A 115,343-nucleotide genomic window follows, 5' to 3' on the forward strand; every position below is an offset into this window, starting at 1 on the left:
CGGTTACCTTTGCCGGTACAATCGTATTGGCCGGCCGATTACTGCCGCGAGTAACCGAAACACTACAAGTATAGGACAAGAATCGCGGCTATGGATATTCGGCTTCTGGCGAAAGGAGTGGCCTTCTATACGGTAGTTATGGGGGCAATCACGGTTGGTTTCGTATATTCCGTGACTCACTCAGGACTTTACATGGTAGGTGCGGCAGGAATCGGTGTGCTATTAGCAGTGCTCGGAGGCGCATCGGGCGGAACAGTGAGTGCAGGCGGTGCTGGGGGAGCGCCCTACGTTGGGGGAGGAGGCGAAGGAGGACTTAGCGAGATGATGCTCAAAGACATCCAAACGGGTCCGATTACAGGGAAGTTCGGCAGTGGTCTTATTCTCGTCCTCTTCGGATTCGGACTGGTTCTGTGGTCCAGTGTTGTTCTCGTCTTCTTTCAGTCCGGATTACAGTAATCGTCCGGAAGAGACGCACACTCGGTCTGTCACTGTATCTTGATTCAGGACCGGAATAGAACACCTCGAAAGCCCCCGCACGCTCGCCGTCTGCGCCTCGCTGCGCTCCTCGTTCCTGCGGTGCTTACGTCGTCTCGACTGTCGAGCGCACGGCCCCTTTCAGCCCCACCCGAGTGACTAGTTGAACACTGTCGCTTCCAGTATACCAGCTCGAACGCGAACGACAAGTCCCGACATCGGAGTCCAGCGTTTGCCCGCTCATCGTCGACGGCACGCCCCGCTCGCCGCTGCCGCCCTCCGCAGCGCTCGCGACCGACCATTCCGGGCATGCGGCGAGCAAGCTCGCCGTTCCGGGCCATGCTCGCTCCCTGCGGTCGCTCATGTGCCTTCGACGCCAGCGGGTAAGCCCGTCGGTTGCGCCCCTCGCGGGCTTTCGCGTTCCAGCGCTTGGTGCCGGAGCGCTCGCCGAGTCACGACCGCCCCGACTCGGCGAGCGCGCCGACAGTCGCCCTGGACACGGACCCGCTGTCCGGGCCGGACCGAGGGCGGGCTTATCCCGCTGGACGCTCGCTCCGGGCGGGTCGGCGCGCGGTTCTGGTAACTTGTTCTCTTTCGGCGCGCTCTCGCTCGCGCCCCAGGGGACGCGAGCGAAGGCGCAAGCGAGAGCGCGCGATGGATGAGTTGGTCGTCGAGGAATGCCAGGGCTGGAGAGTCGTGGTGGTCGGAAAAAGACGCCGAGTGAGCGCCTTCGGAGCAAGCAACTCCAATGTATAATAGCAACAAGCTCAGTGAAGAAGTTTCGGTTCCAGAACGATACAGAGACCCCACGGACGCGTACGTGGTCGAGGAGACGCCGACGCTCGAAGCGACGGTGGAACTGGAGATCCAGGCAAAGGTGGACTGCAACCACCCCGACGTGAACCCGGAAGCGATGACTCTCGAAGCGGAGGAACGGATGGCGGCGCGCGAACTGGAGATCGGGCGAACGCGAGAGCGGTTGGACCGAGGACAGGAGTCGACCCGGGAGGCAGAGTGTCGAACCGACGTGGAAGCGCAGGCGGCGACGCTGGAGGGCGTCTGGGAGCCAACGCCCGACCCCAGAGAGAGGCTCAGTCGCGAGGAGCTGGGGAAGGTGAACGAGAAGGCGGCGAAGATTCACAGTCGCATCGAACACGGGAGTTCGAGAGCGGCCATCGCGAGGCAGTTGGCTGAGCGCGTCGCAGACGGTGGGAGCGTCCTGAGCGCGGTCATCGCCGTGAGTGAAGCCGAGCGAGACCGGCCCGGGACCATCGTCCCCATCGCCAGCCTGGAAGACGTGCAACGTCGTGAGGTGTGTATCCAGGGTCGTGTGAAAACGCTGTGGGAGCCCGCGCACCCATCCATTCAGCAAGTCGGGCTCATCGAGGACGACTCTGGGACGACGAAGTTCACGGTGTGGAAGCGCTCAAACGCAAAGGTCGTTCGTGAAGGCGAACTCGTGCGGATGCGGAACGTCGCGAAGAACTGGTATCAGGGGCGTGTCTCGGTGGCTGTGACGGGCTGGTCGCGGCTGACCTTCCCCGAACGCGACCGGTGGTGGGAGCAGTAGTCGACGCCGGCGGTCCTTTCTTTTTCGTCGCCTCCACCACCCAACACCCGCCTCCCCACCCACCGCTCCGTGCTCGCTGCGCTGCGCGCGCAGCCACGACCTTATTGATCTGAATAGTCCCAGAGCGTTTTATCAGGAGTCTCTATCGTCGCCCCACACTTTGGGCAGTAATCTTCGATCGTCTCCTGGTCGTAGAGATAGTGATCGCACTCGGGAGGGCTAGCCTGGAAGTACACATCGTCCCAGTCGATGTCCGGTTCTCGACCGTAGAGACAGAAGGTACTATGCTCTGAGCGCCCTCGGTGGTTCGTCACTAACCGAACAGGGCAGTACAGACACTCTCGGAGTTCGATTCGCGGCTGGCCAGAGCGGTTCGTCCAGAGCGTTTCTCGACGTCCCCATTCATGAAACCCCTTCGGCCCCCTGCAGCGCTCAATTTCAGGTCGTTTAGCAAGCAGTTTCTCCACCTGCGCGGAATGGTACTTTCTTCCTGCCCACTTCCAGAACGGGTCCTGGTCGTATTCACGTACGATCGCATTTTTGAGCGCTTTAAGAGGGAAGTCGGGGCCGTGCTCGTCGCTCCCGGTGAAGGTGTAACTACCGTCAGGTTCGTGGATTCGACGCAGTTCGCACCGCTGGTCGACACAGATATCGTACGTGATCAGGTCCTCCATACCACGGGGATGCGCATACGAAGGGACTCGCGCCCACGCGTGCTCGCCGCTGTATAGAAGCGGCTGACAGTTCGTATGCCGGTGTACATTGCTTGTCCGCTGGGCATATCCAGCGCCGTCGTCACGCTTGAACTCGGCGTCAATCGTGTCGTAGTCGAACGTCTCACGAAGGATTGTTTCTGCGCGTATCCAGACGACGGAGTACCCAGCGGCCAAGTAGTCATGTGTCACCTGCTGGAGGTCCTTATCTTCGTGACTGTGCTGCACCTCGACGGCGAGGCCCTCCCCGAAGTATGGATTCCAATCGGTAAACGTCGCGAGAGCGTCAGCGCGGCGTTCCGATACAGGTGTCGGCACCTCAGATACGTCGATGTTCACCTCTGTCTCAACCGGAGCGCTTTCCCCAAACTGCTGGTGAAGAGCGACCTCAACGCGGGCTACTGCTCGCTCGTGCATCTCCGATTCTCCCCCATTCGAACAGCGCTGGCCGGCGGAATCTGATACGTGGTAGAAGTGTCGAGCCTTCCCTGGTGCCGATCGCGGATACATAGTGCCACCGCACACAGGACACGTGACGGCTACTCCATCGTTGACAATGGCGGGGACGACTGGGCAAGCATCAAGACGACCCCGGAAGGGCATATTTTGACAGAATGCCTCATTAAACAAGTACTCTCGCCTAGGCACCAGGCTGGTTTGCCTGGAGTTGGAGTACCTGAATCGTGATTACCCTCTTTGTGTATGATTGACTCGGTGATAGATGCATTCTTCTTAATGTCGTTCTGTTCGCTTCTGAAGGCGCTGCGACCGTTCTGAAGGGGACAAAGGATAAGTTGTAGTCCATCTTACAACAGAGTTGACGTGATCGTTGAGTCTCTGTATGAGATAATTAGAGACCCACTTACCTTCTACTTGTACTCCTATTTTTTCCACTATCGGTTCTTCGTCAATTCGGTAAACCGAATTCTGGAAATAGGTGTTCTTATTCTAAGTGTCATTGCCGGCGTTCTAGTTGGCTTACTCCGTTTAGCACCTAAGATTATCAATGGAGGAGTGAAAGCAGTCATAACGGCCGTTCTTGGAATAGTTCTGACAGCCGTCTATCTTTTGACGTGGATGGTTCCTTTTGCCGGAGGAAGGGTTCAACGGGTCAGAAGCCGGATTATTGAAGGCTGGGCAGTCTCATATTTTCAAATCCAGGCTCAAAAGCTTCGTAGTATACTCGTCGAGGTGGCTTCCGAGGGGGATGAGCCAAATGCTGAGTTCGCTGACCCAGAGCATTACAGAACCGAACTCAGAGACGTGAAAGAAGACGCGAAGACACGGCTAGAGAACGGAGAGACAGCACTCTCAATCCTACTCGGTGCAGTTCTGATTTCTGCAAAGGTGGCAGGGATACGGATTTTTGAGGTCCAGGTTCAAGGTGCACAGGCTTCTCTAATCATCGAGATCTGGTTGCTGGTGATCGCGGTTTCCATTATTTACCGCGTGGCCATAATGGATTTCTTGGCTTACTCACCGGATCACGAATTCGGTTCGATTGAAGAGATGGATACAGCGTTAGCGTATCAAAAAGCAGTGTGCTTGTTGAGTATAGTTCAGGGTTTGACCTTACTGATGGTCTTCGTATACAGTATCTCAGGCACCAGATCAGATATCGTAAAACCGGTATTGAGGGAGGTGTACGCTGAAGGAAGAGATGCAACAGAGTGGATTCCTATGGCCTGGAGAATGATTCGAGAGGGAAACGAGAACTGATATAGGCTCCTCCAGTAGCTTTCTCGGCTGAAAATTTGGTTGTATTCTGTTTGAGCATGACTCCTGAGAAGACAGCGGAGGTAGTACTTGGTTGGAGGGATGTCTGTCTGCGTTTTCGCGGGAAGGATTGCGAAGTGGGTGAGCGTCATCGCGAAGAATAGGACGACCCCTGACAGCCGGATTTTCATGACCAGTGCCTTCAGTTCTGTATTAGTCCTCCTAGTGTTGCTCCGACTGAGATGACCCAGAGAAGCATCCCTACTTCAAAAATGAAGTAGACAGGGTCGAATCCAAGTGATGTAGCTACTCTTGAGTGAACAAATTGTCCACTAGAGTTCCTCACGGCATTTTATCGCTCCCTCAGGGGTGAGGGAGAATCCTCAGATGTCGACAGACACAGACCCAACCAGCGACGAACAGTACAGACTTCCAGCCGACTTCGAGACGACCGAGCATGTCACACGAACCGACACCGGAGCCTCAATCAAGATCACGATGACCCGGGGTACGGGCACTCGGGACCAGGACCGCCTCGAAGGGAAGGTGAAAGCACCGACTGTCGAACAGGCGAAAGCCGACGTGGATGAACTATTCCCGAAGCTGTGCCGCCTCGCCGAAGCCGCACGAGCGTTCGACCCGAGCATCGACACGACCGAATAATCACATTTTCACCATCCATGACTCCACATCCATACGAATCCGACAGCCACGAACAGTTCGAACGACGCCAGCTCGCCCGAGACCGTGACCACAACAATGCACTCCAAATCGCAGAGGAGGACGCACGACACATCGTCACCGACCTCGTCGACGCCGGCATCGTCGCCCCAAATCCAGAATCGAAGCAGTTCAGACACCGCCCAACCGGAGAAGTATTCCACTCCTGCATCTGTCTCGCCTACTTCCATCGCGGCTGGCTAGCCGGCGTCGACGGCTGAGCCATTTATCCTCCACCTGAGGGGTGAGAGACTTCGATTTCCACTCTCTGGATGGTCAGTTTCGATAGATTCAGACCAGGCGGAAGCCACTGGCGACGACTCTGAAGACCTGATAGCCGCCCAGACTGGTCTCGATTATCCGGACAGCCCTCGTACTCTGTAGCATCCGGATTCAGATCTCAGTTTCTTGCTCGATTACATGCTTGAAGTATTCGAGCTCGACAAGCGTGTGTTCGTAGGCTTCTCGTTCGATGTCTCCAATAGCGGTCAGCGCTTTTTCAGCAATGATTCCGAGCACTGTCACCGGTACGTGGGCCCATACCCGGTGAGAGAGTCGAGTCTGTCCAGCCGTCCGTTCGAGCTGTACGGTCCCGCCCTCTTCGACGGTGACTGTGACTGGGAATGGAGGCAGCGAATACGTACAGGTACCGATCCAACTGAACCGGCGCTCTTCGACGACGTCACGGATATCTGCCTTTATCATTCCCTTGACTGGCCCAACAGACTCACGCTGAAAGAAGCGAAGGTCGTCTCGGAGTGGCTTCTTCGGGTCCATGACGACCCACGTGCCGTCGTGGTCTGGATTGGACTGTTCCCAGAGCGTTTCGAATTCCTCCAGATGGGACCACACTGTCGCCGGTGATGCATCGATGCTGACCGCGGCACGTGCCTCTATCATACATCAGAAGTCCTTTCGCAGTGAGATTGGAGTTTCACCCGAGTATATACGGAGTGTTCTTATTGAAAACGAGTGAACCGACTACCATGCACTCCGCCTCAGGGGTTCTCGTCTGGAACGATGGGCAGCTCCACCCCCTGCAAGCCGCAATCGAAGCCAGTCCGGCCGTGACGATTGAAAAGACACATCAGATCAACAGAGTTGGCGAACGGTTCGTCGAATTGAGCGAGTTCTCGGGCAATATAGCCAAGCTCGAGCAGGTGCTCTCTACTGAGGATTCCGTGCGCGACTTCACAGTCACGCATAAGACCGGACTCGCGTATGTCGAGTACGGCCAATCGTCGTCCCTAGCGGAACTGTTTGCTATCCTCACTGCATACTCGCTCGTCCTCATACCGCCAGTCGAATACACCGATGAGTATCCCGCTTCTGGGATTCGCCTTACAGTCGTGGGGACGGAGGCAGCGATAACGCAGATTACATCGAATATTCCCTCAGGGATTGACCTCTACCCAGAGCACGTCGGGGAATACGTTCCTGGGGGCAGTCAGCTGGAGGATTTGCTCACTGAGCGGCAACGCGACGTATTCGAGGTGGCCGTTGAGCTGGGCTACTACGAGATCCCCCGGGAAGCGACACACAAAGAGATTGCAGCAGCCGTGGACCGTGCTCCAGCGACAGTCTCGGAACAACTTCAGCGAATCGAAGCGAATCTACTGCCCCGCTATCTCAAGGGGTGAGCTCATTAACTATGGCCCGAGTATAATCGGAGTCGAATATACGCCTGATGGGTAGAGAGTATCTGTATGTCTCGGACGGACACATCTATTCTCGTTGTTGGTGGCTACGGTACTATTGGCCGGACTGTCTGTCGGGAACTCGCCGACAGCGAGCGGGAAAAGATACTTGCTGCAGGTCGATCTCCCCAGAAAGCCCGTCGATTTGCACGGTCGGTCGATGGCGTCGAGCCGCGAACGTTCGATGTGAGCGACGAGATGCACCACGCAGACGTCCTCAAAGACGTTGGAACGGTGGTGATGTGTCTGGACCAGGACGCCCCACACTTCGCAGAGGCATGTCTCGAGCGCGGAATCGACTACGTCGATATCTCGCCGACAGATTCGCTTCTCCGGGCGATTGAATCGTTCGACGAGGTCGCTCGCGGTCATGGCGCAACTGCCGTCCTCAGTGTTGGACTGTCTCCTGGGATGACGAACCTCTTCGTCGCCGAAGCACGTGAGGAACTCGATACTGTCGACCGAGCCGATATCACCCTGTTGCTGGGTATCGGTGAGGCGTTCGGCCCAGATACGGTCAAATGGACGATCGAGGATGCTCTGGGGAACTTCTCGGTTCAGAGTGACGGCGAAACGACTTCAGTGACCGGGCTCACTGATCCTCGGACGGTCGAGGTTCCCGGATGGGGGAGACGCCGAGCGTATCGGGCAAATCTCGCGGATCAACATGTACTCGCACGGACGACTGATATCCCAGTAATCGAGAGCCGGTTGTGTTATGACTCTCGTGTCCTGACTCGGTACCTCGCGGTGTTACGCCGAACCGGATTGTTCGAACCAATCGTGTCGTTGCTCGGCGTCGATGGAATCGTCCGACTGGCCGAGGTTTTCCCGTTCGGGTCCACGGAGTCGGTGATTAAAACCGAGGTCAGCGGTCGTGTGGACGGCCAGCTGAAACGAATCGACCAGTGGGTTCGGGGCCCCGATCAGGCTCGGGCAACTGCGATTGTCACTGCTCGAATCGCGCAAGCGCTGGGGCCCTCGCATCCGGCAGGCGTCCATCACATTCACGAAATATTCAGTAGTATCCAACTGTCGAAGGATTTACTCGAGTCTGGGTACGCTGTGGGGCGTTCAGAACACTGTGGAGAAAACTCCTAGCGTGGCTGCAGAGTATCTGGTCGGTCGCCCACAACTGAATCCAGGGGCTTCCGCCTTTCATCTCCGAGAGTTGTGCACGCGGTAATTGCCAAGGGGAGGTCAACACCTGGTTGGTGCGTGTTACACAGAGCTATGACGATAGAGAACAAGTGGAGACCATGGATTCAGACTCACACGGCACTATAGCTCTCGGACTCGGCCTTGGAAACGCTCTTGGGGCCGGTACCGGGGTAGCGATCGGCGCTATCACTGGCGACCTTCCCTTTTGGTTAGGAATTGGCATCGGCCTCGGAGCGAGCATGGGAACCGCGATGGGTGTCGTGGTATCCCGCGGCAGAAACACTGGTGAGACGGGCGAGACTGAAGGTTTCAAATCAGTGTGATCGCCGGTTCAACATCCCAAACGCTAGCGCACACTGAGAGGTGCGCTTCCACTCGAAGACCTCTGCCCAGAGTGGTTTCGAGTTGGAACAAGATGATAATCGATCATAGTATCAAGCGGGCCTGTGCCAATCTGGTGAGTCATATAGAGTAGTAGAAACTCATCAACGTACCTCGGGAAAATTACCAACTATCCCGTCCATTTTGTGATGTCCGTCTACAAATACCACCACAGAGCACCAACGGATATCACGTATTGATTACCGATGTGGTTATATCTCCACTGGCCGTACCTCGGTCAATCGGCGGACAGTGGGGTAAATCATGAGCACCAATCCTTCGACCAGCACCCCTCCTGGCCACCCTGATTCGACAGCAACTAGAGTCCTCCACGTCGACAGCAGTGCCGAATTCACCAGCGCCACACGCGACTTTCTCGAGAGGAGCAGTTCGGAGTTCGACATTCACTCGGTGAACACCGTCAAACAAGGACTTCGACTCCTCGAGTCGAAGAAATTCGACTGCGTCGTCAGCGAATACGAGATGGCAGGGCAAGACGGCCTTGACCTACTCCAGGCAGTTCGTGACTCCCATCCTGACCTCCCGTTTATTCTCTTTACTGAAAGCGGGTCTGAGGAGGTCGCTTCTCAAGCGATTACAGACGGTGTGTCTGGATACCTCCTGAAGGGCAATCCAGATCAGTTTGAACTCCTTGCAACCCGGATTCTGAGTCTCGTCGAGAGACCGCGAAAGAGCGACGCACTGGCAGCAATTCAGGAGCGAAACGAACGCCTCGGCCGGGTCTCTGCCGACGCGTTCTTCGAATGGAATCCCGCGACGAACAAGGTGTGGCGGAGCGATGGCTACTCGCGCGTGTTCGACTATGGTGATGACGAAGTCGGGGACGACTTCGACTGGTGGAAGGCTCGGTTGCACCCTTCTGATCGCGAACGTGTCCTCCATCGACTGCACTCCGTGCTCGAAGACGGTTTACCGCGGTATGAGGATTCTTTTCGGTTCAAGCTCGGAAACGGGACATACGGCCATGTCTCGGCACGAGCGTGTGTGACTTACGATTGCGAGAACCAACCAAAGACCGTCACCGGGGCTCTAACCGACATCTCGGACCGAATCATCCGCGAACGAGAACTACAGCGGTCCAATACCCGCCTCGAACTCGCACTGGAAGGAACCGATACTGGGGTCTGGGAATGGGACCTCGAAAGTGACGAGGTGATCTGGGACGAGACGACAGCGCGACTCTTCGGCGTTCAGCCTGACACCTTCGAGGCGGATTTCGAGTCGTATCTATCGCTGATACACGCTGCCGACAGACAGCAGGTGAGACAGGCTATCGATAGCGTCCTCGAGACTGGTGAATCGGCTAGTATCGTCCACCGAACCCACCCCGACCATACCAGTCCTGTTCGGTGGATCGAGGGGAAAGGAAGGCTAATCCAGCGGGGGGGAGTGCCGGTCCGCATGGTCGGCCTCTGCCGTGACATCACCACAGCACGCGAGCGGCAGTTACAACTCGAGCGGCAGGCTGAACAGTTGTCCGAATTCGCGGGTCTCGTTAGTCATGACCTCAGGGGACCGCTCTCTGTCGCCTCTGGCTATCTCGAGCTCATCGACCCCATCGACGACGCTCAGTCGGAATCCATCGCTGCTGTAGCGAAGATGCATCGTAAAATGGATACATTAGTCTCTAACCTACTTTCGCTTGCACAACAGGGACAACCAATCGGGACGCTGTCACCGGTTTCGGTGGCAGCCGTGGCCCAGACAGCATGGAATTTAGTCGAGACGGAGGGTGCAACCCTCCGGGTCGAGCCCGACGCTACTATCCTCGCCGATGAGGACCGCCTCCCGCAGCTCCTCCAGAACCTCTTCCAGAACGCAGTCGTCCATGGGACAGAATCCCGCCAACCCGACGACGTGCAAGATGACCCAGATAGAGGGGAGGACCAACTCGGAATCGAGACAGGACAAGCGTCTGTCGAGAGAGACACTGGTCCTATGACCGTTTCGGTTGGATGGTTCCAGAAGCCCGGGACGGATAGCGAGTCGGTCGGCGGACTCTTCGTCTCAGACCAAGGACCGGGCATCGACGAAGCACACCGAGATCAGGTCTTCGACGCTGGTTTCTCACTTTCATCTGGCGGGACTGGCTTCGGTCTGGCGATTGTCCACCGTATCGCGACAGCCCACGGCTGGGGGGTCAGGGTCACTGAAAGTGACACCGGCGGTGCTCGATTCGAATTCACCGGGGTAAAGCGAGTTCGTGGCGAGGAGGGCAGTCCATCGTGGTCACCTGAATCCGGCCTGGAGTGAAGAACAGGAGTCGTTCGGGGTAGTCGCAGTTCCGCCATTTTATCTCCCCCTGACGGGTGAGGGGGACTTCTAGTTCTCCTCGGAGATGCACGATGTCGATGAATTCCTACCAAAAAGTTGCCAGCAGCGACAGCACCGAAGACGAAGAAACGACTCACACGCAGTTCGACGACTCCGACAGCCGTCGCGACGAGATGCACGACTCGCTGGAAGCGTGGGTCGACCAGTTCGCCGAGCTCTCAGACGAAGCCAGAGCCAGCGCAGAACTGCAGGAGTGGCTCGAGGTCCAATCGCACTTCCACGACTACTCGTATCGGAACACGCTGCTCATCAAGCACCAGTGTCCCCACGCGACGAACGTCGCCGGCTACAACACCTGGGTGAACGAGTTCGACCGCCACGTCCAGGAGGGCGAATCGGCCATCTGGATCTGGGCACCCATCATCACGAGCAAATGCCCTGGCTGTGGGAACTCACCTTCGTATCACGACAGTAGCGACTGTGAATACGACGAGACGCCACCCGACGAGTGGGACGACGGGCTGGTCGGCTTCAAACCCGTCCCCGTGTTCGATGTCTCCCAGACGGACGGCGAACCCCTCCCCCAACTCGAAACCGAAGCACAGGGTGACGGCGGCGGCGAGGCCGAACTCCTCGATGCGCTGCTCAGAGCCGCTCCAGAACTGGGCGTTCGTGCGACCATCGTCCCACCGGAGAACTGGGAACACGGGAGCGCAGACGGCGTGTGTACCGAGCGAAGCACCTACGACTGCTCCCTGCTCGTCGAGGTGAAAGACACCGAGAACGAGGCACACGTCGCCAGTGTGCTCGCCCACGAGTACGCACACGCTCTCCTGCACTTCGACGTCGACGACCGAACCGAACAGGAGAAACGTGAGGTCGAAGCCGAGAGCACTGCCTACGTCGTCTCACAGTACTTCGGGCTGGATGCCTCGAACAGCGCGCTCTACGTCGCTGCCTGGGACGGTGACCCTGCAGATGCAATTCGCGAGCGGTTACAACGGATTGTGGGTACTGCACGGGAGATTATCGAGGCCATCGACCGACAGGGAACCTGAACTAAACAGGGGATACTTCTATGATATTCCAGTGATTATCGATAGACGAACTGAACCCATGCCCGGCGAACCAACGCCGATTCCACCGTATGCCGAGGATTGCCTCGACGTCCTGTCCGGGACTATCTCACCGCCCGAACCCGGCATCGACGAAACAACCGCGAAACAAGTGCTGGTGAATGAAGGATTCACGAAGGGCGACGCGAAAGAGGCGCTCGAAGTACTGGAGATGCGTGGGTATATCTATCGGGTGAACTCCGAGATTCGGATCACAGATTGAAGCTTTCGACAGTGGGAGACCTCCCTGCTCGCTTCACATTTTTCCTATCTTCAGTTCGCAGAGGCCATTTTATCGGCCCCTACCGGGGTGCGGGGCCATTCTCGTGAGCATCATGCAGATCAGTAGCTCTGACTGGAGGTGATACTTCCAGCTCCCGAATGCCCCGGCAGCGATGCGTAGTCGGCGTTTCTGGTCGACTGCCCGAGCATTAAAATACGATACTGGAACTAAGCAGATCATGACAGAGACAACGTGGTACACTGCCGATCTTGACCTCGCTGAGCTTGTTGACGAACTCCCCAGGGAACGTGTCCTGACCCGTGTTCAGGTCCGGGAAGATATCACGGCCGAAGAGCGTGAACTCGTCGCTGCCCACCTCCGTGGGCTCGCTGCGTCGTTGAGTGAACAAGAAGAACATCCTCGCCCGCAGGTCGAATGACTTAGCCGAGGTCGATCCGGAACACCAGCTCCTCGCTCCCGTCGATCTCACTGGGGTTGAACGTGAACGTTACGTCACCACTGAGGGTGAAACCGTTCTTCAAATCCGCGCTGTCGATGAGGAGGTTCTTCGTCTGCCCATCACCGCTCACAGAGAGACCGTCCGGAGAGCCGATACTCGCTCCATCCAGTGTGAGCGAATCCACACTGATGGATTTGCTCGCGCCGCCATTTCGTGTCTTCAACAGGATACCGAGTTCCCCGTCGTCAGGCGTCGGTGCTGGCTGTTCGCTCACCACGGTCCCATCGACCTCGAATTCGAGTTTGTCCGTACTCGGATTGTATCGGAGCTCGAAGTCGTACGTCGACCCGGCTGTGGGAGTGAACGATGTGCTCGAAATCTTCGCGTCGCCAGCGTTCGAATTTCGAATCTCGACCCTGGGTTGACTGTCTTCGTTCACCAGCCGCATGTTCCGGTCAGGGCTCGTCATCCGACTATTCGCCCATCCATTCGACGTTCCCTGATTAGTCGCAGAGAACACCGGGCTACCAGATGCACTGAACGTGCGAGTCGCGAGGACAGTCGAGGTCTCACCGCTTGGACTTTTCCAGACGAGTTGAACCTTCCGCGACGAGCCAACCGACACGTCGACTTCGTCACCCGCAGTCACCGCTGTTGCACCTCCAAGGTTTACCCACGATTCCTCGACGCCATCGTGCAACACGTACAATTCCGTCCCAGAGAGTTCCGTTCCACCCTGATAGCTGATAGTCGTCTTGCCGCTTACGCTGTCGTATTCGTACGAGAACGCGCTTTGTGGCGGTGATTCAGTCGCGCGTTCACCCAGATCGAAGACGAACGTCCCCGCTGCGGCTGCAAGAACGAGCACGAGTGCGATCATCAGGACCGTTGATAGCGCAGAACTCACTCCTCGACGATTCCCCAGACTCCCCGTCAATTCCCCCATCATACTCCCGTTCGATTGTGGATTACTGTAAGAGGTGATTCTTCTTTCGGCCGAAATACCGAATATGTGAGTGACTGTTCTGCAGAGACGGCCAATTTTTCTGCGCCTCAACGGGTGAGGCGCTCATCGTGAGAGCGTCCGTGTTCTCCATGACTGGCAGACAGACTACCCTCGACAGCGCACTGTTCATCGAACGACCGAGCCCCCGAGGCCCGCCAGCGACGAAAGCCGAACTCTGCAAGCGTGCGGCCGAGTACGCACAGACTGTTGCCCTGAACGAGGATCTCTCGACAGTGTCGTGGAAGGTGTCGTCGCGAGCGAAGCGCCGTGCCGGTGCCTGCCGCTACAACTCGCACACTGGAGCCATCACGATTCGTCTGACCTGGAAAGCACACCGGAAGTTCGGCTGGGAGCAGTTCAAGCGGGTCATCCGGCACGAACTCATCCACGCATGGGAGTTCCAGACCTTCGGCGAATCCTCCCATGGCGACCGGTTCAAGCGGAAGGCTGACGAACTGAACGTCGACGTCCACTGTCCCAAGTTCGTCGAGCTGCGGTTGCTGCTTGAGTGTGAGGACCACAACTGCCACTGGGAAGCTCATCGATACCGGGCATCGAAGGCCGTGAGCCAGCCGGAACAGCGTCGCTGTGGGTCCTGTCACAGCCGATACCGCGTCACCCACGTCGCGACCGGCCGGTCGTGGCAGACGAATCGCGAATATCGGAAACTTCGGAAGGAGATCGGAGGCGAGTGGTAGGGCAAAATCAATCTCCAACAAGTCCCTCACATAGGTACGAGGGGGAAGCCCATGGCTTCAGTCGTGGGATAAAGCCGACAATGAATCGATTGTTCCTGGGGGAGAAGTTCCTCGTATCGAACGACTGGTGTTGTGGAGGGGAGGGGAGGGGAGGGGAGGGGAATCAGTCCTGGTTTTGGACTGGAGCTGCGCGGAGGCTGACGTCGATCTGGCAGCCGGTTGGATTGTTCTCGCTAGCGGTGAGGGTGCCGCCGGAACGGGTGATCGTCCAGTAGGCGATCCAGATTCCGAGTGACGTCAAGTGGTTCGTGCTGTCGACGTTCGTGGACTCGAGGACGGAGGCAGTGCCTGGTGGCATTCCGGGACCGTTGTCCGTAATCTGGATGTTAACAGTCTGTCCTTCCGACACCCGGACGCGAACGCGAGGATCGATGTCGTCGTTATGCTCGACCGCATTCTCGATGAGTTCGCCGAGAGCGTGGTCGATTGTCGGATTCGCCCACACCCACACCCCCTCCGGAATGTGAGTCTCAAACTCGGCCTCTGTTTCACTGTCGTATCGCTCGACGCATTCGGTGAGAACGTGAGAGAGGTCCACCACCTCGGGCGTCGCATCCGAGGAGGCGAGCTGTTCGACAACGTTGGCCTCCTCGACCGTTTCGATGAGCTTGGAAGTCGTCTCAAGCACGATTTCCAGGGAGTCGGCAGCCTCGGGGTCATCGGTCTTCGATTGGGCACGCTCCGCGTGGCCACGAATGGTGTTGAGTTGATTGCGAAAATTGTGCCGGAAGACCCGATGGAGCACAGCGAGCTCCTTTCGCATCTCGCCCTCCATCGTCTCCGCCCCAGTCATCACTTCATCACTCCTCGGTTTCCCCGGTTGGGCGTTTTCCTCCACACCCTGTTCTTCCATACGAACGCGAACACAGACGGGTTAGATAAGCAATATGCCTGTCTGGTATGACTCCGCAATTACGAGAGAGCTCATGTTAGGGAGTTCTACAACGATGCTGATTAGTAGATTCCTCTCGTTTTCTTGCATATACCCTTTTGATTCTGCTGACTGCACTCTCTGAGTCGGTCACAGTCCTATTAACAAACCACGAGTAATTTTTTGATCTACTGCTGACTAGAGAGCGCGAATCGGGTACTGACAATTGGCCGCTTAGGCAACTTCCGATTCGGTTGATTTAGAGATGCATTCAGCACAATAAGGGTGGGCTGTGGGTCCCACAGCCCGACTTGGATACCTTTCCGAGTTCTGAGGAACTTCTTCTACGGGTCCCTCGAACTCACGAGAGAGTCAGCCTCCTGAACAGGTCACAACCGATGATACACACCTTCTGGGATGAGGTGCTGGTCATCTGGTGTTGGTCAGGTAACTGCAAACTACAGTATTACTCAGAGAATGATAACTCTAACCCTTGATACCTTCACACCATTGGACTTTCATCCAAGAGGCGAAGTCGACCAATCCTCAGCTTTCGTCGTGCGGTTCCTGATCCGAGAGCGACTGCGACAGCCTGTCGAAGCGGCTCTGCGCCTCCTTCTGACGCTTCTCAGTCTCCGCTGGTTGGTATGCCAGGACTGTCTGGTCAACCTCACCGGTTCGAAGCGTGAAGATTGCGTCCTGGTGCCGGCCGTCCGGTGGCAGGAACCACTTCGGGACGACGAGTTCCTCGACGACCTCGCCATCGTCCTCGCAGAGGAGAACTGCCTGCTCGTCCTCGAACCGGTCGAGTACCACAGTGTAGGTCTGCTCAGGCATCAGTATGCCTCCTCTAGGACGGTCTCGCCGTTAGCTGTTTGGACGATGACGGTGTCCCCGTCGTTGTTCCACACTGGCGACCCGCTCCCCCAGTAGAGGTCCGTTTCCGTATCCTCGCCACTGCCGGTATGGAGCGTCACCGACTCGCCCGGCTCGAGTGTGAACCCATCAGGGACCGTGTAGCTGTTCCCAGCAGCGTCCGTGACCATCCATCCCGACATGTCGACCGTCGAATCGCCGTCGTTGCTGAAGACCACGTACTCGTCGTTGAGGTTCTCCGATTCAGTCCCTTCTGCGTCGGCGTGGACGTGATCGACAGTGATGCCACCGTCAGTCGCGACCGGCGTGGCGGTGAACTGCTGTGGCGTCTTCGTGGCGCCACCAGTCTGAGCCGATGCACCATCGACTGTAATCGTCTTCCTGACACTGAACGAGCCAGTCGACCCGGGCTCGACCGGCGACCCCTCACGGAGTGCAGTCGGCTCGGTCGGTGCCTGGCGTTGCGTCGCGATGCTCAGCGACTGACCGTCGCTGACGAGCTCTATCGTTCCGTGAGTCGCGGTCCAGTACGTCGCCACGGACCGCTCGGAGAGCCGCTGGAGGACTGCCTCGTTCGGGTGCCCGTACTGTGAGTCGTAGGCACTGGAGACGATCGCGACCCGTGGCGAGGCCGCGTCGAGGAGCGCCGCACTGTTACTCGACTCACTCCCATGGTGCCCCGTCTTCAGGACCGTCACGTCGAGTTTGTCCCGCTGGTTCTCGACGAGGTACTCCTCGAGTGCCTCCTCACCGTCGCCGGTGAATAGGAACGACACCGCACCGTGTTGGACGCGAAGCGAGAGACTATTCTCGTTGCGAGCCTCGTTCGCGATGTATCCTTCCGGTGGCGCGATGACAGACACATCGGCCCCTGCGAAGGGAATGCTATCGCCTGCACTGGCGCGATAGAGCTGGACGTCATGCTCCTCGACGGCATCGAGGTACCGACCATAGGTTTGCGACGACGAGGCGAGACCGGGGTCGTAGATCGCGCCGACGCCATCGTACTCGGTCTCGAACGTCTCGATAACAGCTGCGTGCCCACCGATATGATCCGCATCAGCGTGGGACGTGACGAGATGGTCGATCCGCGTGATGCCCCGGGACTCTAGGTACTCGATGACGTATTCGCCATCGTTCGGCCAGTCGCCCGTGTCGATGAGCATCGTCTCGTTCTCCGGGCTGACCAGCAAGACGCTCGTGGATTGCCCCACGTTGATGAAGTGGACGCTCAGGGTTCCGTTGGCCGTCGGTGTGGCCTGTTGAGTCGTCGCCTGGTCTGCAGTCGTGTTTACGGTAGCTGTCTCAGGAAGCCCCGTACAGCCTGCCAGCAGAATGAGACAGACGACGAGGACCGCCCCCCAGGACCGATTTGTGCTCATGTCTCCCCCCACAGGGCCGAGTCTCAAAGTCCCTCTCGTTTTAGTCAACCAGAGATTAATGTTCCTCAATAATCCATACATACCTGTCAACCAGTATGCCACAGTCACCGGGAGACACGCCCCTGACTTCGGGCGAGCGAAAGGCGCTGTCGATCGCGTTCAAACAGGGGTATTTCGAGGTCCCCCGGCAGAGTACGTTGACCGAGCTAGCAGACGAGCTGGGCGAGTCGAGCGCGGAACTGTCTGAAACACTTCGACAGGGAGTCGACAAGCTCATCGACGAACACCGGGAGGTCCTCCTCGATTCTTCCTAAGAACGGCGCGACGGCAACTAACTATCAGGCTAGCCATTTACTGGGTTAGTTCCCGTCAGAATTCGACAGCCACAGGCTGAGAGTGCCATTCACCAGTCTACCGACCGGCGACCTCGGGAAGAGCAAGAGTGAGGTCAGGATGAATGGAACACTACACTGGACCTGTCGGCACACCGTACCCAACAGGGGGCACCATGGACGACTCACAAAGCCATCGAGACGGCCCACGGACGACCGCTGAGTTCCAAGCACGACTAAAGAAGACCATCCAGTCGGCACACGCGAATGGTATCGACATCAAGGGTGGGTGGGACTGTCGCGCTCCGCCCAACGAGCAGCCAGACTGGACTGTAGAAATCACCGAGGTACAGCGAACCGAAGACAAACACAGGCCAGACTAGGGACGGCGTGACGCTCACGCTGACTCATCTTCCTTCCGGACGTCGTCGGAACAAGGAGAGGGATCGTCAAGACGACCGTCCCGGCGCGACTTCAACCCCATAAGGGGTTCATCTGAAACCGATCCGTCTGCTTGACGATGTTCCCTTCGACACGTCTGCTTCAACCCCACGGGGGCTCATCTGTAACCATGGCCGATTCGGCCACTATCAACCCTGTACAACCTAAATTCAAATGAGCTTTTCCGTCGACCTTCGATAGCCGCTAAAACCGGGGGAGGTCGATGGAAATCCGGTTGGACTTACAAATGTGGACGAATTCTCCTCTGACGATACGCAAAAATCAGCCTTGCACACCGATTCCACATGCAATTTTTCTCCCCCTGAAGGTTGCGGGAGGTCCCTCAAGAGCGTCCTGCAGAGCAGTGATTTCGACAATGGCGAGCAGCACATCTACGCGAGTGGCTTCGATGAGACCGAACGACACTGATTAATTAGCTCGCGCGGCGGTGTTACATTCCATTCGTAGGTTTTCTAGCCGCTTCGACAGTCTGCGAGGTTCTGCCAGCCGTACGTCGTCGGCGTGTTTCAATCCCGTTGTAGGTTTTCTAGCCGCTTCGACGTGGTTCGCTCACTGGACGCGCTGGATGACGCGGCGTTTCAATCCCGTTGTAAGTTTTCTAGCCGCTTCGACGCGATCCTCGGACTGTCTGTCTGGCACTACTCGAGTTTCAATCCCGTTGTAGGTTTTCTAGCCGCTTCGACGAGGGCGTCGAGCAGGGCCGCGAGCAGGAGGTCGTGTTTCAATCCCGTTGTAGGTTTTCTAGCCGCTTCGACCGCTTCTCTACTCCGCACTCCGAACAGGTCCAGACGTTTCAATCCCGTTGTAGGTTTTCTAGCCGCTTCGACCGGGTTGGCTGTTCTCCGTTTCTTCTTGGCCGACCCGTTTCAATCCCGTTGTAGGTTTTCTAGCCGCTTCGACGGTGGTGAGGAAGCAGAACCCAGGAAGCGGCCGAAGTTTCAATCCCGTTGTAGGTTTTCTAGCCGCTTCGACTTCGACCCCGGCGGGTCCCGGTCTTCTATCGCAGAGTTTCAATCCCGTTGTAGGTTTTCTAGCCGCTTCGACACGGCGACGGCAGCGACGAGACCGGCATCTTCCAGTTGTTTCAATCCCGTTGTAGGTTTTCTAGCCGCTTCGACGATCTCGGCGCTGCACGTCCGCACTGGCGACGGGTTTCAATCCCGTTGTAGGTTTTCTAGCCGCTTCGACGAGACGACTTTACCCGCTGGTACAAGTACGACCTGTTTCAATCCCGTTGTAGGTTTTCTAGCCGCTTCGACGTTTGCGCGCCGGCGGGCGCCGACGGCGACGTGTACTGTTTCAATCCCGTTGTAGGTTTTCTAGCCGCTTCGACTACATTTCCGGCGAACTCCTCCAAACTGTTGTGCAAGGTTTCAATCCCGTTGTAGGTTTTCTAGCCGCTTCGACGAGGTCCCGTCGTTACTATCGACTGTGGCCGACGAGTTTCAATCCCGTTGTAGGTTTTCTAGCCGCTTCGACCGTATTTCTTTGATTTTGTCATCCTCCATAAGGCTCGTTTCAATCCCGTTGTAGGTTTTCTAGCCGCTTCGACAGGCCGAGCGCCTCGACGACCCCGCGGTCCTCCTCCGGTTTCAATCCCGTTGTAGGTTTTCTAGCCGCTTCGACCCAGCAACACCGACTTTAGACGCCTGTTCATGCTCCGTTTCAATCCCGTTGTAGGTTTTCTAGCCGCTTCGACGACACGGTAGATGACGGCGAACGCGAAAAACATCTTGTTTCAATCCCGTTGTAGGTTTTCTAGCCGCTTCGACAGGGGGTGTAAATCAGTGGAGAGGGCGCTTAATCCTTTCTCCGTCGTCGAAATGATGGGGCTGCTTCGTGGACTGGGGTTGTACACAACCGTCTTAAAGGTCCACGAAGGGCGAATAATCAGATGACGTTGGATTGGTTGTCAGGCGGGGTGTTTCCGAGGTCAGTGATATCGTCTTGGCATGAGCTACAAATTCGGTATATTCTGATTCGGTCACCGTCTGTTGTTTCGATGTGATTTTCAAGTTCGTCCCTGAGTTTGATGCGTTCAGTCTTCGAGACCTCAGCTTCGAAAACACTGAACTGCCGCCATGCACCATATCGTTGGAGGGTTTGGTACACTCGTCTTCGGTTTGAGTCGTCATGTATATCATAGGTAATTACTATTCGAATCGTCATCGATTGACCTCCAGTGCGTGGTACTCGTCCAGTTCGCCCGTGATTCGCTTCCTAAGGAGAATTGCCTGTTGGCGGATAGCTTTCCGCCGAGACACCTCGTATTTGAAATACGGGTGTGTCAACGTTTCAGTCATGTAGTTGTCGAATTTCTCTAGATATAGTTGGAAGGTCTCGTCCTTGAGGTGGTTTTCCTGAGTAAAGTCGTCGTGAGTGATGGTACTTCGGTTTACTAACCTGGTCACGAACGTGTCACAGAACAATGGACGGAACTCCTCCTGAAGGTCTAACGCAAGCGACGGGCGTCCGTGTCGGTCTGCATGCAACACGCCGAGGAATGGGTCGAGGTTATACTGACGTAGTGCGCTCAAGACCTCGTTTTTCATCATCACGTAGGTCAACGAGAGCAAACTGTTGATGTGGTCTTCTGGTGGTCGCTTCGTCCGTTTCTCGAACGTCCAACCGCTTGCCAGTGTATCGTCAAGCAAGGTGAAATATCGCTCTGCGGCCTCACCTTCGACGCCTCGCAGGTCGTCTTTACTGTCAGTCCGGTGCACTTTATTGCCGAGGTCTTTCAGGAGGTCAGTTCCAGTCACCCCTTTTCGACTTAGAAGCGTCCGAGCGTTTCGAATTTTTGCGCTAATCATCGCTTGAGAGATACTGAGTTCAGCGGCTTCATCGAGATCGTATTGGGCTCGTCGAACGGTTGCGATGGTGTTTTTCTCTGGGACGAAACTTCCCCTATACTGGCCATTCTGAGTGAAGTAATTGAGGACGATACCATGTTCATTGGCGCGACGGACGAATGGTGTCGAGAAATTGACCCCACCGAACACGTTCAGCGTGTCGATTTTCTCTGTCGGAAACGTCGCGATCTCTCCACCGTCACCATCAACGTCGTAGACGACGATACGACCACCATCGGTCTGAACCTGTGTCCCTTGCTTCGTGACATAGACGACCGAATCGTCGAACATGGCTTCAGCTGCTTTCATAATTCGTCCTCCCAACCGGTCCCTCTGACCTTCTGTGGCTCTAGCTTGATTGTCTCCGCTGGCATACAGTACTCGCGTGTCGAACACGCCTCACATTTCGCGGGGTTATCTGTGAATGAAGGGACAGTGTCGACAGACATGGATTGCATCGCCTCTACGATGTCACGGACACTGTCTCGGTGATCGTCAGTAATCGGGATGTGCATACGCTGGTCGGTTTCATACAGGTAAATCGCGCCTTCATCGACTTGCTGATCGATGTGGTCTTCAAGCAGCATGCAGTACCCGGCGAGCTGTATTTCGTCGCTCTTGTAGTACTCCCCACTTGCGGCTCGCTTTCTTTCAATTGGAACTGGCGTACTTGTATCTCGTTCTAGGACATCGATTTTCCCTTTTAGACCGAGGGTTTCGGACTCTAGATATAGCTCGTTGAGCCACCCTCCACGGGTCGATTGAGCGTCGTGGAGGGAAGTTCCCTCAACTCGCTCATAATTCTGGCCTTGTGTGTCGAAAAAGTGGAGATACCAGTACCGACGAGGGCAATATACGTACTGATTCAGGTCAGAGACGTTCACTAAGTTGTCCATCATTGTGAACGCTCCTCGATTTCAAGCTCTGGTGGGGCATTCGAATGAGTCGTGACTGTGATGTCGTAGTTTGCAGTCGTGATTCTTTCGGGAACCACCGCGTCAGTGATGCGGATAATACGGAAGAACCGATGAAGGAGATTGGTATCGAGGGGGAATGTATCGTCTAGTTCAAGTCTGTCGATTTCTCGATGGACTTTTGTCTGGAGGAGGTCTTCAATCTCGGTCGTCGGCTGGTCGTAGCGCGTTGGTTCAGTTTCAAATTCTGGGAGACGAGCGGTGACGACCGATTGCGTATCGTCACGAGACTCGAGTACGAGACAGCCCTCATCGTCGACTTCTGCAATGGCGTAGTTTCGAAGAGTCGATGTGAGGTCATAGGTAGTGAGTCCAAGACGGTCACCACGAGGATACCGGATCTCAGCAGGGAGTGATCGACCTCGGAGTCCACAGAACATCTTGAAACATTCGCGGGTGAACTTGAGAATCTTCGCTGCATCGCTGTTCTGTGTATACGTCGGGGCGAACCCACCCAAGTTGTCGATGGCAGTGTCGGCTTCGTCGATGAGCCGTCGCCAACGGCCGAAGTGCTCTATGTTCTCAGCGAAGTCAGCATGGAGTTCTTGGTTGTACCACGTGGCACTTTCGTCGCGTACCGCAATAGCGTAGGCGGCACGGAACCCGACGAGATCTGCGAGTTGGTCAAGGTACATCTCGCTGTCGTCCAGTCCCTCGTATATTTGTTGTTCGAAGGTCTGGAACGAGACATCCTCTCCCCACGGTCCCTGTCCGAGACCATACACGTGAACCGTGGCGGGTGCTTGTCGACCAGCACGACCGAACCGTTGCAGGAAGGCGTTGGCCTCCCTGGGTTTCTCCATGAATAGTGTTCGGATGTCATAGTCGAGACCGACCTCACCTTTACTCGTCGTATTCAGAATGAAAAACGACTTGTCGGCAAGGGCGCTTACGTCATCATTCGTGTCGAACCCGTTGTCTTTCGCCGTGTGTTCGAATATATTAGGATACTCGTCAGCAAGGAACGTATGGAATTGGTTGCTGTCTCTGACGCTATTGAACACGAGGACAACCTGTGGCTCAGACAATGTAGCTGCCTTTGAAATTGCTTGTTCGAGCTGATTTGCAACCGCGTGCTTTGTATCGTCATCGGTGAGAATGCGTCTGGCCTCGTGGCGTTCAACGGTGACCGGGTATCGGAATTGATCGCCAGTCATGGCGTATTCGGCAGCAATCTTTTCCACGTCGATTCCGATTCGGTTATCGATGAAGTCGATGAACGTCTGGTTTGGAGTTGCAGAGGCTAGCAAAATTTTCGGGTCCGGCAACCGTTCCGAGATTATCTTAATCTGAAGGAGGAGACCGCTGGCTGCGAGCGGGCCGTAGAAGTGAAACTCGTCGTAGACAATCGCGTCGAATCGATTGAAGAAGTCCATCGCATCGCTCCCGGAGTACATATCCTGGATAATGGCCTGGAGAATGTCCGGGTTCGTGACGATAACATCGTGATCAGCTTCATATCGATCTACAAACTGAAGCAGATTCGCGGTTCGGTCGTGTGCCCGGCCCTCAAGCGTGTTACCATTCAGAATAGCGACATCGATGCCAGCAGCATCGAAGCGGTCGTGTTGTTGTCTGAGCAAGGCGTTCGTGGGATAGACCAGCAGTGTGATGTCCCGCGTCTCGATGAGTTCATGAAACGTGACGGTCTTTCCCGCTCCGGTCGGTGCGCGAACCGCCGCCACAGGTGCGTCTCCGTGATGCACCCACTCAACGACTCGGTTCTGGAACGCACGAGCTTCCTCAAAGCCTTGTTCTTTAAGCCCGTACTTGGGGGGTTCAGTTTGAAGGAACGCCTCGCCGACTTGCATCAGAGGACCTCCGGAAGGACCCTGTCTCGGACGAACACCGGGTCAGCTCCGACGAAGTGTTGGAGACGCGGATCATTTCCACGTTTGAATCGGTTGCTGTTAGTCATCAACCCTGTCAGTACATCGTCAGAGAGGTCGTAGACCTCGGCGAGCAGGTACTTGTTCAATACAAGTGTGTCCAAATCAGATTCGACAGATCGGAACTCACCAGTCTGCTTGATTCCCATCCTGAAGAACGGCCGGGAAGGAAGATCAGTGTCGTCGTGGGCCCAGATTGTGAACTCGAACGTCGAGCCCGGGGTGAGTCCCAGATAATTTCGAATCGTCTGGTACGCTGCGCCCGAGTCTTCGAGGATGGCTGGCATGGAATCGGTATTGGCGATTCGCCTGGCAAGATCTCGGTCGTTCGTGGTGAAATGACGCTCGGACCTGAAGTCCGTACTCCTGAACGTCCGTTCGTCAGCGTCGACAGCGACCGGCCGCATGTCGGTCACGAAAAACGGTGCGTCCACGAGGTGTGAGTAGTCCGCGGTCGTCGCGTCAGACCCACGTTCAGCATACCGTTTCTCAAGCCCGAAGTACCGATAGCCGAGGGCATGCATCAACGCGGTCGCCGACAGCGTCGGCTGTGTTCTGACCGACCGCCCTTCCGTACTCGAATAGAAGAGCGGTGCGTACAGCGTTGCCTCGTACGTCTGTTCAATCATCGCCGAACAGATCCTGTGCCTCCTTGGTCAGGTTCGTGAACTCTTCTCGAAGCACCTCGTCTGCGTCTTCGGCCTCACGGCTCGCAACCGCTTTCAGCCGTTCGTACCACTCGGGGAAGGGTTCTGCGTTGTCGAACTCGCCGTAGACATCCCAGTCTGTACGTTGAACATCCGTGATGTACTCGGCGACTGAGGTCACGAGTTCCTCGCCCGGATCGTGGTATTCTAGGAGGAGTTCACCCGTCGAGAGCGAGGTGTCATGGTTTCCGAGGATGACACCGAGGACTTCGTTGCGGATGTTCCGTCCGGTCCGGGTCTCACGCGCACCGTACTTGCCCGTGTTCAAGATGTTATGAAGGACGTACAACAACATCTCTCCAGTCGCAGCTTCGAGCGTGATGAAGTGCACGAGGTCGTTCCCGGGTTGGACTTTGACGAAGTCGAACAGGGCCTCGGACTGATTTCCTTCGTCGTCTTTCATCGTCCCGGACTCGTAGACGGCGTTCCGAGTTTCTTTGTTCATCAGATCGTACTCGTTCGTGGTGTAGGTGTAGCCCTCGATGACACGTGATTTTATCGCGAAGTCTTGGTCGCCAGTTCCAGCGAGGCCGTACGTCAGAGTACCGACATTCAGTGAGCCATCGAGGTCGGTTGGCTCGTTGTAGGCGTATTCTTCATCAACGAACTCGTCGTCAAGTCCACGCAGCAGGTCCAGGCCCGTGAGGCGTTCCTTGCTGGTGAACTTCTCACCGTTGACCTGTGCGTAGAGGCGGTCGCCGAATTCTTGTGTCTCTGCACGGTCGTGGTTCGAGTTCCTGAACAGCGTCGGCTCTGTCACATCTCGTCGGACGACCAGAGTAACCGAAGGCTTCCGCTTCCGGTAGATTTCGATCGATTCAATCAGTCCTTTGTCGGGGTATTCCAGTGTCATTTATGAGTCGGTGAGTGTTTGATCGAATGCGTAGTAGTACGAGTTTACGAGCGCGTCTTCCCAGTCAGATAGCTTCTTCAAGTTGTACAGGTCGTTCTCGATGAGGTACGTCCGAGTTGCTTCAACGAACGCCTGTGCTTGCTCGGGAGTGACCCTGCCAGCGTAGTCTTCCCGTTGTGCAGTGGCGTAGACCTGACTCTCAACGTAGTCGACGAGTTGCTCGTCTTCCATCTGTTGATTCATTCCGCTGAGAAACGCGTCGAGTGCCTCGCGGAAGATTTTCGTCTTCTTGTACTTGCTGTCGAATTGTTTGCCGAACAGGTCGACACCTCGCTCGGCGACAGTTCGCATCTCCATGAGTGCTTCCTGGTGATAGGTTTCGAAATACGACTGCACGACATCGAGCTGCGTCGCGTAGTCGTGGTTGACAACGGCGAAATTCGCGATGCTGTGGAACGTATCTTGGTCGAGCTGCAGGTACGGATTTGTCATTTTGGCTTCCGCACCAACCATGCTCATGATTTTGAACAACTGGAGTGCACGCCGAAGATGAGACTGTGAATCCTCGCCATCGACGAACGACGGCTTCGGCCCGAATCGTTCGGCCACGTCCAGTCCGAGGAGTTCCTGCGGTCGGGTGGCCTCCTCGTCAGCGAAGACCGCATCCGCGCCGTCGAAGCGCGTGAACGGTCGTCCGATGACCACCTTCATCCCGGATTCTCGGGCTGCCGCCATCACCTGCCGGACCACCTGCATCCGGTGATTCTCGTCCATGACGTACACCGGCTGCAAGTAGTACTGCGGTTTGATGAGGCTGACCTGAACGTCGCGGTCGTCCAGTTCATCGCTGTTACCTTGTACGATGTTTCCGGTCCGGCGTCGACGAAGACGGATGTCTCCGAGGAACTCGTCAAAGTAAAAGTACGCAACCTCAACGTTATTATTCGTGCTGACATCGCTCTGGTCGCAGATATCTGCGAACAAGGCGTACTCGAGGTTGCACACCTCGCAGATAGATTTATACTTCGCGTGCGGCGGGACGCGCCGAGAGTACTCTTGAGTTCTGTAGACGGCGCTCAGGCCCTTTTGATACTTCGTCTCGGTGGGTGCGCCGCAGAGGAAGCACATCTCGTCTTTCCCGGGCAAATCTTCGACAGTGTGACTGCCGAAGAATCGGTCTACGACTGCGCTGATAGCATCACTTTCAGGCGTAAGGTCGGCTTCGAGTTCTGGACGGGTTTTTTCACGAAGGTCTTCGAGGAACTCGTGATGAGACTCTGCGTTGTTGACGAGGTAGGCGATGAAGTGGAGTTTTACTTTCTGTGGGCCCTGCTCATCTCGAATACGATCGTACTCTTCTTGGACTGCGTCATCGTCGAACTCGGACCGACCGTCGACGTAAACGGCTTTCGCAAGGACAGGGAAGTATTCGTGGAACGAATCCGGGATATGCTCGAACGCTTCTACACCCGCTGAACCACGCGAGAGCAATTTTTCGAACGCCTTTGCAATAGTATCTTCTTTCTCCTCGAACGGGAGTTCGATTTCCGCGAGGATGTCGTAGTCGAACGAATTCCAGTTGAGCTTGCAGCTAAAGTCGAACGAGTTACTGATTTGCTTTGGCAGAGTGTCTGCCACGGCTCCCTCGAGTTGCTCTCGGTCGATGGAGTCACCGAGGTAGACGATGCTCTCTTGGTCGCTTCCGATGACCAGGCCCGGGTGCTCCATCCCTCGCTCACCGGCGATTGCGGCTTTCGTCGTGCCGAGCAGAAGGTCGTTGAGGACAGGTTGCTCGACGGCTGTAAACTCTACGAGGTGGACATCATCAGCGTCGAGTTTTCGCTTGAGTTGGTCGTAGACGCCGTGTACACCATCGCGGAGAGCTATCGACGCGGCTTGGTCTCCGATGCGCGTGTATCGTTCCAGCCCTCTGAACTCGCTCGACGTGCCGCGAGTCTCGGTGCTGTCTTCCGAAATCTCCGTGTTCTGCACGAGATAGAGAAGATCTTCCCGATAGCCTTCTCCGAGAAATTCCTCGATTCCGAAATCGTCGCCCGACTCGTCGTCGAGATTCGGTTCGAAGTAGTACTCGAAAGCCTCGTGTGTGTTCCCGTCTGTATCGACGCCATAGGCTTCACGGATGTACTTGTTCGTGTCGTGCAGCGCAAGTGCGGCCGCGAGCACGCGGATGTCCTCTTCGTAGTCGTCGACAGACTCGTCGTCTCCGACAGCTGTATAGACAAACGTGTTCACGCCGACTGCAACCGCGTTCAGGATATGTGCTGCCAGGGATGAGTTCGCGGTGCTGTCGACCTTGGCGTCATACTCACCAGCCGCGTCGAGGACGTTCGAATACAATCCAGAGTCCTCTACCAGCCACCCATGGACACGCTGGACGCCAGAGCGAGCCATTACTGAATTGCCTCCACAGTGACATCCCCACAGCCACGTGCAACGGCTGACCCAACCCCGGAGTACTCAGCAAAGAGGGAGACAGCGGTGACGGCGTTCTGGAGGCTTTCAGAAGCGTCCTTGAACGCATAGGTACAGGTACCGGTGAATCCTTGTCGGAAGATCGGGCGCGGGTTATCATCGTCGTCGCTGACCCGGTTTACCAGAACGCTGTGGGTATCGTAGGAGCTGGCGTCGGGTTTTTCGATGACTGAGCGAGCGAGTGCGTCGCGGTCGAATTCAAGGTTGAGGTCATCGGGAGCCGTTCGGTTCCACTTTCCGAGTAAACTGCGGAACACAGAGACTCTGTGAGGGAACATGGTTGTCACAGACCCGGCCTCCTCAATGCATGTCGGGCTCTGAAAATCGAAGGTAAGCCGGGGTTCGTCGAGTGAGCCAGCTTCTTCAAGCAATTCTGTGTGGTTTGTATTGGAGTTCTCGAACTCGCGGACGTGAAGAGATCCGTTAGTGAGAGAAATCTCGTCATTTTCGAGCACTAAGCCACGAACCAGAGTTTGGAAAACCCTGGCGTCGCTTGGGTCGGTAACCCCAATCGTGGCTGTGTAGCGGTTGTTCGGGAGGATTGTCTTGTGGTGGGGCCGGTCGCTGTCGGCGAAGACACCACGAAGGGCGCTGACGTGGAGCGATCCGAGGTCGGAATCGTGGACCTGTTGGCTTACTGTTTCGTCCATAGCGTCGATACTGGAAAGGACTGCGCTGTAGAGGCTGTATCCGTCTGAGTTCGGGACAGAGAATCGTGAGTCGGGTGCAAGTTTGATCTGCACCCGGCGGAGGGTAGTGGATTCGTGACCAGACTCACTCGATGTCGCCATGGTACTGGACGCGATGACTAACCGTGTAAAACTTTCCCCTCCGGTGACAACTTTTCAATGTTCTTCCGAGAACACATTCGATTGCAGGTTAGTGGGACGGTATTACTAAGTCACTGTCGACATCTCAAAACAGCATGAAGAACTTCATTCTCCCTGTTGGACACGACACGCGTCGTGTTACAAGACCCATCATCTCGCATGGAATAGACGCGCATGACACTGTGGTACTCGTCAGACCCAGCGACGATGATGCGCCCGGGGCAGAGGACTCTCGGTCGTCCCAGGCAATTGCAGACATCCGGGATTTTCTACGCGAAATTGAACCGAACGCTGCGCTTGAGGTCGAGCATGTCAGCGTTGATACTTGGACTGAGACGACACTCGCATGTAGTGATCTCATTCAAGCCGCACGAAACCCGATTCTCGGTCTTTGTGGAGGTCCCAGAGACGTCCTGCTCCCGATGACGGTTGCTGGTGTCATTCATGCGAATGAACTTGAATTCGCCTATGTGTTCAGTGATCTCAATCAGAGCGTCGACACATGGACGCTCCCAGATCTCTCCCCATCGATTCCAGAAGTTACGAAGAACACGCTCGGTGCGGTCCACGAACTCGGCCCATGTTCACTGTCAGAGCTCGCTCAGCACACCGACTCTTCAAAAAGTACTATCGGCCGCCACCTCGACACCCTCGAAGAGGCCGGTATCATCGACTCCTGGGCCGAAGGAAAACACCGATACGCGTGTGTAAACGAATCTGCACGCGTCTTGGCTTACAGTGCCCTAGACAACGACTTCGTGGACCTTTAAGAAGAGAGTGTAGAGTCCCGGTCCACGAATGCGAAGTGAGAAACAACGGTAGCAGAAGAATTTATAGCATCGGAGGCGGTATTTCGCACCCCTGTCGCGGTAGGGAGAAAACCCAGAACGGGATTGAAACACTTCAACCCGTGGGGGGAGAACTACGCTCGGCGCGGTCGCGGTAGGGAGAAAACCCAGAACGGGATTGAAACCCCGCAGTGCGGTTGCATGAAGTTCGCCGAACAGCGTCGCGGTAGGGAGAAAACCCAGAACGGGATTGAAACGCCATCATCACGGCGGCCGGGGTGCTGTTCCAGTTCGTCGCGGTAGGGAGAAAACCCAGAACGGGATTGAAACACCGCGACCATCGTGACCACCGCGGCGAGGAACGCGGCGTCGCAGTAGGGAGAAAACCCAGAACGGGATTGAAACTGGTCCTCGCCGCGGGCGGTGATGGTCATCTTTGCGTCGCAGTAGGGAGAAAACCCAGAACGGGATTGAAACCCATCGGCGTCAGTGAGCCAGTAGCGTTGGACGAGGTCGCAGTAGGGAGAAAACCCAGAACGGGATTGAAACCCTTCGTCGAGGTCGACGCGCTCCCAGCGCAGCCCGGTCGCAGTAGGGAGAAAACCCAGAACGGGATTGAAACGCTTGCCGGGCGCTTACATTAACGTTGGTGACGACGTCGCAGTAGGGAGAAAACCCAGAACGGGATTGAAACTTGACCTGTTCGCCGAGTTTGTCCTGCTGCCAGCCGTTGTCGCAGTAGGGAGAAAACCCAGAACGGGATTGAAACCAATCCGGCCACGCGAACGCGATTCGGAACTTGACTGTCGCAGTAGGGAGAAAACCCAGAACGGGATTGAAACACGATGAGTCGGTATCGCTGGTCTTCGTGAAGCTGTCGCAGTAGGGAGAAAACCCAGAACGGGATTGAAACATGGCGTCACTCATGACGTTCAGCCCGATCTCGACGTCGCAGTAGGGAGAAAACCCAGAACGGGATTGAAACCTGGCTGCTGGCATCGCTGGCGTCGTCGCGCTGTGGTCGCAGTAGGGAGAAAACCCAGAACGGGATTGAAACACCTCAACGTCGCGGGGGCCGGGCGTGTCGACGGTCGCAGTAGGGAGAAAACCCAGAACGGGATTGAAACTCCTCGCCCTCGCCGCCGATGGCGATGAACGCGTCGTCGCAGTAGGGAGAAAACCCAGAACGGGATTGAAACTCGCCGTCGAGCACGTCGAGGTAGGTCCACTCGATGTCGCAGTAGGGAGAAAACCCAGAACGGGATTGAAACAGTGCGTCGGTCTCGGACGGGCAGGGGAACAGTGTGGTCGCAGTAGGGAGAAAACCCAGAACGGGATTGAAACACGCTCCTCGTCGGGGGCGTCGTCGGGCTCGTCGGCGTCGCAGTAGGGAGAAAACCCAGAACGGGATTGAAACAAGGCCGACGATAGATTGCTCGAGTATTTGGATTCGTCGCAGTAGGGAGAAAACCCAGAACGGGATTGAAACGTCGCCGATGACTGACATCGACGGCAGCCCGCGCCCGTCGCAGTAGGGAGAAAACCCAGAACGGGATTGAAACGTTCGCCCGGTTCCGTCGAGGGCATCGGCGACGTCGGGTCGCAGTAGGGAGAAAACCCAGAACGGGATTGAAACGCTATCCACGGATACGCTGTGATGTAGTTCCAGCTATGCCAGTAAGTACAATATTCTGACCCTGAGAGCAGGTCTGAAATGGTAGAATTCTCCACCTGACCCATCCAACAATACCGAGTACGACAGCGACTACTTCCTCTACTTCGATATCACGGCTGGAAGTATTTCAGCCGACGCCATTTTGGCAAATCGGAACAGAAAAGCTAGTTAATCGCAAGACATCATCCCTCGATGCCAACCAACGAGATAGCAACCGTAATTTCGGGATAGGTTATCGACGATGTATACGTGATAGTCCTCGATTCCACACAGCATTTTTTCGCCCCCTGAAGGGTGCGGGGCGTTCCTCGAGAGCGCCCTGCAGAGCAGTGATTTCGACAATGGCGACCAGACACATCTACGCGAGTGGTTTCGACGAGTCCGAACGACTTCCGATCGACCTGCCGTGCCCCGAGTGCAACGGCGACCTCGAACGAGAACAGAGACAAACCTACTGTACGGAGTGCGGGCTCGTGGTTCGGGAGTACGAGATCGACCACGGTCCAGACTGGTTCGATGGGCAGAGCCAGAAATCGAACAGGCACGTCGGCTCACCACTGACCCCGTCCAGACACGACAAAGGGCTCTCGTCCGAAATCGCCGAACGGCGAGATGCGAAGGGAAATCGACTCACTGGACGCACCAGGCGACGATTCAGCAGGCTCAGACGCCATCACAGTCAGGCTCGGCAGCCAACGAAGCGGTCACGGAACAGACTCAGAGGGCTCGTCGATGTGCGACGAATCACGAGCACCCTCGAGCTCCCGGCGAGCGTCCGCGACCGGGCAGCGTCCCTGTTCCGAGAGTCGCAGTCCCGAGGGCTCCTGCCAGGCCGCTCAGTCCATTCCTTCACCGCAGCGAGTGTATACGCCGCATGTCGGTGCTTCGACCTGCCACGGACGCTGCAGGAGGTCGAGAGCGTCGCCCGGTGTGATCGCTCCGCCCTCCGAAACGCCTACCGCGTCATGAACATCGAGCTGGGACTAGAAGTGACGCCTCCCTCACCCAGTGCGTTCATCCCGAAGTTAGCCTCCAGATTCGCCGTTTCGAGTTCAACCCGTCACCAGGCAGTTCAATTCGCACAGGAACTCGAGTCCGCGGGGAAAGCGATTGGAAAGCAACCTGTCGGAGTAGCCGCTGCCTGCCTCTACGAAGCTAGCCAGCAGACTGGAGAGAGGCTTGTGCAGACAGAGCTCGCGGACGAAGCCGGTGTGTCAGCGCCGACGATTCGAAAGCGACGAGACGAAATACGTAGCCTCGAAGAGTAATTCAGCTCTCCACCTCCATTCTCCCTATCCCCTGAAGGCGGAGACTAAACACTCCTAACCGGGGTAATACTGGCGAAGACAGCTCCCATAGATGTTTAAGACACCTCGGAACGACACTACCAACATGGCCACGGATCTCACCGAACGGGTTCAAGAAATCGCCGAAGCGCGCGGGATTCCCGAGTCCGAGATCCTCGAACAGGCACTTGAACGAGGGGTCGAGGACCTCTGGGTCGACCTTATCCTCTCCCGATACATCAACGACGAAATCGACCGCGAGAAAGCAATCGAACTCGTCGGTCGTGACCGCGTGAAACGAGCAGACCGCGAACTGCAGGCGGTTGAAGACGATGTGCAGTGGGGACTCAATGCGTGATCCTCGCGGTTTCTGATACCGGCCCTCTCATTCACCTCGACGAAATCGATTCCCTCGACCTACTCTCCACGGTCGACGAATTACTGATTCCACAGACCGTTTTCGACGAACTAGACGCAGGGGGACTCCCACCCGGTCTCATCGAACTCGAATACGAGATTGTCGAAGCAGAATCGGAGCCGCTCGCTGTCGAGTTAGACCCTGGTGAAACAGCAGCAATCGCAATCGCGTCTGAGCGGTCAGCTGTCCTTCTCACGGATGATCTGGAAGCGAGGGAGGCAGCAACCGACCACGATATCGAGGTACACGGCTCAATCGGCATCATCGTGCTCGCGTATTCCCACGGAGAGTTAGACAAAACAGAAGCAGCCGAACGGATGCGGTCTCTCCAGGCAGAAACGAGTCTGTTCATCACGGACGCAGTCGTGGAGAAGGGCATCTCCTTGCTCGAAAACTCGTCCTGAGTACCGGGTTCTTGCAGGCCATCGTGCCACTGTCCTGTCCTGGATGCGCTCCCACGGGATTTTATTACCCCCTGAGGGGTGCGGGGGGCTGAAACGGCCTCTCGTCGATTGTAATGTCGACGAACCCACTCTCCAAACTGAAGTTCCTGACCCGCGTCGGGAAGCGAGCACAGTACGAAGCCTTCGAGTTCGAACTGACCTCGGCAGGCGTTCGCGTCCGTAACTGCAGCCACGCGACCCCGAGCGAGCACGAGTACCTCGTCACCGTCGACGATGGCGTGCCCACCGCGTGCACCTGTCCCGCCGACGCGAACTACGACGGCGCCTGCAAGCACCGCATCGCCGTCGCGATTCGCCGGCCCGTCCTCGAGTCCGCAACTGAAAACCAGCTCGTCGCTGACGGCGGCGCGCGTGCAGTCGACTCTGAGCCTGAGCCCGACGACCCGTCGAACGCGGACTGCGACTGCGATACCCTTCCTGAGGGCAGTCCGTGCTGGCCGTGCTACCGAGACGGCAAGCGCGACTTCGACGACTGACCGCCCACGCCGCTCGACAGCACTGAACTATCTCAACCCATCACCACAATGCACCAACTCATCTACGCACTCGTCCAGGCATCGTCCACCGAACACGCCCTCGCGAACGCCCGCTCCGTCTTCGACACCCTCGTCGGCTCCGGCCCCGCCGAACTCGCCGCCTTCGACTACTACGTCACCTTCGACAACCACGACGCATCCTTCGCCGGCCCCGCCCGCTGGGGCGACCTTCCCGTCGCGGCACGAGCCAGTACCCCCGCCGGCGCCGAACTCATCGACCGCGGCTGGCGCGCCACCCGCGACGAATTCGAACGCAACCTCACCATCGCCAAAGAAGCACTCGCCGAGCTCACCACCGACGAAATCATGCATGACGCCGATCTCGTCAGACACGCCTTCTACAACGTTGGTCGCTACCAGGGCCCCACCATCACCCTCTACGACGAACACGCCTGCGGCATTCGCCATCGTCGAAAACTCAACGCCATTCTCGACACCGAGAACCTCTGGGTCGTCCCCGCCGACGTCCACTACTGACCGACGACTCCCCGCTTCGTGTGGACGACAAATCGTACCTCGAGAGCAGTCCCACTTCGACCATGCAGGTAGTTCTGTTTCCGCGCTGAATCACGACCCGAACTGGCGGCAGCATCGACATTTATGCCAGAATAGTATCACTAGAAATCCCCCGGACTCCATCAGTGCGTTTTCGACGGAAATTCGAGCCAGTATATAAGGGGATTCGATGGGGCACCGGTTTGAGTCTCTTGGGCAAGTTAAAGGTGTGCTGCACATTCGGAATAACCCTGTTACGTGTGGCGATTTGCTGTGCAGCACATTTGGTGGTGTGCAGCAAATCGTGCAGCACACCAATTTCGGGACTGTGGGCGACTACTTTCTCAGGGGGTCGCCACAATACTACCAGATATTTTTCACAACTAGGTTGGGTTGCGAAGAACGTTGACGGCAGGGGTACTGAAGGTATCAGATTACTCGGTGACCTTCCCTTCTCGAGGTTCGTAAATCGGAATGTGCGCCCCGCGGTCACGGAGGGATTTCACTGCGTTCCAGAAGTCATCGCCCTTCGGGTAGTCGCCAGGGTGGTTGATGATTCGCTCCTCGAGTGCGACCACCTGTATCGCGTCCAGACCGTGCATTCCCTTCCGATAGACCCACCCGTCGTGGAGTTGCGCGAGGCGAGTCCCGCTCTCGGACCGTTCCCAAGACGGGTCGAGAGACTTCGACCCATCAGCTCGTTCCTCAGTTACTGTCGACCGGAGCCGGATATCGCTGGGACGGACGTGCTGAATCGCGTCAAGGACGTCCTGGATGTCGTCGGTACTGGTGAGTGATTCGATCGACTCACGGTCTTTAATTGGCTCATGGACTATCTGATCCGGCGCCTGATCCGTGACCGTCGCGAACTCGTCGACGAGTTCGTCGATGAAGTCCTGGCACTCTCTCGTCTGTGCAGGTGTCTCGGCGAGATGCTCGCCGGTCATCGCGATGAACCGGGCCGAGTCGTAGACCTCGATTTCTGCGTTGGGGAAACCAGAATCTGTCGGCAGTGATGCGTCGACGGATTTTACGCCCTCAGGAAGTTCCCCCTGACAGAGGATATGCACGCCGGACCCAGAGGTGGAGATATCGGTATAGCTCTCGGCGCAGTCGATGTGCGTTTGGACGCTTGAGTGAATCGCGCCAGTCTCGGGGTCCCGGACCGAGTCGTAGTCGACGAGCACGTATTGCTCAGTAGGGAATTCGCTACGGTTCCTGATGGTGAACGCCATCTTGTGACCACTGTGTTTCCCTGCCGCGCGGTGAGCAGTCCCGAAGGTCGTCCAACAGTCAGGATCTTGGGCACTCACATACTTATCGGGCCACTCGCTCACCCAGGGGGCTCGCGGGATTTTCCGTCCATCGTCGGTCTCCTTCCAGGTGAGCCACTGTGGATGGTCCTGCATATCAGCAGGGTAGACTGCAGATTCGACCGCGAAACTGGCTCTCTCTTCCTCACGTTCCCTCACCTCCTCTTGTTCAGTAGACGAGGGCCCACCTATCGAGTCTGTCGGGGGTTGCGTTGTGGGACCGTCGTCAACAAACCGTTCGAGTTCCCCACCAACCTCGTCGGGAGCTGGGAGCGGGAGGGGCTCGTCGATATCGCTCGTCGACGAGGGCGTTTCTCCGGGGTCTTCGACAAACCGAGTGTCATCCCCACCAGTGCAAGCATTGTCTTGCCCATCAGGTGAGGACAGAGCGGGAGTCGGCGAGTGGTCGGGTGGCGAGGGGTCTGCCACGAGGCGATGACGAATCGCGGAGAGTTGCTCGATTCGACCCAGCCACCAGTCCTCCCTGCTCTTGACGATACAGTCCCCAGTTCCGAACGCCTTGAGGGTTCCAGAGACGACCGGATACCTGTCGTTCTCGCTGACAGTCCGCGAGCGGGACGCGGCGCTCCCCGACGTACCAGCGCGGCTGTTGCGTCGGACAGTCGTCGACCTGACGCGCTGCCGCTGGTGGCCGACCTCTGACTGAATGTACTCCGTCGTCTTGGGCTCGCCGCCGCTGAAGTAGACTCCCTGGGGGCAGTTCCCGAGGATGCCGTCGCTTCGCTTCCCATACTGGGCTTCGAGCTGGCCCACCGTCTGGATCCCGAGCAAAGCTCTGGCCTGTGCCGACCGCCCACGGGCCGTCAGGACGTGTAACTGCGACAGCGGTGGAAGCTGGTCGACCTCGTCGAGGATGAAGTTCACTGGATTGTCAGACTCCATCGCGAACCGTATCGCCCAGTCCAGGAGCAGCCGGAACATCGGGCCGACCGATTCCATCTCCGTCGCCGCAGAGTCAACGACCAGTACACGACCGCCAGGATTCTCGACGTACTCGCGTATCGAGAACGCACCGGCAGTGGCGAAGTCACCGACGAACACCTGACTGGCGTTCTCGTGGATGGTCTGGTAGACGTTCACCGCCGACTTTCCGGTCTCCGAAACCAGATGTGCCGCGCTCGGTGCAAGGTCGCTGTACTGCTGGAGTCGCTCCTGCATCACTTCTCGGTCGAGTCGGAGGAACTCGACGAGGTCCTCGTGTGTGGGCGTGTCGTGGTTCTCTGCTGCCGGAGGGCCACGGTGGACGTAGCGAAGGGCTGCTTCGAACACCTGCTTCGCCGGTCTGTGGAACGGGTCTGATCCCTGTGGCTCACCGAAAACCGCTCCCGCGAGTTCTCTGAAATCGCGCTCCTTCTCAACGTCTGCGAACAGATTCCAGATACCATCAGCGTCTTCCACGGCGACTCTGAGTACCTCGAAGCCGAGGTCCTCATAGAACGTCTGGAAGTCATCACCGAAGTCGTGTGCGATGACGGCCGTCTCGGCCTCGTAGGGGAACTGGTAGGCGAGAAGCTCGAGTGCGGATGTCTTCCCGCTCCCCGTCTCGCCAATCGCAAGGGTCGACACATCCGGGTCAAGCCTCGGCAGTGCGGAGGCCCCTTCGCTGCCGGTCTTCACTGAAGCCATGGGAGCGATTAATTCGTCCTCGCTCTGGTGGTAAGTGATACTTGAGAGTCCGAAGATTGGCGACTTGTAGCGCAGCACCTGCAGCACCACGCCAGCACCACTCCCGAGTACGAGTCCCCACAGCACCCATCTATCGGCGACCTCAAGGAAGGGGATGCCAACGCCAGCGATCGGTCCCACGGTTTCTATCCAGAAGAGAACCGCGAGTCCGAGTACGTGTGGTGCCACAGCAAGCGCGAGTGGCGAATAGACTCCCGTGAGTAGCCCGTCCCAAGACACGAAGAGTGTGAGGACGCCGAACAGCCCGTAGACGTACCGCCAGCGCCACAGGCGAGTCGAGAGTGGCGCATCCCTGTTGAGCGACAGCCAAGGGAACATCACGGCGATGAGGACCTTTCCAGCCAGCGTGAGAATCTCATCGAAGAAGCCAGCCGGCGGACCTGTCTTCCCACCTGTACCAGTCATCGCTCAGCTCCCCGTTCTGGGGTAGCCGAGCGGGCTGACTCAGCTGTCCTCGATTCCTCCTGTTTCGACGCCTCATCTTCTGCTTCGGAGCGGAGTGCAGTAGGGTCGTACTGCAACGCCTTCTCGGTCTGCTCTTTTCTAGGTCGTTCGATAGTTTGCTTCCTCTCAGCGTTCAGGTCACGCTTCGCCGACTGTTCCTCGAGTCGCTGTGCGACCCGTTGTGGTTCTTTGAACACCTCTCTGGCGAGACTCTCGAAGGACTCGAGGTCAGTGGTATCCATGTAGAGCTGCTCTTTGTGCCCGGTGACCGCCACGTGCGCGTGAGGCGTCTCCTTGCTGTCGTGAACTGCGTAGACGTACTCCGTAGCCTTCCTGTCTGCTCGCCACTCCCGCATGAGTGACCGAACGTTCCGGTCGACTTCGCGGGCGCCGTAGGCAGCTTTCGGGTCTGGTGCGACAATGAAGTGGCGTTCCATGTCGTATCGTTCTGACACCCCGATGAACCGTTCGCGCGCCCGGGCGTCGAGTTCTCGACCGGTGTGATCCCTCACCGGGACTTTCTTCCCGTTGTCCCGGCGGATGTACGCGAGGAGGTCGGCCGCACCACCGCGCTGGAAATCGGTCTTCGTAATCAGAAGTACCACCCGTCATCATCGTCCGTCGACTGCTCGTCCATGTTTTGACGGCTGGAGGGCCGCTCATCGGCTAGGTCCAAGTCGCTGCCGAGTTGATTGGCCTGGTCCCGAACCCGTCGCCGGCCAGCCTGCATCGCGTTCTGGCGTGCCACTTCCCCGTGATTTCCCTTCACAAGTTCCCATGCAGCGACTGAATAGACGCCTGTCTGCAGAATCGCCTCCTCAAGCCCGTTCGTTGCGTCAGTCACCTCGTCGGTTGCGTGTGCAACGAGTTCTTCTATTCGACGCTCGACGGCGGCCTCGTGACCAATTTCGGTCATGAGGTCGTTCTGGACGTGCGCCTCGAGAACCTCGGCGACGTAACCTGACTTCGACTTATTGGCCTCATTTGCCCGTGCCACAACCTCTTGATACAGATCCGTGTCGAGGTATACATCGATCTGGTTATCTCTCCGAGGCATCTTTAAATATAGTTTAAGGAGATATAAAATAAACCTGTCTAAGCCGGGGGCGAAGGTATCCTCAACTTGCTGATAGGTTACCTAGATTGGCGTTATCTGGTATAAATGCATATATTTGGAACTGGGATGGGCTGAAACGAAGTATTTCAGTTCGGTACACTTTGCGATACTGTCCGATATCCCGGTTGGCGCTGTGTGGATTGTCCTATTGAAGTCAATCAGCCCTCTCCCCAGTTTGATACTCCCGGACAGGCGCACTGAATTCGTTTGCTAACCCAACGACAGCATAAACTAGAGGAGTATCGGCAACGGCGATTGCGAGTTTCAGCAGATATTGCCCCACTATCAGTTGAATCGCAATAGAGAGAGGCGTGCCTCCTCCCGTTCCAAGTACGGCCGGCGCCACGACGAACCCGATTCCCACAAAGAGAACAGTGTCGATTGCCTGACTGGTTGCTGTCGACCCGATATTGCGGAGCCACAAATGCTCGCCATGCGTATACGCCTTGATTTTATGGAACACGATGACATCCCAGTTCTGGCTCACGACGTATGCGACGAGACTCCCGATGATGATGTTTGTACTCGCACCGAGGACAGTTTCGAACGTGCCAGGGTCAACTCCTGCCGGACTTGCCGGTGCCGCGATAGTCGACCAGACAAGAGCGAGCAAGACGAAATTCATGCCGAACCCAACGAGAACGAGCCGCTGTGCAGCCTCCATTCCGTAGAGTTCTGCGTAACAGTCACTGGCGAAGTACGTGAGTGCATACGCGAGTGCAGCGCCTGGCAGCGCTAATGTTGCTCCTGTGATTGGAAGACTAAAGGGGAGGGTAAACGCCAGCACCTTCGAAGCGGTGAGTTGGGCAGTCACTATTGCAGTAATGAATAGACCGATTAGCACGACTTCGATGGTCGATTTCGTCGTCGAGTTCATCGCCACACCCCCTCTGGTGCTCTTCGAGTCATATTCAAGGATTATCCCAATGCTATAAAGAATGTCGCCCCATCCTGAAAGTGAAGCACTCGTATATTGCCCAGTTGTGCTGCGATCGCAAACAGGACTGAGGTTCGCCTCTTCAGCCTCACGTCGATATCACATACGAAGGAATCGCCGACAGGATAGAGCACTATCGGGTCCTCCTCAGCATTTAATCCGGGCGACTCCTTCGACCGTCCAATCAGCGTCTTCCGTCCCAATCCAGGTCAATGTTATACTTCGGCCTGCAACGGCGAAGTCAAGCACTCCAGTACCACTGGCTTCGCTGTATTCTACCTCTATAGCCTGCATGAGGAGTCGATATAGAACAGACGGGACGCTTATTCGCAACCGTATCTGAACATGCGTGGAACGTAGAGATACACCTCGAGAGTAAACAATCGTACCTCGTCTTCTCTAGCAATAGCTGAGTCAGCAGTCATCAGAGAGGCCGTGTGGAAGAAGAAGGGAAGGTAGAGAGAAATCGGAACCCCCTGTATCGACACGAGTGAAGCAGGCAACGACGCCACGAGAGCAGCATCGAATCCATCAGCGACCCCCCAGCGCTTCCTCGAGCTGCTCACCACTGCGGTAGCGTCGGCAACCTGCCGTCGGCAACTCGTACCCCCCAGTCGAACGAATTGCAGCACCCTACTTAAACAAGAAACAGGGAACACTTTCGATACCAAGCGGAGTTCCTCTTATAACTCGCAAGCGGCTGACCAAGGCCCGAAAATCACAGTCGAGTTCCTACTCCGTGTCCGACCGCCCTGCCTCGGACTGGCGTTTACGATCGTCTTCATCGAACCCACCAGTCTCACCGGCACGGCGAGCGTTGCTGATCCGTTTCGACGTCGACTCGTACGCAGAGCGAGCTCCTTCCCCACTGTGAGCCATGTCAAGTGACTTCTTCGAGTCCATACCCATCCCCTCAGCAGTGAGTGCAGCATCCTGATTCGCGCCGATGAACAGGAACTCCCACTCGAGTTCTTCTCGACGGTACTCGACCTGGTTCCGGACCGTCTGTTGTGACGTCTCGGACGCGTTCTCTTTGCCGTCAGTCAGTATTACGATCACGACACTCTCTGGTCTGTCAGCTGCGTCGAGTGCCGCGAGGTACGATTCAGTACCATCGATTGCAGTCACGATAGCGTCGTGGAGTGCTGTTCGACCGCTTGGGGTATACGTTTCGGCGTCGAGTTCTGGTGCCTCTTCGATGTCTTCACCGTGGTAGACGCGGTCGACAGAGGAATCGAAGTCGTAGAGGCTGACGGTCGCATTGCCCTCTTCCCCCCGTTGTTCATCCAAGAAGGAATTGAACCCGCCGACGGTGTCGGCTTCGATCTTGGCCATCGAACCTGACGAGTCGAGAACGAAGGTGACGTGTGTGTCCATCTCACTCCAATGAGACTGTCCTACTATAAAAAGTAGAAATCGAGTGGTGAGCAAAGCGAGTATCAGATGAGAGTCAGTCGTTCAATGAGTACTCCGGGCGGGCCCTGCAACTCCAGCGGATGTCGCACTCTGCGCAGGTACCCTCTGAAGGGACATCTTCTGCGTCGATATCGAACCAGTTGTTCGATTCTCTGTCGGTTCGAATCTGGTCGACCGTCTCCTCAAAGTCGCCCAGGGAGTCATGGATCTTCTCGTCGTCGAACGCCAATTCGAAGCGAGCGTCGTCTCGATCTTCTTCGCCGAGGAAGTAGATCACACCTCGGTCAGGGCAGGACTCTTCGTTGTACCGATAGAGTTCAGCGTACGTGTACAGTTGCGCGCGATAATCTGCAAGTTCATCACCTTCATCTGGGCGTTTTCCGGCTTTGTAGTCCCATACCTCACGTTCACCTTGCTTCCCGGCCAGAACGTCGACAACGCCTTCGAGGACGAACTCGTCGCGGTTGCTCTGCAATCGATGCTCCGTGTCCAGGACACGGGGATAGAGAGAGTTCCCCTCCCGCCGATTGAATCGCTGTATGTATTCGAGTGCAGTCTTCTCGGCCTTCTCGGTCATCGGGTAGACGTTCCGAGCCTTCAACGCCTCCGCGACTTCCCTGAAGTAGCTCTTGATGTCCTCATCAGAGGGAACCGTCCCGGCATCTACACCGTCGAGTTCACCTGCATAGTGGCGGTGTGCCCGGTCTAGCGTCTCGTGGACAACTCGCCCGAAGAACAGCTGGGTGACGTGGTTGGGCGTAAAGTCCATGTCGGTGTAGTAGCCATACTGGCGTTTACACCGTCTGTATGCCAGCACGTCCCCGGTGATGCTGTATCGCCGTTTCAACTCCGTTTTCCGGAACGCACCGACCGATCCGTCGATAGACCGTGCGAATTCCGCGGGGTCATCGACGCGGCGTAACCCATCGAACCAATCCGGTGTGAGTGCCTGTCCGGATTCGTATCCAAGTGCAAGGTCATTTGGGGCATCTTCAGTATCCAACAAGAACAGGTCCTCTTCCGCTCGTGAGTACGCGACGTAGAACCGTCGAATCTCGTCACGGGTCGAGCGGGAGTCCTCGTCGCCGAGCGGCGAGATGTCAGCATAGGATGTAAGTTCTTCCTCTATCCAGTACGTCCCACCGAACGTCCACGGTTCACTATCGAGGTCACTCACGAACACGACAGGGAACTCGAGCCCCTTCGCCTGGTGGACTGTCATCACCTGCACGTGTTCAGCTGGAAGTTGGTCGTGCGGGTCCTCGGGTTCGTCGAAATCTGTCGAGTGAAGATACCCACAGAAGAGGTAGTAGAACGAGCCGAGGAATTTGGTAGAGACCGAGTCCGCTCTGGAGGAGGGGTGAAGGGTTGAACGTCCGGAAACACTTGCGAACGAGTCGAATAGTTTGGAGAGTCGTCCGAGCCGCTTCCCACGGGCGGGTTCGTCGTCTCTCTCGATCCATCCCACGAATGGCTCGAACGAGAGGATACGATAGAAGACGTCGAGGAGATTCATCCCGAGAGAATCGTCGGAGTCGGTCTCTCGGATATCGCTCGCCATACGCTCGGTGTACTTTGCAAGCTCAGTCGCGCCATACTGGTCGACGTAATCCTCGAAGTCAGCGTGCCAGTCTTCGATCTGCTCGGTGAGTCGGCCCCAGACCCGTGCCTTCTCCATCCCATCGAGACTGGGGTCGAGGCACCGGACGACTGCACCGAGAGCAAAGCGTATCTCGTCCTGATCGAGGAACGCCTTGTTCCTGGGATTGTGTACCGGGATGTCCCGGTCGCGCAATGCCTCAACGAATCGACCAGCCCACCTGTCTGTCTCCTTCGTGCTCTTGAACAGGAACGCGACCTGACTGTAATCGTCAATGTACCCCACCGACTCTAACTCGTCGACAAGTTCAGCGGCGGTCGAGGCAGGGATGGTGTCTTGCTCGCCCGCCAGTATCGCGCGTACGCTCTCGATATCTTCAGTCCCCTCGCGACCGACCAACATCGGCTCCTTTCCTGCCGCTCGAGCGCCGTCCTGCTGCATCTCTGGATGCTCACCCACATAACGGTTGCACCAGTCGATGATGTCCGTCGTCGAACGGTAATTCGTCTTGAGCTGAACGGTCTCGACTGGCGTCCCGAACCGGGATTCAATTCGCTCGGGGAACTGGATGAGACATTCGACTGTCCCGCCACGGAACCGATAGAGAGCCTGATCATCATCACCGACTACCGTGAGGTTCGGTTCCTTCAGCGTCTCCAGTAACTCGAAGTACAACTCCTGCTGGAGCGGGTTGGTATCCTGATATTCGTCGACAAGGACGTGCTGGAGCGGTGGTCGGTCCCGTTCCGGTTCACCTTCGACGAACCGTCGACCAGCGTCGTGACCGAGGAAGTCGATGAACCGTTCGATAAGGCGCGCGAAGTCACAGCGCTGGTTCTCTCGGAGGGTCTCCCGGTACTTTTCGAGTCCCTCTGCACACATCCGCCATGGGCGTTCGTCGTGGCTGCGAAGCTCGTTCGTCGAGGTCCGATACTGGGAGACACGGTTAAAGAGTTTCGACGCCACCTCGGTCGACTGCCACTTGTTTGGTCCGTATTCCGTTGAAACTCCCCACCCGAACAGTTCCTCGAAGAACTGCCAGTCATCGCTCGTATCGACCCCTCCAGCAGGAAGCCGGTCCCACTCTTCGGCGTCCAGATCCTTCCCCCGCAGGTAGTCGACGAATGCACAGTTGTCGTGCATGAACAGTTGCTGACCGTCTTCGTCGAGCAACTCGACGTTCGCATACTCGGGGTACCTGTACTCTTGCATGATATCGTTACAGAGCGAGTGCAACGTCCCCACACGGAGTTCGTTGGTGTCGACAGCATCCCCGAACCCGACTGCATCAAGTCGGTCGACGATTCGTTCTTCGAGACTCTGTGCGGCCTTTTCGGTGAATGTCGTCAGGAGGATGCTTCCAGGTTCACTTTCGTCCACTAACAGCAGTTTCAGCGTTCTCGCAACCAGAACCTCGGTCTTGCCACTTCCGGGTCCCGCAGTTACGTGGAGTGGTCCACGCCCCTGAAGGATTGCGCGTCGCTGTGCGTCGTTGAATGACCACGAAGGGTCGTCGAAACGCTCGGCGTTGGCGCCCTCCAGTGCTTCGAGAAATTCCTGTTCCGATAGCGGCAGGGCAGTCGAGGGGTGTGCGTCTGAAGTCATTATGAGAAATCTTTGTGGATGGGAGTCGTTATCAGGTCCGTGCCTGAATGGTCCAGATTCGAGCACAGCGGACCACTGTAGCCTTCGGTGAATCAGACTGGTAACGGATGTGTCGTCACAATCCTCTCGCTCGGATGAACTGGGCCAACCAATATAAAGTAGGAATCACGTGGTTCGTGCGATCATTTCTCGTTTAAAACAGGTGGAGTAGTCCAGATTGATGACAGAGGACTCAGGACTCCATGAAGAACCCGAACCAGCCCACGTTGATGGAGGATGGCAACGACCGGAAGAAAATCAAGGTCTCGCTGCCGGGTGGCCGATACCAGCTGTCGCTCAACGACCCGGGTGTGGTCTTGCTCGAAGACGAACTTGGTTACACGAGTGGGGACGTTGTCTCTGATCTTCTCGTACGGATTCTGGTCGCGTGTGGAGACGCATGGTTCCCGAACCAGTCCAACTACCGCAGTATCGTGGCTGATATCGAGGATACGAACGACCCGTCGGCTCACGAGCTTCAGGCTCTCGCTGACTTTCTTCGGTCTCGCAACGTCCCCGAGGCGCGAGCGAAGGTCGTTCGAAATCTCGTAACGACCTCGCCACTTTCCAACCACCTCCAGCCAGACGAAATCGCGGTGAACAAACTACCGACCGCACCGCCCGGGATATTCGATGAATCTGCCTGAGGACGTATTCGACTCCCGCTATCCAGGCAAAGCAACTTCCCGAGCGCTCAAAACGAGGTACAAAATCCCGATATGATTCTAAAACCAGACGATAGGATTCAGGTATCGATCATCGAAGCCAGCCACCGGGGCGTCCGGGGCAACCCCGAGGAGTGGTCCAACATCGAGACCATCGAAGTGGCTTCGAAGGTACCCGGATATAATCTGACTCCCGGCAGTCAGATTCAATCAGTCGTCGAGCGCATCGAAGAGGGCGTCGCGTACGTAACGCAACAGCCCGGTGGGTACCAGAGGCATACAGCTCCGGGTGACCAGATCGAGGTCTCCATCGAGCGCATGGTCGCTGACTCGGTTGGCGAGTCGTCTGCCGGGAGTGCCACGCAAATCGAGCGCCTCATCGTACCCGGGGTCACGCCCCTCGAGCGGGCACGCGTCGAAGTCGCCAAGATGAGGGGCGACCTAGCTTTCGGTCGCGTCGTCGAAACGCTGGAGTCGGGCCTCGACATTGGCGACGAAGTCCGTGCCCAGACCATCAAGGGAGAGTCGAAGGTCACAGTCATCGACAGCAAGGTCACCGTCGATACAGGGCACGAAGCGAAGTGTCAGACCGAGGTGACAGTTCGGGTCGAGGCGATTGGGGATCCAAGTACCGGTATGATAACCGACGCTGGTGACCTCCCGATAGAAGGGACGACTGTAAGTGCGAATGTAACCGAAGGGGAGGAACGAGCAGTCGCGAAGTACAACGGTTTCGCTGTCACCCTCTCGAAGCCGGCACTGGTCTCGGGAACAGTGAGTGTACGGATCACGGAGCGGTCGAATGGTAATCTATTCGGGAGAGTTTCGGATTACAGGGGGAGACTCCCGAGTGCAGGTGACAGCGTCGCAGCAAAGGTGTACGCACACAACCAGACTGCGAGTCCAGCAAAGGGCAGATATACGATACAACTCACGTCGAAGGTGAAGCAATCAGGGAAGGCAACGGTTCACATCACAGGCGTGGGTGAACGCATCTCCGGTGTGGTCGAACAGTACGAGGAGGACGAGGGAGACAGTGATCGCGTCGCAGGCTCGAAGAATCACTTGCTCAATGGGACCAGTCTCTGAACGGATGAGAACCCCGTTCTGAGGGCCCGACCTCCCTGCGGTGAATTTGTCGTAGCTCCTTACTCTCGATATGATTCAGCGGTGTCGATTAGGCGATCGAATACGTCCTTCGAACGGAGCGTTGGGCCGTTTCCGACCATCGTGAGATTTCGGCCACTCGAGAGCATAGAGTAGAGAACGGCCGCATCGTCGAGTGGGGGGCGCACTATCCCAGTATCATTCGCAGTCGCAAAACTAACCACTGCATGGTCAACTATCGTCCCGTCGAGAGACTCGGGCCGTTTGACCGGGACGTCCATTCCACGCTCCATGAGTTCCCGTTTGATTCCGGTGGCGTGGCGCTCGAAGGGGGTGACAACTACATCCGGATCTCTCTGGTCGACGACCTCTGCGACGATCCGCTCAGCGATGCTGTTCGAGAGTAATGCGCGACTGAACTGTGGAAGCTCCGCTGCAACGGCGCGAACGACGACGCTGTGGTGGGACGGAGTGCCACCATCGAGTGGGGTTTTCGACTCAAGGTAGAGGCTCTCGTCGTCGAGGACGACGACCGACTCTGACTGTAGTGCGGTCGCATCAAGTTCGATTCGATTCTCGAATAATTCGTGTGCAGCCATCGGTGATAATGGCGTGTCCGTGACGTCGAACACGAGTCGTTTGCCAGAACCGCTCGCAGCTGGCACGGTCGACTCGAGTTCGACGGTCTCGAGCACGGTCTCTTCGTCACCCTGAACGCTCAGGAACGCAAGGTCACCATCGAGGGCCTCCCACGGTCCGTCACGATAGAACTGTCGGAGAGCGGGTGGTGCCTCGCCTGAGATCTGGAGACTGACGGCATCGCTCGTGGGGAACGACCTGTATCGTTCGAACTCGGTCTCGAAGTAGCCGTCCAGGTTCGCGCCTGCCGCGGCACTGCTGAGAATGTCGGGACCGGTACGGCGAACGTCGCCAACAGCAATCACCCGGTCTGCGATATCAGACAGGAATTCGTACTCGGGTTCTGTGAGGCGCTCGGCGCCGAGGATGACCAGCGAGTCGAAAAAGTTCGACGTGTGCTCACGGTCGCTGAATGGAGCGGTCTGCAGTCGGTGGAAGAACTCGCGGATGCCTCCGGGCCCGGCCTTGCTCGTCGCCTGTTGTACGGTCGAAACTATCGAGCGCGAATCCAGGAGACGAGTCTGGATCTGGTGATAGCCATCGTCGTTCTGGATGGTTCTGTCTCCGCCGGTACCGTCCAGTCTGTAGTGATCACCAGCAGGTTGACCGGCAACGGCACTTTCGACCAGTTCGGGACGCGTTCCGAGGACGAGAGTCCGACACTCGCTATCAGGGATAGTCGTTTCTTCATCGAGAAGGGGGTGTGGGGCAGTGACCAGTGACCGGACGATCTCTGCGATGGATTCGTGCCGGTTCGTGCTGACCGGCACGTCGACGAACACCTGTTCGCGGTCCAGATACTCTGGGAGAGAGGCGGGGTCGACTGTCTCTGGGACGCCCTGGGTGGTTTCGTCGTCTCGCGTCGTCTGTCTCGGTTCCCCTTCGTTCCGCCGTTGCGCAAAGTCGAGGTATGGTAAGTACCGGTCCTGTACCGACTCCACGCTGAACGTATATCGGGCTCTCGCAGGAGCTCCGTCCCCGAGGAATTGGGCGAGACTGACGCTGTCATCCAGCGGCCCGAACAGATACTCGCCGTCGGTCACCCCGTAGAACACTGCTCTTCCCCGTACATCCACGGATGGACGCTCGAGTTCGACCACATCTCCAGGCTCGAATGCCGGGACAACTGGGTTTGCAGACGTGAATCGAATCACTGTGCCCGCAGCTGTTGCTCCGACGCATTCCAATTCGGAGAGTAGGTACCCAGCTTCGGAGAGGACATCGTCGTCGAGTTTATCCACAATGCGTTTCGCGCTTTTCCGGGCGGATTCCTCAGCACGGAACGCGGTTCGAACGCTCTCGTAATGGTCGATCACATCCGGAATTCGGTATTGGGTCCGCTGGTCGCACGAGTCGAACAGTGAACACTCGGAGGTGAGTTCGCCGGTCGTATCGTAGCATGGCCATCGGCGTTCGTTCTGACAGTGGTACGTGCACGCGGGGGGGAGTGCATCATCCGGGCCTGACAGCCACTCATCTCTCGCGAACGCACAACCCTCGCAGTCTCGATTGTACGTCGACGGCGGCGCGAAAGCATCACCAGTCGCGATGACATCGTTTCGGGCGGTCAGAAACGCTTCGACATCGTCCATGGTGAGAGTAACTTCTTCGAACCGAACCGAATCGTCTGGTGTGTTCGGATAGACGATTTCTCCCGAGAGCCCGTTCGAAATCGCCTCGTTGAACGAGGCCCCTGGCTCGATACGTTCCATGAGGAGGCCGAACAAGTAGAGTTTCACCTGCCGACTATGTTTCTCGACGAGGTCTTGACTCGGGTTCCGTGTCGTCTTGATATCGAGCGGAACGTCGTCAAGGATGATGTCGACTCTCCCCGCATAGCCGAACTCCTGCGAGAGGAATCGTTCGGCATCAATGGACTCAGCGGCGTCGATACGCTCACAGAACTCTTCGTTCTGGAACAATTTGGACACTGCCTCCTTGACGTGCTCCTTGACGTCTAGCCCGGCCCCAGCTATGATTAGCAACGCCTGTCTGAACCCGAACTCCGAGTCGAACATCGACTCGCAGAACTCTTCGATGTCCTCCTCGGTCCACGACCTGGCACGGAACCTGTCTTCGTGGTTCTGTAATCCCAGTTCTACAGCTTTGTGGATTGCATCTCCACGAAACCGATTTATTTTGTCACTGGTCCCCGAATCGAACTTGTCTCCAGGGTACACCTGCTTGACGTATCGAAGGTAGTATTCCCGTGGACAGCGGTCTTGCGTCCGGAGTTTGCTCTTGCTGATGAGTTTATCTGGTGTCCGAATGACGAACGACGTCACGTTCAGATACAGTGCGCCATCGCTCTGGCGCCGGTTCGGAATTGCTCGCACGAGGAGTTCTTCACCTCGCTGAAGAGACCCACCCTCTTGACCGCCGTGTTCGAGGTCTTCACCAGTTGGGATATCAAGCGTCGAGAGGACGTAGGGTGCCGTCCGTTCGAGGGTAGCGTGTGCAGTCGATTCTTCGGTCCAGAACGAGAGGAAAACCTCCTCATCGGTGTCGTGGTACGGATCGTCGATATGGTAAACCGTCTTCTTTCCACCAGTTTCACCCGGGAGTGGCTGGCTCTGGACACGGCACCGGATAGTCTGTTCGTCTCCTGGCGATTCGCCGACTTCCTCTAGAACTGTCGATAACGACGTGATCATTGGGTTAACACCGCCGCAAGTAGCCGTCTATTCAGCTGTGCTTCCTGTTGGCCGGTGCCGTGAAGACAGAGACCCGGATCAGTTTTCAGACAGTCCGGGCACGCAGTGACGCACTGGACAGTGAGCTCTCCAAGGCGCTCACCGAGTTCAGCGATGTCTCGCCGGCCGGAATCGTTGGCGAAGCGATCGTACGTCGTCTTGATACTGGGATCCGTGAAAACGTGTCTGTCCAGATGCAGCGCCAGATCGACGACGCGGGGCACTCGTCCGACAACTTCCTCGACACTCTCGTACTCACTGGCGACATACGAATAGAACTCGGCGAGTTCCCGTGTCTCGAACAGGCTCTGAGTGCGTTGCTCGACATAGGACACGAGGTCGTCGACCGAATACCCGGTCTTTCCGTCGATCCAGGACTCTATGGTCTCCCTGACCAGTGAGAGGAAGTCTTCGTGGTCGTTCCGATAGATATCGTACAGTGACCCATCCGGATAGGATGCGAGTAAATCGATTGTCGCACGGTCAGCTGTCGCCGAGTGACACCGTGCCTGGGCCGCGAGCCCAGATTCGATGTCTGGTGACTCTTCTCGCAGGTGTCCGTGAACCTCCTTTGCGATACCGGCTCCACCCTGTATTGGGTCGTACACTGCAATCCGTGCGGTGTTAGAGTCTTCCTCCTGGAATTTCAGGTCATACCAGAGTTCGAACGAGGTCCCGGACCCGGTGAGGTCGTTCGACCATGTCGAGAGGGCATGCTCGGCAGAATGAACGAACACGCGTTCGGCGAAATTCATGAGCAGTTCGTCGTTCCGAGAGCGAGCGAGCAGTTCCGCGAGCGGTCCGGGGTTCTCTTTGACAGTCGAATGGACATCGGAGACAGCCCGGTCCTCATGACCGAGGATTCGAAGATGACGCGATGAGTCGTCCGGCAGCAGTCGTTCGATGTTCCTCGCGAGCCGGGTCCCGGGTAGTCCGAACACGCCCAGGTCCTCATCCTTGACCTCTCGCTGCCAGTAATCAACGCCCATGAGGTGCTCTACGAGCGGGTCGATAGCGAAGACGTGGTCGATGGCTTCCTCGTGGAAGAACAACCGCTTCCAGATGTTTGACTCCAGTAGTGCAAACTGGAGGTCTCGTTTGAGGCGTGGATGGGTCTCCAGAGCGTGTTCGATGCGGGACCGAATCGTGTCGCGGTCGAGTTCGAACGTCAATAGCTGGCTTCGCTCGTGACTGGCGACAAACGCGTCAGTGTCGTCTGCCTCGTTTCGGTACCGCACCGTCTCTGTTCGGGTGCGAGTACCATTCCGTGGATACAGTGTCAGTAGTGAAGCGTAGTAGCACCGGACGAACTCACGCTGGTCGTCGAAGGAGAATCCGGCGATAAGTTCTGAACTGTCGACATCCGCCAGGTCGGCATCGAATGGTTCTGGTGAGTGTTTGAACCAGAGGTAGTTCGTCGTCGGGTCAGATGAAAGGTCCTCGGACGCCATCGGTGGGTTCCCGATCCATGGGAGTCCTTTCTCTGGAATCCATACGTACGATGGGTTCCCCTTGTCTTCTTGCGTCACGCGAACCGACAGCGGTTCGTACACACGAACAGCCTGTGGGTCGAAATCAGGTTCAGTGTAAGCAACATCAGAGACATCCCCCAGAAGCTCTGTCAGTGGATACGAATCCGCCCAGTCGAACATCGGGCCAATATCTGCATGGCCGGGTTTCGACTGGTGGTCCCAGGCACCGCGCCACAGATCGAAGTTCCCCCATCGCTTTTTGTACCCACCGGGAAGGAAATTGTTCAACATCTGATTGAGGTTCTCTCGTGCGAGCGTCTCTTCGGGGTCTCTGTCACTGTTCACGACCGTGACTGACCCACCAATCTCTTCGGGGATGAACGTCCCTGTTACGACAAACGGAGTCTCAGCGAGAGGATCCGCACTGTAGATGCCCGCCAGATCCAGATAGCCGTACTTGTCGTCTTCGACGTAGCTCCGGATACCCTGGAGTCTGGCAACACGGAGGGGATCGTCCAGTTGTTTGCCTGCTTCTTCTTCCTCGGTCATCGACCATCACCCACCTTCTCGATCTGCTCGTCGATTTCCTGCAATGCAGACTCGCCTCCGGACTCGACCATCCGTGCGAAGAACTCCCAGTAAGCTTCCTCGGAGGTGTCGTCGATTTCCTCATCGAGATAGTCGAGATACCGCTCGAACTGGGCGAGCACTTCCTCGATTTCATCCGAATCGTCCCCGAATGTCTGCGAAAGCCAGATCGAGAGTTCTTGTCGATGCTTTTCGAACATCTGGCGCAGATACCCGATGTCAGGCCCTGTCGCGCTCTGGGTGCCGCTGAACAACCGTTGTGCGTCGACTCTGTCAGTGACGTTGAAATAGTCCAGCAATGACGCAGTCATGTGCTCCGCCCGAATGAATCGGTTGTTCTCGTCGAGCGGAATTTCAAGGTGCTTGTCGCTTGGGTCACTAAGATAGTTCGAGTGGTGGAAATAGTAGGAGTCGGTCGGGGTCGAGCCGAGCACGACAACAGTGATCGGTTCGTCACGCGCGTCGCGCCCGCCCCGCCCTTTCCGCTGAAGAAACCCGGGAACGTTCCGGGGTGCACGGTACTGGAACGTTCCGATGATGCTCGCGTGGTCGAAACCAACCTCGAGCGCGCTCGTCGTGATGAGCTGGTCCCAGTCGTCTCCTGCGGGGGCTTCCGAGCCTGCTCGTTTCGTTCGGCCACTCTTGTGGATCGCGACAGTCATCTCCTCCAGGTCCATCTCCCGGTCTCGCATCGTCCACCAACACTCTCCATCCTGGTAGACTGGGCAGGGATTGACGTTCGGGTTCGGCGGCATCGACTCGCAGACAGCAGTTTCCTCGTACTCGTCGTCGGTAGCGCCCCGGAACAGATCGCGTGGACAGTCTGGGTTGTTGCCGCGGTCCCCGAGAATCGCGTCGGGCATCCGAAACTTGTACAGGCCATCGTTCTCGGCTTCTTGTACATACCCACCGAGTCGACTCACAGAGTCGATAGAGTCGACGAACCCGAGCACCCGGTCCTTGTTGTCGTCGAGTCCGGGACGGTCCCCTGCGCGTTCTTTTCGCATCGTATGGAAGAACGCGAACGCAATCTGGATCATGCACGAGAGGTTCGTTGCTGTCGACTGGCTCACCTCGCTCCAGTCCTCGCTCGGTTCGTACATTGAATCGCCGACCGGAATCCGGACCTCGCGAGGGTCCGTCGCTTTCACGAAGAGGAAGTGCTCACGACTGAGTGTATCCTGTTCTTCATCAGTCGGGTTGATTCGGACTGCTTCTTTCGTGTCGAAGATACGTCGAGTGAAATCCTCGGCGTTGTTAATGGTTGCACTGGATGCGACCAGAGTCGGGGATTGCTGTGAGGCCTTCTTTCGGAGTGCTTGCTTGAACCGCCGCACCACGTTCGAGACGTTCATTCCGGCCTGGTCCGTGTAGATGTGGACCTCGTCTAGGACAAGAAACTTTGTCGGGTACGGGTGGTCCCAGAACGCTTCACGACCGTAGTTGTCCATCATGCGTCGGTGAAGCGAGTTCTGAGTGGTCACGATGACATCAGCCGATGCTGCTCGGTCCACGGTGACGTACTCGACAGTGTGTGAACTATCCGCAGAGCATTCGAAGTGCTTTTCTTTGTATTCGTCAGGAACCGAAAGCTCGCCGTCGCAGTGAGGACAGTCGAGGGTGACCTGCCGCCGGCTACTGTGCTGGATGCTAAGGGTCAGCGGTGCATCCTCGAAGGACGCATCGAGTGCCCCCTCTAGCCGGTTCAGCTCGGTAATGTAGTCGAACGCACGCTCGAACTGGTTGTTACAGAGGTCCCGGCGCGGGTAGGTAAGCAGTGCCTTGTTCCCACTGATGTTAGCTTTCTCTGCAGTGAGACAGTATGCCAGCGTTGGGAAGAGGAACGCCTCGGTCTTGCCTCCCCCAGTACTGGCAGTGACGACGTGTGAGCGGGACTGCTCCGATTCGGCAGTGACGGCATCAAGATACAGGTCTTTGAACGCACGTGCCTGATACGCGGCTAGCGAATCGAAGTCCTCCGTCAGACCGTCGTCGAAGAACTCACTCATCGTCTCCATCGTTTCGTGGACGAGGTTGCGCCAATCCGGCCCAGCAGCATCAACGAGTTCCCACGCACCGTCGACAGACTCGTCGCGTACACGTTCGTTGATCTTCCGGATTGGTCCCCTGAAGCGGGTGGCCTCGGGTTCTTCCCGACCCATAATCGGCTGCTTGCGGTCGGCAGACGCCATCTTGACCATCTTGACGAGGTTAGGCGTGAACGAGTAGTGCGCGTCCTTTCTGATGCGCTGCCTGATGAGCGCGAAGTACCGTGCCATCTCTGCGACGTGGGTCCTGACCTCCTGCCGGGTCCCGACGTACAATAGTTGACCGTCTTCAACGAGCTGTTCGATAAGCCGCTGGAATAGCTCGCGCGCGATTGTTTCTTCACCCAGGTCGATGGTGTCAACCACGAGTTCATCGGATTGCAAAACCTCGGTCACGAATTCACTGTCGGGATTACAGTGTTCGTCGACGAACGCTTCGTAGATCACTGAGAGTGCCGCCGTGCCGTCGTAGTTGCCCGCATTGATTTTTCTCTGGCACTCGTCCGTGACCGCATCCACGACGCTGTCCTCTACTTGTTGGTACACAGCCCGTTTCTCACGGAACGTCTGCCAGGCACGGTCGATAGTCTGCAGGTCGGCAGTTGAGGCGTCAGAACTCATTGCTCGAAGTGGATTGTAATATCTGTAATCGTTCCGTCATCGTACAGTGTAGTGATATGGTCGAGAAGGTCATCGATATCAAACTCAGTCGCAGCAGCCGTTCGCATGACACTCCCATCGTGTTCCGCCAGTAGACGCTTGACGCGGCCTGCCGTTGATTGTGCTGCTTCACCAGTGAGTGCCTCCCCGATCTCTTCCAGAAGCCGAGATGAATCACCACGTGCGACACATTCGTCTATATTCGCCTGGATCGATAAATCAGTATCACGAATCGTACTGGCCAAGGCTGACGCCAGGGCGTGGCTTGCGTACGAGCGGGCGGTGGTGTAATGCAACATCAGCGCACCCTCGAAGGCAACACTCGCATCATCGACAGCACCTTCGTCGCGAGATTTTGCCTGCTCAACTCGTTGCTTGACGAGTTTCAGCCCATCCGCAAACGAGGTCCGGTCGTCATTCTCGTCTCCAAGCGCACTGAGAAATTCGTGGATTTCTGGGAGCAATTCCTCTGTGTGCTCGACCAGTACTGTCGCGTATTCGCCGTCTAGGTGTCGCGCTCTCGTCTCGTGCCGCATCGCCATCAATTCGGCTTCCAATTCGTCGATATCGATTCGTTCACTACTCGCGATCCGTTCATGACGGCCAGTCTCGACAAGTTTCGTCAGTATCGCATAATTCTGTTCGATAGCTGCTGTCGATGGCCCGTCTTCAACCGAATCGACCAACTCCCACTCCTTTTCGAGTCGGCGAACGTCGGATTCGATGACGGTCTTCTGGTGTTCCGTTAGAGCAGATAGTACCCCAGAAAGAGCCTCGATACGTCCTGAAACACGTTCTGCGATTTCGACGTCTTTCCCGTGGACGTCCAGTCTGTCATCAAGTTCTTCGAGTTCCCGCTCGAAGCTCGACAAGGCGTCGACGATACTGTGTGGTACTGTTTCGGTCTGTTCTAACGCCTGGTACCGGGCCCGTGCAGCCGTCAGCGACTCCCGTGCGTCGTCAAGAGTAGATTCGAAAGTATCTGTGACAGATTCCATCTCGTAACAGTATACCAACAGCCAACTGCGACAGTCATAATAAATCTAGTTGCCAGTAACCCGGAGACAGAGGTTGGAAATTTCTATTCTCCCAACGTTAATATCCCTAGACGCCCAATCTCTAGTTGGCGCCTTGTGCGCCTACGGTGATAACCGAATAAACCATCGTCGATCGGGCTATCCGTGGCTGGCAAAAGCCACGGACAAGTGGTCGGCGTAGACTTCGGCGTAACCAACCGAAGTCAACCAGTCTTTCCAGACTGGTTTTCGAATCGTATCCGACCAGTTTCTAATTTATAAGTAGGCGTGAACTCCACGATAGTAGAAGAATCAGACTGACACCCCCACAAGTTTAATAGGTTAATGGAATCAACAACTCTGCTAGGAGATACGCGGACCAAAATCCGCGCCCACCGAGGGCCGACAAAAATCGGCCACCGTGGTGGTTCCACGGTTATCACCGTACACCAATGCACGCCAACACGCGTACTTCGACCCAGGCATCGCCAGCAACTCGCCAGGATTCTCCGTCGGGGAGTACTACCCGTACAGAACAATCACCACACACATGTTCATCCTGTGGTGCAGCGGTCCAACACGTAGACGGTCGCGAGACCGTCTGCCCGGATTGTCACGTCGTACTGACTGACGAACCGCTATCGCACAAACCACGTCCGCACTATGGGGAAGACGACCGAAAGCAATCCGGCGGCCGTACTACCTACCAGTGGGCCGACCGTGGACTCGGTGTCGGCCTGTCCGCCGAGGACACATGGTCGCTCTCTACAACGCATCGCCGCCTGACACGGGACAAGGGATGGCTGAACCACCGGACACCTGACGAGTGCCGACTGGACTACGCTCTGGGTGAAATTCAGCGGATGGGTGCCGCGTTCGAACTCCCCGAACCAGAACTAGAGGAGGCAGCACGCCTGTATCGAATCGCCAGAGCGGCGGGAAGCGTCGAAGGCCGGTCGGTCGAAGGCTTCGTGACAGCGTGTCTACTCGCTGCGATTCGCCAGAGTCCTCGACCGATTCCCGTCTCAGAACTGGAGCTGCGAAGTGTTACCCGTGCCGACGAGGAGCAGATTCGCGTCGCAAGAGGTGCTCTGTCTGTGGAACTAAACATCGAGATTCCGCCCATCAGACCGGAAGCCTTCCTGCCAAAGGCTGCATCGGAGCTCTCGATTCCCGGGCACGTTGAGCAAGAAGCACGGCGAATACTCGAAGCGTACGCGAACGGCGATGGGGCGTTTCGAGGTCACTCTCCAAGGACCCTCGCAGCGGCATCGGTCCATGCTGCATACGAGGTCGTCAACTGGGAGCAGCGGCCGACGCTAGAGTCGCTGTCGAATGTCTTTGGGACGAGTGAAAGTACTATCAGCGAAAAGAAAGGTATGCTGTTGGAGAGCATAGATGTTGATGAGTGAAAATGACTGCCACACCGAAGTTCGCGTGCTTCGAATCGGCAACAACATTAATTAATATGCAATCTGACACCGCACACGTGCAAACGCCGTCGACGTTAGCCGAGTTCATTGGGACGAGTGAATCCCCAATAGTCGTCTACGATCCACAACTCGAGAAGCGGGACCGGACAGCACGAGCTCAACTCCGTTCGATCCCATTCTTCCAGACGTTTGGGGTTGACTCGTTCCTGTACGACTCACTCTGGGAGGAGGAGTTCCAGTTGGTTGAACACCAGTTCCATACGCCTACCGGTGTCCATGCGGACGGACTGCCATTCCCACTCGTGCAGTTGACAACGACGGACCAACTCAAGCCCCGGCACAGGCAGGAGTTCGAACACGAAGACATCTCGCAGGCTGATCTTACCTGGGAGTTGTTTAAGCGAGCAACCAACGAGGACGAACCGTACATCTTCGTGTCCGACACCGACGCTCCGCAGGTGCCGACGCGAACGCCCTCGATTGGTCGGTCAGTGGCCGACCAGTTCGATGCCGTCACGTTCGAGTACGAGCAGTTGATTCATGATTACGTCGACGCCTTCGTCGACTCGAGGCTCCCACTGTCTGACACAAAGAACCTCTACTTCCACCAGATATCTGAGTGTCATGCCGCACATGATGCTCCGGCCTCGACGCTGCCGGAACTCTTCGACTACGAGCGTGCACCTAGTGAGAGCCCCATCTGGGACCCTCTCTACTACTTCATCGAACACGAACTCGAGGAGATTCTGAACAAGTACACCGCACACGTGACCAGCGCGCTCCGCTCGTGGGTGGAATACGGTGACACGGAAAAGATCGCGAAGAAGATGATCGCTACGCTCCACCGGTGTGACTTCGACACGGAACAGCTCGCGAACTACCAGCAGAACTCAAACCGATGACCTACACACACGCATCCAGTAAATCCGAGAAAGATCTTATCAGCTACCAGTCTGTCCGTGGTGCCGAAACGAAGGCGATCTACGAGACGATTCGCGAGGGGACATCCCTCTCCAGTATCGAGAAGAAGTTCGTGAAACCAACGGAGACAAGCAACTCGAAGAGTGTCAAGGACACAATTCAGTTCCTCCATGCGACGGACTTCCTCGAACGACCCTCCGAACGAACAGTGGAACCGCTTGATGGTCAGCCGTTCGGCGACCTACCGTTCGAACTGCAGCTGTTCCACCACCTCTCTCAGCAAGAAGCACCACAAGACCACTTTATCGAGGTGGCTGAGGTTATCGCCAACCAAGATCAGATCACATACGACAAGGACGACCTGCTGGAGGACCTGAAGCGAGAACTGGGGTCGTATCCCTTCGACTGGAACATCGAAAAAGTCCAGATGTGGTATAACATGATGGCGCCAATGGGCCTGGTTTCTGTTCGTGACAATCAGGAGTTGCTGACGAGCCCGAGCCCCGCTGTCGTCTATGACCTCCTGGACGCCTACCGATCGAGAGAGAATGACCACAGACTCCGCTCGGCGTTCGACTGGGTCGAAAAGAACTTTTTCTCGTGTTACGCCTCCAGAGGCGGTATTCCACGCGTCCACAGAGGATTGTCCGACACCCTTGGAACCCTCGTCTCGGACGGCGTTCTCGATTTGGAAGCCCCGAGCGATGCAACGTACGAAGTCAAGGTTTCGAGTGCGAACGCAGACAAGGTAAGTAGTTTCACGCTCCACGAACGCCCCCAACGACCCGCCTACCGGTATCCCCTCGATGCACACGAGATTGAGGTGAAAGCATGAGTATCCACAAACAGACCTACGACACCACAGCATGGACCGAAAGCGTCGTCAAGGAGTACCTGACGGCTACGTCTCAGCAGAAGGACGACCCTGAGAAGTTCTACGACACACACCTGGACATCGACAAGATTCACGCCGAGTTCCTTGGCAGTTCGTTCCAGAACGAGTTCGTCACCCAAGAGGAGTTCCGTGACGAGATTCTGTCTGGTGATGTCGACGACGATATCCGGACGTACATCTTACGCGGTGAGACGGGGGCCGGGAAGAGCCAACTCTGTCAGTGGCTCGACTACGAACTGCAGGGCATCGGTGACGCCGACGACGTCGAGAAACGCGTCCCGCTTCATATCAAGGCCAGCGAGACGAGTCTGGAAGAGATAATCTCCACGCTGGCGGAACCGCTGGACGTAGACCCCGAAGTGGATCAGGTCACCGAGTTGAACGCGACAGATATCGCCGAGGGAATTGTCGCAAGCATCAAGGCGAATCCCGGGCCTGCTCTCAAAGATGTCGACCTGACCCACCTCCTGAGCCCGAAACAAGGTGATCTGGGGTCCGTTCTCGAGGAGAATATCAAAGCGTATCAGAAGGGGCTGCAAGCCGACGACGAGACGGAGTTCGACCCGAACCTCATCTCCAAGGAGGACTATCGAGATATCCGATTGAAACTCGGGACTGATTCGATATTCCATAATGACGCCGACAGACTCCGTCAGGCGCTCCGCGACGAGATTCACCGGCACTTCTCCCACCTCATCGGTGTGGACGACTTTCAGGGACAACTCCGCGACTACACGAAACGAATGGTCCAAGAGCAGGGCCGACGGCCGGTCATCATCTGCGAGGACGTGACGACCTTCTCGGTGTTGAAAGAGCAGTTGCTCGACCAGATCATCCAGGTCGAAAGTGCGTCCTTCGACATCGTGCTCGGATACACGACAGGGTTCGAGCAAGACGACCTTCAGGACGCTCTCGGCAGTCGTGGTTCGGAGGAGCCGTTGACCTACCTCAAGGACCGTGCTGAAGGCTACCTCTCCCTGACCGATGAGGGTGAAGCGTACTTCCTGGACGATAACATTTCGGTGGAACTGGTCCGGAAGTACCTCGATGTCATCAAGCGTGAATCGGGTGGGTCGGTCGATGAGTCAGTCGAAGACGGGTTCGATGGTCTCTACCCCTTCAACAGGGCGTTCATCCGTCGGACGTACCAGAACCTCCAGGAAGACGGGAGTCCGCGACGGACGCCACGGGTACTCCTGCAGAAGGTAATCCGTCGGTGTCTGCTCTCCGAAGACCAGCCTTACGAGGTCGTCGAGAAGAGCACGAACGTATCCGATATCGTGCCGACTGTAGACCCCGCACGGTACGACGATACCACCGAGCAGGTCGCGACGTGGTACGGTATCGAAGATGAGGGTTCGGACAAGATCACGGTTGCTGCGACCGTCTTCGATGCGTTCGGAATCGATGTCGATGGCGTGGTGACTGACGAGCGAGAGGGGAGAACGTACTACCAGTTCGAACCGAATTCGATGGCGAATCAGATTTTGACACCGACTCAGAAGCCGAGTACTCGAGAGCAGACACCTGAGTCAGCGACAGAAGACGACGACGACGAACAGTCTGACGACACGGCGACGTCAGATTCGACCGGAGAAACAGAAACGTCTCCCGGTTCGACAGAGCAAGAGGAGTCAAATCGCCGTCAGAGCCAGGTTAAAGAGTTCTACGACTGGGTGAAGACGGGGGACGATTATGAGAGCTCTGAACGATTACGCAGTGGTGCCGAAGACCTGCTCGAACGCTGGCACGACCCGACCAGACTAGCCAACCCGAACGCCAACACTCGGGGGACGAAAGGAATCTATTACACCCGTTCAGACTCGATACCTGTGTCGATTCAGGGTCCGAACGAACGACAGGGACTGGACATCATGCTGCCGTTCGGTGAGAAGAACATGCAGTTGTACATGGAAATTCTGGGATACGAACTCAACGATGGGTTCCAGGAAACCACCAACATTGAGCAACTGCATTCCTGGGCGACGGACAAAGTAGTCGGGTTCCGTCAGGATATGCGAGCAGAGATTGAGGCCTGCCTCCCGGCCGGGTTGACCATCGAACACTGCTTCCTCCTCGGGAAATATCTCCTGCTGAACGGTGAGTTAGGCGTCACCAGCCTCGACGCCGAGGACGTGTTTACTGAGATCAATCTCGAGGAACGCGAGTATGAAAGTCCGATCAGGGCAGCGCTCGGTCACAACCACGCACTTTCGGAGGTTCTCACCGATCTCTGGCAACGCAACAGTGATATCAACGGGCTCATAGAGGGCTTTTTCCTGTTGAAGTCGAATGTCGTCGATTACGAGCGACTCCAGCCTGTGCGAACGGATATCGCGAGCGACCCCCAGAAGTACCTCCAATTAGCACAACGCATCGACACCGAAGAACTCGACTATCCGAGTGCGTACGGAGTTGGAACCACGCGAAGCAACGCCAACGTCCAATTGACGAAGGTTCTCGACGCGATTTCCGACTACGCAATCGAGGTCGAAATGCTCGCTGATGACGACCTCAGGAACCACTTCGAGGACCACCTCGAACCGGTCGAGAAGTGGTACGACCCGAGTCACGATGTTTCGGAACTGATCGACATGTTCGAACGGCTGGAAGACTGTCTTGGGACTTTCGGGGTCGCCAAAGAGGCCTCCTGGAGCGAGGTCAAAGACCTCCTGACCGATGATGAGACGAATCTACGCTTGAGCGAGTTCGAGCGACACGTGGAGGACTTCCTCAACCCAGACCCCGAAACCCCGTTCGAACGGGTAGCGATCCTTCACTCTTTCGCCGAGAGCAGGGAGAACCACCATGCATGGGAGGTCTACAGAGCACTCGACGAGATGATCGAGACGCTCGACGAGTACAACGTGGCCGAATCGACGGACCTCACAGACAAACTGTCTGAACTGGCCGAGCTCAGCGAGTATGAGTCAGCTCGTGTCGACGTTCGCACTGCACTGGAGGATTACTGACAATGAGTGACACACAGACGCTCTCGAAGACGGTCGAACGCATCGAGTCGAAAGCTGCACAGAAAGATGAGGCAGACAACGTCGAGGACCGTGTAGAAAGAGCACAGACCACTGTCGCCCGTATCAATACCGAATTACGAGACCTTGCCGAAGCCATCGAGCACCTCCAGTTCTATCGTCAAATACTGCTTGAAGCGTTCGACGGGACCGAACCTCCGATCGTCCGACGAGCGCTCGATGACGCAGAGGCTGTCATTACGAAGGACCGTCGGGAGATGGTTTCTGTGCTCCGTGACGGCAACCCGGAAGAATTCCGGAAACAGGTCTCCGAGGCGACCGAAAAGGTCAAAGACGCAAGGCAGTCGGTTTACCAACGACTCAAGGATGACCACTGGTCTGAGTGGAACGAGAAGATCGCCTCCGCTCGCGAACTCCAACGTATCCTGGGGAGCAGTGATACGAAGTTCGATAAGACGATTAAATGGACCCACTCGATCGTGACCCAGAAGATGCAGAACCCCGACAAGTCGGCAGCGGGGATCGTCCAGGAGTGGGAGAACGCGAAGACTCAGTGGGAGAACCATCAGGACATGCAGGGCATCTCACAGTTCCAGCAGTCTCATGGAATCTCCGACGAGGCCGTCGACGAAATCCGAACCTTGAGCCAGGGTTCGACGACGCTTGCCGAAGTCGACCTTGAGATACTGCGGGAATTGAAAGACATCCCCGAACTTGCCAAGTCGATCTCGCTCGAAATCTAACTAACCGAAGAACTCTACCCATCCTCCTGTCCCCTCTATGAAGAATCCCGAACGCCACGCTGAAACGATTCGAACTGCCTACCAGCGATACCTCGAAGGTCGGAACGGCCGTAGTGCGCGGAGTGTCGCGACACGTCTGCGACCGGACGCTGCGGGCGAGGACACACTCACCGGGATGCGCGGGCCGTACTTGCAGGCGCTACCGGTGGCGAACTGGAGTGATACCGACTGGCAATCATTCGCCCGGTCGCAATCGTTGCATCCGAACGTCCGTCGTGCCTTCCACGAGGAGGGCTTTCAGCGACTCTACGATTTCCAGGAGCGGAGCGTAGAGACGATTCTCGATAGCGAGAACACAGTCATCACAGCAGCGACTGGCCGCGGAAAGACCGAGGCGTGGCTCATCCCGATTCTAGACCAGATTGTCAAGGAGAAACGGAACGGGGTTACAGACGGACGGACATCCACGAAGGCGTTGCTTCTGTATCCAACGAAGGCTCTGGCCCAAGACCAGTTCAAGCGACTCGTCCAGATCCTCTACCGAATCAACCGGAACCTCCGGCAAAAAGAGTGGGTGACGGTTGGGATCTACGACGGCGACACCCCACGCCACATATTCGAGGATGAGGCACAGGGCTACCTCAATCGGACGTTCGAACACTTTGGCTGCCCAGGGTGTAACGACGACCTGGAGAAGTGCCAGAGCTGTGGACAGGGAGTGTTCGTCGAGCGAACGACCGACGATTTCAAACTTCGCCCGGACAAGCCTGAATGCGAGACCGATGAGGACCACCGTGTCCCGCTGAATTTCGTCCGGATGACGCGCAACGGGCTGATGGATGAGGGAGCCGACATCGTCCTGACGAATCCTGACACCCTGAACTACCGATTGTTCAACATCAACGCAGAGACGGAACACGAGACGTTCGTCACCGACCCCGACTTCTTGGTCTTCGACGAGGTTCACACCTACGACGGTTTGCTCGGGAGCTATACAGCAACGCTCGTCAAACGCCTCCGCCAGCGTCGGCAGGCAGAGGGCTGTGACAGCCTCCAGGTAATCGGGAGCTCCGCGACGGTAGACAACGACGTCGAATTGTTCCGCCAAGTCAGTGGCGCACAGTCGGTCGCGTCAGTCAGCGAAGACCCGACATCTTTGTCAGCCCGGCCGCCGACAGAGGTTCCTCAATCGCTGTACGACGATCGAGTCTCCATCGGTGAAATCCTCGACGCGGGGCGCGGAAGAGGCCACGTGCCACAACTCGGTGAGATCGACCTTGAGGTTCCCGAGAGCGGCAGCCTAGATAACGACCGCCTCCGCGACCGCGTCGCCGATGAACTGTTCGATACACTACGTGCTGAAGATGTGGACGACCCCGTCGTACAAACCGTCCAGACACTGCACGAGGAACTCCGTACAGACCCGAGACCGCCAAACGAGTTCAGGGGCTGGGTTGCAGAGGAATTCAACCTCGAGGATGATCAGGCAGAGGTCCTCGTCGATAACTTCCAGACCATCGGTCAGTTCTCTGGGCTGCTCGAGAGTCGTCACCACCTCTTCTCCTGGCCTCTTGACGGTTTCTACACCTGTTCAGCCTGTACCGCCGTCTATCGGTCGCCACAGGAGAGCTGTGAGGTATGTGATTCGCAGTTCGTCACCAGAGCTACCTACTGTAGCCAGTGCGACGACGAATATCTCCTCGCACAAGCGTGCTCACAGTGTGACCAGTTGACCCCGTACGTCCACACAGAGGAGGGCCTCATCGGTGAAAGCCGTGACCAGGCATGCCCATACTGTGACGCATCGACAGGCAGCCAGATTGCGATGCATACCGTCCTGTTCCGACCGGTCCAAGAGTGTGGAGACTGTGGACAGCACCGGGAACGAAGCGTAACCGGGAGCTGTTCTGCCTGCGGTTCACCCGGTGTTCCGACGACCGACGGGCAGTTCGTCTGTCGGAATCCCGATTGCGAGCAGAACTGGGAACGCGAGACCGCTTGTGGCCGCTGTGGGAGTGATAATTGGACTGCCACCGTAGCCTCTGAACCAGTCGATTGCCCTGACTGTGGTGCGGAACATGAGAGCAACACCCTTCCACTGACGTGTGAATGTGGCGAGACAGTGGCGAATACTCGCCTCGTTCCGTGGAGTTGCACGCATTGCGAGACACTTCACTGGGGACGCGACCCGCCAGAGACCTGTTCCTGTGGCAGTGACGCGTTCGTCAAGCAAGGGCTATTCGATCTCTCGAACACTCTTGAGTGCGAAAACTGTGGAGACGTCTACCTCCCAGGCTGGTCCTGTAGTTGTGACGACCCCGCTCCATCCACGAACCAGAATCCGTACCGACGGTACAAGACCTGGTTAGGTGACGGAATGGTTGCTTCTCCGCTGACCCACGACGATGCGACCCCCTGTGAGCACGATCTCTGGTCGACAGTCGTTGGCGACGCCTTCAGCGAACTGATGCGCAGTCCGACCAACGTCTCGGTCACTACCACGCAGTATCTGCTCCGGAACGTCGCCGACACGGAAGGCTTCGACGCTGCAAAACTGCTCGCGTTCTCCGATTCGCACAGCGACATGAAAGACCTCGATCGGTCGTTCACCGACCCCGAGGTCGATTCGGCACTCGACCAGTTAGTGCTCTGTGCACTAGAACTATGCCGTGCCGAGGCCGACCTGGAAGCACTTGACAGCGAGACACTTCAGACCCTTCGTCCTGGCAGCAGTGTAGATGAATGTGAGTCTCCGTGGGTGTCGCTGGCGGCTGTCGTTGAGATGGCGAACGATCTTATCGACGTTCTGGAAGTGGAACTCACCGGGGAGAGTGCGATAGCGCACTCCGCGCCTGACCTACGGGAAGTGATTCTCGGAACGAGTCATGTCAGGGACAAACGAGAAGCAGTCCGCGAGAAACTACGACGAAGGGCACTCCAGACTGTCGGCGAACGGGGGTCTCCTGGACACGGTTCGCTGGAGACCGCTGGTCTCCTCGATGTCCGACTCCATCCCAGTGCGAAAGAGGCCCTCGAACCGTCACACAGACGCGTACTGGCGGCGCTGGTTGACTCTGGTGACGGTGTCGAACGAGACGACAGACGACTCGATGGTGTCCACGGGAACGCGATAGAAGAGCTGGTCGACGGAGGAGTGCTCGAAATCGACGATGGCCGACTATGGCTCGACCCATCCACGGTGGAGGTGGCGCGACCAGAAGATGGCACCGTAGCCTATGATCCGGGTCGCGATGACTATTACTCGCAACTCCACGCAGAATTCGGCGACATCGACGACATAGTCTCTTGCCCAGACAGCATCGAAGACCGCGCAGACCCCGACAACCCGCGGTTCACCGATCGGGCGTATACAGCGACAAACTCTCGACTCACGATGCTCCTGAGTGAGTTGTACTTCGGAGCAACCCCAAAGATGCGCCGCCGAGAAATCGAACACCAGTTCCGGGACGAGCCATACCCGCACTTCCTCTCCTCGGGTCCGACGATGGAACTCGGGGTGGATATCGGGTCACTCGACGCGTTGCTATTGAACGGGACGCCGCCGAACATGAATGCGTACTTGCAACGTGTTGGTCGTGCGGGCCGGAGCTCGCATTCGTCGCTCGTCCATAGCGTCAGCCAGCGCAACCCCATCGACTACTACTACTATGATGAACCGACCGAACTCATCACCGCCGATGAGCAACCGGTTCCACTAAACGAACATAACGAACGCGTCCTCGGTATCTCGCTCGCGTGGGCTGTCCTGGACTATATCGCGATGACCTACACCATCCCGTGGAACGTGACCCGTCACAGCGTCAGTGGTGGTGAAGAGATCAGGCTGAAAGAGGACGCGGCCCCAAACGTCCGCGAGAACGCGGCGAAGTTCTCACAGTTACTGGCGAAATCGGTCGGTGAACTCGGTCTAGGGACAGACGCTTCGCGACTCCGACCACTCGGGACGCTCATCGCTGATGACGAGGCAGGCGTCCGTGAGTACCTCACCGATCTCCTCGACTACGCGTACTGTCCCACCTGTGCCCGGCACTACGACCGAGAGCGCTCCAACGAGGAATGTTCAGCGGGGGACTGTGACGGCCTACTCGTCGACGCAGTCGACGAATACGGGTCGCTAGTTGACGACGCGATTGAAGCGGTCACCGACGTCTACGTCAACGGATTCGAGCGCCGGGTCAACCAACTCGAGCAGCGGATTGCCCGTTACGAAGACCGACTCGAACGGCTCGATGTCGAACTCGATGATGCTGACCCGGACGAGACGCGACGCCTCGAAGCGGAACTCGACCAAGTAGAAGCACGCGTCGACGTCCTCAGGCAGTACAGGCGTGACCTCTCCAGTGACTCGTTTTACACCGTCCTCGATGAAGAGTTCGGTGAGTATGCGTTCAATCTCCGGTCGGTCTCTGACAACGTCGACATCAGCGTCGTCGACGAAACGGGCGATCCCGAGCGGATCGGGGGCGAAAACGGCGGCCGTGCGAGTCGTCTCGCACTGACCGAGGTCCACCCATACGCCGCGTATCTGCACGACCGCCGCCCCCACGTCGTTGCCCGGGTCCATACAGACGACAAGAAGTCAGAGGATATCCGCGAACGAATCGATGAGGTAAGCGGGTCGGATACAAATAGCCCAGCCAGTTACGAATACATCTGTCAAGGCTGTGGGGCCGTCGTGGCAGACCCTGACACGGCCTGTGAGTGCTCGGACGACACCGACTATCTGGAACGTCGGTTCTTCGCACTCGATTCGGTCGAAGCGACCCTCGATACCCAACGGCTCCCCAATGGACGTGATACAGCTGGGTCGATGTACGAAAAGACCGGGACCCGAGTTCAGAATACCTTCGCATTGCGGGAGACCGAAATCCTCGCATTCGACGCCACGGAGCAGTTCCGTCTGGAAGCTGACGACGGGTCATACGTGGGGACACTCGCATATGGTGACTACGACATCCTCGAATACACCGGGTCGTGTCGGGCAAAATACAAGAACGGCAGTATCGACGAAGCAGCGACCCAGTTCCGGCTGTGCGATGAGCCGGACTGTTCAGGTATCATTTACAATGGCGAAGACGAACAGGATGTGTGTTCGGTGAACCCCGAGCACCGGCCCGAAGATGGCTCAAATTCGGTTCTGGCCCGTTTCGGATACCAGTATGAGACCGAGGGTGTCCGTCTCACGCTCGCCGACCACGACATCGAGGTTACACACTCGCTCGCACACGGTCTCCGCCTCGGGCTGCAGAAACTCTCCGGTGTCACTATCCGCGATGTCAACGAGTACATTGGTGCCGACCACGTCGATGTCTTCGACGCCCAAGAGGGCGGCGCGGCCGTCTCACGAGCCCTAGTCACCAGACGAGACGGGACCTACCGGAACTTCGAGATTGCGCGCTCACTGATGGCACAACAGTTCGATTGTGAGTGCGACAACGGGTGCCCTCGCTGTCTCTACCAGTACGGGTGTGCAAAACGGAACGACCCGAACTCCCTCGCTCGCCAGCACGTCCGTGAACTCCTTGCTGACGGACTGAACCTCGTCTCTTCAGGACAGTGACGCCACCCACAAAGTGGTGAATCGACTGCGTACATTCGGGGAGCCATCGAGTGGTCGAGGCGAGCCGATGAGAATCGGAGAACCGCTTCCATCTGGAGTTTAGCTCGTGCCAGCCGTGGGAAATTTATGGAGAACCTGATGAGTCCAGATCTGCCTGGTAGGAAGAAAGATATACTGTCCTGCATCCTCAGTCCTGCGCGCCTCTACTCGTGGCTAGCACTCAGCCGAGGCTGTCGATAATCACCTCTTCGGTCGCTTTCGACCGACCGGTCGCGACCAAATCGTCGATGACCACACTGCAAGAGGAGAGTACCTGTCGAATGTTCCCCTGGCTCCGCTGCAATAGCACGTCAAGTCCGTTCTCGGTGAACGGTTCGATCGACCCGGTCTGTTCCTCACGGACTGAATCGAGATACGAGGCAACGAGCTGTTGAATGTGTTCACTGGTCAATGGACGAAGTGCGACTTCTTGCCCAATTCGCTCGGAGAAAGCGTGGTATTCGCTCATCACGTCCTGCCAGACTTCGGGAGCACAGCCAAAGAGCAGACTCAGTCCCGAACTGTTCTGGTCCATCAGATGGCGGATACTGTTCAGTGCCGACTGCTTATTCTTCGAAGAGAGGCGTGAGATACTCTCGAACTCGTCGACAAACACGAAGACGCCGACGTACTTGAGATCGATGAGGAGATTCTTGAGGGCGGTGAACGCCCGCACTCCGGAGGTATCGTCGTCGAGTGCAGAGTGAATCTCCATCTCCTTGCGTTGCTCGTACCGGATACCCTCGGCGGTCAGCCACTGCCACGCATAGAGATTCGTGTCGTCGTAGACCATATGGACAATCGCCCGGGCGAAATCGGCGAATTTAGTTACGTCGCTAAGTCGTTGGACCGTCTTCGGAACGAGCTCCGAAAGGAGGACTTTCCCTTCATCGATGAGTGAACGCATCGCATTCGCGCTGATCGGGTTGAATTCAGTTGTCTTCCGGGTAACCTCAGCCATGTACTCGTATGCAAGGTCCTGAATACGGTCGAAGCCGAGGTCATAGATGAACTCGTGGTAGATGTCCAGGAAGCCTTCACCCGGTTGAGCGACGTAACCTGCGATGACGTCCTCTCGGTCCCGGACGAGCGACCGGGCATATTTCAGCGTGTGTGATTTCCCGTTGCCGTACTTGCCCGTGACGACGAGGTGTTTCGACTTCCCCGTCGAGAGCATCGTCGAGATGGTCTCACCGACAGCCTCGGCGACGTGTTCCTGTCCACAGTAGATGTCCGGGTCATCGGCTGGGACTGGGCTGTAGGGGAAGGGATTCGATTCGAGGCCGAGGGCCGAGTAATCCGTCTGCTGGTCGCTGATGCTGAAGGGGTCGTTGGTGCTCATACTGATTTCTCCGTGGAAAACGTGAGGTCTCGGTCGTGGACCGCGAGGTAGTAGTAGCGTTTACCGTACTGTTCGACACCGCGCATCACCTGGTCAGTCGACTGGTCCGTCGAGACCAGTCCGTCCTCGTCGGCTAACCGGATCGTCTTCACACCTAACCGAGCGTCTTTTGCACCCGTGTCGACCGGTGCACCAGAGAGTTCCAGTTTCCCGACGTTCTCGCTAGCCAGATCGACAAGAGCCTCGTCGAATACTGACCGGGGCAGCGCGAGGCGCTCGCACGTGTGCTCTCTGAGCAGAGGAATCGACAGGTATCGCTGTCGCATCCCGACACCGGTCGTCTCTTCGAGTTCATCGAAGACGGAGAGCAGTACCCAGGGGAAGTTCGACGGAACCGTATGTGTCTCGACTGGGTAGTACGTCCCTGTGAAGGCATTTCGTTGGATGGCGCCGAGTCGTTCCGCCCAATCCCCGATAACCTCGATGGAGGTCTGATTGTACGCGTAGGGTGTGAATTCAGCCCCCTTTTCGAGTTCATTAAGAAGGACGTCGAGGGTACCGGTGGCCGTATCCTCGAGTCCATCGAGGGTTTCGAGGAAGGCTCCGTAGTGCGGTGATCGCTTCTCGAGTATGTCACTGGCCTGTTCCCAGTCCTCTTGCATGACGGCGTCGAGAAAATTCTCACCGACCGTGGTCGTTTGATACACCGCTGCATCCGTCTCATCAGCTGGCCCATGTTCGTCAAGCAGGTCGATTCGGGCGGCTTCGAGAATCGTCTCCCGTGCACGCCTGTGTGAGACATCCAGCGCGGACTCGATGGCTTTCGTCGGGAGAGCCTCATCGCGACACGCATGTGTGACTTCGACGAGTCGCATGAGAGTCACGGGGCGAACCGTCGGACGTTCGTCGCTCACGACGCCAACCTCCGAACCTGCTGTTTCGCGGTCTCGTAGGCTCGTTGCGTGACCTCGTTCCCCTGAAATCGCAGGTCGAGGTAGTCCTCGATGTCTTCGCCAGTGGTCGCCATGAACCGGAACCGGCGGAGCTCGGTAACGAGTGACCAGAGGTTGTGTTTTACCAGAAGGTCCCTGTCCTCGCGAACCGTTTTGAGGGTCCGTGTTGCACAAACCGGACACGAGCAGGGGAGATGGGTCATCTCCTCGAATTTGTGCATCTCGGTCCCGCCAAATCCAGGAACGAGGTAATTCCGATTCCCGGCGCTGCGAATAAATGCGGACGAATCGAAACTATCCACTCCCAGATACAACAGGAGCGGTTGGTAGACGATTCCACCCAGTCCATAGACATGGAGGTGCTTCTCTGTGGCACGTCGCGCTGCGAGGACGAGACTCGTGACCTTACGGTAGTCAGTCCGGATCGGGACCATACTACCAAGCGCGTACCCGTCGAAGTCGCCGTTCGATTCGAGATATCGTAAGGTATTGGCAACGGTCTGAGGGTCGTGTCCGTGTACGCTGGCAAACAGCAATGCATCACCATTGTGGGCATCACTGGCCTTGAGGGCGTACTGTGTGCTCTGCTGGATGCGGTCTTGATTTTCAGATCGGCGTTCGTCCCGAGTAATCGGCACGTCGACGGTTCCGTAGATGTCCGCGTCAATCTCTCTTTGAGTCTCCAGTGTCCGCTCCGGGGTGGTATCGACCTCGTCGCTCGCGAAGTCCCAACCGCCGCTATCCGCGAAAATAATCGTCTCCTCGGAGACATCCATCTCTTCTCGAAGCGTCGAACCGTCTTGCAGACGTTCCCATTGCGGTTCGCGTTGTCTTATCGCCCGGGCATTGACCATCGCTGTTCGTAAGTCGGGGATCGTGTCTGTGTACGAGGGGGTGTTGTCCGACGACCGCTTCCCGATATTGCGCACCGGGAAGAGAGTCGGCGTCTCCAACCCCCCGCGTGGGGTGTCGAGTGTGCGTTGTCTGTACAGCATTCGCGACGCGCTCAGAGAGGCTCGGCTCTGTTATAAAACTTGGCGTCCACCAAGTAACACCGTCAGTTCTTTCTTACCGCTGACAGACAACCAGTGCATGACGTTCGACGCAGTGGTCGAGGTCACGGGGAAGAAACGGACACTGGAAGTGCTGTGGACGGTCAACCAGTCATCAGATCCAGTCCGATTTTCTGCTATCGACGAAGCCGTCGCAACGTCGAGTGACATCACCACCGACCGGTTGCGCTTACTCGTCGAATACGGACTCCTCTCTCGAAGAGAGAAGAACAAACGGAACGTGACCTACGAAGTAACTACGCGTGGGGAAAGCGTCCTCGACTATCTCCTCGAAGTTGAATCTCTGCTCGAGCGTGGCCGAGTTCAGAACTGATCCAATCCCTGCTGACTCGTGGCTTCGGTCGTACAGTACTCGATCAGGTCCTCGACCGAATCAATTGTCTTTCCAGCCCCCACATGGTCTGCGAAGTATTCCAGATAGCGTCCTTTGAGGCTCACGACGATAGTACCGTGCTCTTTCGCCTCCGCTGTCCGTGCAGAGAGAGAAACAACCCGTGAGTCGTCAGCCGCCAACTCTTCCTTGTTGAAAACGACGACGTGCGTGTCTTCAGCCACTGCATCTAACACAGCGTCGAAATCGAGCGCTCGGTAGTAGTCCGTACCGAGCGGGAAGAAGACGGCATCGTAGTGCTCGGCGTTATCGATGTGGTCCACGAGGTCGCGGGTCAGATTCAGCCGTTCTGCACGGTCGTTTATTTCAGTCGCGGTCATATCCGCGAACGTCACCTCGTACGGTGGTAGGGGAGTCTCCTCGTCAACGAGACCGAACCCTGCACTGATGAACAGTCGGTCGACATCGTGTTCGTCCGCCCGAAGCGAGTCTACCGCGTTGTCGATGTACCCCTGCTGTCGACCGGTGTAGAGGGCACGCGCTTTCAGGCTCGGGACGCCATCGCGTGCGAGAAGTTCTGCACGACCGTTCCCGTCGATATCTGCTGCATCAAACGGCTCGAAGTCGTCGGGGACATCCTTCGATCCCGAGCACTGGTCGACTATCAGTATCCGCATCGTCACCACTCCCCCAGACCGGCCTGTGTCGCTTTCTGCTCCTCCCCAGCGAATCCGATTCGTTCCCTGACCGCTCGCTCCAGAGCTGTCACATCTTGGAAAACGTGTACGCCACAGCCGACATTCTGGATTTTCTCGACGATTGCATTGTCTACGTCACCGTAGAGGTAGAGTTCCTGATACCGGATACAGTGGTCCGCCAGTTCCTCGGCAATTCGGTCCGGGTCAAACGAGATGGAGCGCGGCGGATCTTCCCACCATTCATGGACTCCCTTTGCAGTGACTGCGCCGACCTCGACGACCGGGAGACCGTGTGCGGCACTCCAGAACTCGCTGTGTTCCGTGGCCAGATACGACTCGATCGAGTCAGCGCCTGCAATAGTCGAATCACCAATCGTTGCGACGAGCACTTTCGGCAGCGAGTCTTCGAACTGGTCGTAGAACCGCCGGGTGTTATGGAAGCCTCGTCGTCGGTTCCGGTTGTTCCCACGGAATATCGCGACCTCGACGCCAACGTCCTGACAGATACGACACCCGCACTCACGCCATGGCTCCGAGCGAGCAGTTGCATAATACTGGTCGAGCAATCGATCGTCGCCGATGAACTCGGCATAGTCCGAGAGCAAGAGCAGGAGTTGATTGATACTCGGGACTGTTTCACCACTCTCTTCGCGCTCTTTGACTTTTTCGAGCAGCCACGGATACCCCTGTTCGAACACCGATTCTGCTTCCTTGATAAGCGCGAGGTACCGACCGAAGTCGATGGGGTCCTCTGGTTCGTCTTCTCGAAGGAGCTTCACCAGTTGACTCCGGAAGGGGTCACCGAAACTCGCCTTCAACGCGCCTGCGTGCTCAAAGTCCTCTCGGAAGTGAGATTCGATTGGTCGGAGGGTTCGTCCACCATTCGCCGGGTCCCACCGATGACGTGCGAGATAGTCAGGTAGCGCGCTCAGAGCCTCTCGGGCTGCATTGTGCCATTCCTCCAGTGCCTCTGAGATTGGTTCTCCGTTGTCGTACGCACGGAACGCGTGCAGTATCTCCTGTCCGCGAAGGGCCTTCTCAATCGCTGTCTTTCGGTCGTCGCGATTCGACGCGAAACGGACTCGGAAGGCGTCGTAACGACGCTCGTCGTCGAGGTGGTAGTTCTCGCCGCCCGTCCATGCAGCACGCAGCATACTCGCGCTGTCGAAACTTGAGACGTGGTTCTCACCGATATCATCGAAGGCGTCCGTCTTCGCGAACCCAAAGACGTGTGTATCGATGCGTGTCTCGTGAGCCTCTTGGTAGTCCTCGACGACCGTGCCGACCTCATCAACGATGTTGCGGACTGCTTTCGTGCTACTTCCCGCGACGCCACCGATACCGACATAATCGTAGCCCATACCGAGCACATGGCGCATTGCTTTGGCGTAGGAGGATGGGTCCCAGCCCTGAATGGCGACCATCAGTCTGAACGAGTAATCACCCTCACGATACAGGTCCGCCATCTCCGCTGCATTGTCGAGGGTTAGATCGTATCGGAACTGCATATCATCGTCCCGGTAAACTGCACGCGGATCATCAGCAAGTCTCTCGATGACAGACGTGACATCGCCCTCAAAGTCAGAGCTGGTGAATGGCTCGATCTCCTCGCTGGTGCCCACGATGCTCGGTTCGTATTCGGCGACGTACGATGGCCAAGTTTCGGGCCAGGAGTCGACCATCACGTTCACTGCTTCAGTAAGCTTATCTGGGAGGTCACTCTTCGAGAAGCCTCCAGAGAACGCGCGTTTGTCCAGATAAAGCCTGCTAGCGTGGCCGGACCCGAGGACCAGATGGTCGATAGTGACACCGACCGTGACATCCATTTCCTCGTAAAACTCCAGCATCCCCTCGTTGCCGTACGGGGGGAAGGGGAGTGATTTGTACCCCCAAGCACCGCAGTCGCTGATCGTTGGGAGCCACTCGGGGACGTGAAGACCCGAATCCTCACCATAGACACCATGTGAGGTCAACTTGTCGTACTTCCTCTGTGTCTCTTCTACCTGCTCTCGAGAGATGAGTACACCATCGATAGGAGTCGTTTCGTAATCAAAGAGGTCCCAGATGTACTGCAACTCCCGCTCTTCCTTTGACAGCCGCGAATGTTCGTCGTGGACGAAGTCGTAGTCCGCATCGACGTTGTCGTCCCACTCCGGTACATAGAACCGCACAGTTACTACTCCCTAAAACAGTGAGTCTCAAATAAAGAGGTGTTGAATTCCCCCGACTGGACGAGGGACATTGCTGCTCCTGAATGCCCAATCTTAAATCCATTGTCGATAGACACGAGACGATTGACGTGATTGGCAGAAAGAATTTCTATATGCTCTTTATGCGGTGAATGCGTCGGGTGATGTGTATAAGATGTCTCAGGTTAGCGAGCTAGAAATATTCAAGCAGGTTACTTCCTACCTTAGTGAGGAGTCATATACCTTCTTTGTACACATCCCAGAAGCCCACACGGACCACTACAAGAGTATTTTACAGCGTTACGACCGCCACAACATCACTATCGATGGACTCTATCCTGACATTCTCGGCCGTACCCCAGCAGGACACGTGTTCGCCGTGGAGGTGAAGGGGTCGAGGGACATTGAGAAGGGAATCAAACAAGCAAAGCGATACGAAGACGGTGCTCACTACAATTACTTGGCAGCCCCGGCTAAATCACTAGAAAGGGTCGAAGAATCCATGGCGGAAATTGGAACGATCCGTGTTAAGCAGGCTATGACACCGATCCTCCGGGACCCACCAAGTGTTCAAATCAAGAACTCGCTTCTCGATGTCGAAACCCGTCTCAAGGCATTTCTCCAGGGAACGGTTCGGAACGGGTCCATCTCCAGTATGCAACTCTCACAACCGCTCAACTACATTTCCCCACTCCTCGTAGTAAGTAAATTTAGCGTCACAGACAAAGAGGAAATTTGCGACATTATCGCAACGAAATTCGGTTTCGACGAAGGCGCTGCAGCAATAGACGGAGCGGTGGAACTCAGCCTATTGAATCAGACAGATCTCACGCTATCAGACCGTGGCCAGGTTGCCATCGACTTCTTTCGTGGACACGGTGTTCAGTCTCTGAGTGACTTAGACAGGATCAAAGGCGGTATCCCACAGAGAGGTTCCCTGTTCGAGGAGAATTCAACTATCGGGACATTCCTCCAAGATGTATTTCGTCGCCATCCAGACTTCGAACTTCTGTATCAGGCTATCCAATCATTCAACCGGCAGTCTGTCACGGTCCCCGATGTTATTGAACGGCTGGTCACCCAGTATCCGAACGTCTTTCTGAGCCTCTTCTGTCTCCCGGAGCAACGGTCTACGGCAGTCGAATATCTTGAGGTAGGAGACGAGAGCGAGATCTACCAGAATGAATCAGTCTGGAAGGAGTTGATCAGGCAAAACATCATCCAGAACTTTACACTCCAGCTCAAGCACCTCGGAGTGATTATGCCCAGGACAAAAGTGCATTCGTCCACCCTGAGTTCATTCGACCCGACCAGCTATCCCTGGTACTTACGACACGATCACGGGTTCTGGTAGGGCCAGCCTGGAATTAACTCGAATCTGGTCCTAAGAGACCTCTACCACCAGATTTTGAGAGATAAGCGATCTCAAAACCCAAAATCTGGATCCCAACCAGCTTCTGGTCGCGGGTCGCCGCTGTCTGGCGGTTTTACAAATCGAGGTGAGCGCCGCATGAGCGAGCGGTGCGCAACCCACGGTATCTCCAAGGAGACGGTCTATACCCACGAGATACCGGCTCAGGACTGCCCGCGATGCGAGGCTGAGCGTAATCGCGCACGGACCGACAGAGGTGACGGGCCGTGCCAGTGATGCTCGACTTCGAGAGCGAGCGCGAAGACGCGACGACCAGCTCCAAAAGGACGTACTGACTGAATTAGGGGGCCTAACCTCGTTCGCGGAGATCGCTTGTTCAGCTGGACTTCCAAGAAGTCGAAGGGATTCTCAAACAGGACCTGCACCGAGAATTCGTCACCAACGGTTCGCAGATAAGCACCCCTACGGCTCAGTACACAGAAATAACTCCAACAACAAGGCCTGGCCGATACGGAGTTTGGGTGCCAGTACAACGAGTTATCGTGCAATACCACACTCAACAAGAAATTTGAGAACGCGTTTTACCGGTTTCTCACACTTTTCGACAATCTATCACCTGTTTGGGTATCAACCCAGGTTAGGGTCGACTCAGACAACTCCTCGATCTTAATCCTTCTGTTCAACGCCCATCATCTGGTCATCGAACGCCTTCACGATGTCTCCGAGAGTTCCCTGATATTCTTCCGTGTCGTGATTCTTGATGTAGTTCACGATCGCATCAGTTGGGCCCCCAGCCACGTGGCCAAATTCCTCCTCAGCCACTTCCAGACCACCCGCTGCATACTGTGCAAGTTTTTCTGCCTGTACGTCGACATCAACAAGTGCAGCCGGATCGCCGGTATCTTGGAAGGCAATCGAGGCCGTGATGATGCGGTACAGGTCGTTCGCGAAGAAGTTCTCGACGCCGATTTGGCCCTTCGTGCCGTCCGCGTCACTTCCCTGGTAATCCTCACGCTCAACTCGCCCTTCGCGATACCCCAACACTGCTAGAAATACGAGGAAATCGTACGAGTGCTCGAATACATCGTACTCATCGACGACTTTCGTATACAGGTCTGACTTCCGGTATGAGATGAAGTTCATGAACGGGTACCTCCTGCAGTGACACGCTCCGAACGAATCCGCGTCTGCGGGTATTCTCCGGTGCCGTTCCCTTCGTCGAAGTCCAACCAGTATTGTTGACCCACTCTCGTCTTCATCTCATCTTCGACAGGCCCCTCCCATTGGGAGTCTGTCGCGAAAACGACGACCTGATTGGCCAGCTTCGGGATAACCCGACTCACCTGACGGCGGTGCGATTTGTCGAGTGCACCGAACGGTGAATCCATGACTAGGGGGTAAATACCACCGGTGAAATACTCAGAGTCGGCATCAGACTCGTAGCGCTGGCGAGCAATGTCCACGAGACTCCCGACGAAAGCAAGGCTCGCAATTTGGCGTTCGCCGGTAGACTTGTCGACCTCAATGCGTTCCCCACCGACATCTTGCCATATCTTCAGTTTGAAATCTTCGGTGACTTCCGCCGTCATGTCCTTGCTAGCTATCGACCCAAAGGTTTCATTTATTTTTGAGTTCGAGAGTTCTCGGACTTTGTTCTTCAGGCCGGCGAACGCCTCATCCAGTTCGTCGCTGACCAATTCAGCCGCTCGTTGCCGTCGCTTCGCAATAAGCGCCTCTTCCTGTTCGTCACGCTGTGCGTCAATCCTTTCTTCCAATTCTGCGATGGCTTCCTCTTTTTGTTCAATCCGTTCTTCAACCCGTCCAAGTTCATTCGCCAACTGATCCCGTTCCTGTTGTTTCGATTCGCGCATTTTCTCCAGGTCTTTAATGGACTCGCCGGATTCTGTCGTTTGGTCCATGTCCTGAAGCTCCGAACTCACTTCGTCTATGAGTTCTTCCTTCTCGATAATTTCATCATGAAGTTCCTTCCGTTCTGCGATGAAGTCGTCTACGTTTTCGAAGAACTCTGACTCTAACTCTTCGATTTGGTTGAGGTGGCCAATGATCCGAATAGCGCTTTGCTCGACACCGTCAGCGACTCCCTCACCCTTCATCGATTCAATTTGACGGCGATGTTTCGTCCCCGATTCCAGAGACCGTCCACAGATGCACTGCTCGGCTTCCAGTAGTGAATCGATGTAAGAGTTGCTCAGATCGGAGGGTATCACTCCATCCTTCCGCATCTCGTCAAGTTGCTCAGCTGTATCCTCCAACAACGGCATGGCTAGCGGAACGAACCCCTTACCATCAACTTCGTTTCGAATGGCCTCGTTGATGTCCTCAACTTGCTCCTTCAATGCCTGCCGCTGGGTCTCATATTCCTCCCGTCGTTCCTGTAATGCGGCACTCTCGTCAAGACGTTCGAGCTTCTGGTCAATGTCCCGAATCTCGGTCTTGATTCGTTCCCTCGCCCGCTTCTTATCCTTGTGTTCTCGTTCGAGTGCTTCTAATTCCCCCTCAAGCTTCCGTTTCTTTTCAATTAGTCCCGCGAGTTCGTCGCTGGCGTACTCTTCGACTTCGTCCTCGAAGCGACCACTGACTGTGTCCAAGTGTCGTGTCGCTCGTTCGAGGATGGTGAGCCCCATGATATTCTGGATGGATTCCTGGATGCGGTCCTGGTTGTCAATACCAGCAAGCTCTTCGATATCTTCACCATCAAAGAAAAAGAGGCTACTCAGCCGTTCTGGAATAATCTGATCGAGGGTATTTCTTGGATTTCCACGTTCATTCCACGTCTCGCCGTCTTTCGACTTGACCGTCAGGTCCATGTCGACCATCTCCCCGTCGAAGTCGGTAGCTGACTGCTTTTCGTAGACGGCTTGACGTTCCGCAACATAGGACACGTTGTCATGCTCGAACTCAAGAACCACAGACACGGTTAGTCGGTCCCCAACTCCTGCCTCGGCTATCGCGCCTTCTGTCACGAGCCTGTCTGGGCGAGTGTCGAAATCGACATCGTTGTAGAAGAGCCATGTAAACGCGTTCAAGAGCGTCGTCTTACCGGCACCGTTCGAGCCATGAATCACAGTTACACCCTCGTTGGCTTCCCGAGCGAACTCGATAGACTCGTCACGAAACTGCCGGAAATTCTCGAGCGAAAGCCGATGGAGTTCCATCAGTTCACCTCCTCTCGGAGTATTTGCTCGATTTCGTTGTTGATTCCTCGTGGGGTTTCGAGGTTCAACTTCTCCTTCTCTGCTTGCAACACTCGTTCACGAATCCGCCGGAGTGTGTCTTCGTCAAATTCTAACTCCACGTTCCCTATTGGTGTATGATCTGCCCGCTCGTCGCTCATTATCTCAAATCACGTCACTTGGGCCTTATATCTTCATTGGCTGGGCACTACGTGGATGGCACATATTTCCGTGACGGGGGAGCCGACCTTTCACGTGGCGAGAAGGTCGTATCGACGCCGGACCTCCTGAAGCGACCGACTCGTTGTTGGAACACCGTCGATGTCTGCGTCGGGGTGGTTGCGGGCCGAGTCAGCGAATGTCGAAACCCGTCCCAGTTCCTTCCGGATAAGTGTACGTTCGGCGTTATACCTGTCGTCTGATAGGACCTCTGGATGGCGTGTCGTATCCGGGATGGTGATGAAGTCGTGGATGACTGCGTACGGCTTGTCTTCGTGCTTTCGGAGGATGCGTCCACGGCGCTGGACGTACTGGCGAGGATTCGATGTACTTGAGAGCAAGTATGCTGTCCGGGTCGCTGGGACATCAACCCCCTCGTCGAGGCACCGTATGGAGGTTAGTACATCGATGTCACCTGATTCGAAGGCCGCAAGCAATTGCTCGCGTTTCGATTGCTTTTCCCTGGCTGTGAACCGTTCGACGCACAGGCCGCAGTCCGACCGTAGGCGTTCAGTTGTAGCGTCCACGTGTCGCGTTCCGTCGTCCTCAACCCCTGTGGACCCGTCGCTACAGTAGACGAGCGAGTGCCGAGGGTCGTTCTCCTCCTCGAATAGGTCTACGAGCAACTCAAGTTTCTCGCGGGCGGTCCCGATAAGTCGAGCTCGTTTGAACAGCACGGTCTGGAGTGATTGATTGTCACTAAGGTCGAGATCTCCCTCATTCCCTTGTCGAGCGATGAGCCGCCCGATTTTCTCCGTCAATTCCATGTAGACAGTCATCTCGTCCTCCTCTAGTTCGACGATATGGGGGACGTAGTAGTACTCACACAGTGCACCGGATTCGATTGCTTTCCCGAGCCCGTAGTCGAAGACGGTGCCGCCGAAGTACTCCTCTAACGCCTCCGTTCCTTCGTCGTCGTACCAGCGTTCGGGCGTTGCAGACAGTCCGAGTCGGAGCGAGAACTCCTCCATAAGAGCGTTCTGTGTGTAGGCCGCGCCGAGATGGTGGACTTCGTCCGCGATTAGCATCATCCCCCCAGTGGCCCGTCGAAGCGTTTTTCTTGCCGCTGGCTTCGAGAGCGTCCGGTGCGTTGTGACCACAACGGAGAGCTCACGGACACCGTTGTTGAACTCGAGGAGTTCCCGCTCTAACCGTGGTTGCCAGTTCTTTCGGGATTGGTACGCCAGAATCGGTGTTGCACCGAAGTTGCGCAGATCGGCAGCCCACTGATTGACCAGATGCTGGTACGGAACGGCCACGACGAGAACGAACTTCCCATCGACGTGGCGAGCGACGTTCGAGGCCGCAAGTAACGCAGTCACCGTCTTCCCGGTGCCGGTCGCCATGTGAAGAATACCCCGTCCATTAGCTCCAAGCCATTTCTTGATGGCTCGCTGTTGATACGGCCGTGTCTCGACCCATTCGGGGGGAGATAGGTGACTCATATTGTTACCAGTTGAATTCGTCTTCGATGCTGTCCAGAAGACTGCTATCCTCGTCGTCTTCACTACTCCTGATTTCACCGTTAGTTTTGTCGGTCGCTCTATCTCCGTTGCCAGTGTCGGTCACGCCATCAATCCGTGTCACTATACAGTCGCGCGTGCTGCTGAGCGAACGGCCTACTCCAGTTGAGGAGTTCCAGACCTTGTGACGTGCCTGTTCGATTCTGTAAGTCGCTCCAGTTTCCCAGTCGGCATCGATGTCGTGTTTTGACCAAAGCTGGAAGTCGAGTTCGCCTCCATCCGGCATCTTGACCTTCACGGTCGCGTCTCGTCGAGAACCGGGGTTGCGCTCATAGTCTTTGACCGACACTTCAAGCGAGTCAACCCGGCCCTCAGGTGGAATATTTTCGTGTGTATCGCGGCCCTCAGAGGGCTCATGGTCAGCGGTTGGCTGGGAGGGGAACTCGTCGAGGAGCGACAGCGCACGTTCGAGTTCTTCTTGCGTTTCAACGAGCACCGGCAGTCGTTCGCCAGAAACGGGCGCGACGGGCACGTGGGCCGTGGAACTATCGAAGGAAACGTTCATTTGGTCGACCTTCACGCACTGAGACTCAGGGAATGATGCGGTTTCGACGTGGTGGAACATCTGAACCCGGTTTCCATCGCCGTAGGTTTCGCGGTACTTCGCGATTGAGAAGTCGTTTCGTTTACTCTGCTGGGCGCCCAGTGACGGGGCGTCCGATGTGCCGTCGCCTGCCCAGTAGTCGTACACGGTGTCGTACCAGGCATCGGTTGTATCACCCGCTTCGTTCTCAAGCTTGTCTGCTACTTCATCGACCATCGATTCAAAGTGGCCGAAAAAGTCGTAGAGTTCCGCGAGTTCGTTCGGCGGCAGAGACGGGTCACTCAGATGCGACTCACCAGTCTCATCAGAGGCTATTTCACTCGAATCAACGATGTCCACGTCGTCCTGCCCGGTGACGCCAGCCGCTTCGAGCGCGTTGGACCAGCTTCCCCAGTGTCGATACGCAGGCGTCGGCGACATCTTACCGTACTCCTGCATCTCGGACACTTTAGGGACGCGTCCGAGTTTGTCTGTCAAGCGTTGAATCTCCGCTTCAACTTCGGCTTTTGTGTACCCCGACCTGTGCAGATTTCCAGTATCTTCTCGCCCGCTTGCATTCCCACCACTATCGTCGCCTTTTGAATCCGAGGCTCTGGAGTTGGAAGTGGTGTCCATGGAGTCCTCACGTTCGGATTCCAGGGTTTCGTCAATCCCTGCAGCGGCGAGCGCTGTGTCTAGACTCCCGAACTCGGCCTCATACTCGGCTGGCGAATATTCACCGACCGTGTATAAGAGGCGTCGGTCGACATCTCTCGACCACTCGTCGTCGAGTCGTCTGAGCTCTGTTAGAAGCGCTTCACGGTGAGAGGACTCCCTGTCGGAGTCGTCGGCAACCTGATTTGCTTCGCCCTCGGACCCATCATCCTCCTCAGTACTGGAATCTGGTACTTCGCCCTCGGACCCATCGTCGATACCTGCAGCGACCAACGCTTTCTCTAGCCCTCCGAACTCGGTCTCGTACTCGTCAGGTGAGTACTCACCGACCGTGTACAAGAGGCGTCGGTCGACATCTTTCGACCACTCGTCGTCAAGTCGTCTGAGTTCAGTCAGCAAGTCCTCCTGATGAGACGACCACTCCCGTGGGCTAGATTGTTCAGGGTCAGCAGGTGGGTCGTCAGGGCCGTCCTCATCGAGTCCTGCCTCCCGGATGGCCCGGTCCAGTTTGTCCTCAACGGACTCTGATTCCTCGGCTGTCGCGTCTGCGTCGCTCGGTGTCTCTCCGTTTTTCTCGGGGGTGTTCCACTGGTTGAAGTCCTGGGCGGTAGCGATTGCGGCATCGAGACTCCCGAACGTGTTCTCGAAGGCTTTGGGATGGTAGTCGCTTACGGAATGAAGGAGAACACGGTCGATATCTTGAGACCACTCACGGTCGATTCTCGATAGTTCAGCGAGGAGTGCCTCCCGCGTCGGTTCATCCTCCGGTTCTGAGTCGTCGGATTCCGAGGACTCTCTATCTCCCGGGTCGGACCCCACCTCGGAACCGTTGTCGGTGGTCGTGGGCCGCCCTTCGTCCTTCGGTCTGTCGGAGTCTTCAGTGTGGGTTGCACTGGAGTACAAGGGATCGGTGGCTAGCTGAATGTCAACGATGTCGTCTCGGACGACAGGGACAGTACCAGTTATCGACTTATATTCCGGATGGTGACATGTTATATCAAATGTGTCGATGTTTGCAGTCACAGATATCTCGACGCGCCCATCCTCGTCGGTGGTAGCGTGCTCGGCGACATCTCGCTCTGCAACCTCGATCGTTGCCGATTCGATGGGATCGTTGTCCTGGTCGTGGACGACGAACGTGACATCGACGCTCGACCACGTGCGAGTGCCGTCGTGTGCAAGCGTGTCCGTATTATTTGCGAGCTTTGTTTCGAGTACTTTGAGCGCCGAGTCGAGTTCGGTACCGACATCGCCTGCATCCTGTGTAAGTGCTCTGCGTGCCCGGCATAGGTCAGCGTGGACTCGAATCCCTGTCTCATGGTCGGGGAGTTCTCCATCGTTATCGAAACGCTCGACCGCGGCTTCCACGAATCCCGAAGCCTCCTTGTCCAGAACTTCCACTCGCTCGATTGTGGGTAATTCCGGGTCAGTCTCCGTCGTCCATGAATCGGCATCGCCGACTGCCGGCGCCGTAATCGTGCCCGGAGCGACGGAGCTCTCATCTTCACCGTCCCCGGATTCGTCGTGCTCAACGTCCTCCTCGCATTCAAGACCCGTTTCGTCGTTTTCCTCGCCCCTGGATTCTGCTAACTCGTCGGTTTCGCCTTCGTGTTCGATATCGTCTTCAACAGTCTCCGTGCTGTCAGACCGGTCTTCAACGTCAGTGCTGCTGGCAGCGTCAGCGGTTGAATCTGTATCTTTCGGCGAGTCGTTCGAACCTTCTTGCCTCTCGTGTTGCTCGTCGGTGGATTCATCATTCGACTGAGACGCCTCACGGGAGTCCTCCGTCATACTGTCGATGAGTTGGTCTACAGCGGCATCGAGAGCTCCCTCGTCTGTGTTCGAGAGTGACGACGATGCAGCAACTCGGTCTGCTCCGGATTCGTTGGACTTCCACGGTGGCAAATCGTCGTCCGCCGACCACGCGTACCCAACCGGTTCACGTTCGAGACCTTCCGTTTCCTCCACACCCGTCTCCGTGTCAGGGCCATCCGTCTCCTCTACACCCGACTCTGTCGTAATATCCGAATCCTCAGTCCCACCACTAGAAGCCTCTATCTGCTGGTCTTCGAATGGACTGGCTTTCGACCCACTGGACGATGAGGTACGGTCAGTAGAGGAATTCTGTTCATCTTCGACGTGGACACTTTCCGCAGATGACGCTGAATCATCCTCGGCGTTCGCATTACCAGCTAAATCGCTGTGCGCGTCCGTCATCGACTCCGACGATGACTCGGTCGAGTCACTCGGTGCGATACCTTCTGTGGAGTCTTCCACCCCGGCTACTGCGTCGGTCGACACGGTGCCCCCCGCTCCGGTTGTCATCTCCGCAGTTCGTTCGCTCCGATATCGAATGTAGGCCGATCCAGCGTCGCTATTCGCTGACTTCCTCGTGTACAGGTGATAAGTCCTCCCTTCGGCCTTCACGACGATTTTGTCACGACGGATTCCCTTACTCACCTCCACCTTGTCGATTGTGTCGTACGAGATGGTCACGACCCGGTCTCGATTCTGTTCCCCGAACACGCAAAGGATGCGCTGGTTCGTCAGAATGATAGCAGCCCGGAAGTCGTCCTCCGGAGAGATGTTCTCTGTACGAGTTCCTTCCTCAATGTCAATTCCACGCTTCCTGTTCTCGAAAACGAAGTTCGGGCGTTCCCGAGGCTGGAACCTCTGGACGAGGGGCTTCGTTGAAAAGTAACCTGAACTGAAAAACCCGCCAGCCCCCGTCTCAGTCAACAAATCGCGGTCAATGTCTCCCTCCGCACTCGCGACAATCTCGTCGATCTCTCGGTCACTCACCATCCGTCTTCCCTCCGGGTCGCCGTATGTTGTCTGCTGGCATCGTCATCTGTCGTGCAATCGTACCGCTACTGTCGCGTTCGTTGGAGTGAATATAGACATCGTTTTCACGTCAAAGTCGGGGTGGTGAGCACTCACCATGGCTTCTGAATTTGGGTCGACTCCTTCAAGTTCTACCCGTCCCTTGTCGTCTGTAACACCGAACAACGCGCACTCCTGATTCGTAACACTGACCGCAACACCCGATATAGGCATTTTGTCACTGTCAGTCACGATACACACAACAGTGTCCTCATTGGACCTTGTAGTAGACGCGACGAACTCGACATCCTCCCGCTGGAGTCGAGGTGACTGCTCAAGTTCGAGATGTTCGGGAGCGCCTGCCACGGTGAGCTTTCGGCTCACCGGTTCGAAATCAGGGTGTGTGGCGCGGAGCATCGCCTCGCCAGCCCCGCGAAGTGTGACCTCCCATTCGTTCGGGCCAGTCTCGAATACCGTTGCATCTTGGTCGTCGACCGTCTCGATAGCGAGCTGTGCCGACTCCAGCGGTGCCCCAGCACTCGTCACAACTGACACAGACGTCGTCGATAGTGGCCGAGCTTCGTTGGACGCTACCTCGTCGTATTCCCTCTTGCTCTCGAACCAACTGTACTCGCTCCACTCTCCGAGCACGGATGCCGGCGTGAGGTCGTCCGATTCATTGATGACGTCGAGAAGGCCTTTCAAGTGCGTCGTCTCCAGTTCGTCACTTGGCCAGTCGTATGTTCCCTCATCGATTAGTGTCTCGATGGCATCGAGACCCTTGTGCAGGAGGCGCGACACACCCTCCGAGTCCATGTCGCTCGTTGTCGCGAAACCAGGGAGGTTTTTGAACCGTCCGCCGAGGGCGCAGAATTCGCCTGCGTCCTCGATCAGTTGGCGGCCATCTTGCGCGGGTACCGCAGCGTCTCCATCCGGGACACCGACGACGTTGTAGAAGCGTGCGTGTTTTTCTTCCGACGGATTCCGGAGTACGCGCCCAATACGCTGTACGAGCTGCGCGTTCACACCACCGGTCGCCATGTTCACCGCGACGTTCGCTGCCGGGATATCGACGCCCTCACCGAGGAGGTCTCCCGTCCCGACAACGACGCCACCGTCCTCTGACTCGTCAAACGCATCTAACTGGTCTCGAAGTGCTTCTCTAGACTGGTCACTGGTCGCTGCTTGCACCCTTGTGGACATACGCTCGGCAAGTAAGTCTGTAAGCACCTCGACCTGCGCGTTGCTGTCCACGAGCACCAGCACGTGATCGTTCCGGTGCTCTGCAACCACCTCCACAATACCGTCGAGAGATGGCGCCAGATGCCACCGCTTCATTCGCCGCGAGAACAGCGCCGTCGACAGATCTCTGAACGCGTCATCATCGCGCTTCAACGCTTTACCCTCAGTCGTGTGCGTGAACGTCCGTATGTCATCGAACGTTCGCAACCGGCGTTCCGTTGAAATTTCGCCCGACTCGATTCGGTCCCTGAACGCTTCGAACGACTCGGTGACCGACCTGGAGAGCTCGACGAATTCATCGTCCCTCTCGTACGGCGCGTACCGGATCTCCCAGTCGAACGCCGGGATTACGCCGTCGCGTTGAGCTTCAGCAATCCCGTATCGCTTGATTTCCGGCCCTACGCTTTCTCGGAGTCGGTCTTGAAGCGCCTCGCTATCAGTCCCCGCATCGTCGACCGAGCCAGAGAGTGCGAGAATATCCGCGTCAAACGCCTCCAGCAGCGACCCCCACTCGCTCGCAGTTGCGTAGTGGTGCGCTTCGTCTAAAATAACGAGGTCGTAATCGTAGTCCGACTGGTTGATCAAGCGTTGTGGCGTCCGGAAATGAACCTCCCCCCACGTCAACTCGATCTCGGCGGCGCCCCGCGTCCGATCCTGTGGGATATTCAGGTGGTTGTCGAACTCTCGCCGCCACTGCTCAAGGATAAGGTCGCTATGCGCGACTATCAAAACCGTGTCAGTCCCCTGTTGATCACGTTGCCCTTCTACGTCGTCGATTGGATGCAGGTGGCCGTAGCGAAGCGCAATCGCAGCGAGTCCCAACACCGTCTTTCCTGTTGCCGTCGCCATGTCTGCATACCCGCGATACCCGGCCTTCTGCCATGCCCGGAGCGCTTCGAGTTGATGATGCCACAACGGCGTCATCATCTGGGGTTCGTCGAGACGTGCCAGCAAACCCTCTTGGACGCTCTCCTCGAACTCGTCGACGAGCGTCTCTGCATGGCGTGCAACAGAATCATCGGAGAACAACTCCATCACAAGGTCTGCTGTCGTTCCAATCTCGGTCTGCGAATGTGTCGAAAAATCCACGCCAGTCTCCTGTGTGAGTAGCTTCTCCAGTACCGCCTCGATCGCGTTCTGCACATTCTCTAGACCCGTGTCTGCCTGCTCGATCTCGTACTGGAGCTTGTTCAACTCGAACACGACCGTTCCCAACCCTCGTTCATCGATCGAGTTGTTCAGCACCGACTCGATATCACCGTGAGTCCCGGATGCGGCGACCATCCCCTCCTCGTAGAACGGGCCGATCTCCCGAGCGAAGTTGAACCGATCTAGGCCGGTTGAACCGATACCGATATTTTCGTCGATATCAACGGCGATGTCGTCGATGAATGACGGCCACTGACTCGTTGGATAACGCGATAGAAACGACTCATGGAACTGTTCTCCAGGTGAATGGGCGTTCCCTGTTCGGCTATCGACAATATCGTCGATGTTGTGTCCCACCTTCAAATCCCTCGTTTTACGATATTATATCGTAGTAGTGGTCGGACGCTTGAACGTTCTGGGCGAATTCTTCCGAACCCGGCAAAGCCTGCTGATTACTGAATCGATTCGTCGAAGTTGACCCGAACGACACCGAGTTTTTTCTGTCCAACAGTCCTCTTCCGTAGTACAATCTCAATATTGAACTCTCACGCTACGGTTCCACCGGACCTTTGTATTTTGACCGGATCTTATCACCGTCTCGCCATTGCCAGTAATAGTACCGATTGTCGTTGATTTCCTTGACCACGGTACTCGCTTTACCCGGTACACCGTCAGGACGGTCGTCGTCAATCCTCGCCTGCTCCACATCTTCTGCAGCTTCAATAGTGGCCCCTGCGGTTGATTCTTTCCAGTCCGCTAAGCGTGCCGCATACTCGGAAAGAGACCGGAGGTTGCTTGCATTCTGGCGGTTGAGTCCGTCGATAACGTACTGTGCCACCCCAGCAGGTGGGGTCGGTCTATCCTCGTCACTCATGTTAACCTACAATTGGCTGGACTGGTGCATAAATGTTGGTTAAGCGAGTACAGACACCATTCAACGTACCCGGTGAAGTCTAAAGGGAAACGTGCTAAGACCAGATTTTACTGCGGACAGAGTGGTGTTCGGGGCTCTGAATTGTCTTATTATTCGTAACTCTCCCCACGTAGATACTCATCCATTGTAGACTTAACCTACAATTTTTCAATCCCACCGGGATTGTTGGTTAACTACAGTCTCAATAACTCGTCGTCCATCTCTAACAGTCATCGTCCGATGATACAGAACCTCGGCAGTAGAACAGTTAAATCGCCGATTTACTCCGGACATTGTGGGGTTGTCTGTGGGATACTCAATTGTTTCTGTACATCTCGATTACATCGAATCGATACGAATCACTCGTCAACATGTCAGGACAGAGTCTCGGGATCCAAAAGTCAGAATAGAATTTGTAGACAATAGGTTGATATCCCTGAGGGTTGTTATCGAGACCGACTACGGGAGCGTGCTTGGATCGAACGATTGTGTCGCGATGCGAATCGTATCTCATCGGATAGGTCAATCGATATCGAGAAGTTCAGAACACGGATCGGGGCCAGCGAACTGGCGGTTCCAGACGAGCTAATTGAACGAGTAGAAGACGAGAGGGAGTACGTCGCGAACCGCACTCTAGAGACAGCGCAATCCTTTCTCCACGATTCGCCAGACCTCCCCGGTTTCTGTGAGCTGTACTGGAACGCCTGACCTCGCTGTCGAGATAGATGCTACACCACGGTGTCCGCTGTTGTTGGTCCTCCGAAGAACAGCGGACATTATGGTGTTGTCCGAGACGAGTGAATGGATATATGCCACGAATTAGTCCTTCTATCCTAGATTTACAGCGGACATAGTGGTGTCAGACGCTGGGCGGTCACCCGGGGTACTCCTAGACACAAATACACTCAAATTCCGAGGACTCAGCACGTGGTCGAGTATCATCAACAATGAGCTCGGAGTGGGAAGGGCCACGAAGGGACACACCACTATGTCCGCAGTTCTCTTCGTCATAGTCAGCAAGAACTGCGGACACGGTGGTGTGGTGGTGTGGGGCAGCCCAAATAACAGCGGACATTGTGGTGTCGGTTGAAGCCAATGTGTTCGAATAGACGCGTCCTATGGAGTGCAACGTGGATCGAAGGAAAGGACAGTGGATTTAGACTCTCCCCCCACTATGTCCGCTGTTATTCAGGAGAAGTCGTAGGGTGGGTTTCTCGTAGGATAGATCAGAGCTCCTGGAAGGACGGATACTATCGTATCCAACCTTCCTTTAGGTCTCCTACGGACTAGTTCAAAGTATTACTAAATAAAACTTTCTATAGGAAATGTGATTTCAAAGTTAGCCCTCTCCCTTCGTGAGACTAGAACAGCGGACAGAGTGGGGTGGGTGTGTCCCGGGATATACTTAAGTTATCGGGAACAGCGGAAACAGCGGACACTCCGGACACGGTGGTTTTATCGTCATCGCGTCACACTGGCAACCTATCGATGGCGCTGTTCGAGCGGGACACAAACATCTACGACGACCGAGACGCGCTCCGAGAGGATTACCAGCCCGAGGAGTTGGTCGGCCGGAGCGAGGAGTTACAGACGTATCAGGCAGCCCTCCAGCCCGTGATTAACGGTGAACAGCCCGACAACATCTTCCTCTACGGGAAAACGGGTGTCGGGAAAACGGCTGCAACGCGGTATCTACTCAGTCATCTCACCGAGGACGCGGCCCAGTACGAGGATCTTGAACTCACCGTGGCCATGCTCAATTGCGATGGCCTGACGTCCAGTTACCAGGTGGCGACGCGGCTCGTTAACGAGTTCCGGGACGAGACGAACCAGATCAGCACAACCGGATATCCCAGGGCGAGTGTCTACGAGATGCTCTGGAACGAATTGGAAGACAATGGTGGCACCATCGTCATCGTCCTCGACGAAGTCGACCATCTTCAGGACGACTCGATTCTCTACCAGCTCCCACGTGCTCGTGCCAACGGGAACCTATCCGAGGCTAAAATCGGAATTATCGGTATCTCCAACGACTTCTCGTTCCGGGAGGAACTCTCACCAAAAGTCAGGTCGAGCCTCTGTGAGCAAGAGATCCACTTCCCCGCCTACAACGCTGACGACCTCCGAGAGATCCTCGAGCAGCGAGCGACCGTCGCGTTCCACGATGGCGTTCTAGACGACGGAGTCATTCCGCTTTGCGCCGCTTACGGGGCGAAGGACGCGGGGGACGCCAGACAATCGCTCGACCTGTTAATGAGCGCAGGTGACCTCGCGCGCAAGGAAGAGTCTGAATCCGTCACCACAGATCACGTTGAGGACGGACGGGACGAACTCGAACGCGGTCGGATCCAGGAAGGCATCTCTGGGCTCACCGAACACGGCCATCTGGTCCTGTATGCACTAGTGACGCTTGACCTCGAAGGAGAAACTCCGGTCCGCTCACGAGATGTCCGTCCCCGGTACACGCGGTTCGCAGAGCTCGCGAACAGAGAGCCACTTGTCTCTCGCCGTATGCGTGACCACCTGAGCGAGCTCACGATGCTTGGCATCGTCGGAGTCACGGAACGAAACGAGGGCCGCCGGGGTGGAACCTACCGTGAATACTCACTTGATCTCCAGCCATCGCTCGTTCTCTCCGCGCTTGAAGATACTCTCGAGTTGGTTGGCATCCACGATTCGGTTCTTGATGTTGTTGAGGACGGCAAATCAGACGCAGTTGAGGCAACCCTCGACGACTACTAGGTGCGGTAATCAGTTCTCTCCTCAGAATCATCGTATTGTCCCTCAGGGCACGTCCTATCGAACACCACTCTGTCCGGAGTAACACTTGCTTTTGCGAGGTATATCTACCAAAATTCAGCTTTGATAGAATCCCTCACCACTCGTGCGACTGGCGGTTCCGCCACCCTTGGTATCACCGATTCAGACGATGGACTATCATACAGAAGTCGAAATGGCTCGTTCGCCTCTCACGAATTCCCCCACCGTGTGCGATTCGTATTTGCCATGCAAGCAGATTGTGCTATCCTGTCCACATTCCACCAAATGGAGGGGATAACCATGATCCGAACAGACTTACCCCACCCCGTGTGCGAAATGAATGAATTTACAAGCTACGCTATAGCTCAGCCCAGTGTTCTCCAGAGGGGAACCTCGAATTCGAATCTTCCGATTCGTACTTTTCTGCCTGTTGGGGCCTTCTATACTGGATAATTCAGATATCATGGAGAAGCCCCTCCCCGTGTGCGAAATGAAATCCCTAAATAATTTCGCTATATTTTTGATGGAAAACTAGGTCGAAGTGGGTCAGACACACCGTGTGCGAAATGAATCGTGATTGTAAACGAGTTAGGACCACGATTCGTCTACGACGAACACACACCGTGTGCGAAATGAATTCGTTAGCAAAGAACGCCGGCTTCAGTCGGCGAAGAAGTCCTCGACTTGGGCATTGACGACAGACCGAATCAGTTCCTCGTCTTCTTCGAACTCTTCGAGACGGACGTCTGTCTGGAGCGTCTCCACTACGACTTCTGGATCGTCAACGAAGGTGTACTCCTTGTGAACCCCACTTCCGTATCCACGACCCCGTTTCTCCGAGGTGACGAAGTTGTACGTCTCCGCCTCGCTCATGTAACGGAGGTAGGAGTCCCGTGATTTCGCATCAGCGTCAATCAGGTCGGTTATGTACTGATATACCTGATACGCCACGGTATTGGGGACAGCATCGAGATTACGCGATGAATATACCGAAACTATCGCAGTCGCGTACAGGGAGAGTTTCTTCTGGGTTGATAGTCCCTGCATTTGGGTCAGTGTCCGATCTCGCTCGGCCTCTTTCTGTGCGTTTCGCACGTGCTTTTCTCGAACTGTTTGCCCACCTCGTCGATCAGCGATTTCACCCGCTTTCCGGAACAGGTCAATCGCCTTCCGTGCGTCACCGTGGTCCTGCGCCGCGAACGCAGAACTCAGTGGAATAATCCCGTCCTCGAGGACACCTTCCTGGTATGCGTCTTTCCGGCGTTCCAGAATCGACTGGAGTTGGTTGGCATCATAATCAGAGAACACGATATCTTGCGGGTTGAACGAACTTTCTGCTCTCCCATCGAGGTCCTCCATGAACCGGGGGTCGTTGGTTAAGGCTGCAACCGAGACATGTCCCTCAATTCGTCCAAGCTGTGATGCTCGCGAGAGCTGGTACAGCAATTTCGAGTAAGCTGGCTCGTCGTTAGGGTTTCGCTGGCGCCCAACGAGTAAGTCGACCTCGTCGAGAATGATGATGACTGAGTCGAAATGCTCGCTCAAAATCTCGAAGAGTCGATGCAACTTCTGGTCAGTAGAGATACCACTTTGCGGGACATTGGGAGATACTCCCGCTGTCGCTGCCGCGCTCTCAACGAGTCGGTATACAGCACGGTCGTGAGATTTTATCGTCTGGCAGTTGATCTGGATCACCCCAAAGCGATCGCCCTGTGCTTCTGCTAACTCGGCGACCTGCTGGCACACCGCATTGATTATCAGCGACTTGCCCGTTCCTGACGGGCCATATAGAAGCATGTTGGGTGGTCGATTCCCCTGAAGTGCTGGTCGAAGATACGTGATGATGTCATCCAGCTGTTGATCACGTCCGACGATGCGATCCTCGTCGATGACGGCGTCAGGATCCAGCAATCCCTTCTCTCGGAATACGGAATTCTGTGCCCCATCTTGAAGGCGACTTTTTATCGATTGTGAGAGGGATTGCTGTTCGTCACCGTCAGCCATGATACCCGAATACATCTCGTTCCATAAATAGGTGAGGGATACCGCGTGCGAGATTAAATCGATAGAATTCGAATGATAGAACAGTTCTATTCTTCGCTGTCCCAGTGTGGCACCCAGACCGTGAGCAAAATCAAATCCATCCAGCCCCTCCCCGTGTGCGAAATGAATTACATTGTTTGTCCACAGACTCAAGTGGAGGAGACACTTCTGCTTACCAGATTGAACCCGTAAGAGTGTATGTAGACTCTCCCTGGGTCGACGGGGATACGAAACTCAACGGTCATTCAGACTCGAAGTGATCGGTTCAGTCGCGGCTGTCGACACCTTCGGATATTTTTCTCTCGCGTCTGTTTGAGTTGAGAGTGAATAAGATAACTCGGAGCCGTCCTCTTTGGGAGTGTCTGAACCCCCACCCACCGTGTGCGAAATGAAATTCACGAAGAGGAGTGTAAGCGGTTGACCGTTGTTTAATCGAACTGCATTGCGAGATTGGCTTAGACCATCACTGACGGGTGCTCAGGTTCTCTTTCAACTCTGATAGTGTCGATCAAAAACTTCGCCCTTTCACCACTAGTTCAAGAGCTCATACTCTAGTGCGGTTCTGGTTAAGAGCATAGAAATATAAAGGTTCGTGTTTTATTAGTTCAACTTACTTTATCGATGTATCCGTCTTTCTAATCGTGATTCTCTTCATTTCACCTGTCTCTATCGTCAATTCGTGAGGATCGGTTACCCACCTTCGGCCCCGTTTCATTTCGCACACGGTGGGTGGGTGTTCGAACTCTCGACCAATTCATCGGCAGATCCTTTGTTAACCTACAACTTCGTGTTCCCTCGACGTGTGTTGGTTAACATCCCCCCGAACTGGCCGATGTTAGGAGATGTATGGTCTCTCTTCGAGTTGAAGCATCTAGTGAAATTATGTAAGACCACATCGAAACGTGTGCTACCGTCAAATGACAAACGTCCCAGATTCGCTTGAGCTACTCTTTACTGGACGGCTCCAGCGATCAGATGACACTTACCTAATCGAGGTTCCAGAAACTGAGGTCGACTACGGCTCACTGGTAGTCGGTAACAGGTATCGTGTAGCTCTCATTGAACACACCAGCAATTCTCCCGTTGAGAAAGAGAATACGTCCCCTGACTCTCGGGAACAGTACGGGAACCACACCCGACAGACGGGACCACCTGTTAGTGAAGGAGAAGTTCGCGAGGTGACCATCGAGACGACTGGCCAACAAGGGGACGGCATTGCAAAGGTCGAACGGGGTTTTGTTGTAATCGTTCCTGACGCACGCCCCGGAGACGAACCAGTCGTCATGATCGAAAAAGTCCGGGAGAACGTTGCGTTCGCGAGCGTTCAACGCTAGTGAAATCGAAGCCTTCAGTCGCTAACAATACAATTAGAACGGTTGCAATGGGTGTTTGTAACGATGACTTGTAACGATTACTTGTAGAGCGTTTTCTCTTCCAAGCAGGCTCTTGATTAGCAACTGGCAGTTCGTCCAGCTAAAGGATGGACTTCGACGTGGTTCAACTACTCGTCATCGAGCGCATAGCCCATCTTGAGGAGTTCTTCGAGGACATCATCACGATTTCGAAGAGCAGCACGATAGACCGCCTCCCGAACGTCAAACTTTGGCACGTCTCGACCGAGCTTCGACTCGAGTTCCATGAGAAGATCTCTCTCACCCTCGGCGACATCGTCGTGGACGAAGAACGTCAGCCGTTCGTCGCGCTCGAACTGGACGGACTTGTCCTGGACTGCCCGGCGAACGATGTAGGGCTGGGACTGCGACCCCGACTGGGATGTACTTGAAGCCGACGAGGGGTCGGAGTCGGGACTCGACATCGACGATTCAACCTCAGTTGCGGACGGACTCGAATTCGATTCGGCCGTCTCTGTCGGGTCGGGAGTAGACTCCGGCTCACCGGTGGCCTCGTTCTCTGGTTCTTCCTCCTCATCTTCGGATTCGTCACCCCACAGGTCGTCCCCGGCGCCTGATTTCAGACCCGTCATGGCTTGACCTCCAGGTCATCTTGTTCGAGGTTTCCGGGTTCTGGTTGGTTCGGTGCCTCGAGGCCACCTTGCTGCTCGAGGTTGCGAGCCAGTTCGTCGAACTTCGTCAGGGTATCGAGTTCATACTCTCGCTGGCGGTCGCGATGTTCGCGCACGTACGTGAAGGCACTACACTTCTGCCGCCAGCATCCTTCTAGAAGAGACGTGCGGTCGCGGAAGATGACTGGGACCTCGAAGCCTTGCTCTCTGACCTCAGCGATGATCTCGTCTTGGTCTTTGGTCCCCTTGAACCGGTTCGGGACTGCAGCAAGGACACCGATGTTGATCTCCAGCTGGTCTTCGAGGTTCGTCACAAGGTCGTCGAGACCACTGACTGAAGCCTGTCCTTTCCCGGATGGTTCGACTGGGATGACGAGGTTCCGGGTCGCGTCGAGTGCATTGTAGAGATGCGGTCCGGAACTTGCTGGCGGGTCGACGATGAGCACGTCGTAGTGCTTGTGGACCTCGGCCTCACGGAGTACCCGCTGGAGTTGCGTCCACATTGGGAAGGACTCGCCGAAGTCACTCCTCGCCTCTTGCTCCTTACGGAGCGCTTCTCCGAGGTCTTCCAGTCGATTGTGTTCCGGGATGATGTCGACACCGTGTTCGACAGACTTGATCAGGTCCTGGAAGTCGCCTTTCCCTCGCCCAACAAGATGGTGGACAAGCGTGTCGACCTCACTGTTGGAGCGGTCGTGGTCGACGTCGAAGAGGTAGCTCAGGTCGCCATCCTGAGGGTCGAGCGGAATCGCCAGCACGTCCAGTCCTGCCCGAGCGTGGGCGACCGCCAGATTCGCTGTGAGTGTCGTCTTTCCAACGCCACCAGCCTCGCTGTACACCGCGTATGAGAGCATATACTGGTGTCATTGTAGACTTCCATTATAAGTTTTAGTCAGACGAAGCAACTGCACCACACGTTTGAATGCTGCATTTGAAACATACAATTGTAGCAACTGTTTGTAACGGGCGTTTGTAGTAAGTGGGTGTTCTCAGTATTTGATTTCCTTGATTGGCTCAAATACCTGTTCCTAGTACCTAAGATGGTCGAATAACAGAACCAAGTGTTTGAAACATACACTTGTAACAAGCATTTGTAGCGGATCCGATCCGACTTCAATCAGTATTGTCGTGGGTCTTGTAGGCACTGGCTATGCATTTGTAATGGGTGCTTGTAACAACCAGTTGTAACGAACCTACTACAGTTTGGAAAAGTGCCGACCCCGATTTCGAATGAATGGATCTCTCTGTTTGCAACAAGTAGTTGTAGCAACTAATTGTAGCAACGGCTTTTCTCGAGTCCTTCTTTTCTGCTCCATCGAGCTCCTGACGACGAATAGCTGGCCAGTCTATACATTTGAAACAACTATTTGCAACAACTACTTGTAACCAACATCTGAATCAGGTTTCGCACCCGAGAGAGTACTTGGAAGAGGAGACTGGAGAAGACAACCCCCCGAGTCGCACACTCCCAGATACGCCAACACTTGGTGTACGAGAGGGAGGCGACGAAGTCGTGTATCTCGGAGGTGAGTAGAATATCGACGCTGTTCGACCTTCCCCAGAAGCACATTCAGGTAAGATGCTTCGATGATGTGTGGCACCTTGCCTGAGGGGGTCCTATACAACCACGAAGATGACATAGCTTCCGCAGTTGGAGGATGTCGGCTTCGCTGTGACCGATCTTGACCTGATCTGGGGGTGGGGTTCGTCGGCCGCGTCTGACTCATGTCGACGAGTGATTCGATTCTATCGCTCATCAGATTGTGAAGCCCGCTTTGGTCAGGGCCTTCACCAAGTTCTTGTATCGTGAACTCGGTTTCGTGGGTGACTGCAAGTAGCCATAGTACTTCGTCAGTGGCCAGCGGCCGGAAGTTCTTCGTGGCATCGGTCGGCTGGATACGAAGGCAGGGCCGAATTTCTCGTTCCGTCTTGTCGGACACTGTTCGAGGTGATGCAATGAGGAATGAGGGACCTTCTGGTAACTGAGTGGTGTCTGACGTATGTGGGGCCTTGGTCGATGAATCCAGCAGGTCATAAACCAATTAGCGCGATACAAAGTGCAAGGCCCAGAAGTTGAGACTGGGGCTCTCAATGCATACGCGTTGGGACTGTTGCTTGGTAAGAAAACAGAACCGACTCATCAACCGGTCTCATGCAGCGTATTTCTGATCTAACACCGGTGAGTGATTCCTCCGGGTAGAGAATCTCCCCCTCCGGTTATCGTGACTTCTCACGTACTCGTACGTATGGGAGAACTCGAAACTGAAGCCGAGAAAACGCGGTCCGAAATTGCATCGTACCTCCGCGAACTCGCCGAGCAACTCGACGGCGACGACGCTGTGACGCTCAAACTCGGTGGGCAGCAGGTCCAGTTGGACCCGACGAACCCGGTGACGTTCAAGCTGGAAGGCGAGTCGGACTGGTCTGAAGGGGATACCGAGGCAAAACAGAGTATCGAGTTCGAGCTGGTCTGGTGGCGTGAAGCCCAGACGGCAGAGGAAGGAGCGCTGGATATCACTACCGAAGGTCAGTAACGCCCATTCAGTCCCTTAGACCTCTCCTATGTACGACTAGATCATCTTTCCCACAGATGGGAGCGAGCCAGCAGCATCGGTCCTCGACTATGCCCTCCAGATAGCCGCCGAGCACGGGGCAACGGTCCACGTCCTCAACGTCGTAGACACCAGCCAAGACAGCCCTCCCGGAGTACAAGATGATGTGAGTGACGCTCTGGAGCAGGAAGGAACGAAACAGCCCAGCGCGCTACAGAACGCGGCGTCACCGTGATCTCGGAGGTACTCCAGGGAGACCCGTATGAAGCGATTGTCGAGTATAGTACGCAGTCAGCCATCGAGTTGATGGTGATGCCGACCCACGGACAGCGTGGATTGCAGCGGTTTCTCCTGGGAAGCGTTACAGAGCGCGTTATCAACACCGCAGACGTCCCGGTGATCGCAGTCAATCCCGGGACCCAACCACTCACCTACCCGAGCCAAGAGCTTCTGGTTCCGACGGACGGCAGCCGTGGTTCGGAACTCGCAGTGTCCGAAGGAGTTGCCCTCGCAAACGCAACTGGTGCCAGGCTTCATCTACTCCACGCTGTCGAGACAGGAAGCCTCGGTCCGGATGCTCGCTCTCTGGTGAAAGACGAGGAACTCACCACCCGAGCGGACGAGATTATCGCAGACGCTATCGAGACTGCAGAGGCGGCGACGATCGATAGCATCGAGAGTGAGATCGAATTTGGTGTTCCGTCGAAAGAGATCCGAAGCTACATCGACGTGGCGATCCTCGGCACGCACGGCACGACCGATTTCAGCCGCTACATGATGGGTGGCGGAAGTGCGAAAATCGTCCGAACGTCGCCAGTTCCGGTGATGTGAGTTCGGGAGCCGGAATCGAGTAGCGGGTGAGACGCCTCCGCTGGTGGGTGACAAGCCACTTGAGCGTGATGCCCGTAGGGACTCACAGTACACATGTATGAGGACATTCTGCTCCCGTTCGATGGAAGCGATGGGGCTGCGGAGGCATTGCATCACACTGCCGAGATCGCACACTGGGCCGACGCCACGATCCACGTTCTGTTCGTCGCGGATACGAGACGCGATAGTGTCACGGTCGTCGAAACCCAGGTCGTTGACGCCCTTGTTCAGGAGGGCGAGGACATCGTCGAGGAAGCAGAAAAGACACTGGATACACTCGGCGTCGACTACGATTCCGACGTCGTCCAGGGGCATCCAGCGCCGACAATCGTCGAGTACGCCGAGCAATACGAGTACGACGTGATCGTGATGCCGACCCACGGTCGGGAGGGAGTGTCACGATACCTCATCGGAAGCGTCACGGAGAAAGTCGTCCGTCTATCTTCCGTCCCTGTCCTCACAGCGCGGATGCAGCCCGACGAACAGCTGGTGTTCCCCTACGAGACCATCCTCCTACCGACCGACGGGAGTGCTGGTGCGGCCCATGCTGCCGAGCATGGCCTCTCCCTGGCAGCGGCTCTCGATGCGACCGTTCACGTGCTGTCTGTCGTCGACGATACGTCGCTAGGTCTGGACGTTCGCTCCACGATTTCGGGACGAGAACGTGAACAGGCAGCGACCGACGCCGTTGACGACCTCGTGTCCGAGGCAGAGACACACGGCGTTTCGAATAGTGTCCGGCACGTCGAGCACGGGTCACCGATCGAGGTGGTACTCGACACCATCGACTCGAACGATATCCACGCCGTCGTGATGGGGACGACGGGGAGGCGCGGGAGCGATCGAATCCTTCTCGGGAGCGTCGCCGAGAAGACCGTCCGCTCTGCACCAGTTCCCGTCATCACAGTTGGACATGGGGAGTAGCGGTTCTATGAGCCGTTTCCGGGTATCGAACTTCCGTGCTTATTTACTGCGAGGGTTCAGTAGCAGGACACAATGACCCCGCTCGAGCTTAGCCTCCGCTTGGTCGCTGGTCTCGCTCTCATCTTGACCAACGGCTTCTTCGTCGCCATTGAGTTTGCGCTGACCCGGGCACGACAGTTCAGCGAACAAGAGTTCATTGATGGCACCCCGGCCCTCGAACGGGCGTGGGAGATGACGAACAACTTGGAGATCTATCTCACGACGTGTCAGGTCGGGATTACCGCATCCAGCATCGCAGTCGGGATCGTCGCAGAGCCCGCACTGGCGGCGTTATTCGAACCGTATTTCGCCACCACACCGCTCGCGTCGATCGGAGCGGGTGCGATAATCGCATTCGGGATCATCAATCTCGTCCATCTCACGCACGGCGAACAGACGCCGACCTACCTCGGTGTCGAGCGCTCCCGGCTGGTGTGCCGGTACGGGGCAACGCCGCTGTACTGGTTCAACTGGCTCATTTCTCCGCTCATTACGCTTGGCGACTGGGTCGCCAAGGCCACGCTCAAGCTGTTCGGTATCGAGATGACTGGGGCGTGGCTAGAAACCGAAGAAGAGGTTCTCGAATCACGAGCTCAACTCCGAAACCGGTTGAATTCGCTACTGGAAGAGGGTGAACTCCCGGAGGAGCGCCGCGACGAAGTCCTCGGCGCACTCGACATCGACGAGCTCTCGATTAGTGAAATTATGGTCCCGGCAGACGATATTATCGCGCTCTCGACCACCCGCTCGGTCGACGAGAACTTCGATCGCATCCGCAACACGCCACACACCCGGTTTCCACTAGTTGGTGAGGAACTGACCGACTTCCACGGAATTGTGTACGCACCGTCGATCATTGACCATTACGAAGACCTCGTGGACGGCACCATCTCCTTCACCGAAATCGCGGCACCCCCGATGACACTCGCGGCGGAGACGAACGTCAGCGACGCGTTCGATCAATTCCAGGCCGAGGACCAGGAACTCGCGCTCGTCCTCGAAGATGGTGACGTTGTGGGACTCCTCACAGCGACCGACACCCTCGAAGCGGTGATGGGCGAACTTGAGGACCCCCTCGACCAACGGGCATCGACCTGAAGATATCGCCTGCTACGAGCTCTGATCAGGGAAGCGGTTCCTTTTCACCAGCGATTCCGACTGTGACGAGGTGTTCGAGGAACTCGTCGAACCGCATCGAGGCCTACACACAGGTCGTGGACTTCTTCGACGAACACGTAGCCCAGCGACCCCACTCAGTCGTCAGGTTCGACGGGGATGTCGACGCCGCCGTCTGTCCTGTCACCGGACCCGTCCGTTTCCACCACTTCGGCGAGGTCCTCCAGTGCGAGCGTGACGTTGCGCTTGTTCGCCTTCCAGAGCGCGTCGAACACAGTACCGACGTAGGGGATGGATCCACCCGCCACGTCGATGGTAATGTTGGCGAGCATCTCCACCAGCGTTGTGAAGGAGACTCCGAGGTACGCCGACTCGGCGACGATGTACAGGGAGAAGGCGGCGCTCACCACGTCGCCAGCGAGGGGGAGTGCCCCCAGAACCGGGTCGACACCGATACGGACGCCGATGCCGGGGACGCGCACACTCTCGTCGAGGACGTACGCGACTGTCTCCATCCGCTTGAGCGCGGCCTCGTCGACGCTCCCCGGTAGTTCACCGTCGTAGTCGACGTCGAAGCGAGATTCGAAGTCCGCGGGCATGGGGGTAATGTTACGGGTTGGTGACGGAAAGTCTGTGCGGTGGGCGTCGTCCCGACGCCAGTCTCGGACCATTCATTCGTTCAACTTTAATGGCGGAGGATGTCGTAGAACGATTACCACACTAAAGAGCTAGATGAACGCTGAGGTGGGATGATTCCGGTCGTGAGGTATTTTGGCCTGCACCGGATAGTAATGAGAGTGTTCGGAGAAGACATTACGCCAGCAGCAGCAGTACTCGGTCCCGGAGATGACGCTGACGTAGCAATTGTCGGGGGTATTCATGGTGATGAACCGAGTGGCGTTCGGGCAGTCCGGGAAGTTCTCGAATCCTCCACGAACTTACAGCGACCGATACAACTCGTAGTAGCGAATCCGCCTGCCGTCGCGAGCCATCGCCGATACCTCGATGCCGACATGAACCGAGTGTTTCCAGGCGATCCAGCCAGCGAGGACCGCGAACGCCGACTCGCTGCTGCGCTCCTCAAAACAATCAGCGACTGTGGCGTCGTCCTCTCTCTCCATTCCACCCACTCCTACGATGATCCAATCGCGCTCGTTTCACGGTCACACCCCGAGGTACAGGCACTAGCCGCTCGCCTCCCAGTGTCTCACGTTGTTGACCAGACGCCCTGTTTCGAGGGAGCATTCGCAACGTCAGCACCCGTTCTCACTATCGAAGCAGGCCGAACGCGTACCGAGGAGGCGACAGAGAACGCGCGGCAAATCGTTGAGGCCTTCCTTCAGTTGGTTGATGCACTTCCTGGGGAACCGGTAGAGGTAGATTCGACATATTACACGATGACTGAAGCAGTCTTGACACAGCCGGACGCCAACTATGATCTCCTCGTCGACAACTTCGAAGTGGTCGAACCAGGGACAACCGTCGTACGTAGCGAGGGGGACGAATACGTAGCCGATACCTCCTTCGTTCCGATTCTGATGTCCGAAACAGGGTATGACGACATCCTCGGATACAAGGGCGCTGTCGCCGGCGAGACGCTTTCGTCAGCGCGCAACGCCTGGGGAGTCTCCCCGACTCCCAGGAACTAATTCATCCGTGTCGTTCCGTAGAGAGTAACTGTTTTCCTGAGGCAGACACCCCTGTCGTGAGTAGCCACCAGACTCTCTGCAGAAGGATGGCAACTGTTCTACGACATTCTCTAATGAAGGCCTTGGGAACCCTTCTATGACACCCTCTTAGTGGCGAACAAAGGCGAACTCTTCTGATTCAACCTGTCTGCGAAAGCGTTCGTGGGTTCGGATTCTGTGCCGGCTCGAATATTAATTCGTCCAGATCGGGGACCTCCTATCCGAACACCATCCAAGCAACCACCCAAGGTTATAAAATAACGTCCCGAAGTTCGAGTGAACGCGTGATATTTCGATCGACAGCTGTCACGACAGTACCACAGTTTGTTCGGAGGAGTCGATGAGTGAGACGGCGTCGACAGCGAGTTCGGTCCGGAGTATCGAGGGAGTCGGTGAACGAGCGTTGCATTGGCTCCTCCTCGGTGGGGATCGAATCGCCGTCACCGGCGTTCTCGTCGGCGCTGTCGCGGCGCTGTTTTTCGCACTCACCCAGCTCGGGTTGTTGGCCATCGGGCCAGGGAGTGCTGCGGCGTCGGCCTTCGCGAGCGGATTTATCTCCGGCACGGTGACCCTTGTCACTATCGCGCTATCCATCAACCAGCTGGTCCTCTCGCGCATGTTCGGCTCCCCCAGGGAACTGTTCAACCAGATGGACGGCACGCGCGACCTCCGCCGTCGGGTGCGGGAGCACGCCGGTGAGTCGTCCGTGCCGAACGATCCGGCGGATTTTCTCGGCCTGATCGCTGAGACGCTCACTGAACGCGCGAACCGCCTCAGTTCGGCGTTCGAGTCCAGTGACGATATTCCCGCCGAGGCCGAGGACTACGCGGCGGGAATCGCCACCTACGGTGAGAGCATCTCGGAGAAGATAGAGAGTCAGACAGCCATCGCGAACGTTCTCGCGGTCATCCTGGGTACCGAATACGCACGGAATATGACCGCGACAGAACATCTCCAGAACGAGTACGACCAGTTCTCTCCGGCCGCGGAGTCGGAACTCGATGCGATCGACGACCTCTTGGAGGCGATCGCCGTCACACGACAGTTCTTCAAGACACTCTCGCTCCAGCAGGACTTCGCTCGACTCTCCCGTGTGGTCGCGTACAGTGGCCTCGTAGCCCTCGCCGCCAGCGTCGCAATGGCCCTTATTTACCGGCCTGACTCCGTCACCGTTCCGGAACCGTATCTCCCGCTGTTGTTTAGCCTCGGTCTCGGGATCATCGTCACGCCACTTGCGGTGTTCATCGCGTACATGTTCCGTGCGGCAACCATCGCTCGCCACACTGTCTCAGTCGGCCCGTTCGTCCCACCCGAGGAGCGAACCGACAGCGAGTGATGCCTCCCACCGTCTCGTCCTACGAATGCTTTCGTGGCGGCTCCTCTCGGGCCCATGCAAACCGCCGACCCCTCGCGTCTACGACCGGCGGCTCCCGTGGGGTCGTTTCTTTACTCTTCGGTCGCCTCGATGGACTCGGCGACGGTCTCACCTTCGGTCCCCCAGACGACGTAACTGTAATTTCGCAGGGCGACGAACACGACGCCACCGACGAGGTTCCCCACCGTGGTGCGTGCGAGAAACTGCGCCCACTGGAGGTGGGAGATATCGGCGCCAGCGAGCATCCCGGCGATGACTTCGATGTTGCCAGCGACACAGTGTGAAAGGTGCCTGGTAGCTGACCGGCACAGCCCGCGAATGCTCCGAGAGTGGACGCCCCCGTCAGCTGGGGGAGCCTGCGACGGGAGAGCGGGCTCTGTCCGCTAGGCGGCACAGTTGTTCGGCCCCAGTTCGAGTTCCGTCGCCTCGCCCTCGTCATCGACGATCTCTTTGCCGATATTGATGGCGATAACTGTCTCGTAGTTCGGGGGCTTCTCCGGGGCATCCTCGGTCAATCGCTCGACGAACGCTTCGCGGTCGAGCCCGAGGAAGTCGAGTTCGTCGCGGAGGTTCCCGAGCCGGGCCTCGAGGGGTTCGCCCGGCGAGCCGTTCTCGTAGCGGCCGTCGCTCGTGACGGTGAGGTGGCCCGGCAGGATCGTCGTGTCGTCCGGGAGGTCGAGGATGGTCCCGTGGAGCGAGTCGTACAGTAGTTCTGCACCACGGGAGGCGTCGTCCTCGCCGAACTGGAGTTCCGTCCGCCCGACGGAGTCGACGAACAGCGTATCGCCCGTTAACAGGAGTTCGCCGTCGACGAGGTAGTTCATCATCTCCGAGGTGTGGCCAGGCGTGTGGTGCGCCTCGATCTCGACGTCACCCACGTCGATGACCTCGCCATCCGACACCGGTTCGTAGTCGTATTCGACACCGCGCTCGCTGGCTGCTTCGCCGAGGTGGTAGGGTACGCCGACCTCGTCGGCGAGCGCCGGACTGCCTGAGATATGGTCGGCGTGGACGTGCGTATCGAGCACACGCGATATGGAGAGCCCAGCGTCCTGGGCAGCAACTTTGAACTGGTCGGTTTGTCTGGTCGCATCGACCACCACGGCCTCATCCGCCGTTTCCGAGCCGATGACGTAGCCGAGACAGCCCTTCGCTCGGCGCTGGACCTGGCGGACGACGAGGTCGTCGCTGGCTGTCTCGATAGGGACGACCTCGTAGAGTTTGCTCCAGTCCTCCATGCCGCCAGTGACGACCGAGACGTCGTCGTAGCCGTGCTCTTCGAGGTCGAACGCGAACGGCGTCGACGTCAACCCCTTCCCACAGATTGCGACGACCGGCCGACTGTCGACCAGCGCGTTCACCTCGTTCAGTTGGTCCTCGCTCAGCCCCTCGTCGGGATCGTACGGGACGTTCTCTGCGTGGCGCACGTGCCAGGCCTCGAAGCTGTCTTCGGGACGCACGTCGATGAGCGTGAACTGTTCGTCGGCGTCGATCCTCCCCGCAAGTCGTTCCGGAGTGATGTTTTTGACCATGTATCTGCCTGTGTCGTGTCGAGTCCGTCGTTCGTCGGACCTGTCGCGTGCGCTGTCCCCATCTAGCGCGTTCGATTACGCCCTTCTTCGGGGAACGTGTTCCCACGAGGAATCAAGGACGTCTCGCAGTACGCATCACCACCCTGATAGTCGACGCCCGGCTGGATGAACGGATACGGCCCGTCTGCGGGCGTGTTCTGCGCCCGCCCACCGTCGTCTGCGGTCTCGACCAGCCCCATCACCTCGTAGTCGACAGGCGAGTGCTCTTCAAGATAGTCGACGATGACATCGACCGGTATCGTGTCGTCCTCGACCTCGACGTCCTGGAACGGGAAGCCGCAGTTTCCGAGGTCGCGCTCGGGGTCGCCAGGCCGGCGGAACGTCGCCACCGAATACGTCTCCTCGGGGTCGACCGGCTCGCCGTCGATCTGCAACTCGACGAGGCGACGGCCGCGCTTCGCGGTCGGATCGACAGTCACCTCGACGTTCGAGGAGAAGTTGCGGACCCGACCGTCTTCCTGATCGTAGGGGTACGGCGTGAAGTTGTCTTCGAGGAATTCCTCCATGTGGCTCGTGAGTTGCTGACCGTAGGCGACGCCGCGGGCAACGGGCGTTGTCATCGGGAAGAACGTATACAGCTGCCGGAGCGTGATGTCGCCGGGCGGGATAGCGGTCCCGTACCGGAACCCGTGTGAGACGGCGAGGTCGGTGTCGAAGTGCGCCTGCAGTGCATCGTTGAACAGCGTGTTCCACGCGCTTTCGAGGAACGACTGCCGGTAGAGTGGTTGCTCCGTCCGGCCGACGACCGTATCCAGCGGCCGGTCGAGCGCGCCCGCCCCTCGCTCGAATTCCGGGTCGGCCTCGAAGAAGGGCGCACGCACGGTTTCGACTGTCGCCTGTGCATCCTCGTCCGGTTCCGGCGTGTGCTCGCCGTCCTCGGTCAGACAGTAGAGGTGGTGACGGAACTGTATCTCCCCGTCTAGAACCCGGAGGTCAACACGGCCGAGCGCCTCGCCCATCCCGGACTCGACCACCACGGTGTTGGTCTCCTCGACGACGATCGGGTCGTAGGTGTACTCGTGGGTGTGTGCGCTGAACATCACGTCCACGCTCGCACAGTCCTTGGCGGCTTGGACCACCCACGGGAGGCCGATCTCGGTGACCGCGACCACGACGTCGGCGCCGTCCTCGCGGGCGGCCTGTGCGGACTCCTCGAGGAGTGCGGGATGCTTCCCGAAGCGGTACTTCCCCTCGTAGAACGCAGGCGCCATCCGATCGACGTAGACGTTCGTCATCCCGACGACGCCCACAGAGAGTCCGCCGACATCGAGGATGCTGTACGCGTCGTACAATCGCTCGTAGGTCTCCCAATCGTAGAGGTTGTTCGCAAGAATCGGGGCGTCCACCTCGTCCATCAGTTCTACGAAGTTGCCATCCTCGGCGGCCTCGTTCGAGTAGTCCCAGTTCCCCGGGACATAGATGTCGGGCGCGACGTGTTCGTTGATGGGGTCGAGCATCGCTCGTCCATCGGTGTAGGTGGTCACGGCCGACCCATGGAACGTGTCTCCACTCATGAGCGTACAGACGTCGTGGTCTTCGCGAAGTTCGTCGAGTTTGGCAGCGAGGAGGGGAATCCCACCGCCGCGCTCTATGATGCGGTCGTCGTCTCCGAAGTCGAGATCCGGCTTCGACGTCTGGTTGTCGTAGTAGACCTGGTGGCGTGGCGTCAGCTGTCCGTGGAGGTCGCTGACGTGGGCGAAGACGGCGTCGGGGGCGCCTGTATCGTCGCTGGCAGGGTCGCCACCGAGGGACGTCCACTCACCGAGTGCCGGGATATCGTTCATCGTGGTGGTGTTCAGATACGCACTCCACCCGGTAGTGGGTTACGCCTAATACTCGACACATTACCCAGGTTCGTCTGCCAACACCGTCTCGCGGAAGCCCGGACTCCACGTCCGAGACGCGCACACCCGAGTCGGGTACAGGAACGTGTGGTGCGACCAGAGGCGATTGCAAAATACAGCCTGGAGCGGTCCTCTTCGGCTCTCGGATACATTACACTTAGATAGGGGGCCACGGTATATCTATAGAGATGCATCCACTGACTCGTTCGTGGGGGCGGTGTCGATGACGAGTGACTGGGTTACGACGGGGTTGTCTGCGGTCGTCATCCTCGTCGCGTCAGTCGTTCACGGCATCGCTGGTTTCGGCTTCGCGCAGGTGTCGATGGGGATGATGCCGCTGTTTCGGTCGCCCTCGAGTGCGTCGATCATCTTCACGGCGACGGCGGTCGTGAGTAACGCTCGCGTCTGGTGGAGCGTCCGCGACGCCTTTGACTGGGAGAAGTGGATTGTTCCTGTCGGTGGTCTCGTCGTCGGGATGCCACTCGGTATCTACGTGTTCAGCGAGTTCAATAAGGCCCAGATGCGCGTTGCCATCGGGCTCACACTTGTGCTGGCGGTCATCGTCGTTGGCGCGACCCAGCAACTCGATACTGTGACGGACTGGATCGAGGAGAAGGACTACCGACCGGGCAATGTTATCGGTGTGACGGCTGGGTTGCTCGCGGGGATCCTCGGAGGCGCCGTCGCCGTCCCCGGTCCGCCGATGATCGTCTACGGCGCCTTCATGGCGGCGAGCGGATTCTGGAGTGACGAGGAGATGAAGGCCACGTTCACCGCCTTCTTCGGGACGCTCATGCTGTACCGCCTCGGGACCCTTACGTACACGGGAGCCGTGACGACGCCACTGATGATCGAGGCTCTCGTCGCCATGCCGATGGTGTTCGTCGGTGCCTGGGTCGGCGTGTACATCTTCGACCACATCCCCGAGCGCATCTTCCAGTGGCTCGTGCTTTTGCTACTGACCGTGAATGCGTTCGTCCTCCTGTTCACGGCGGTTCCGGAACTCTAAGCGTGTTCAGTTGTTCTCTTTACGAGGATTCCGGCCTCTCGCGACGCCGGTTGGAACCAAAAGGCAGGACCGCAGCGGCGCCGATTCGTGTGCTATTCGGGAATTAGTCAGGTTCTCATCATATTCCGACAACTCTCGGCGCATTCCTGGAGGACCTCGGAACAGACCTGGCAGTGGTCGGCATCGTAGCGCTCGTTCTCACTCATCCCGTCGCCGTCATCGGATTCAATAGAGCACTCGAAATGAGATTCACTGCCGGTATGAAATTCGCTCTTGAGAAGCAGATTGTTGGTAGCACTGACGAAACTCGTCTGGGGGCAGTAGAATCCCCTGTTCAGCTGGTAGCCACCCCGATCTCCCACGGCCACGTCTGGTTCTCAGTAGCCGACAAATCACAAGAGGGGGCCTCAACCAACAATGTACGTCACAGCAGCGATGAAATTTAACAGGCGCTATCTAGTTTTAGCTGGCGGGAATTACCCCACGACCTCCATGAGTTTGAGAAAGTCCGCGCCGGACTCCAGCAGACCGGGACTCGAAGCGCCCACCGGACGCTCGAACAGTCGAGTGGCCGAGAACCTCGATACGTCCTTGACGCACTTCACCGGGCGTCTCTCAGTCGTTGTGATACTCCTTTTCGAAACCCTGGAATTCGGTCCGGTGTGCCTCCTCATCGGCCAGAATCGCCACTGCGAGGTCTTCCGTGACGGGGTCGTCCGCGTCCTCGGCAGCCTTGATAAGTGATCGATACGTGTCGATAGCGTCCTCTTCGGCATCGAGAACGCCCCGAATGACCGAGAGCACGTCGGTCGAATCTTCGGGCGGTTGCAACGAGTCCTGTCGAGGAGTGAACTCTGCCGAGCTCGGCGGTCTAGCGTCCAGTTGCTTGAGACGGTTTCCTAGCTGTTGTGCGTGAGTCAGCTCCTCCTGAATGTCTTACTGGAGACTCTCCTTGATTTCCTCGGCCCGGACGCCGTCCAACACTATCGCGTTCGTCTGGTAGTTCATGACGGTCTCCATCTCGTCGCCGTACGCCTTCTGGAGCAGATCGATGACACGGTCTGAAGTCATACGGGTTACGTTTTCATCCAACTGTCAATATATCCGTTGGCAGTTCCCGGTTCCTTGGAACATGTTGTCAAAGTATACTGACCAGACGCAAGCCCCGATAAACCACTCTGAAGAACACTTCTCACCCTCAATTTATATCAAATAATATAGAGGTATCACACAACCCCTCAAGTATATATATTATATATTAGAAGCCGAAATATTTGTTCGGTAAACTTGCGTGTGTCTCAAACCATCAGGTGATTTAACCGCTCTCCACCGCTATGATCACTATGTCATCCCAGACAACGCTTGGATGGTCGCTTCTGTCATCAGGTGTCGTGACAATCATTCTTACCCTCCTGCCCGGAGATGACCTTTGGTGGGGGATTGGCCTCTGTGTACTCGGCCTCGCAGTTTTCTACACGCGTCGTAATCGGGGCTTCTAACAAGTCTGTCGGCAATGCTATGAACCCGGACTGTAACTCGTCCTGTGACACCTGATATCCGGATAGCCGTACTGGACGATTCCACGGGTTCGAATTCGAAAACACGTCACGCACCCTCGGCTCCGAGAACGTCCGCTGGGCCGAGTGAACGGCCAATGTCCGCGTTACGTACTCTCGTTGCCGACGCCCGCGCTCTCCCCGCTCTTCGCTTCGGTCTCGCCCCAGTCGAGGTCGCGGGACCGGTCGGTCTCCCGGAGGATGAACGGTCCGATGGAGAGGGTGCGCTTCGTCACGGTGACGATGCGAAGAATGTAGGATAACAGGAACGCGAACGGCAGCAGGGAGACGGCCACGCCCGCGCTCACCACCACGACGAGCGGGCGCGCGCCGAACACGGTCCCCGTGAACAGCGCCGGGTCGAGGTAGACGATGCCCGCAATCGCCGTGAGGAGTGCGGGCACGGACGCATACAGCATCGTCCGGGAAAGGTCGATGAGCGCCCACTGGAAGTACAGCGTCTTGAAGTGCTCGCGCGCTGGCCCGAACAGTTCGAGCGCGTCGATGAGTTCGTCGAACGCCGCGCGCGCGTCCTCGGTGAGCACGTCCTCGTTCTCCGCGCGGATGCGGCGCGCCGCGTACAACTTCCACGAGTAGTTGTAGTTCAGCGCGGAGAACACCACGTCGAACTCCCCGAACTGGGCGTCCGTGAGACCGTTCTCGACGGCGTCCGCGTTCCCCTTCACGTTCTCTGTGAACGCGGCCACTTGGTCGGTGAGGGCCTCGTCGTCAATGTCCTGGATGGCATCCGAGACGGCTTTGGCGCGTCGCTTCGTGAGTTTCACGAGCGACCGGAGGAACGCCGAGGGCTGGGCGGGACTCACGGGCTCCTTGATAACGTCCTCGACGTCCTTCCGAAACGACATCGCGCCCTCCATGCGTTCGCGCTGATCTCCAACCGGCCCCAGTTCCTGAGAGAGGACGAGCTGACTGAGCGCGAGCACGAGCGTGACGCCCGTGATAATGGACGTTAGCAACGCCTGGAACAGCGTCTCGATGGGGTCCCCCCGGCTGAACAGCGCCGGTGTCCCGGTCGGGTGGAGGTGCCCGATGATGGCGAGCGTGAGGAACACGCCGCCCGAAATCCCGGCGGCGACCAGCCACCGGTTCGCGTTCAACAGTAGCCAGAACTTCCGACTGTTCTCCGGTACGCGCTCACGCATCGTGTCACTCGGGCGACTTCCATCACTGTCGCTCATACGAGCCATATTCCGCTTACGATGGCAAATGCTTGAGGGCCATAGAAGAGATTTCCCGCCGTGTTATGGTACTTCCCGGATGTCTACACATTCGTAGTTGGTGATTGCGACGACGAGGCGAAGAGACCGGTGCCGACCCAGAGGAGATGCAGGAAGAGGATGCCGACAGTGCGGCGTCGGATACGGACGGAACGGATACGACCCAGAGTTGACACGGTATTCCAGAATCGCCGTCGTGAGTTCACCCCGGTGAGCGTCCTTCAGAGCCTCGCACAGGGAGAAACGCCGCGCTGCGACCGCATTTGGGTGATTTATAGAGAATCAAGGAGAATACCTGCGCCTTTAGGCGCAGGATGAATCCGAGAACTCCTTCACAATCCACCTTCGATGGCACGTCTGGATATTCCACGCCAACCGGTACTATTAATAAAACAGTACGCATAACCGGTTATGAAGCCAGAAAATGAGTCGGACCATCCGAACCTTCGAGGCCACCATCACGAACCAGCGACAGGTTTATGACGACCTCGACCAACTCGGGTGGGCCGCCTCAAAGCTCTGGAACGTCGGTCGCTACTACGCACAAGAACAGTGGGACGAAACGGGCGAGATCCCCGATGACGGGGAACTCAAAGCCGAACTCAAAAGCCACGAACGCTACACGGACTTACATTCACAATCCAGTCAGCGCGTTCTCGAAGAACTCGCTGAAGCGTTCAACGGCTGGTTCGGCAAGCGTCGGAACGGCGACGACCGTGCTCGACCGCCCGGCTACCGCAAAAACGGAGACGCCCACCCACGTTCAACCGTGTCGTTCAAAGCGGCTGGCTTCAAACACGACGCACAATTCACCCGTGTTCGCCTCTCGAAAGGCCGCAACCTCAAAGAACACCGCTCGGACTTCGTTCTCTGCGAGTACGAGACTCGCCCGGATGTTGACCTGACCGAGTGGAACATTCAACAGGTTCGTGCCGTCTACAAGCGCGACGAGTGGCGGCTTCAATTCGTCTGTCGAACCACCATCGACCCGGACCCGCCGGGTGACGAGGTGGCTGGTGTTGACCTCGGGATTTGCAACTTCGCCGCCGTCTCGTTCGGCGGTGAGTCGGTGTTGTATCCCGGTGGCGCACTCAAAGAGGACGAATACTACTTGACGAAGCAGAAAGCCAAATGCGACGATTCTTCGTCCCGTGAGGCGACCCGTCTTGACCGAAAGCGAACGGGTCGTCGGACACACTTCTTGCACGCACTCTCGAAAGCGGTTGTCGAGGAGTGCGTTGAACGAGGTGTCGGGACGCTTGTCGTTGGCGACCTCGGTGGCATCCGGGAGGACGACGAAAACGACGAACCCCGGAATTGGGGTGATCACGGCAATCTCGACTTGCACGGGTGGGCGTTTGACCGCTTCACGACGCTCCTCGACTACAAGGCAGCAGCCGAAGGCATCGACATGGAGTTGGTGTCGGAACGTGATACGTCGAAGTCGTGTTCGGCGTGTGGACAGACCGACGATGATCAGCGCGTTGAACGTGGACTGTACGTGTGTGAACAGTGCGATACAGTTGCGAACGCGGACGTGAACGGCGCAGAGAACATTCGACAAAAGGTACTCCCGAGTCTCGCCACGGATGGCGGTGATAGGGATAACGGCTGGTTGGCACAGCCAGCGGTTCGCCTGTTCGACCGTAGCGAGGGCAGTTTCGCCCCGCGAGAACAGGTTGCGAACCGCGAACCATAATATCCCAACTCAGCGGTGCGGTGCCGTGGGATTCCCGCGTCTTCAGGCGCGGGAGGATGTCAACCGGTTTTTAGAGGTACGCACCGTCCCACTCGTCGGCCAAGTGTGCGTTGCCACAGTCCCCACACTCGAGCCTGTCTTGTCCGTCGGCGGAGACGTTCGTACTGCCACACTGTGAACAGAAGTACCCGTACGCATCCTGCTCGTCCTCCGCAGAGTACAACGTAAAGAATGGGGCCTCCGTGCCAGGAACGCTCTCGTCGCGGTCGAGTGGCCGGTCAACTCCGTCGATACTGACGGACTCAGGCACCGGGACGGTGGGTTCGTTCGACGTCTCCGTCCCTTCGCCCTCGGTGAACATGGTGACGCCGAGTTCCTCTCCACCGACTATTATCTGGTCGTGGCCACTTTCTTTGAGGCCGAACCCCTTGAGGAACTCGCCGCCCTCGGCGGCATCCTCGAGGACAGACGCTGCAATCGGCTTCTCGACAAATTCTTCGCGAACGCGACCGAGCAGCGTCGTGGCGATGCCCCTGCCCCGTGCCTCTGGATCCACGTGGAGCCACCGGATTGTCGCTTGCGTTCCGATTTGAACCGTGATGAACCCGGAAACCGTCTCCGTGCCGTCAATCGTCTCGTCGACGACGAGCACCGTCGTATCCGGATCGTCGAGCAGGTGGTTCAGTGAGGTGTCGTCGAACTCCTCTTCAAGTATCATCTCGATCTGCTGTGGGCTGAGCGAGTACGACGATTGCAGCGAGTCGCGCGCGATTGCTCTGATTCGTTCCCGGTCATCCGACTCCGCAGGGCGAATTTCCATGTGATTAATTATCGTCGAACAGTCATAAATCATCGCCTGTTCATTTTGCCCCAGTGGGCGCGGGCCATCTCGAACCCAGACCCGTGCTCTGTTCGACCAGTTCCACCCCGATCTCGCGCTGATCACGCTCTTTCGGGCCGATATCGTCCGAGTTTGAGTTAACCATACGACTGACTACAGCTCCCGTTCGCATAACCAGTGCGTGCCGGCATTCGCAACTCCGGGTTACGAGCGCGGGGCTGTTGACCGACCGAGTCAAGGCTGGCGAGATTATGTTGCCGGTGCGGTGTCGAAGACACAGGAACTGTACGCCCCGTAGCAGCGTACGGGGAGTTCGATCCCACCGAACGGACCTGTTACGGGCTTCATTGTGAGAGTTTCACCAGCGCCCACTGGATGTAGAGGTCCTTGAAGCACTCGCGGACTGGCCCGTACATTGTAAGCGCCTCAAGCAAACTTCTGAACGCGCTTTGTTCCTCGTCGGCGAGGGAGCCTTTGTACTCCATCCCGATCCGGCGAACGTCGTGCATCTTCCGATCGTAGTTGAAATCGAGCGCGGGCGATAAGACGTCGAAGGTGTCGAAGTCTGTGTCTTCGAGGTGATTGCGTGCGTGGTCGTCGTTCTCCAACAGGTTGGTGACGTACTCGTCCATCTTCTTGTAGAGCGCCTGATTTTCAGTCTCGGAAAGTGTGTCTCGTAGTGTCTTTGCTCGCTGTTCGCTCGTTTCGATAAGCGCATGCGGGTAGGTCGCAGGGTCGACAGGCGTTGTCATTCCGAGGAGGCTGTCGGTGTTCTGGCGGAAATCCAATTCCCAGTTGAATCGGCCAGCAATATTTCGTAGCCTGACATGGACCACTGGAATGAGGACGGAACGTTGTACCCGTATCCAACCTGCACAAGTACGGCCACAGATGTTTTACCCACTCCGCAGTTGTGTATCAACATGGCCGAGGAAGAAAAAGAGGGCGGAGCCGAAAACCGTTCGACAGACATCGAAGACCAAGGACAAGAGATCGATGCGGAGGTGGAAATTGACCCTGACGTCGAGTCCGTCAAGGGCGACGAAAACGACCCTGGTCCCGAGGGCGAGGGTGCGAGGGAGGCAACCCAGAAATCCGGAGAGGCGCCAACTGAGATCGTTGACGAAGAGGACGATCCCGAAGACGGACAGTAACGGAAAGGGCTTACACCTAACGATGCTGAGCGCATATACTACCGGATATCCCGAGAGTGGTCCTCTGTTGGGAACTCACTCTGTATCTCACACGCTTGTTCTGACATCTCTCGGGTGGGTCGCTCTGACTCTGCGAGATACAGCACGCGAATGCAGTACGGGGTTGCCCTAGTGGGTGACTCTGAAGGAGTGAACACCCTCAGATATTCCCCTCGTCAGCGACAACCCTGTGGCATGACTGAACACTGTGATAAGTGTGGGACTGAACTTGACCCATCGCAGGCCCGCCACCAGCAATACCAAATCAAGCACGCATCGGATTCGGTCGAGACGCTGGAGGGTCGTCTGTGTTCGGATTGTTTCTGGGAGTTCAAAGAGTGGCTCGAAACGGAGCAGGTCACCTAACGGCATTCCGAAGATTGCCCGACACATGCTCTGTGTCGGTCACCGCGTTACTTACTGACCGTATGTGCGGAGTTTCTCAAGCGAGTGCTGAACGTATCGCGCGTATGCACCACTGAATGATGTGACCCGAAACGAGTGAGATCCGGTCCCAGATCACGAAATCAACCAAACCATAATAAAGGCCAAAGCCTCTTCAATTGGCAATGGGAGTGCAGCAGACCTTACAAAATTTCCTCACGAATCCGATGTACCTCGC

General features: G+C 56.8%; 88 protein-coding genes, 3 pseudogenes and 2 CRISPR repeat arrays (1 of these 93 running past the window's edge). Of the genes and pseudogenes, 43 read left to right on the forward strand and 48 right to left on the reverse strand.

All coding sequences use genetic code 11. The features are described from left to right. Positions 1–90 precede the first annotated feature (90 nt). Together NOV86_RS23435 and NOV86_RS21890 are read left to right on the forward strand one after the other, a co-directional pair. A complete protein-coding gene (locus NOV86_RS23435) occupies positions 91–456 on the forward strand; it encodes a DUF8070 family membrane protein (protein ID WP_464379859.1) in 366 nt (121 codons plus the stop codon). A gap of 766 nt (positions 457–1,222) precedes the next feature. Beyond that, entirely contained in the window at positions 1,223–2,044 is an 822-nt protein-coding gene (locus tag NOV86_RS21890; RefSeq protein WP_267643968.1) for a DNA-binding protein, read from the forward strand. 101 nt (positions 2,045–2,145) lie between these two features. Here the strand turns inward: NOV86_RS21890 and NOV86_RS21895 are convergent, their stop codons facing one another. Continuing rightward, positions 2,146–3,174, reverse strand: a complete 1,029-nt coding sequence (locus tag NOV86_RS21895) for a hypothetical protein (RefSeq protein ID WP_267643970.1) — start codon at positions 3,172–3,174, stop codon at positions 2,146–2,148. A 405-nt stretch (positions 3,175–3,579) separates the two neighbouring features. Between NOV86_RS21895 and NOV86_RS21900 the strand changes: the two genes are divergently transcribed. The 3 genes from NOV86_RS21900 to NOV86_RS23440 all read left to right on the forward strand — a co-directional run bounded on the left by NOV86_RS21900 (position 3,580) and on the right by NOV86_RS23440 (position 5,414). Next, positions 3,580–4,476, forward strand: a complete 897-nt coding sequence (locus NOV86_RS21900; RefSeq protein ID WP_267643972.1) for a hypothetical protein — start codon at positions 3,580–3,582, stop codon at positions 4,474–4,476. 384 nt (positions 4,477–4,860) lie between these two features. Beyond that, positions 4,861–5,136, forward strand: a complete 276-nt coding sequence (locus tag NOV86_RS21905) for a DUF7389 domain-containing protein (protein ID WP_267643973.1) — start codon at positions 4,861–4,863, stop codon at positions 5,134–5,136. Between the two features lie 17 nt (positions 5,137–5,153). Then, a complete protein-coding gene (locus NOV86_RS23440; protein WP_464379858.1) occupies positions 5,154–5,414 on the forward strand; it encodes a DUF8069 family protein in 261 nt (86 codons plus the stop codon). Between the two features lie 172 nt (positions 5,415–5,586). Here the strand turns inward: NOV86_RS23440 and NOV86_RS21915 are convergent, their stop codons facing one another. Beyond that, on the reverse strand, positions 5,587–6,093 hold the full coding sequence (locus tag NOV86_RS21915) for an SRPBCC family protein (protein WP_267643976.1): 507 nt from the start codon (positions 6,091–6,093) through the stop codon (positions 5,587–5,589). 86 nt (positions 6,094–6,179) lie between these two features. On the opposite strand from NOV86_RS21915, the gene NOV86_RS21920 reads away from it, so the two are divergent. From NOV86_RS21920 to NOV86_RS21945, 6 genes are all read left to right on the forward strand, one after another. Then, on the forward strand, positions 6,180–6,833 hold the full coding sequence (locus NOV86_RS21920) for a helix-turn-helix domain-containing protein (protein ID WP_267643977.1): 654 nt from the start codon (positions 6,180–6,182) through the stop codon (positions 6,831–6,833). Between the two features lie 66 nt (positions 6,834–6,899). Then, positions 6,900–7,991, forward strand: a complete 1,092-nt coding sequence (locus NOV86_RS21925) for a saccharopine dehydrogenase family protein (RefSeq protein WP_267643978.1) — start codon at positions 6,900–6,902, stop codon at positions 7,989–7,991. Positions 7,992–8,696: 705 nt separating this feature from the next. Further along, complete coding sequence (locus tag NOV86_RS21930) at positions 8,697–10,706, forward strand: hybrid sensor histidine kinase/response regulator (protein WP_267643979.1); 2,010 nt, start codon at positions 8,697–8,699, stop codon at positions 10,704–10,706. 92 nt (positions 10,707–10,798) lie between these two features. After that, positions 10,799–11,785 carry a M48 family metalloprotease gene (locus tag NOV86_RS21935; RefSeq protein WP_438266728.1) on the forward strand — a complete coding sequence of 329 codons (987 nt, stop codon included), beginning with the start codon at positions 10,799–10,801 and terminating at the stop codon, positions 11,783–11,785. Between the two features lie 58 nt (positions 11,786–11,843). Next, on the forward strand, positions 11,844–12,065 hold the full coding sequence (locus NOV86_RS21940) for a hypothetical protein (protein ID WP_267643980.1): 222 nt from the start codon (positions 11,844–11,846) through the stop codon (positions 12,063–12,065). Between the two features lie 238 nt (positions 12,066–12,303). Further along, a complete protein-coding gene (locus NOV86_RS21945) occupies positions 12,304–12,504 on the forward strand; it encodes a hypothetical protein (protein WP_267643981.1) in 201 nt (66 codons plus the stop codon). A gap of 1 nt (position 12,505) precedes the next feature. Here NOV86_RS21945 and NOV86_RS21950 read toward each other — a convergent pair whose 3' ends face one another. Continuing rightward, entirely contained in the window at positions 12,506–13,474 is a 969-nt protein-coding gene (locus tag NOV86_RS21950) for a choice-of-anchor W domain-containing protein (RefSeq protein WP_267643983.1), read from the reverse strand. Positions 13,475–13,620: 146 nt separating this feature from the next. Here NOV86_RS21950 and NOV86_RS21955 point away from each other — a divergent pair, with 146 nt between their 5' ends. Beyond that, the gene (locus NOV86_RS21955) at positions 13,621–14,229 is read left to right on the forward strand and encodes a SprT-like domain-containing protein (RefSeq protein WP_267643984.1); all 609 of its coding nucleotides are present in this window, start codon (positions 13,621–13,623) and stop codon (positions 14,227–14,229) included. A gap of 163 nt (positions 14,230–14,392) precedes the next feature. Here NOV86_RS21955 and NOV86_RS21960 read toward each other — a convergent pair whose 3' ends face one another. The 3 genes from NOV86_RS21960 to NOV86_RS21970 form a co-directional block, all read right to left on the reverse strand. Beyond that, positions 14,393–15,142, reverse strand: coding sequence for a sensor histidine kinase (locus NOV86_RS21960; RefSeq protein ID WP_267643985.1), 750 nt, complete (start codon positions 15,140–15,142; stop codon positions 14,393–14,395). Between the two features lie 564 nt (positions 15,143–15,706). After that, the gene (locus NOV86_RS21965) at positions 15,707–15,997 is read right to left on the reverse strand and encodes a DUF3006 domain-containing protein (protein WP_267643986.1); all 291 of its coding nucleotides are present in this window, start codon (positions 15,995–15,997) and stop codon (positions 15,707–15,709) included. Further along, entirely contained in the window at positions 15,997–17,418 is a 1,422-nt protein-coding gene (locus NOV86_RS21970; protein ID WP_267644091.1) for a lamin tail domain-containing protein, read from the reverse strand. The genes NOV86_RS21965 and NOV86_RS21970 overlap by 1 nt, the downstream gene beginning before the upstream one ends. 95 nt (positions 17,419–17,513) lie before the next feature. Between NOV86_RS21970 and NOV86_RS21975 the strand changes: the two genes are divergently transcribed. Beyond that, positions 17,514–17,732: a helix-turn-helix domain-containing protein gene (locus NOV86_RS21975; protein ID WP_267643987.1), complete on the forward strand. Its 219-nt coding sequence runs from the start codon at positions 17,514–17,516 to the stop codon at positions 17,730–17,732. A gap of 909 nt (positions 17,733–18,641) precedes the next feature. Further along, positions 18,642–19,984: direct repeats of the CRISPR family, unit length 37 nt; unit sequence GTTTCAATCCCGTTGTAGGTTTTCTAGCCGCTTCGAC. Positions 19,985–20,102: 118 nt separating this feature from the next. Here NOV86_RS21975 and cas2 read toward each other — a convergent pair. Genes cas2 through cas6 form a run of 8 tightly spaced genes read right to left on the reverse strand, consistent with a single transcriptional unit; the run spans position 20,103 to position 28,771 of the window. After that, positions 20,103–20,375 carry a CRISPR-associated endonuclease Cas2 gene (cas2, locus tag NOV86_RS21980; RefSeq protein WP_368408812.1) on the reverse strand — a complete coding sequence of 91 codons (273 nt, stop codon included), beginning with the start codon at positions 20,373–20,375 and terminating at the stop codon, positions 20,103–20,105. A gap of 2 nt (positions 20,376–20,377) precedes the next feature. Next, on the reverse strand, positions 20,378–21,373 hold the full coding sequence (gene cas1 / locus NOV86_RS21985) for a CRISPR-associated endonuclease Cas1 (RefSeq protein ID WP_267643989.1): 996 nt from the start codon (positions 21,371–21,373) through the stop codon (positions 20,378–20,380). Next, entirely contained in the window at positions 21,370–21,963 is a 594-nt protein-coding gene (cas4, locus tag NOV86_RS21990) for a CRISPR-associated protein Cas4 (RefSeq protein ID WP_267643990.1), read from the reverse strand. The genes cas1 and cas4 overlap by 4 nt, the downstream gene beginning before the upstream one ends. Further along, positions 21,960–23,849: a type I-D CRISPR-associated helicase Cas3' gene (gene cas3, locus NOV86_RS21995; protein WP_267643991.1), complete on the reverse strand. Its 1,890-nt coding sequence runs from the start codon at positions 23,847–23,849 to the stop codon at positions 21,960–21,962. The genes cas4 and cas3 overlap by 4 nt, the downstream gene beginning before the upstream one ends. After that, positions 23,849–24,556: a hypothetical protein gene (locus tag NOV86_RS22000; protein WP_267643992.1), complete on the reverse strand. Its 708-nt coding sequence runs from the start codon at positions 24,554–24,556 to the stop codon at positions 23,849–23,851. Before NOV86_RS22000 ends, cas3 begins: the two co-directional genes overlap by 1 nt. Further along, the gene (gene cas7d, locus NOV86_RS22005; RefSeq protein ID WP_267643993.1) at positions 24,549–25,487 is read right to left on the reverse strand and encodes a type I-D CRISPR-associated protein Cas7/Csc2; all 939 of its coding nucleotides are present in this window, start codon (positions 25,485–25,487) and stop codon (positions 24,549–24,551) included. The genes NOV86_RS22000 and cas7d overlap by 8 nt, the downstream gene beginning before the upstream one ends. After that, positions 25,488–27,899, reverse strand: coding sequence for a P-loop NTPase family protein (locus NOV86_RS22010; protein WP_267643995.1), 2,412 nt, complete (start codon positions 27,897–27,899; stop codon positions 25,488–25,490). After that, positions 27,899–28,771: a CRISPR system precrRNA processing endoribonuclease RAMP protein Cas6 gene (cas6, locus tag NOV86_RS22015; protein WP_267643996.1), complete on the reverse strand. Its 873-nt coding sequence runs from the start codon at positions 28,769–28,771 to the stop codon at positions 27,899–27,901. Before cas6 ends, NOV86_RS22010 begins: the two co-directional genes overlap by 1 nt. Positions 28,772–28,905: 134 nt before the next feature. On the opposite strand from cas6, the gene csa3 reads away from it, so the two are divergent. From csa3 to NOV86_RS22045, 6 genes are all read left to right on the forward strand, one after another. Beyond that, complete coding sequence (gene csa3, locus NOV86_RS22020) at positions 28,906–29,580, forward strand: CRISPR-associated CARF protein Csa3 (protein WP_267643997.1); 675 nt, start codon at positions 28,906–28,908, stop codon at positions 29,578–29,580. A 93-nt stretch (positions 29,581–29,673) separates the two neighbouring features. After that, positions 29,674–31,234: a CRISPR direct-repeat array (repeat unit 37 nt; unit sequence GTCGCAGTAGGGAGAAAACCCAGAACGGGATTGAAAC). 380 nt (positions 31,235–31,614) lie between these two features. Continuing rightward, complete coding sequence (locus NOV86_RS22025) at positions 31,615–32,541, forward strand: transcription initiation factor IIB (protein WP_267643998.1); 927 nt, start codon at positions 31,615–31,617, stop codon at positions 32,539–32,541. Positions 32,542–32,665: 124 nt separating this feature from the next. Next, entirely contained in the window at positions 32,666–32,917 is a 252-nt protein-coding gene (locus NOV86_RS22030; RefSeq protein WP_267643999.1) for a histone H3 family protein, read from the forward strand. Next, complete coding sequence (locus NOV86_RS22035) at positions 32,914–33,381, forward strand: PIN domain-containing protein (RefSeq protein WP_267644003.1); 468 nt, start codon at positions 32,914–32,916, stop codon at positions 33,379–33,381. Before NOV86_RS22030 ends, NOV86_RS22035 begins: the two co-directional genes overlap by 4 nt. Before the next feature lie 113 nt (positions 33,382–33,494). After that, positions 33,495–33,917 (forward strand): SWIM zinc finger family protein, encoded by a 423-nt coding sequence (locus NOV86_RS22040; protein ID WP_267644004.1) that lies wholly within the window; start codon positions 33,495–33,497, stop codon positions 33,915–33,917. 48 nt (positions 33,918–33,965) lie between these two features. Continuing rightward, entirely contained in the window at positions 33,966–34,454 is a 489-nt protein-coding gene (locus NOV86_RS22045) for a DUF7995 family protein (protein ID WP_267644005.1), read from the forward strand. A 452-nt stretch (positions 34,455–34,906) separates the two neighbouring features. Here NOV86_RS22045 and NOV86_RS22050 read toward each other — a convergent pair whose 3' ends face one another. From NOV86_RS22050 to NOV86_RS22075, 6 genes are all read right to left on the reverse strand, one after another. After that, entirely contained in the window at positions 34,907–37,897 is a 2,991-nt protein-coding gene (locus NOV86_RS22050) for a type IV secretion system DNA-binding domain-containing protein (RefSeq protein WP_267644006.1), read from the reverse strand. Further along, a complete protein-coding gene (locus NOV86_RS22055; RefSeq protein WP_267644007.1) occupies positions 37,894–38,541 on the reverse strand; it encodes a hypothetical protein in 648 nt (215 codons plus the stop codon). The genes NOV86_RS22050 and NOV86_RS22055 overlap by 4 nt, the downstream gene beginning before the upstream one ends. Further along, positions 38,529–38,993 (reverse strand): hypothetical protein, encoded by a 465-nt coding sequence (locus tag NOV86_RS22060; protein WP_267644009.1) that lies wholly within the window; start codon positions 38,991–38,993, stop codon positions 38,529–38,531. The genes NOV86_RS22055 and NOV86_RS22060 overlap by 13 nt, the downstream gene beginning before the upstream one ends. Before the next feature lie 214 nt (positions 38,994–39,207). After that, positions 39,208–39,930 carry a queuosine precursor transporter gene (locus NOV86_RS22065; protein ID WP_267644010.1) on the reverse strand — a complete coding sequence of 241 codons (723 nt, stop codon included), beginning with the start codon at positions 39,928–39,930 and terminating at the stop codon, positions 39,208–39,210. Between the two features lie 792 nt (positions 39,931–40,722). After that, positions 40,723–41,367 (reverse strand): vWA domain-containing protein, encoded by a 645-nt coding sequence (locus tag NOV86_RS22070; protein WP_267644011.1) that lies wholly within the window; start codon positions 41,365–41,367, stop codon positions 40,723–40,725. A gap of 73 nt (positions 41,368–41,440) precedes the next feature. Next, positions 41,441–44,611, reverse strand: coding sequence for an ATP-dependent DNA helicase (locus tag NOV86_RS22075; protein ID WP_267644013.1), 3,171 nt, complete (start codon positions 44,609–44,611; stop codon positions 41,441–41,443). A gap of 242 nt (positions 44,612–44,853) precedes the next feature. Here NOV86_RS22075 and NOV86_RS22080 point away from each other — a divergent pair, with 242 nt between their 5' ends. Further along, positions 44,854–45,297 carry a hypothetical protein gene (locus NOV86_RS22080; protein ID WP_267644014.1) on the forward strand — a complete coding sequence of 148 codons (444 nt, stop codon included), beginning with the start codon at positions 44,854–44,856 and terminating at the stop codon, positions 45,295–45,297. 72 nt (positions 45,298–45,369) lie between these two features. Further along, on the forward strand, positions 45,370–46,404 hold the full coding sequence (locus tag NOV86_RS22085) for a hypothetical protein (RefSeq protein WP_267644016.1): 1,035 nt from the start codon (positions 45,370–45,372) through the stop codon (positions 46,402–46,404). A gap of 59 nt (positions 46,405–46,463) precedes the next feature. Here the strand turns inward: NOV86_RS22085 and NOV86_RS22090 are convergent, their stop codons facing one another. The 4 genes from NOV86_RS22090 to NOV86_RS22105 are packed head-to-tail and all read right to left on the reverse strand — an operon-like array spanning position 46,464 to position 55,520. Then, positions 46,464–49,715 carry a PD-(D/E)XK nuclease family protein gene (locus NOV86_RS22090; RefSeq protein ID WP_267644018.1) on the reverse strand — a complete coding sequence of 1,084 codons (3,252 nt, stop codon included), beginning with the start codon at positions 49,713–49,715 and terminating at the stop codon, positions 46,464–46,466. Further along, on the reverse strand, positions 49,712–51,775 hold the full coding sequence (locus tag NOV86_RS22095; protein ID WP_267644020.1) for a hypothetical protein: 2,064 nt from the start codon (positions 51,773–51,775) through the stop codon (positions 49,712–49,714). Before NOV86_RS22095 ends, NOV86_RS22090 begins: the two co-directional genes overlap by 4 nt. Further along, positions 51,772–54,483 carry a DEAD/DEAH box helicase gene (locus NOV86_RS22100; RefSeq protein WP_267644021.1) on the reverse strand — a complete coding sequence of 904 codons (2,712 nt, stop codon included), beginning with the start codon at positions 54,481–54,483 and terminating at the stop codon, positions 51,772–51,774. Before NOV86_RS22100 ends, NOV86_RS22095 begins: the two co-directional genes overlap by 4 nt. Further along, positions 54,480–55,520 (reverse strand): hypothetical protein, encoded by a 1,041-nt coding sequence (locus NOV86_RS22105; RefSeq protein ID WP_267644023.1) that lies wholly within the window; start codon positions 55,518–55,520, stop codon positions 54,480–54,482. Before NOV86_RS22105 ends, NOV86_RS22100 begins: the two co-directional genes overlap by 4 nt. A 470-nt stretch (positions 55,521–55,990) precedes the next feature. Between NOV86_RS22105 and NOV86_RS22110 the strand changes: the two genes are divergently transcribed. From NOV86_RS22110 to NOV86_RS22135, 6 genes are all read left to right on the forward strand, one after another. Beyond that, complete coding sequence (locus NOV86_RS22110; RefSeq protein ID WP_267644024.1) at positions 55,991–56,950, forward strand: transcription initiation factor IIB family protein; 960 nt, start codon at positions 55,991–55,993, stop codon at positions 56,948–56,950. Between the two features lie 77 nt (positions 56,951–57,027). After that, a complete protein-coding gene (locus tag NOV86_RS22115; protein WP_267644025.1) occupies positions 57,028–57,873 on the forward strand; it encodes a hypothetical protein in 846 nt (281 codons plus the stop codon). Further along, positions 57,870–58,727, forward strand: coding sequence for a hypothetical protein (locus tag NOV86_RS22120; RefSeq protein WP_267644026.1), 858 nt, complete (start codon positions 57,870–57,872; stop codon positions 58,725–58,727). Before NOV86_RS22115 ends, NOV86_RS22120 begins: the two co-directional genes overlap by 4 nt. Continuing rightward, a complete protein-coding gene (locus NOV86_RS22125; RefSeq protein WP_267644027.1) occupies positions 58,724–61,759 on the forward strand; it encodes a hypothetical protein in 3,036 nt (1,011 codons plus the stop codon). Before NOV86_RS22120 ends, NOV86_RS22125 begins: the two co-directional genes overlap by 4 nt. A 2-nt stretch (positions 61,760–61,761) precedes the next feature. Beyond that, entirely contained in the window at positions 61,762–62,520 is a 759-nt protein-coding gene (locus NOV86_RS22130) for a hypothetical protein (RefSeq protein ID WP_267644028.1), read from the forward strand. A gap of 37 nt (positions 62,521–62,557) precedes the next feature. After that, positions 62,558–68,101, forward strand: coding sequence for a DEAD/DEAH box helicase (locus NOV86_RS22135; RefSeq protein ID WP_267644029.1), 5,544 nt, complete (start codon positions 62,558–62,560; stop codon positions 68,099–68,101). A gap of 220 nt (positions 68,102–68,321) precedes the next feature. On the opposite strand, the gene NOV86_RS22140 is transcribed toward NOV86_RS22135, so the two are convergent. The 3 genes from NOV86_RS22140 to NOV86_RS22150 are packed head-to-tail and all read right to left on the reverse strand — an operon-like array spanning position 68,322 to position 71,430. After that, positions 68,322–69,482, reverse strand: coding sequence for a BREX system ATP-binding domain-containing protein (locus NOV86_RS22140; protein ID WP_267644030.1), 1,161 nt, complete (start codon positions 69,480–69,482; stop codon positions 68,322–68,324). Continuing rightward, entirely contained in the window at positions 69,479–70,396 is a 918-nt protein-coding gene (locus NOV86_RS22145) for a hypothetical protein (RefSeq protein WP_267644032.1), read from the reverse strand. Before NOV86_RS22145 ends, NOV86_RS22140 begins: the two co-directional genes overlap by 4 nt. Continuing rightward, entirely contained in the window at positions 70,393–71,430 is a 1,038-nt protein-coding gene (locus NOV86_RS22150) for a tRNA-guanine transglycosylase (protein WP_267644033.1), read from the reverse strand. The genes NOV86_RS22145 and NOV86_RS22150 overlap by 4 nt, the downstream gene beginning before the upstream one ends. Positions 71,431–71,527: 97 nt before the next feature. On the opposite strand from NOV86_RS22150, the gene NOV86_RS22155 reads away from it, so the two are divergent. After that, complete coding sequence (locus tag NOV86_RS22155; RefSeq protein ID WP_267644035.1) at positions 71,528–71,821, forward strand: winged helix-turn-helix transcriptional regulator; 294 nt, start codon at positions 71,528–71,530, stop codon at positions 71,819–71,821. On the opposite strand, the gene NOV86_RS22160 is transcribed toward NOV86_RS22155, so the two are convergent. Together NOV86_RS22160 and NOV86_RS22165 are read right to left on the reverse strand one after the other, a co-directional pair. Next, positions 71,812–72,516, reverse strand: coding sequence for a hypothetical protein (locus NOV86_RS22160; RefSeq protein WP_267644036.1), 705 nt, complete (start codon positions 72,514–72,516; stop codon positions 71,812–71,814). The two genes, NOV86_RS22155 and NOV86_RS22160, sit on opposite strands and share 10 nt — an antisense overlap. A 2-nt stretch (positions 72,517–72,518) precedes the next feature. Beyond that, entirely contained in the window at positions 72,519–74,708 is a 2,190-nt protein-coding gene (locus NOV86_RS22165) for a queuine tRNA-ribosyltransferase tRNA-guanine transglycosylase (protein ID WP_267644037.1), read from the reverse strand. Positions 74,709–74,901: 193 nt separating this feature from the next. Between NOV86_RS22165 and NOV86_RS22170 the strand changes: the two genes are divergently transcribed. After that, positions 74,902–76,080: a hypothetical protein gene (locus NOV86_RS22170; RefSeq protein ID WP_267644039.1), complete on the forward strand. Its 1,179-nt coding sequence runs from the start codon at positions 74,902–74,904 to the stop codon at positions 76,078–76,080. A 684-nt stretch (positions 76,081–76,764) separates the two neighbouring features. On the opposite strand, the gene NOV86_RS22175 is transcribed toward NOV86_RS22170, so the two are convergent. From NOV86_RS22175 to NOV86_RS22205, 7 genes are all read right to left on the reverse strand, one after another. Continuing rightward, positions 76,765–77,241 carry a DNA phosphorothioation-associated 4-like protein gene (locus NOV86_RS22175; protein ID WP_267644040.1) on the reverse strand — a complete coding sequence of 159 codons (477 nt, stop codon included), beginning with the start codon at positions 77,239–77,241 and terminating at the stop codon, positions 76,765–76,767. Beyond that, a complete protein-coding gene (locus tag NOV86_RS22180; RefSeq protein ID WP_267644042.1) occupies positions 77,238–79,274 on the reverse strand; it encodes an AAA family ATPase in 2,037 nt (678 codons plus the stop codon). Before NOV86_RS22180 ends, NOV86_RS22175 begins: the two co-directional genes overlap by 4 nt. Next, entirely contained in the window at positions 79,274–79,453 is a 180-nt protein-coding gene (locus NOV86_RS22185; protein ID WP_267644043.1) for a hypothetical protein, read from the reverse strand. The genes NOV86_RS22180 and NOV86_RS22185 overlap by 1 nt, the downstream gene beginning before the upstream one ends. Before the next feature lie 90 nt (positions 79,454–79,543). Then, positions 79,544–80,956: a DEAD/DEAH box helicase family protein gene (locus NOV86_RS22190; RefSeq protein ID WP_267644093.1), complete on the reverse strand. Its 1,413-nt coding sequence runs from the start codon at positions 80,954–80,956 to the stop codon at positions 79,544–79,546. Positions 80,957–80,960: 4 nt separating this feature from the next. Then, the gene (locus NOV86_RS22195; RefSeq protein ID WP_267644044.1) at positions 80,961–85,037 is read right to left on the reverse strand and encodes a homing endonuclease associated repeat-containing protein; all 4,077 of its coding nucleotides are present in this window, start codon (positions 85,035–85,037) and stop codon (positions 80,961–80,963) included. A gap of 42 nt (positions 85,038–85,079) precedes the next feature. Further along, positions 85,080–87,803, reverse strand: a complete 2,724-nt coding sequence (locus NOV86_RS22200; RefSeq protein WP_267644045.1) for a DEAD/DEAH box helicase — start codon at positions 87,801–87,803, stop codon at positions 85,080–85,082. A gap of 193 nt (positions 87,804–87,996) precedes the next feature. Continuing rightward, complete coding sequence (locus tag NOV86_RS22205; protein ID WP_267644047.1) at positions 87,997–88,320, reverse strand: DUF6788 family protein; 324 nt, start codon at positions 88,318–88,320, stop codon at positions 87,997–87,999. A 1,527-nt stretch (positions 88,321–89,847) separates the two neighbouring features. Here NOV86_RS22205 and NOV86_RS22210 point away from each other — a divergent pair. Then, on the forward strand, positions 89,848–91,101 hold the full coding sequence (locus NOV86_RS22210) for an orc1/cdc6 family replication initiation protein (protein ID WP_267644048.1): 1,254 nt from the start codon (positions 89,848–89,850) through the stop codon (positions 91,099–91,101). Between the two features lie 678 nt (positions 91,102–91,779). Here NOV86_RS22210 and NOV86_RS22215 read toward each other — a convergent pair. Next, positions 91,780–93,123, reverse strand: coding sequence for an orc1/cdc6 family replication initiation protein (locus NOV86_RS22215; RefSeq protein WP_267644049.1), 1,344 nt, complete (start codon positions 93,121–93,123; stop codon positions 91,780–91,782). Positions 93,124–94,079: 956 nt separating this feature from the next. Between NOV86_RS22215 and NOV86_RS22220 the strand changes: the two genes are divergently transcribed. Continuing rightward, positions 94,080–94,496 carry a TRAM domain-containing protein gene (locus NOV86_RS22220; RefSeq protein WP_267644050.1) on the forward strand — a complete coding sequence of 139 codons (417 nt, stop codon included), beginning with the start codon at positions 94,080–94,082 and terminating at the stop codon, positions 94,494–94,496. A 167-nt stretch (positions 94,497–94,663) separates the two neighbouring features. Here NOV86_RS22220 and NOV86_RS22225 read toward each other — a convergent pair whose 3' ends face one another. Beyond that, on the reverse strand, positions 94,664–95,146 hold the full coding sequence (locus NOV86_RS22225) for a DUF7970 domain-containing protein (protein WP_267644051.1): 483 nt from the start codon (positions 95,144–95,146) through the stop codon (positions 94,664–94,666). Further along, entirely contained in the window at positions 95,143–96,039 is an 897-nt protein-coding gene (locus NOV86_RS22230; protein ID WP_267644052.1) for a ParA family protein, read from the reverse strand. Before NOV86_RS22230 ends, NOV86_RS22225 begins: the two co-directional genes overlap by 4 nt. A gap of 1,392 nt (positions 96,040–97,431) precedes the next feature. Here NOV86_RS22230 and NOV86_RS22235 point away from each other — a divergent pair. From NOV86_RS22235 to NOV86_RS22250, 5 genes and pseudogenes are all read left to right on the forward strand, one after another. Next, positions 97,432–97,719: an amphi-Trp domain-containing protein gene (locus NOV86_RS22235; protein ID WP_267644053.1), complete on the forward strand. Its 288-nt coding sequence runs from the start codon at positions 97,432–97,434 to the stop codon at positions 97,717–97,719. A 100-nt stretch (positions 97,720–97,819) separates the two neighbouring features. Next, a pseudogene (locus tag NOV86_RS23330) lies at positions 97,820–98,085 on the forward strand (universal stress protein); the annotation flags it as partial. A gap of 141 nt (positions 98,086–98,226) precedes the next feature. Beyond that, complete coding sequence (locus NOV86_RS23335; RefSeq protein ID WP_368408813.1) at positions 98,227–98,568, forward strand: universal stress protein; 342 nt, start codon at positions 98,227–98,229, stop codon at positions 98,566–98,568. Positions 98,569–98,661: 93 nt separating this feature from the next. Next, positions 98,662–99,531: a universal stress protein gene (locus NOV86_RS22245; protein ID WP_267644054.1), complete on the forward strand. Its 870-nt coding sequence runs from the start codon at positions 98,662–98,664 to the stop codon at positions 99,529–99,531. Positions 99,532–99,603: 72 nt separating this feature from the next. Further along, positions 99,604–100,668 carry a CNNM domain-containing protein gene (locus NOV86_RS22250; protein WP_267644055.1) on the forward strand — a complete coding sequence of 355 codons (1,065 nt, stop codon included), beginning with the start codon at positions 99,604–99,606 and terminating at the stop codon, positions 100,666–100,668. A 155-nt stretch (positions 100,669–100,823) separates the two neighbouring features. Here NOV86_RS22250 and NOV86_RS22255 read toward each other — a convergent pair whose 3' ends face one another. Next, positions 100,824–101,285 (reverse strand): DUF4112 domain-containing protein, encoded by a 462-nt coding sequence (locus tag NOV86_RS22255; RefSeq protein ID WP_368408809.1) that lies wholly within the window; start codon positions 101,283–101,285, stop codon positions 100,824–100,826. Between the two features lie 150 nt (positions 101,286–101,435). Here NOV86_RS22255 and NOV86_RS22260 point away from each other — a divergent pair, with 150 nt between their 5' ends. Next, a complete protein-coding gene (locus tag NOV86_RS22260) occupies positions 101,436–102,335 on the forward strand; it encodes a M14 family metallopeptidase (protein WP_267644056.1) in 900 nt (299 codons plus the stop codon). A gap of 379 nt (positions 102,336–102,714) precedes the next feature. Further along, on the forward strand, positions 102,715–103,710 hold the full coding sequence (locus NOV86_RS22265; protein ID WP_267644057.1) for a DUF7972 family membrane protein: 996 nt from the start codon (positions 102,715–102,717) through the stop codon (positions 103,708–103,710). A gap of 110 nt (positions 103,711–103,820) precedes the next feature. Here NOV86_RS22265 and NOV86_RS22270 read toward each other — a convergent pair whose 3' ends face one another. The 3 genes from NOV86_RS22270 to NOV86_RS22280 all read right to left on the reverse strand — a co-directional run bounded on the left by NOV86_RS22270 (position 103,821) and on the right by NOV86_RS22280 (position 107,125). Then, positions 103,821–103,994, reverse strand: a complete 174-nt coding sequence (locus tag NOV86_RS22270; protein WP_267644058.1) for a hypothetical protein — start codon at positions 103,992–103,994, stop codon at positions 103,821–103,823. Positions 103,995–104,132: 138 nt separating this feature from the next. Further along, positions 104,133–105,281 (reverse strand): MBL fold metallo-hydrolase, encoded by a 1,149-nt coding sequence (locus NOV86_RS22275; RefSeq protein ID WP_267644060.1) that lies wholly within the window; start codon positions 105,279–105,281, stop codon positions 104,133–104,135. Positions 105,282–105,343: 62 nt separating this feature from the next. Next, a complete protein-coding gene (locus NOV86_RS22280) occupies positions 105,344–107,125 on the reverse strand; it encodes a 5'-nucleotidase C-terminal domain-containing protein (RefSeq protein ID WP_267644061.1) in 1,782 nt (593 codons plus the stop codon). A gap of 283 nt (positions 107,126–107,408) precedes the next feature. On the opposite strand from NOV86_RS22280, the gene NOV86_RS22285 reads away from it, so the two are divergent. After that, positions 107,409–108,194, forward strand: coding sequence for a sulfite exporter TauE/SafE family protein (locus NOV86_RS22285; protein ID WP_267644063.1), 786 nt, complete (start codon positions 107,409–107,411; stop codon positions 108,192–108,194). A gap of 107 nt (positions 108,195–108,301) precedes the next feature. Here the strand turns inward: NOV86_RS22285 and NOV86_RS23445 are convergent, their stop codons facing one another. Then, the gene (locus tag NOV86_RS23445) at positions 108,302–108,400 is read right to left on the reverse strand and encodes a four-helix bundle copper-binding protein (protein ID WP_464379871.1); all 99 of its coding nucleotides are present in this window, start codon (positions 108,398–108,400) and stop codon (positions 108,302–108,304) included. Positions 108,401–108,655: 255 nt separating this feature from the next. Between NOV86_RS23445 and NOV86_RS23340 the strand changes: the two are divergent. Further along, positions 108,656–108,835 (forward strand): annotated as a pseudogene (locus NOV86_RS23340) (RNA-guided endonuclease InsQ/TnpB family protein); the annotation flags it as partial. Here NOV86_RS23340 and NOV86_RS22290 read toward each other — a convergent pair. Both NOV86_RS22290 and NOV86_RS22295 read right to left on the reverse strand, forming a co-directional pair. Next, positions 108,810–109,265 (reverse strand): annotated as a pseudogene (locus NOV86_RS22290) (ferritin-like domain-containing protein). The pseudogenes NOV86_RS23340 and NOV86_RS22290 overlap by 26 nt on opposite strands. A gap of 592 nt (positions 109,266–109,857) precedes the next feature. After that, the gene (locus tag NOV86_RS22295) at positions 109,858–110,949 is read right to left on the reverse strand and encodes a DUF7972 family membrane protein (protein ID WP_267644065.1); all 1,092 of its coding nucleotides are present in this window, start codon (positions 110,947–110,949) and stop codon (positions 109,858–109,860) included. A gap of 463 nt (positions 110,950–111,412) precedes the next feature. On the opposite strand from NOV86_RS22295, the gene NOV86_RS22300 reads away from it, so the two are divergent. Then, a complete protein-coding gene (locus NOV86_RS22300; RefSeq protein WP_267644066.1) occupies positions 111,413–112,687 on the forward strand; it encodes an RNA-guided endonuclease InsQ/TnpB family protein in 1,275 nt (424 codons plus the stop codon). 70 nt (positions 112,688–112,757) lie between these two features. Here NOV86_RS22300 and NOV86_RS22305 read toward each other — a convergent pair whose 3' ends face one another. Further along, positions 112,758–113,507 carry a GNAT family N-acetyltransferase gene (locus NOV86_RS22305; protein WP_267644067.1) on the reverse strand — a complete coding sequence of 250 codons (750 nt, stop codon included), beginning with the start codon at positions 113,505–113,507 and terminating at the stop codon, positions 112,758–112,760. A 365-nt stretch (positions 113,508–113,872) separates the two neighbouring features. Continuing rightward, complete coding sequence (locus NOV86_RS22310; protein ID WP_497007458.1) at positions 113,873–114,364, reverse strand: DUF7972 family membrane protein; 492 nt, start codon at positions 114,362–114,364, stop codon at positions 113,873–113,875. Between the two features lie 87 nt (positions 114,365–114,451). On the opposite strand from NOV86_RS22310, the gene NOV86_RS22315 reads away from it, so the two are divergent. After that, complete coding sequence (locus NOV86_RS22315; protein WP_267644070.1) at positions 114,452–114,682, forward strand: hypothetical protein; 231 nt, start codon at positions 114,452–114,454, stop codon at positions 114,680–114,682. Between the two features lie 608 nt (positions 114,683–115,290). Next, a protein-coding gene (locus NOV86_RS22320) for a DUF4396 domain-containing protein (protein WP_267644071.1) crosses the window boundary here: on the forward strand, positions 115,291–115,343 show its beginning. Its footprint extends 613 nt past the window's final position; the window shows 53 of its 666 coding nt (coding positions 1–53); the start codon lies at positions 115,291–115,293; the stop codon falls past the right edge of the window.

The sequence above is a fragment of the Haloarchaeobius amylolyticus genome (assembly GCF_026616195.1).
Lineage (GTDB): Archaea > Halobacteriota > Halobacteria > Halobacteriales > Natrialbaceae > Haloarchaeobius > Haloarchaeobius amylolyticus.

Bases quoted from the DNA above. Each gene is read 5' to 3' on its own strand.
- NOV86_RS22060 (WP_267644009.1), bottom strand. From the start codon at position 38,993: ATGCCTCGGAGAGATAACCAGATCGATGTATACCTCGACACGGATCTG.
- NOV86_RS21915 (WP_267643976.1), bottom strand. From the start codon at position 6,093: ATGATAGAGGCACGTGCCGCGGTCAGCATCGATGCATCACCGGCGACA.
- NOV86_RS21975 (WP_267643987.1), top strand. From the start codon at position 17,514: ATGCCACAGTCACCGGGAGACACGCCCCTGACTTCGGGCGAGCGAAAG.
- NOV86_RS22210 (WP_267644048.1), top strand. From the start codon at position 89,848: ATGGCGCTGTTCGAGCGGGACACAAACATCTACGACGACCGAGACGCG.
- NOV86_RS22225 (WP_267644051.1), bottom strand. From the start codon at position 95,146: ATGACGGGTCTGAAATCAGGCGCCGGGGACGACCTGTGGGGTGACGAA.
- NOV86_RS21965 (WP_267643986.1), bottom strand. From the start codon at position 15,997: ATGCCTGAGCAGACCTACACTGTGGTACTCGACCGGTTCGAGGACGAG.
- NOV86_RS22295 (WP_267644065.1), bottom strand. From the start codon at position 110,949: ATGAGCGACAGTGATGGAAGTCGCCCGAGTGACACGATGCGTGAGCGC.
- NOV86_RS22000 (WP_267643992.1), bottom strand. From the start codon at position 24,556: ATGATTGAACAGACGTACGAGGCAACGCTGTACGCACCGCTCTTCTAT.
- cas6 (WP_267643996.1), bottom strand. From the start codon at position 28,771: ATGGCGACATCGAGTGAGTCTGGTCACGAATCCACTACCCTCCGCCGG.
- NOV86_RS21890 (WP_267643968.1), top strand. From the start codon at position 1,223: ATGTATAATAGCAACAAGCTCAGTGAAGAAGTTTCGGTTCCAGAACGA.
- NOV86_RS23445 (WP_464379871.1), bottom strand. From the start codon at position 108,400: ATGAGTGAGAACGAGCGCTACGATGCCGACCACTGCCAGGTCTGTTCC.
- NOV86_RS22220 (WP_267644050.1), top strand. From the start codon at position 94,080: ATGACAAACGTCCCAGATTCGCTTGAGCTACTCTTTACTGGACGGCTC.
- NOV86_RS21905 (WP_267643973.1), top strand. From the start codon at position 4,861: ATGTCGACAGACACAGACCCAACCAGCGACGAACAGTACAGACTTCCA.
- NOV86_RS22120 (WP_267644026.1), top strand. From the start codon at position 57,870: ATGACCTACACACACGCATCCAGTAAATCCGAGAAAGATCTTATCAGC.
- NOV86_RS22305 (WP_267644067.1), bottom strand. From the start codon at position 113,507: ATGGAAATTCGCCCTGCGGAGTCGGATGACCGGGAACGAATCAGAGCA.
- NOV86_RS22010 (WP_267643995.1), bottom strand. From the start codon at position 27,899: ATGGCTCGCTCTGGCGTCCAGCGTGTCCATGGGTGGCTGGTAGAGGAC.
- NOV86_RS21895 (WP_267643970.1), bottom strand. From the start codon at position 3,174: ATGCACGAGCGAGCAGTAGCCCGCGTTGAGGTCGCTCTTCACCAGCAG.
- NOV86_RS22255 (WP_368408809.1), bottom strand. From the start codon at position 101,285: ATGCCCGCGGACTTCGAATCTCGCTTCGACGTCGACTACGACGGTGAA.
- NOV86_RS21950 (WP_267643983.1), bottom strand. From the start codon at position 13,474: ATGATGGGGGAATTGACGGGGAGTCTGGGGAATCGTCGAGGAGTGAGT.
- NOV86_RS23440 (WP_464379858.1), top strand. From the start codon at position 5,154: ATGACTCCACATCCATACGAATCCGACAGCCACGAACAGTTCGAACGA.
- NOV86_RS22150 (WP_267644033.1), bottom strand. From the start codon at position 71,430: ATGCTGTACAGACAACGCACACTCGACACCCCACGCGGGGGGTTGGAG.
- NOV86_RS21940 (WP_267643980.1), top strand. From the start codon at position 11,844: ATGCCCGGCGAACCAACGCCGATTCCACCGTATGCCGAGGATTGCCTC.
- NOV86_RS23435 (WP_464379859.1), top strand. From the start codon at position 91: ATGGATATTCGGCTTCTGGCGAAAGGAGTGGCCTTCTATACGGTAGTT.
- NOV86_RS22180 (WP_267644042.1), bottom strand. From the start codon at position 79,274: ATGGAACTCCATCGGCTTTCGCTCGAGAATTTCCGGCAGTTTCGTGAC.
- NOV86_RS22075 (WP_267644013.1), bottom strand. From the start codon at position 44,611: ATGACTTCAGACGCACACCCCTCGACTGCCCTGCCGCTATCGGAACAG.
- cas3 (WP_267643991.1), bottom strand. From the start codon at position 23,849: ATGCAAGTCGGCGAGGCGTTCCTTCAAACTGAACCCCCCAAGTACGGG.
- NOV86_RS22025 (WP_267643998.1), top strand. From the start codon at position 31,615: ATGGCGACCAGACACATCTACGCGAGTGGTTTCGACGAGTCCGAACGA.
- NOV86_RS22070 (WP_267644011.1), bottom strand. From the start codon at position 41,367: ATGGACACACACGTCACCTTCGTTCTCGACTCGTCAGGTTCGATGGCC.
- NOV86_RS22175 (WP_267644040.1), bottom strand. From the start codon at position 77,241: ATGAACTTCATCTCATACCGGAAGTCAGACCTGTATACGAAAGTCGTC.
- NOV86_RS22265 (WP_267644057.1), top strand. From the start codon at position 102,715: ATGAGTGAGACGGCGTCGACAGCGAGTTCGGTCCGGAGTATCGAGGGA.
- NOV86_RS22170 (WP_267644039.1), top strand. From the start codon at position 74,902: ATGTCTCAGGTTAGCGAGCTAGAAATATTCAAGCAGGTTACTTCCTAC.
- NOV86_RS22195 (WP_267644044.1), bottom strand. From the start codon at position 85,037: ATGGTGAGTGACCGAGAGATCGACGAGATTGTCGCGAGTGCGGAGGGA.
- NOV86_RS22185 (WP_267644043.1), bottom strand. From the start codon at position 79,453: ATGAGCGACGAGCGGGCAGATCATACACCAATAGGGAACGTGGAGTTA.
- NOV86_RS21935 (WP_438266728.1), top strand. From the start codon at position 10,799: ATGTCGATGAATTCCTACCAAAAAGTTGCCAGCAGCGACAGCACCGAA.
- NOV86_RS22110 (WP_267644024.1), top strand. From the start codon at position 55,991: ATGCACGCCAACACGCGTACTTCGACCCAGGCATCGCCAGCAACTCGC.
- NOV86_RS22045 (WP_267644005.1), top strand. From the start codon at position 33,966: ATGCACCAACTCATCTACGCACTCGTCCAGGCATCGTCCACCGAACAC.
- NOV86_RS22260 (WP_267644056.1), top strand. From the start codon at position 101,436: ATGATTCCGGTCGTGAGGTATTTTGGCCTGCACCGGATAGTAATGAGA.
- NOV86_RS22280 (WP_267644061.1), bottom strand. From the start codon at position 107,125: ATGAACGATATCCCGGCACTCGGTGAGTGGACGTCCCTCGGTGGCGAC.
- NOV86_RS22270 (WP_267644058.1), bottom strand. From the start codon at position 103,994: ATGCTCGCTGGCGCCGATATCTCCCACCTCCAGTGGGCGCAGTTTCTC.
- NOV86_RS21960 (WP_267643985.1), bottom strand. From the start codon at position 15,142: ATGGAAGAACAGGGTGTGGAGGAAAACGCCCAACCGGGGAAACCGAGG.
- NOV86_RS22285 (WP_267644063.1), top strand. From the start codon at position 107,409: ATGACGAGTGACTGGGTTACGACGGGGTTGTCTGCGGTCGTCATCCTC.
- NOV86_RS22065 (WP_267644010.1), bottom strand. From the start codon at position 39,930: ATGAACTCGACGACGAAATCGACCATCGAAGTCGTGCTAATCGGTCTA.
- NOV86_RS22205 (WP_267644047.1), bottom strand. From the start codon at position 88,320: ATGAGTGACGAGGATAGACCGACCCCACCTGCTGGGGTGGCACAGTAC.
- NOV86_RS21925 (WP_267643978.1), top strand. From the start codon at position 6,900: ATGTCTCGGACGGACACATCTATTCTCGTTGTTGGTGGCTACGGTACT.
- cas7d (WP_267643993.1), bottom strand. From the start codon at position 25,487: ATGACACTGGAATACCCCGACAAAGGACTGATTGAATCGATCGAAATC.
- NOV86_RS21920 (WP_267643977.1), top strand. From the start codon at position 6,180: ATGCACTCCGCCTCAGGGGTTCTCGTCTGGAACGATGGGCAGCTCCAC.
- NOV86_RS22160 (WP_267644036.1), bottom strand. From the start codon at position 72,516: ATGCGGATACTGATAGTCGACCAGTGCTCGGGATCGAAGGATGTCCCC.
- cas4 (WP_267643990.1), bottom strand. From the start codon at position 21,963: ATGATGGACAACTTAGTGAACGTCTCTGACCTGAATCAGTACGTATAT.
- NOV86_RS22230 (WP_267644052.1), bottom strand. From the start codon at position 96,039: ATGCTCTCATACGCGGTGTACAGCGAGGCTGGTGGCGTTGGAAAGACG.
- NOV86_RS22080 (WP_267644014.1), top strand. From the start codon at position 44,854: ATGAAGAACCCGAACCAGCCCACGTTGATGGAGGATGGCAACGACCGG.
- NOV86_RS22050 (WP_267644006.1), bottom strand. From the start codon at position 37,897: ATGACTGGTACAGGTGGGAAGACAGGTCCGCCGGCTGGCTTCTTCGAT.
- NOV86_RS22130 (WP_267644028.1), top strand. From the start codon at position 61,762: ATGAGTGACACACAGACGCTCTCGAAGACGGTCGAACGCATCGAGTCG.
- NOV86_RS22105 (WP_267644023.1), bottom strand. From the start codon at position 55,520: ATGGAATCTGTCACAGATACTTTCGAATCTACTCTTGACGACGCACGG.
- NOV86_RS22125 (WP_267644027.1), top strand. From the start codon at position 58,724: ATGAGTATCCACAAACAGACCTACGACACCACAGCATGGACCGAAAGC.
- NOV86_RS22300 (WP_267644066.1), top strand. From the start codon at position 111,413: ATGAGTCGGACCATCCGAACCTTCGAGGCCACCATCACGAACCAGCGA.
- NOV86_RS22315 (WP_267644070.1), top strand. From the start codon at position 114,452: ATGGCCGAGGAAGAAAAAGAGGGCGGAGCCGAAAACCGTTCGACAGAC.
- NOV86_RS22140 (WP_267644030.1), bottom strand. From the start codon at position 69,482: ATGAGCACCAACGACCCCTTCAGCATCAGCGACCAGCAGACGGATTAC.
- NOV86_RS22215 (WP_267644049.1), bottom strand. From the start codon at position 93,123: ATGGCTGACGGTGACGAACAGCAATCCCTCTCACAATCGATAAAAAGT.
- NOV86_RS22100 (WP_267644021.1), bottom strand. From the start codon at position 54,483: ATGAGTTCTGACGCCTCAACTGCCGACCTGCAGACTATCGACCGTGCC.
- NOV86_RS22245 (WP_267644054.1), top strand. From the start codon at position 98,662: ATGTATGAGGACATTCTGCTCCCGTTCGATGGAAGCGATGGGGCTGCG.
- NOV86_RS22030 (WP_267643999.1), top strand. From the start codon at position 32,666: ATGGCCACGGATCTCACCGAACGGGTTCAAGAAATCGCCGAAGCGCGC.
- NOV86_RS22155 (WP_267644035.1), top strand. From the start codon at position 71,528: ATGACGTTCGACGCAGTGGTCGAGGTCACGGGGAAGAAACGGACACTG.
- NOV86_RS22190 (WP_267644093.1), bottom strand. From the start codon at position 80,956: ATGAGTCACCTATCTCCCCCCGAATGGGTCGAGACACGGCCGTATCAA.
- NOV86_RS22085 (WP_267644016.1), top strand. From the start codon at position 45,370: ATGATTCTAAAACCAGACGATAGGATTCAGGTATCGATCATCGAAGCC.
- NOV86_RS22275 (WP_267644060.1), bottom strand. From the start codon at position 105,281: ATGGTCAAAAACATCACTCCGGAACGACTTGCGGGGAGGATCGACGCC.
- NOV86_RS21930 (WP_267643979.1), top strand. From the start codon at position 8,697: ATGAGCACCAATCCTTCGACCAGCACCCCTCCTGGCCACCCTGATTCG.
- NOV86_RS21970 (WP_267644091.1), bottom strand. From the start codon at position 17,418: ATGAGCACAAATCGGTCCTGGGGGGCGGTCCTCGTCGTCTGTCTCATT.
- NOV86_RS22090 (WP_267644018.1), bottom strand. From the start codon at position 49,715: ATGATCACGTCGTTATCGACAGTTCTAGAGGAAGTCGGCGAATCGCCA.
- NOV86_RS21955 (WP_267643984.1), top strand. From the start codon at position 13,621: ATGACTGGCAGACAGACTACCCTCGACAGCGCACTGTTCATCGAACGA.
- NOV86_RS22235 (WP_267644053.1), top strand. From the start codon at position 97,432: ATGGGAGAACTCGAAACTGAAGCCGAGAAAACGCGGTCCGAAATTGCA.
- cas1 (WP_267643989.1), bottom strand. From the start codon at position 21,373: ATGAAAGCAGCTGAAGCCATGTTCGACGATTCGGTCGTCTATGTCACG.
- NOV86_RS22040 (WP_267644004.1), top strand. From the start codon at position 33,495: ATGTCGACGAACCCACTCTCCAAACTGAAGTTCCTGACCCGCGTCGGG.
- NOV86_RS21945 (WP_267643981.1), top strand. From the start codon at position 12,304: ATGACAGAGACAACGTGGTACACTGCCGATCTTGACCTCGCTGAGCTT.
- NOV86_RS22095 (WP_267644020.1), bottom strand. From the start codon at position 51,775: ATGACCGAGGAAGAAGAAGCAGGCAAACAACTGGACGATCCCCTCCGT.
- NOV86_RS22250 (WP_267644055.1), top strand. From the start codon at position 99,604: ATGACCCCGCTCGAGCTTAGCCTCCGCTTGGTCGCTGGTCTCGCTCTC.
- NOV86_RS22135 (WP_267644029.1), top strand. From the start codon at position 62,558: ATGAAGAATCCCGAACGCCACGCTGAAACGATTCGAACTGCCTACCAG.
- csa3 (WP_267643997.1), top strand. From the start codon at position 28,906: ATGAAGAACTTCATTCTCCCTGTTGGACACGACACGCGTCGTGTTACA.